Annotated in this window: 97 protein-coding genes and 1 pseudogene (2 of these 98 running past the window's edge); 44 read left to right on the top strand and 54 right to left on the bottom strand. The window is 67.4% G+C overall.

All coding sequences use genetic code 11. The features are described from left to right. Positions 1–508 carry the 5' portion of a LysR family transcriptional regulator gene (locus AC07PR_RS28700; RefSeq protein ID WP_495137288.1) on the bottom strand. The gene continues 407 nt to the left of window position 1, outside the view, so 508 of the gene's 915 nt are visible here — the first part of the coding sequence; it begins with the start codon at positions 506–508; the stop codon falls past the left edge of the window. Between the two features lie 132 nt (positions 509–640). Here AC07PR_RS28700 and AC07PR_RS28695 point away from each other — a divergent pair, with 132 nt between their 5' ends. Both AC07PR_RS28695 and AC07PR_RS28690 read left to right on the top strand, forming a co-directional pair. After that, positions 641–1,366 (top strand): SDR family NAD(P)-dependent oxidoreductase, encoded by a 726-nt coding sequence (locus AC07PR_RS28695; protein ID WP_377157762.1) that lies wholly within the window; start codon positions 641–643, stop codon positions 1,364–1,366. Positions 1,367–1,429: 63 nt separating this feature from the next. Further along, complete coding sequence (locus AC07PR_RS28690; protein WP_377157763.1) at positions 1,430–1,666, top strand: tautomerase family protein; 237 nt, start codon at positions 1,430–1,432, stop codon at positions 1,664–1,666. Positions 1,667–1,712: 46 nt separating this feature from the next. On the opposite strand, the gene AC07PR_RS28685 is transcribed toward AC07PR_RS28690, so the two are convergent. From AC07PR_RS28685 to AC07PR_RS28670, 4 genes are all read right to left on the bottom strand, one after another. After that, positions 1,713–2,252, bottom strand: coding sequence for a hypothetical protein (locus tag AC07PR_RS28685; protein ID WP_377157765.1), 540 nt, complete (start codon positions 2,250–2,252; stop codon positions 1,713–1,715). 214 nt (positions 2,253–2,466) lie between these two features. Then, the gene (locus AC07PR_RS28680; RefSeq protein ID WP_495137287.1) at positions 2,467–3,132 is read right to left on the bottom strand and encodes a YitT family protein; all 666 of its coding nucleotides are present in this window, start codon (positions 3,130–3,132) and stop codon (positions 2,467–2,469) included. Positions 3,133–3,233: 101 nt separating this feature from the next. Beyond that, positions 3,234–4,262 (bottom strand): amidohydrolase family protein, encoded by a 1,029-nt coding sequence (locus AC07PR_RS28675; RefSeq protein WP_495137286.1) that lies wholly within the window; start codon positions 4,260–4,262, stop codon positions 3,234–3,236. Positions 4,263–4,554: 292 nt separating this feature from the next. Beyond that, the gene (locus AC07PR_RS28670) at positions 4,555–5,460 is read right to left on the bottom strand and encodes a LysR family transcriptional regulator (protein ID WP_431101604.1); all 906 of its coding nucleotides are present in this window, start codon (positions 5,458–5,460) and stop codon (positions 4,555–4,557) included. Between the two features lie 246 nt (positions 5,461–5,706). Between AC07PR_RS28670 and AC07PR_RS28665 the strand changes: the two genes are divergently transcribed. Genes AC07PR_RS28665 through AC07PR_RS28650 form a run of 4 tightly spaced genes read left to right on the top strand, consistent with a single transcriptional unit; the run spans position 5,707 to position 11,177 of the window. Continuing rightward, positions 5,707–7,368, top strand: a complete 1,662-nt coding sequence (locus AC07PR_RS28665) for a tannase/feruloyl esterase family alpha/beta hydrolase (RefSeq protein WP_495137285.1) — start codon at positions 5,707–5,709, stop codon at positions 7,366–7,368. A gap of 38 nt (positions 7,369–7,406) precedes the next feature. Continuing rightward, positions 7,407–8,699 (top strand): gallate dioxygenase, encoded by a 1,293-nt coding sequence (locus tag AC07PR_RS28660; protein ID WP_495137284.1) that lies wholly within the window; start codon positions 7,407–7,409, stop codon positions 8,697–8,699. A 32-nt stretch (positions 8,700–8,731) separates the two neighbouring features. Next, positions 8,732–9,838 carry a porin gene (locus AC07PR_RS28655; protein ID WP_495137339.1) on the top strand — a complete coding sequence of 369 codons (1,107 nt, stop codon included), beginning with the start codon at positions 8,732–8,734 and terminating at the stop codon, positions 9,836–9,838. A 19-nt stretch (positions 9,839–9,857) separates the two neighbouring features. Continuing rightward, positions 9,858–11,177, top strand: coding sequence for an MFS transporter (locus AC07PR_RS28650; protein ID WP_495137283.1), 1,320 nt, complete (start codon positions 9,858–9,860; stop codon positions 11,175–11,177). An 80-nt stretch (positions 11,178–11,257) separates the two neighbouring features. Here AC07PR_RS28650 and AC07PR_RS28645 read toward each other — a convergent pair whose 3' ends face one another. Continuing rightward, positions 11,258–12,652: an RtcB family protein gene (locus AC07PR_RS28645; protein ID WP_495137282.1), complete on the bottom strand. Its 1,395-nt coding sequence runs from the start codon at positions 12,650–12,652 to the stop codon at positions 11,258–11,260. 267 nt (positions 12,653–12,919) lie between these two features. On the opposite strand from AC07PR_RS28645, the gene AC07PR_RS28640 reads away from it, so the two are divergent. After that, positions 12,920–14,098 carry a BaiN/RdsA family NAD(P)/FAD-dependent oxidoreductase gene (locus tag AC07PR_RS28640; RefSeq protein ID WP_495137281.1) on the top strand — a complete coding sequence of 393 codons (1,179 nt, stop codon included), beginning with the start codon at positions 12,920–12,922 and terminating at the stop codon, positions 14,096–14,098. A gap of 1,068 nt (positions 14,099–15,166) precedes the next feature. Here the strand turns inward: AC07PR_RS28640 and AC07PR_RS28635 are convergent. Then, positions 15,167–15,751 (bottom strand): RloB family protein, encoded by a 585-nt coding sequence (locus tag AC07PR_RS28635; RefSeq protein ID WP_495137280.1) that lies wholly within the window; start codon positions 15,749–15,751, stop codon positions 15,167–15,169. After that, positions 15,748–17,127, bottom strand: a complete 1,380-nt coding sequence (locus AC07PR_RS28630; protein ID WP_495137279.1) for an AAA family ATPase — start codon at positions 17,125–17,127, stop codon at positions 15,748–15,750. Before AC07PR_RS28630 ends, AC07PR_RS28635 begins: the two co-directional genes overlap by 4 nt. A 194-nt stretch (positions 17,128–17,321) precedes the next feature. Between AC07PR_RS28630 and AC07PR_RS28625 the strand changes: the two genes are divergently transcribed. Next, positions 17,322–17,741, top strand: a complete 420-nt coding sequence (locus AC07PR_RS28625) for a hypothetical protein (protein WP_495137278.1) — start codon at positions 17,322–17,324, stop codon at positions 17,739–17,741. A gap of 85 nt (positions 17,742–17,826) precedes the next feature. Further along, positions 17,827–19,689, top strand: a complete 1,863-nt coding sequence (locus tag AC07PR_RS28620; RefSeq protein WP_495137277.1) for a DUF885 domain-containing protein — start codon at positions 17,827–17,829, stop codon at positions 19,687–19,689. Positions 19,690–19,693: 4 nt separating this feature from the next. On the opposite strand, the gene AC07PR_RS28615 is transcribed toward AC07PR_RS28620, so the two are convergent. Next, the gene (locus tag AC07PR_RS28615; RefSeq protein ID WP_377157786.1) at positions 19,694–20,617 is read right to left on the bottom strand and encodes a LysR family transcriptional regulator; all 924 of its coding nucleotides are present in this window, start codon (positions 20,615–20,617) and stop codon (positions 19,694–19,696) included. Here AC07PR_RS28615 and AC07PR_RS28610 point away from each other — a divergent pair. From AC07PR_RS28610 to AC07PR_RS28580, 7 genes are all read left to right on the top strand, one after another. Further along, complete coding sequence (locus AC07PR_RS28610; RefSeq protein WP_495137276.1) at positions 20,616–20,900, top strand: hypothetical protein; 285 nt, start codon at positions 20,616–20,618, stop codon at positions 20,898–20,900. The genes AC07PR_RS28615 and AC07PR_RS28610 overlap by 2 nt on opposite strands. 81 nt (positions 20,901–20,981) lie before the next feature. Beyond that, positions 20,982–21,488, top strand: coding sequence for a DUF6265 family protein (locus AC07PR_RS28605; protein ID WP_495137275.1), 507 nt, complete (start codon positions 20,982–20,984; stop codon positions 21,486–21,488). A 30-nt stretch (positions 21,489–21,518) separates the two neighbouring features. After that, positions 21,519–21,914 carry a GFA family protein gene (locus AC07PR_RS28600; RefSeq protein ID WP_495137274.1) on the top strand — a complete coding sequence of 132 codons (396 nt, stop codon included), beginning with the start codon at positions 21,519–21,521 and terminating at the stop codon, positions 21,912–21,914. Positions 21,915–22,072: 158 nt separating this feature from the next. Beyond that, complete coding sequence (locus AC07PR_RS28595) at positions 22,073–22,285, top strand: peptidoglycan-binding domain-containing protein (RefSeq protein WP_495137273.1); 213 nt, start codon at positions 22,073–22,075, stop codon at positions 22,283–22,285. A 192-nt stretch (positions 22,286–22,477) separates the two neighbouring features. Beyond that, positions 22,478–23,395, top strand: coding sequence for an extracellular catalytic domain type 1 short-chain-length polyhydroxyalkanoate depolymerase (locus tag AC07PR_RS28590; protein WP_431101587.1), 918 nt, complete (start codon positions 22,478–22,480; stop codon positions 23,393–23,395). Positions 23,396–23,499: 104 nt separating this feature from the next. Continuing rightward, complete coding sequence (dbpA, locus tag AC07PR_RS28585) at positions 23,500–24,840, top strand: ATP-dependent RNA helicase DbpA (RefSeq protein WP_377161588.1); 1,341 nt, start codon at positions 23,500–23,502, stop codon at positions 24,838–24,840. Next, positions 24,837–26,084, top strand: a complete 1,248-nt coding sequence (locus AC07PR_RS28580) for a DEAD/DEAH box helicase (RefSeq protein WP_495137272.1) — start codon at positions 24,837–24,839, stop codon at positions 26,082–26,084. The genes dbpA and AC07PR_RS28580 overlap by 4 nt, the downstream gene beginning before the upstream one ends. Positions 26,085–26,112: 28 nt before the next feature. Here the strand turns inward: AC07PR_RS28580 and AC07PR_RS28575 are convergent, their stop codons facing one another. Continuing rightward, the gene (locus AC07PR_RS28575; protein ID WP_483108789.1) at positions 26,113–26,466 is read right to left on the bottom strand and encodes a DUF1428 domain-containing protein; all 354 of its coding nucleotides are present in this window, start codon (positions 26,464–26,466) and stop codon (positions 26,113–26,115) included. 306 nt (positions 26,467–26,772) lie between these two features. Here AC07PR_RS28575 and AC07PR_RS28570 point away from each other — a divergent pair, with 306 nt between their 5' ends. Further along, on the top strand, positions 26,773–28,368 hold the full coding sequence (locus tag AC07PR_RS28570) for a chitinase (RefSeq protein ID WP_495137271.1): 1,596 nt from the start codon (positions 26,773–26,775) through the stop codon (positions 28,366–28,368). A gap of 54 nt (positions 28,369–28,422) precedes the next feature. On the opposite strand, the gene AC07PR_RS28565 is transcribed toward AC07PR_RS28570, so the two are convergent. Beyond that, complete coding sequence (locus tag AC07PR_RS28565) at positions 28,423–29,022, bottom strand: flavin reductase family protein (protein ID WP_495137270.1); 600 nt, start codon at positions 29,020–29,022, stop codon at positions 28,423–28,425. Positions 29,023–29,175: 153 nt separating this feature from the next. Then, positions 29,176–29,460, bottom strand: a complete 285-nt coding sequence (locus AC07PR_RS28560) for a hypothetical protein (protein WP_495137269.1) — start codon at positions 29,458–29,460, stop codon at positions 29,176–29,178. 257 nt (positions 29,461–29,717) lie between these two features. Here AC07PR_RS28560 and AC07PR_RS28555 point away from each other — a divergent pair, with 257 nt between their 5' ends. Beyond that, positions 29,718–30,158 (top strand): hypothetical protein, encoded by a 441-nt coding sequence (locus AC07PR_RS28555; protein ID WP_431101581.1) that lies wholly within the window; start codon positions 29,718–29,720, stop codon positions 30,156–30,158. 227 nt (positions 30,159–30,385) lie between these two features. Here the strand turns inward: AC07PR_RS28555 and AC07PR_RS28550 are convergent, their stop codons facing one another. The 8 genes from AC07PR_RS28550 to AC07PR_RS28515 form a co-directional block, all read right to left on the bottom strand. After that, complete coding sequence (locus AC07PR_RS28550; protein WP_495137268.1) at positions 30,386–32,119, bottom strand: RNA-directed DNA polymerase; 1,734 nt, start codon at positions 32,117–32,119, stop codon at positions 30,386–30,388. Between the two features lie 176 nt (positions 32,120–32,295). Continuing rightward, the gene (locus tag AC07PR_RS28545) at positions 32,296–33,420 is read right to left on the bottom strand and encodes a hypothetical protein (RefSeq protein ID WP_495137267.1); all 1,125 of its coding nucleotides are present in this window, start codon (positions 33,418–33,420) and stop codon (positions 32,296–32,298) included. 62 nt (positions 33,421–33,482) lie between these two features. Further along, positions 33,483–33,725 carry a hypothetical protein gene (locus tag AC07PR_RS28540; protein ID WP_495137266.1) on the bottom strand — a complete coding sequence of 81 codons (243 nt, stop codon included), beginning with the start codon at positions 33,723–33,725 and terminating at the stop codon, positions 33,483–33,485. Positions 33,726–34,225: 500 nt separating this feature from the next. After that, positions 34,226–34,837, bottom strand: a complete 612-nt coding sequence (locus AC07PR_RS28535; RefSeq protein ID WP_377157822.1) for a DUF2939 domain-containing protein — start codon at positions 34,835–34,837, stop codon at positions 34,226–34,228. 131 nt (positions 34,838–34,968) lie between these two features. Next, positions 34,969–37,710, bottom strand: a complete 2,742-nt coding sequence (locus tag AC07PR_RS28530; protein ID WP_495137265.1) for a TonB-dependent receptor — start codon at positions 37,708–37,710, stop codon at positions 34,969–34,971. A gap of 98 nt (positions 37,711–37,808) precedes the next feature. Beyond that, positions 37,809–39,038, bottom strand: a complete 1,230-nt coding sequence (locus tag AC07PR_RS28525; RefSeq protein WP_495137264.1) for an MFS transporter — start codon at positions 39,036–39,038, stop codon at positions 37,809–37,811. A gap of 9 nt (positions 39,039–39,047) precedes the next feature. Further along, positions 39,048–40,013 carry a carbohydrate kinase family protein gene (locus AC07PR_RS28520; protein WP_495137263.1) on the bottom strand — a complete coding sequence of 322 codons (966 nt, stop codon included), beginning with the start codon at positions 40,011–40,013 and terminating at the stop codon, positions 39,048–39,050. A 97-nt stretch (positions 40,014–40,110) separates the two neighbouring features. Continuing rightward, positions 40,111–41,361 (bottom strand): ROK family transcriptional regulator, encoded by a 1,251-nt coding sequence (locus tag AC07PR_RS28515; protein WP_377157826.1) that lies wholly within the window; start codon positions 41,359–41,361, stop codon positions 40,111–40,113. A 271-nt stretch (positions 41,362–41,632) separates the two neighbouring features. Between AC07PR_RS28515 and AC07PR_RS28510 the strand changes: the two genes are divergently transcribed. The 3 genes from AC07PR_RS28510 (at position 41,633) to AC07PR_RS28500 (ending at position 47,117) form a co-directional block, all read left to right on the top strand. After that, a complete protein-coding gene (locus tag AC07PR_RS28510; RefSeq protein WP_483108778.1) occupies positions 41,633–42,784 on the top strand; it encodes a hypothetical protein in 1,152 nt (383 codons plus the stop codon). A gap of 4 nt (positions 42,785–42,788) precedes the next feature. Then, entirely contained in the window at positions 42,789–44,666 is a 1,878-nt protein-coding gene (locus AC07PR_RS28505; protein WP_495137262.1) for a glycoside hydrolase family 9 protein, read from the top strand. A gap of 162 nt (positions 44,667–44,828) precedes the next feature. Next, entirely contained in the window at positions 44,829–47,117 is a 2,289-nt protein-coding gene (locus AC07PR_RS28500; RefSeq protein ID WP_495137261.1) for a hybrid sensor histidine kinase/response regulator, read from the top strand. On the opposite strand, the gene AC07PR_RS28495 is transcribed toward AC07PR_RS28500, so the two are convergent. Next, entirely contained in the window at positions 47,104–48,027 is a 924-nt protein-coding gene (locus AC07PR_RS28495; protein ID WP_377157831.1) for a LysR family transcriptional regulator, read from the bottom strand. The two genes, AC07PR_RS28500 and AC07PR_RS28495, sit on opposite strands and share 14 nt — an antisense overlap. 115 nt (positions 48,028–48,142) lie before the next feature. Here AC07PR_RS28495 and AC07PR_RS28490 point away from each other — a divergent pair, with 115 nt between their 5' ends. Then, on the top strand, positions 48,143–49,144 hold the full coding sequence (locus tag AC07PR_RS28490; RefSeq protein ID WP_495137260.1) for a hypothetical protein: 1,002 nt from the start codon (positions 48,143–48,145) through the stop codon (positions 49,142–49,144). Here the strand turns inward: AC07PR_RS28490 and mmsB are convergent. From mmsB to AC07PR_RS28465, 5 genes are all read right to left on the bottom strand, one after another. Further along, complete coding sequence (gene mmsB / locus AC07PR_RS28485; protein WP_495137259.1) at positions 49,077–49,982, bottom strand: 3-hydroxyisobutyrate dehydrogenase; 906 nt, start codon at positions 49,980–49,982, stop codon at positions 49,077–49,079. The genes AC07PR_RS28490 and mmsB overlap by 68 nt on opposite strands. 36 nt (positions 49,983–50,018) lie before the next feature. Continuing rightward, positions 50,019–51,152, bottom strand: coding sequence for an enoyl-CoA hydratase/isomerase family protein (locus AC07PR_RS28480; RefSeq protein WP_495137258.1), 1,134 nt, complete (start codon positions 51,150–51,152; stop codon positions 50,019–50,021). A gap of 8 nt (positions 51,153–51,160) precedes the next feature. After that, a complete protein-coding gene (locus tag AC07PR_RS28475) occupies positions 51,161–51,964 on the bottom strand; it encodes an enoyl-CoA hydratase (protein WP_495137257.1) in 804 nt (267 codons plus the stop codon). A gap of 184 nt (positions 51,965–52,148) precedes the next feature. Beyond that, positions 52,149–53,309: an acyl-CoA dehydrogenase family protein gene (locus AC07PR_RS28470; RefSeq protein WP_377157840.1), complete on the bottom strand. Its 1,161-nt coding sequence runs from the start codon at positions 53,307–53,309 to the stop codon at positions 52,149–52,151. Between the two features lie 15 nt (positions 53,310–53,324). Beyond that, positions 53,325–54,833, bottom strand: a complete 1,509-nt coding sequence (locus AC07PR_RS28465) for a CoA-acylating methylmalonate-semialdehyde dehydrogenase (protein WP_495137256.1) — start codon at positions 54,831–54,833, stop codon at positions 53,325–53,327. A 185-nt stretch (positions 54,834–55,018) separates the two neighbouring features. Here AC07PR_RS28465 and AC07PR_RS28460 point away from each other — a divergent pair, with 185 nt between their 5' ends. From AC07PR_RS28460 to AC07PR_RS28435, 6 genes are all read left to right on the top strand, one after another. Beyond that, positions 55,019–56,524 carry a helix-turn-helix domain-containing protein gene (locus tag AC07PR_RS28460; RefSeq protein WP_495137255.1) on the top strand — a complete coding sequence of 502 codons (1,506 nt, stop codon included), beginning with the start codon at positions 55,019–55,021 and terminating at the stop codon, positions 56,522–56,524. 39 nt (positions 56,525–56,563) lie between these two features. Further along, complete coding sequence (locus AC07PR_RS28455) at positions 56,564–57,133, top strand: DUF8617 domain-containing protein (RefSeq protein ID WP_377157845.1); 570 nt, start codon at positions 56,564–56,566, stop codon at positions 57,131–57,133. A gap of 433 nt (positions 57,134–57,566) precedes the next feature. Further along, positions 57,567–57,869: a CrpP-related protein gene (locus AC07PR_RS28450; RefSeq protein ID WP_495137254.1), complete on the top strand. Its 303-nt coding sequence runs from the start codon at positions 57,567–57,569 to the stop codon at positions 57,867–57,869. Between the two features lie 173 nt (positions 57,870–58,042). Further along, positions 58,043–58,465, top strand: coding sequence for a hypothetical protein (locus AC07PR_RS28445; protein ID WP_495137253.1), 423 nt, complete (start codon positions 58,043–58,045; stop codon positions 58,463–58,465). 153 nt (positions 58,466–58,618) lie between these two features. Then, positions 58,619–60,982: a mechanosensitive ion channel family protein gene (locus AC07PR_RS28440; RefSeq protein WP_495137252.1), complete on the top strand. Its 2,364-nt coding sequence runs from the start codon at positions 58,619–58,621 to the stop codon at positions 60,980–60,982. Between the two features lie 111 nt (positions 60,983–61,093). Next, positions 61,094–64,435, top strand: a complete 3,342-nt coding sequence (locus AC07PR_RS28435) for a sensor histidine kinase (protein WP_495137251.1) — start codon at positions 61,094–61,096, stop codon at positions 64,433–64,435. A gap of 85 nt (positions 64,436–64,520) precedes the next feature. Here the strand turns inward: AC07PR_RS28435 and AC07PR_RS28430 are convergent, their stop codons facing one another. Next, positions 64,521–65,513, bottom strand: coding sequence for an alpha/beta fold hydrolase (locus AC07PR_RS28430; RefSeq protein ID WP_483108766.1), 993 nt, complete (start codon positions 65,511–65,513; stop codon positions 64,521–64,523). A 265-nt stretch (positions 65,514–65,778) separates the two neighbouring features. Here AC07PR_RS28430 and AC07PR_RS28425 point away from each other — a divergent pair, with 265 nt between their 5' ends. Both AC07PR_RS28425 and AC07PR_RS28420 read left to right on the top strand, forming a co-directional pair. After that, positions 65,779–66,423 (top strand): response regulator, encoded by a 645-nt coding sequence (locus AC07PR_RS28425; RefSeq protein WP_495137250.1) that lies wholly within the window; start codon positions 65,779–65,781, stop codon positions 66,421–66,423. Positions 66,424–66,573: 150 nt separating this feature from the next. Next, positions 66,574–67,251 (top strand): GNAT family N-acetyltransferase, encoded by a 678-nt coding sequence (locus tag AC07PR_RS28420; protein ID WP_495137249.1) that lies wholly within the window; start codon positions 66,574–66,576, stop codon positions 67,249–67,251. Here the strand turns inward: AC07PR_RS28420 and AC07PR_RS28415 are convergent. Then, positions 67,211–67,474 (bottom strand): VF530 family protein, encoded by a 264-nt coding sequence (locus AC07PR_RS28415; RefSeq protein WP_377157863.1) that lies wholly within the window; start codon positions 67,472–67,474, stop codon positions 67,211–67,213. The genes AC07PR_RS28420 and AC07PR_RS28415 overlap by 41 nt on opposite strands. A 108-nt stretch (positions 67,475–67,582) precedes the next feature. Between AC07PR_RS28415 and AC07PR_RS28410 the strand changes: the two genes are divergently transcribed. Next, positions 67,583–68,068 carry a hypothetical protein gene (locus tag AC07PR_RS28410; RefSeq protein WP_495137248.1) on the top strand — a complete coding sequence of 162 codons (486 nt, stop codon included), beginning with the start codon at positions 67,583–67,585 and terminating at the stop codon, positions 68,066–68,068. Positions 68,069–68,196: 128 nt separating this feature from the next. On the opposite strand, the gene metE is transcribed toward AC07PR_RS28410, so the two are convergent. The 6 genes from metE to AC07PR_RS28380 all read right to left on the bottom strand — a co-directional run bounded on the left by metE (position 68,197) and on the right by AC07PR_RS28380 (position 77,225). Further along, complete coding sequence (gene metE / locus AC07PR_RS28405) at positions 68,197–70,488, bottom strand: 5-methyltetrahydropteroyltriglutamate--homocysteine S-methyltransferase (RefSeq protein ID WP_495137247.1); 2,292 nt, start codon at positions 70,486–70,488, stop codon at positions 68,197–68,199. A 199-nt stretch (positions 70,489–70,687) separates the two neighbouring features. Then, positions 70,688–71,551: an isocitrate lyase/PEP mutase family protein gene (locus tag AC07PR_RS28400; protein WP_495137246.1), complete on the bottom strand. Its 864-nt coding sequence runs from the start codon at positions 71,549–71,551 to the stop codon at positions 70,688–70,690. 60 nt (positions 71,552–71,611) lie between these two features. Continuing rightward, on the bottom strand, positions 71,612–72,832 hold the full coding sequence (gene prpF / locus AC07PR_RS28395) for a 2-methylaconitate cis-trans isomerase PrpF (RefSeq protein ID WP_483108762.1): 1,221 nt from the start codon (positions 72,830–72,832) through the stop codon (positions 71,612–71,614). Positions 72,833–72,868: 36 nt separating this feature from the next. Beyond that, positions 72,869–75,517, bottom strand: coding sequence for a Fe/S-dependent 2-methylisocitrate dehydratase AcnD (gene acnD, locus AC07PR_RS28390; protein WP_377157873.1), 2,649 nt, complete (start codon positions 75,515–75,517; stop codon positions 72,869–72,871). Between the two features lie 51 nt (positions 75,518–75,568). Beyond that, a complete protein-coding gene (gene prpC / locus AC07PR_RS28385) occupies positions 75,569–76,741 on the bottom strand; it encodes a bifunctional 2-methylcitrate synthase/citrate synthase (RefSeq protein WP_483108760.1) in 1,173 nt (390 codons plus the stop codon). A 49-nt stretch (positions 76,742–76,790) separates the two neighbouring features. Then, complete coding sequence (locus tag AC07PR_RS28380) at positions 76,791–77,225, bottom strand: acyl-CoA thioesterase (RefSeq protein WP_431101556.1); 435 nt, start codon at positions 77,223–77,225, stop codon at positions 76,791–76,793. Between the two features lie 366 nt (positions 77,226–77,591). Here AC07PR_RS28380 and AC07PR_RS28375 point away from each other — a divergent pair, with 366 nt between their 5' ends. The 6 genes and pseudogenes from AC07PR_RS28375 to AC07PR_RS28350 all read left to right on the top strand — a co-directional run bounded on the left by AC07PR_RS28375 (position 77,592) and on the right by AC07PR_RS28350 (position 84,032). After that, positions 77,592–78,959, top strand: coding sequence for a metallophosphoesterase (locus AC07PR_RS28375; RefSeq protein ID WP_495137245.1), 1,368 nt, complete (start codon positions 77,592–77,594; stop codon positions 78,957–78,959). Between the two features lie 16 nt (positions 78,960–78,975). Next, on the top strand, positions 78,976–80,055 hold the full coding sequence (locus tag AC07PR_RS28370; protein WP_495137244.1) for a GTPase-associated system all-helical protein GASH: 1,080 nt from the start codon (positions 78,976–78,978) through the stop codon (positions 80,053–80,055). A 2-nt stretch (positions 80,056–80,057) separates the two neighbouring features. Then, on the top strand, positions 80,058–81,098 hold the full coding sequence (locus AC07PR_RS28365; protein ID WP_495137243.1) for a TRAFAC clade GTPase domain-containing protein: 1,041 nt from the start codon (positions 80,058–80,060) through the stop codon (positions 81,096–81,098). Next, entirely contained in the window at positions 81,091–81,948 is an 858-nt protein-coding gene (locus tag AC07PR_RS28360) for a TRAFAC clade GTPase domain-containing protein (RefSeq protein ID WP_495137242.1), read from the top strand. The genes AC07PR_RS28365 and AC07PR_RS28360 overlap by 8 nt, the downstream gene beginning before the upstream one ends. 8 nt (positions 81,949–81,956) lie before the next feature. After that, positions 81,957–82,250: pseudogene (locus tag AC07PR_RS28355) on the top strand (GAP1-N1 domain-containing protein); the annotation flags it as partial. 348 nt (positions 82,251–82,598) lie between these two features. Continuing rightward, positions 82,599–84,032 carry a hypothetical protein gene (locus AC07PR_RS28350; RefSeq protein WP_495137345.1) on the top strand — a complete coding sequence of 478 codons (1,434 nt, stop codon included), beginning with the start codon at positions 82,599–82,601 and terminating at the stop codon, positions 84,030–84,032. Positions 84,033–84,440: 408 nt separating this feature from the next. Here the strand turns inward: AC07PR_RS28350 and AC07PR_RS28345 are convergent, their stop codons facing one another. Genes AC07PR_RS28345 through dctP form a run of 3 tightly spaced genes read right to left on the bottom strand, consistent with a single transcriptional unit; the run spans position 84,441 to position 87,413 of the window. Beyond that, entirely contained in the window at positions 84,441–85,802 is a 1,362-nt protein-coding gene (locus tag AC07PR_RS28345) for a TRAP transporter large permease (protein ID WP_495137241.1), read from the bottom strand. Then, a complete protein-coding gene (locus AC07PR_RS28340) occupies positions 85,799–86,386 on the bottom strand; it encodes a TRAP transporter small permease (RefSeq protein ID WP_495137240.1) in 588 nt (195 codons plus the stop codon). Before AC07PR_RS28340 ends, AC07PR_RS28345 begins: the two co-directional genes overlap by 4 nt. Before the next feature lie 7 nt (positions 86,387–86,393). Continuing rightward, positions 86,394–87,413: a TRAP transporter substrate-binding protein DctP gene (gene dctP / locus AC07PR_RS28335; RefSeq protein WP_495137239.1), complete on the bottom strand. Its 1,020-nt coding sequence runs from the start codon at positions 87,411–87,413 to the stop codon at positions 86,394–86,396. A 299-nt stretch (positions 87,414–87,712) separates the two neighbouring features. On the opposite strand from dctP, the gene AC07PR_RS28330 reads away from it, so the two are divergent. Continuing rightward, a complete protein-coding gene (locus AC07PR_RS28330) occupies positions 87,713–88,204 on the top strand; it encodes a cupredoxin domain-containing protein (protein ID WP_483108754.1) in 492 nt (163 codons plus the stop codon). 11 nt (positions 88,205–88,215) lie between these two features. Here the strand turns inward: AC07PR_RS28330 and AC07PR_RS28325 are convergent, their stop codons facing one another. From AC07PR_RS28325 to AC07PR_RS28290, 8 genes are all read right to left on the bottom strand, one after another. Then, a complete protein-coding gene (locus AC07PR_RS28325; RefSeq protein WP_495137238.1) occupies positions 88,216–89,016 on the bottom strand; it encodes an HvfC/BufC N-terminal domain-containing protein in 801 nt (266 codons plus the stop codon). After that, positions 89,013–89,882: an MNIO family bufferin maturase gene (bufB, locus tag AC07PR_RS28320; RefSeq protein ID WP_377157888.1), complete on the bottom strand. Its 870-nt coding sequence runs from the start codon at positions 89,880–89,882 to the stop codon at positions 89,013–89,015. The genes AC07PR_RS28325 and bufB overlap by 4 nt, the downstream gene beginning before the upstream one ends. Positions 89,883–89,886: 4 nt before the next feature. Continuing rightward, positions 89,887–90,171 (bottom strand): BufA2 family periplasmic bufferin-type metallophore, encoded by a 285-nt coding sequence (gene bufA2, locus AC07PR_RS28315; protein WP_377157890.1) that lies wholly within the window; start codon positions 90,169–90,171, stop codon positions 89,887–89,889. A 278-nt stretch (positions 90,172–90,449) separates the two neighbouring features. Further along, a complete protein-coding gene (locus AC07PR_RS28310; protein ID WP_495137237.1) occupies positions 90,450–92,222 on the bottom strand; it encodes a glycoside hydrolase family 16 protein in 1,773 nt (590 codons plus the stop codon). A gap of 290 nt (positions 92,223–92,512) precedes the next feature. Continuing rightward, positions 92,513–94,144, bottom strand: coding sequence for a GMC family oxidoreductase (locus AC07PR_RS28305; protein ID WP_377157893.1), 1,632 nt, complete (start codon positions 94,142–94,144; stop codon positions 92,513–92,515). Next, positions 94,141–94,731, bottom strand: coding sequence for a sugar dehydrogenase complex small subunit (locus AC07PR_RS28300; protein WP_495137236.1), 591 nt, complete (start codon positions 94,729–94,731; stop codon positions 94,141–94,143). The genes AC07PR_RS28305 and AC07PR_RS28300 overlap by 4 nt, the downstream gene beginning before the upstream one ends. Positions 94,732–94,743: 12 nt before the next feature. Further along, positions 94,744–96,195, bottom strand: coding sequence for a c-type cytochrome (locus AC07PR_RS28295; protein ID WP_495137235.1), 1,452 nt, complete (start codon positions 96,193–96,195; stop codon positions 94,744–94,746). A 366-nt stretch (positions 96,196–96,561) separates the two neighbouring features. Beyond that, positions 96,562–97,446: a LysR family transcriptional regulator gene (locus tag AC07PR_RS28290; protein WP_495137234.1), complete on the bottom strand. Its 885-nt coding sequence runs from the start codon at positions 97,444–97,446 to the stop codon at positions 96,562–96,564. A gap of 141 nt (positions 97,447–97,587) precedes the next feature. On the opposite strand from AC07PR_RS28290, the gene AC07PR_RS28285 reads away from it, so the two are divergent. Both AC07PR_RS28285 and AC07PR_RS28280 read left to right on the top strand, forming a co-directional pair. After that, positions 97,588–98,031, top strand: a complete 444-nt coding sequence (locus tag AC07PR_RS28285) for a VOC family protein (RefSeq protein WP_495137233.1) — start codon at positions 97,588–97,590, stop codon at positions 98,029–98,031. 28 nt (positions 98,032–98,059) lie between these two features. Next, positions 98,060–98,212, top strand: coding sequence for a hypothetical protein (locus tag AC07PR_RS28280; RefSeq protein ID WP_495137232.1), 153 nt, complete (start codon positions 98,060–98,062; stop codon positions 98,210–98,212). A gap of 11 nt (positions 98,213–98,223) precedes the next feature. On the opposite strand, the gene AC07PR_RS28275 is transcribed toward AC07PR_RS28280, so the two are convergent. The 6 genes from AC07PR_RS28275 to AC07PR_RS28250 all read right to left on the bottom strand — a co-directional run bounded on the left by AC07PR_RS28275 (position 98,224) and on the right by AC07PR_RS28250 (position 105,341). After that, on the bottom strand, positions 98,224–99,060 hold the full coding sequence (locus AC07PR_RS28275) for a (R)-mandelonitrile lyase (protein WP_495137231.1): 837 nt from the start codon (positions 99,058–99,060) through the stop codon (positions 98,224–98,226). Then, on the bottom strand, positions 99,057–100,496 hold the full coding sequence (locus AC07PR_RS28270; RefSeq protein ID WP_495137230.1) for an MFS transporter: 1,440 nt from the start codon (positions 100,494–100,496) through the stop codon (positions 99,057–99,059). The genes AC07PR_RS28275 and AC07PR_RS28270 overlap by 4 nt, the downstream gene beginning before the upstream one ends. Positions 100,497–100,585: 89 nt before the next feature. Continuing rightward, on the bottom strand, positions 100,586–102,820 hold the full coding sequence (gene paoC / locus AC07PR_RS28265; protein WP_495137229.1) for an aldehyde oxidoreductase molybdenum-binding subunit PaoC: 2,235 nt from the start codon (positions 102,818–102,820) through the stop codon (positions 100,586–100,588). Positions 102,821–102,823: 3 nt separating this feature from the next. Further along, positions 102,824–103,774 carry an FAD binding domain-containing protein gene (locus tag AC07PR_RS28260; RefSeq protein ID WP_495137228.1) on the bottom strand — a complete coding sequence of 317 codons (951 nt, stop codon included), beginning with the start codon at positions 103,772–103,774 and terminating at the stop codon, positions 102,824–102,826. After that, positions 103,771–104,415, bottom strand: coding sequence for an aldehyde dehydrogenase iron-sulfur subunit PaoA (paoA, locus tag AC07PR_RS28255; RefSeq protein ID WP_495137227.1), 645 nt, complete (start codon positions 104,413–104,415; stop codon positions 103,771–103,773). Before paoA ends, AC07PR_RS28260 begins: the two co-directional genes overlap by 4 nt. A gap of 74 nt (positions 104,416–104,489) precedes the next feature. Continuing rightward, positions 104,490–105,341 carry an aldo/keto reductase gene (locus AC07PR_RS28250; protein ID WP_495137226.1) on the bottom strand — a complete coding sequence of 284 codons (852 nt, stop codon included), beginning with the start codon at positions 105,339–105,341 and terminating at the stop codon, positions 104,490–104,492. Between the two features lie 126 nt (positions 105,342–105,467). Between AC07PR_RS28250 and AC07PR_RS28245 the strand changes: the two genes are divergently transcribed. From AC07PR_RS28245 to AC07PR_RS28235, 3 genes are all read left to right on the top strand, one after another. After that, positions 105,468–106,448, top strand: coding sequence for a LysR family transcriptional regulator (locus tag AC07PR_RS28245; protein ID WP_495137225.1), 981 nt, complete (start codon positions 105,468–105,470; stop codon positions 106,446–106,448). Positions 106,449–106,790: 342 nt separating this feature from the next. Beyond that, complete coding sequence (locus tag AC07PR_RS28240; RefSeq protein WP_495137224.1) at positions 106,791–107,723, top strand: NAD(P)-dependent alcohol dehydrogenase; 933 nt, start codon at positions 106,791–106,793, stop codon at positions 107,721–107,723. A 2-nt stretch (positions 107,724–107,725) separates the two neighbouring features. Next, positions 107,726–108,427 (top strand): helix-turn-helix transcriptional regulator, encoded by a 702-nt coding sequence (locus AC07PR_RS28235; RefSeq protein ID WP_495137223.1) that lies wholly within the window; start codon positions 107,726–107,728, stop codon positions 108,425–108,427. 97 nt (positions 108,428–108,524) lie between these two features. Here the strand turns inward: AC07PR_RS28235 and glmS are convergent, their stop codons facing one another. Beyond that, complete coding sequence (glmS, locus tag AC07PR_RS28230; RefSeq protein ID WP_495137222.1) at positions 108,525–110,399, bottom strand: glutamine--fructose-6-phosphate transaminase (isomerizing); 1,875 nt, start codon at positions 110,397–110,399, stop codon at positions 108,525–108,527. A gap of 149 nt (positions 110,400–110,548) precedes the next feature. Between glmS and AC07PR_RS28225 the strand changes: the two genes are divergently transcribed. Continuing rightward, positions 110,549–111,034, top strand: coding sequence for an Lrp/AsnC family transcriptional regulator (locus tag AC07PR_RS28225; RefSeq protein WP_495137221.1), 486 nt, complete (start codon positions 110,549–110,551; stop codon positions 111,032–111,034). On the opposite strand, the gene AC07PR_RS28220 is transcribed toward AC07PR_RS28225, so the two are convergent. Beyond that, complete coding sequence (locus AC07PR_RS28220; RefSeq protein ID WP_377157940.1) at positions 111,035–112,216, bottom strand: class I SAM-dependent rRNA methyltransferase; 1,182 nt, start codon at positions 112,214–112,216, stop codon at positions 111,035–111,037. It abuts the gene before it with no gap. Between the two features lie 135 nt (positions 112,217–112,351). Then, positions 112,352–113,859, bottom strand: the 3' portion of a protein-coding gene (locus AC07PR_RS28215; protein WP_495137220.1) for a hypothetical protein. It continues 100 nt past the right edge of the window; the window shows 1,508 of its 1,608 coding nt (coding positions 101–1,608); its start codon lies off the right edge, out of view; it ends in the stop codon at positions 112,352–112,354.

Below are 113,859 nucleotides of genomic sequence, written 5' to 3'. Positions count from 1 at the left end.
TCGCGATGAAGTCGCCGTCGCGCGGCCGCGTGAGGCGCACCGCGATGTCCGCCTGGTGCCGGTCGAGGCTCACCGCCCGCAGGTCCGTCGCGAGATCGACATCCAGCCCTGGATGCAGCACCGCGAGCCGCGCCAGCCGGTCGATCAGGAAACCCTGCGACAGCGCCGGCGGCGCGTTCACCCGCACCAGTCCGCGCACCGCGCCGTCGCCTCCGTTTCCGCCACCGCCTTCGCGCGCGAGCGACTGGGCCGCGGACTCCATGTCGCTCGCCGCCGCCAACGCGCGCCGTCCCGCCGCCGTCAGCACGTAGCCGTCGGGCCGGCGATCGACGAGCTTCTCGCCGAGGCTGTCCTCCAGCGCCTGGATGCGCCGCGAGATCGTCGCGTGATTGACCGTCAGCGCCCGCGCCGCCGCCGACAGGCTGCCGTGGCGGCCCAGCGCGAGGAACACCCGCAGGTCCTCCCAATCGACGCCCCCACGGATCCCTGTGCGTTTTTGATCAGCCATTGAGACAGGATAGCGGCTACCGCGCGGAAGGCCCGGCTCCTAACCTTCTGTCCAACGCCGAACGATCTCCGACCGCCACGGCGTCCCGACCCACCCGGATCCTCCGGATCCCGCATGAACAGGAGCCTTTCCATGTCCACCGTTTCCAGCACCACCGCACAGAAGGTCGCCATCGTCACCGGCGCCTCGCAAGGCATCGGCGCCGCGCTCGTCGCCGCCTATCGCGCACAGGGCTACGCCGTCGTCGCCAACTCGCGCCACATCCAGCAGGGCGACGACGCCGGCGTGGTCGCCGTGCCCGGCCACATCGGCGACCGCCTCGTCGCGCAACGCGTCGTGCAGACCGCGCTCGACCGCTTCGGCCGCATCGACACGCTGATCAACAACGCCGGCGTCTTCATCGCCAAGCCGTTCGTCGAGTACACGCCGCAGGACTTCCAGGACGCGATCGCCGTCAACGTCGCGGGCTTCTTCCACGTCACGCAGCTGGCGCTGCCGCAGATGCTGCAGCAGAAGAGCGGCCACGTCGTGACGATCACGACCACGCTGGTCGACCAGCCGATCGCCGCGGTGCCTACCGGCCTGGCCGGCCTGACCAAGGGCGGGCTGGATGCGGTGACGCGTTCGCTGGCGATCGAATACGCCAAGACCGGCGTCCGCGTGAACGCGGTCCGTCCCGGCGTGATCAAGACGCCGATGCACGCGCCGGAGACGCACGACTTCCTGGCCGCGCTGCACCCGATGGGCCGCATGGGCGAGATCAGCGACATCGTCGACGCGGTGCTGTATCTGGAGCGCGCCGGCTTCGTCACCGGCGAGCTGCTCAACGTCGACGGCGGCCAGCACGCCGGCCGCTGAGCCTCTCCCGTCCCCGACCGATCCCCACGAGCCGAACCCGCTTCGGCAGACCAAGGAGCCACCATGCCCTACGTCAACATCAAGGTGACCCGCGAGGGCACCGCCCCCGGCGCCAGCGCCACCACGCCCGAGCAGAAGGCGGCCCTGATCCAGGGTGTCAGCGATCTGCTGTTCGAGGTGATGGGCAAGCCCCATCACATGACCTTCGTCGTCATCGACGAGGTCGAGCTCGACAACTGGGGCGTCGGCGGCCTGCCGACCGCGGAGTTCCGCCGCCGGCAGGCCGGGACGCCGGGCTAGGGAGGCCCAGGAGACCGGTTCCCTTCACGGTGCGTGTCGAGCGGCGTCATCCGCCCTTGATCCTCACCGTGAACGTGAGCTTGTAGGTGCCGCCGTCGCCGCTGAAGTTCAGCGGCGTGAGCGGCGTTTCCGTCGTCACCGTCGGCACGACGAAGCTGTGCCAGCCGAGGTACTCGTCGTTGGACAAGGAACTGGACACGATGCTCGACAGCTTGGGACCGACGACCGACCGCAATTGGGCCGGCGTCAGATTGCTCCAGCCGCTCTGGCCGAAGTTGTTCCAGATGGTCTGCATCATCAACTGCAGCACCCCGCCGCCGCCCAGGTCCGCATCCCAGTCCTCCTCGAGCATGAACACGAAGACGAAGGCGCCGCCGGCTTCCGATTCGTCGATGATGCGCCGCGTGTTGTCGACCGAGCCGACATTGAAGTCGTCGTCCCAATCGGAATCGCGCACGCGGTGCAGCTTGCCGCCAGGCACGTTGCGGTGCGCCATGAAGACCAGCACATAGGGCGAGTCGTCGCCGCCCTCGCTGGTGTCGTCGACGCACTTGAGCTGGGTGAGCATCAGCTGACGTGTGGGCATGGGCACCTCCTGCGAATCTCGCATTGCGGCCACCGCCCGGAATCGAGCCGTGAAGAAGCCGTGAGCCAGACTAGGCAGACCCTCGCCGGCGGCCCATCCCTAGGACCTCCCGGAACCCCTAGGTTGGCACCCCTAGGTTGATACCCCTGGCTGGGCACCGCCGCGCGCGGCCCGGCGCCTCACGCGCCGGACCTGCCGCGGTCGCGGCGCGCGGTCACAGCACCGCGTAGCGTCCCGGCTTGTGGTTGACGGCGATGAAGAGATTCATCACCACCGCGGCGAGCACCGAGTACGCGACCCGCGCCGGATCCACGACGGTGAGCGCGAGCAGCACGATCGCGCAGTCCATCGCCATCTGCACCTTGCCGGCGCGCCAGCCCTTGGCCTTCTGCAGGTAGAGCGACACGATGGTGGCGCCGCCGAGGCTGGCGCGATGCCGCGCCAGGAACAGGCAGCCCGAGCCCAGCAGCGCCCCGCCGAGGATCGCGGCGTAGGCCGGATGGATGCGGTCGATGGCGAAGAGCTTGGGCGAGAACTCGGTCAGCACCGACAGCAAGGCGATCGAGATGAAGGTCTTCACCGTGAATTCGCGTCCCATGCGCGTCCACGCGAACCAGTAGAACGGCAGGTTGATCAGGAAGAACAGCTTGCCCAGGCTGACGCCGGTCGCGTAGTGCAGCACGAAGGCCGCGCCCGCGGTGCCGCCGGTCAGCAGCCCGACCTGCGCGAACAGGATCAGCGCCAGCGACACGAACAGCGTCCCGGTGAAGATCGCCTGCGCGTCCTCGAAGGCCGTGTGGGAGCGGATCGCCAGGTCGGCGAGCGGCTCGGCGATCGCGGGGGAAGGCGGCGGTGTGGTGTCGTCAGGTGTGGCGCTCATCCCGGGCACGAAGCAGAAAGCGTGCCCAGGAGTGTCGCAGCACCGGCGTGCGGCGTCAGCGCGAATCCTTGTGCGCTTCGCGCCGCCGCATGCCTCGACGCTCAGCGGCCCTGCGCCTTCAACCTCGCGTCCAGCCGCGAGAACACGCGCCGCGCGTTGCCCTCGTAGACGAGGTGGCGCTCCTCGTCGTTGAGGTGGGGCGTGGCGGCGATGTAGCGCTTGGTGTCGTCGAAGTAGTGCCCGGTCTCCGGATCGATGCCGCGCACCGCGCCGATCATCTCGGACGCGAACAGCACGTTCTTCACCGGGATCACGGTCGTCAGCAGGTCGATGCCCGGCTGGTGATAGACGCAGGTGTCGAAGAAGATGTTGTTCAGCAGATGCTCGTCGAGCAAAGGCTTCTTGAGCTCCTGCGCCAGCCCGCGGAAGCGGCCCCAGTGGTACGGCACCGCGCCGCCGCCATGCGGGATCAGGAACTTCAGCGTCGGGAAGTCCTTGAACAGGTCGCCGGTCAGGCACTGCATGAAGGCCGTCGTGTCCGCGTTCAGGTAATGCGCGCCGGTGGTGTGGAAACACGCGTTGCAGCTGGTGCTGACGTGGACCATCGCGGGGATGTCCAGCTCGACCATCTTCTCGTAGAGCGGGTACCAGTGGCGGTCGGTCAGCGGCGGGCTCGTCCAATGGCCGCCGGACGGATCGGGGTTCAGGTTGATGCCGACGAAGCCGTAGTCCTTGACGCACTTCTCGAGTTCCGGGATGCAGCTCGCCGGATCGACGCCGGGGCTCTGCGGCAGCATCGCCGCGCCGACGAAGTGCTCAGGGAAGAGCTCGGCGACGCGCGCGCAGAGCTCGTTGCAGATCGCCGCCCAGGTGGCGGAGGTCTGGAAGTCGCCGATGTGATGCGCCATGAAGCTGGCGCGCGGGCTGAAGATCGTCAGGTCGGAGCCGCGCTCCTTCATCTTCTTGAGCTGGTTGGTCTCGATGGACTCGCGCAGCTCGTCGTCGGAGATCTTCAGGTCGCTGGCCTTCGGCGCCCGCGACGGGTCCTTCAGGCCGGCGATCTGCAGGTCGCGCCAGGCGCCGAGCGCGGCGGGAGCGGTGGTGTAGTGACCGTGGACGTCGATGATCATGGGGCTCTCTGGTTCGCTGGGAACGACCGCGGCATGGCGTTGCCCTGCCGGGCCGACTGCGGTGCATTGTGGAGAGCCGCGCCACGTCGTCCAAGTTATGGCCTGGACTAGCTGCTATTCAGTTCCGGCATGGCGGTAGTACCTCACTGCCACGACCGCAACCCTCACCCCTGCCCTCTCCCGCAAGCGGGAGAGGGGGAAAGAGGAGCCGTCGCTGCGAGTGGCGCCGGTCGGACTCCCTCTCCCGCTTGCGGGAGAGGGTGGGGGTGAGGGCCAGCGGCGGTGGAAGTACTCAAGCGCGACCGTGCGTGATGACGTAGGCCGCGCGGTGCAGGTGCGCCATGAAGTGCCGCACCGCCGGCTTCACCGCCGCATCGTTGCGCGCCATCGCGCCGAGCGTCAGGCGCAGCGGCGCTTCCTTCACGGGCACCACCTGCAGGAACTGCGCGGCGAACGGATGCGCCGCGATCTGCCGCGGCAGCAGGCCGACGCAGTTGCCGCTCGCGATCACGGACAGCAGCCCCAGCGTCGAATTGACCACCGCCCCGGCGGGCGGCGGCGGCAGGCCGTGGGTCTCGAAGAGCGTGCGCGCCAGCCCTGTCGCTTCGGTCGCACCGGTGTAGACCCAGCGCGCTTCGGCCAGGTCGGCGAGCTGCTTCGATCGCGCCAGCGCATTGCCCTTGCGCACCACGACCACCATGTCGATCGGCATCAGCGATTCGACCGTGCATTCGCCGCGCGGCAGCTGATCGGGCAAGGGGCCGAGCGCGATGTCCACCTCGCCCTTGCGCACGCGCGTGAGCTGCGCGATGTAGAGCTCCTCCACGATGCGCAGCTGGATGTCGGGGAACTCGGCGCCGAAGGTGCGCAGCGCCTCCGGCACCAGCAGCATCACCGCCAGCGGCACCGCGCCGATGGTCAGCGAACCCGTCATGCGGCCGCTCAGCTGCTGGATCTGATCGCGGGCATGGGAGAGCTCGCGGTCCGCGGCCAGCGCGCGCTCGTACAGGACCATGCCCTGCGCCGTCGCCAGCACGCCAGTCGTCGAGCGCAGCAGCAGCGTCGTCTCCAGCTCGCGTTCGAGCTCCCGGACCATCTTCGTCAGCGCCGGCTGCGACACCCCGACGCGACGCGCCGCCGATCGCAGGCTGCCTTCCTCCACCGCGGCGACGAGCGCCCGCAAGTTCGTGAGCTTCATGCGCCGGGATGATAACGGTGGGTTATCGCGCCGCGCTTCGCGGCATCTGCCAGATGTCGGCAGCGATTCCTAGACTCCGCCCCGCATCGACTTGATCCGGATCAAGACCGATGGCCGAGAACACCGATGAAGCCGCAACAAAGCGGCGATGCGCGCGCTGAGACAGGGAACCCATCCCCTTCCCCACAGCAACGACAGGAGACAAGCGTGACACAACCTAGGGTTATCACCAGGGCGCTCGGGCTGATGCTCGCCGCGACCCTTGGCGGGCTAGGCGGCTGCAACGGCAGCGAGGCCTCGCCCGCGGACACGACCACGCCGCCGGCGTCGGTCGAGCTGGCCGTCGTCAAGCCGACCGCCACCTGCGCCAGCCTGAGTTCGACCAACCTCGTCGACATCGGCGGCGTCGGCAGCACCATCACCTCCGCGACGGAAGGCAGCATCGCGATCAACGGCAAGGACACGAAGTTCTGTACCGTCGAGGGCACGCTCGCGCCGGCCGTCGGCTTCCGCGTGCGGCTGCCGTTGGAGACCTGGACGCAGCGCACGCTGGACATCGGCTGCGGCGGCCTCTGCGGCTCGATCAGCGCGGCGGTCGATCCCGGCCAGGCCTACGGCTGCCCGCTGGTGCAGTCGGGCGGCTTCGTGCTCGCCTCGACCAACATGGGCCATACGAACGCCGAAGCCACCTGGTCGCTGGATGCGCAGCGCCGCGTGGACTTCGCCTACCGCGCCGTCCACATCACCAATCTCGCCGCGAAGAAGCTGACCCTGGCCTTCTACGGCCAGGCGCAGAAGTACGCCTACTTCGTGGGCTGCTCCGACGGCGGGCGCGAAGGGCTGATGGCCGCGCAGCGTTATCCGACGGACTACAACGGCATCGTCGTCGGCGCGCCGGCCTTCCTGTTCCAGACGCAGAACTCGCTGCTGCACGGCTGGGGATCTCGGGCCAACCGCGACAACGGCCTGACCACCGGCAACATCGTGATGTACCCGGCCAAGGCGGCGGTGCTGCACAAGGCGGTCGTCGCCGCCTGCGACGCACAGGACGGGCAGACCGACGGCCTGCTGAGCGATCCGCGCCTGTGCAGCTATGACCCGGCGGCCCTCCAGTGCGCGGACGGCGCGACCGACACCAGCGCCTGCCTGACCGCGACCGAAGTGGCGTCGGCCCGCAAGTTCTACGCCGGACCGCGCGACGCCTCGACCAACCGGCGCGTGCTGGTGGGAACCTCGCAATACGGTTCGGAGCTGAACTGGTCCGGCGTCTTCGTGCCGGCCAACGACACGCCGACGACGCGCCTCGGGAGCGACAACTTCGTCAACGGCGCCCGTTCCGTGATCTTCACCGACGCGACGCCGCCGACGATCGACGAGCTCGACTTCAGCGAGGCCTTCTACGCCAAGCTGCGGCCCCGCCATCCGCTCAACGACGCGACCAACCCGGACCTCACCGCGTTCAAGGCCGCCGGCGGCAAGCTGATCCTGTGGCACGGCTGGGCGGATCAGCACATCTCGCCCCTCGGCACGATCGCGTACTACGAGGCGATGCAGAAAGTGCTCGGCCAGTCGACGATGGACGCGTTCATGCGCATGTACCTGGTGCCAGGTGTTGCGCACTGCGGCAACGGCGAAGGCCACGACAAGATGGACCTGGTCACCGCCGCGGTGAACTGGGTCGAGAAGGGCACCGCCCCCGACGGCATCACGACGAACCGCACCGACGCCGCCGGCGCCGTGACCGCGTCGCGCCCCGTGTACCCGTACCCCGCGCTGGCCAAGCTCAACAGCGGCGCCGACGCGACGCAGGCCGGGAACTACACCAAGGGTCCGGCGCTCTACACCTCGCAGGTCCCCGACTGGGCCGGCAGCGAGTTCTTCAATCCCTACGCGGCTGCGCCCCTCTGACCGTCCGGTCGCGCGCCACGTCCCCGCTCGGAAGTTCCATGGCCCGGATCATCGGCGGCGTCGCCGCCTCCCACACCCCGACGATCGGTTTCGCGTTCGACCGCGACAAGCGCTCCGACCCGGCCTGGGCGCCGATCTTCGACGCCTTCGCGCCGGTCCAGGACTGGCTCGCGGCGCGCAAACCCGACGTGCTGCTGATGGTCTACAACGACCATGTCACCTCGTTCTTCTTCGACCATTACTCGGCGTTCTCGCTGGGGGTCGGAGAGCGCTGGGCCGTGGCCGACGAGGGCGGCGGCGCGCGGGACCTGCCGCCGGTGGACGGGCATCCCGGACTGGCGGCGCACATCGGCCAGTCGCTGATGGCGGATGAGTTCGACATGTCCTTCTTCCAGGACAAGGCGCTCGACCACGGTTGCTTCTCTCCGCTGTCGGTGATGTGCCCGCACGAGCCGGCGTGGCCGGTGAAGCTGGTGCCGCTGCAGATGGGCGTGCTGCAGTTTCCGATTCCGAGCGCGCGACGCTGCTACCGGCTCGGCCAGGCGTTGCGCCGCGCGATCGAGAGCTACCCCGAGGACTTGCGCGTCGCGATCGTCGCGACCGGCGGCCTGTCGCACCAGGTGCACGGCGAGCGCGCGGGCTTCAACAACCCCGCGTGGGACGCCCGGTTCCTGGACCTGCTCGAACAGGACCCCGAGGCGCTCGACGACATGACCCACGCCGAGTACGCAACGCTGGGCGGCTTCGAGGGCTCGGAAGTGATCATGTGGCTGGTGATGCGCGGCGCGCTCGCCGCGCAGGTGACCTGCCTGCATCGCGCATACACGCTGCCGTCGATGACCGGCATCGCGACGGCGATCTTCGAGCCGGCGCAACAGGCCCGGCAGGCGCTGCCCGAGGCGACGCTCGATCGGCATCGCGCGCACATGGCGCGTCAGCTCGACGGCGTCGGCGCCCTGCCCGGCACCTATCCGTTCACGCTCGAACGCAGCGTCAAGGCCTACCGCCTCAACCGCTTCCTGCATGCGCTGGTCGACCCCGCCGTGCGCCGCGACTTCCTCGCCGACGAGGAGGCGGCGTTCGAGCGCGCCGCGCTCAGCAACGAGGAACGCGACCTCGTGCGCCGCCGTGACTGGATCGGGCTGATCCGGCACGGCGTCATCTTCTTCCTGCTCGAAAAGCTGGGCGCCGTGATCGGCGTCTCCAACCTGCACATCTACGCCGCGATGCGCGGCGAGACGCTCGACGCGTTCCAGGCGACCCGCAACGCACGGGTCCTCTATTCGGTCGCATCCACTTCCCCCAACCAAAGAGACGAGGAGACATCGTGAAGACAACAAGAACACTTTCCGCGGCGACCCTGATGACCGCGGGCGCGCTGTGCGGCCTGGCGCACGCGCCGGTCCAGGCGCAGTCGCAGAGCTCGACCAACGTGCAGATCTACGGACTGCTCGACGTGCCGGTCGAGTACCTGAACAAGGTCGGCGCCAGTGGCGCCAGCCTCACGCGCATGCCGGGCCTGAGCGGCGGCTATGCACCGTCCCGACTGGGATTCCGCGGCACCGAGGATCTTGGCGACGGGCTCAAGGCCGTGTTCACGCTGGAGATGGGCATCGGCGCCGACAGCGGCACGCTCAACCAGGGCGGGCGCGCATGGGGCCGTCAGGCCTACGTCGGCTTGCAAGGCGGCTGGGGAACGATCAGCCTCGGGCGCCAGTACTCGATGCTGTTCTGGTCGCAGACCGATGCGGACATCCTCGGCCCGGCGATGTTCGGCTCCGGCTCGCTGGACAGCTACCTGCCGAATGCGCGCGTGGACAACGCGATCGCCTATCGCGGCCAGTTCAGCGGCTTCACCGTCGGCGCGACCTGGAGCCCCGGCCGCGACGCGGTCAACGCAGGTCCGAGCCCGTCGGGCACCAACTGCGCCGGCGAGAACGCCGCCGACAAGAACGCCTGCCGGCAGTGGTCGGCCATGGTCAAGTACGACACGACGGTGTGGGGCGCCTCAGCCGCGATCGACGAGATCCGCGGCGGCGCCGGCGCCTTCGCGGGTCTGACGAGCAGCGCGATGAAGGACCGCCGCAGCACGGTGGCGGGCTGGTTCAAGACCGGCGACTGGAGGCTCGCGGCGGGGCTGATCGCCCGCCGCAACGACGCCAGCGCCACGACGCCGAAGAGCAACCTCTGGTACGCCGGCGCGACCTGGTCACTGACCCCGAGCTGGGGACTCGACGCGCAGGTGTTCAAGCTGGACTACAAGAACAGCGCCAACGAGGCGACCTTGTGGGCCGTGCGCGGCACCTACTTCCTGTCCAAGCGCACGTCGGTCTACGCGACGGCGGGCCGCATCGACAACGACGGCACGCTCGCGCTGGGCGTCAGCAACGCGGCCGCGGCGGCGGGCAGCACGCCGGCGGCGGGCGGCTCGCAGACGGGGCTGGGCATGGGCATCCGCCACGCCTTCTGAGGTCGATGGGAGACACGTGGTGAATACGACTTCGACAGTGGACGTTCGCGCGTTCATCGATGGACGCGGGATGTCCTCGCGCCAGTGGCTGACGCTGGCCCTGTGCTTCCTGGTGGTGGCGGCGGACGGCATGGACGTGGCGATCATGGGCTTCCTGGCGCCCTCGATCCTGCAGGAGTGGGGCATCTCGAAAGCCGCCTTCGGCATGGTGATGAGCGCCGCGCCGATCGGTCTGGTGTTCGGCGCGCTCTTCGCCGGGCCGACCTCCGATCGGATCGGCCGCAAGAAGGTGCTGGTGATCTCGGTGCTGGTCTTCGCGATCTTCACGCTGCTGGCCTCCCGCGCGCAGGGGTTGACGGAGCTGGTCGTGCTGCGCTTCCTCACCGGCATCGGCCTGGGCGCGGCGATGCCCAACACGACGACGCTGCTGTCGGAGTACGTGCCGGAGCGTTCCCGCTCGCTGATGGTGACGCTGATGTTCACCGGCTTCAACCTGGGCTCGGCGCTGGTCGGCTTCGTGGCGGCCGGGATGATCCCGCACTGGGGATGGCGCTCGGTGCTGGCCGTCGGCGGCGCGCTGCCGCTCGTGCTGGTGCCGCTGCTGATGGCCTGGCTGCCGGAGTCGTGCCGATTCATGGCGGTGCGCGGCGTCGCGGGCGCGCGCATCGCGGCGACGCTCGGCCGCGTCTGCGGCGAGCGCTTCGCGGCGCACACGCAATTCGTCTCCAAGGAGCCCGAGGTGGCGGCCCGCACGCCGGTGCGGCTGCTCTTCTCCGCGGGCTACGGACGTCAGACGTTGGCGCTGTGGACCACCTACTTCATGGGCCTGCTCGTGATCTACCTGCTGACCGGCTGGCTGCCGACGCTGTTCAAGGAACAGGGGTTGAGCATCTCGCAGGCGGCGATGGTGACGGCGATGTTCCAGATCGGTGGCACGGCGGGCGGCGTCGTGGTCGGCTGGCTGATGGACCGGGTGGGACCGACGCGGGTGATCAGCGTCGCCTACGCCGGCGGCGCGCTGAGCGTGCTGCTGCTGGCGGCGATGGGCGCCGGCGTGAACGGCCTGGGGCTGCTGTCCGCGCTGGTGGGCTTCTGCATGAGCGGCGCGCAGACGGGGCTCAACGCCTACGCGCCGTCGTGCTATCCGACGATGGCGCGCGCGACCGGCGTGAGCTGGATGCTCGGCGTGGGTCGCTTCGGCAGCATCCTGGGATCGATGGTCGGCGGCGTGCTGCTGGGACTGGGGTGGAGCTTCGCGGGGATCCTCGCGCTGCTGGCGGTACCGGCGGTGCTGGCCGCGATCGCGGTGCGGGGCAGCGTGCGGCGCCAAGCGGCTTGATTCAACGCAGTGCTTCGCGATGCGGCGGAATGCGGCGCCGGCGCGAGGCCATCCAGGCCCCACGCCTGCTTAATCGTCCGTCACGCCTTGAACGTCACCCACGGCCTGAGCTTCGCGACGCCTTCGATGAGCCCCGCGCTCGTCTGCGCATCGATGACGGGCCCGATCGGCTTGTAGGCCTCGGGCGCTTCTTCGATGCGGCGCTCCTCGCGCAGCGTCACGCATTGCCAGTCCGCGTCGCCGCGGTCGACGGTCTGCAGACGCCGCGTCTCCTGACGGCGCATGCGTCGGCCTGCACCGTGGCTGCACGACCAGAGCCAGTCCGGGTGACCGAGCCCACGAGCGACATACGAGCCGTCGCCCATCGAGCCCGGGATCAGTGCGAGCTGCCCCTCGTGCGCCGGCGTCGATCCCTTGCGATGGATGTTCAGGCCGTGCTCGGCGAGCACGACGTTGTGGGGCACGTCCACGACCAGCCGCGAGCTGTCCGCACCGAACAGATCGGCCAGTTCCCGCCGCACCATCTCCGCCAGCACGACCCGGTTGGCCCACGCGTATCGGGCCGCGACGCCCATGGCTTCGAGGTACTCGCCGGCCAGCGGGCCCTCGAGGGCATAGAGCTTGCTCTCCGGATGACGCACGCCGACGTGCCACGCGTCGCGAGCGCGATCCATCCAACGGGCGCCGACGTGGAAGCCCATGTCGCGCGAGCCGCTGTGGATCATGACGACGACGTCGCCCGCGCGCAGACCGTGCTCATACGCCGCGTGCCGATCGAGGATGCGCTCGACGACCTGGAGCTCGACGAAGTGGTTGCCGCCGCCTGGCGTGCCGAGACAAGGATCCCGGAAGCGATCGCGCCCATCGACGAACGCATGGGGCGCGTGGCGCGAGTGCCCGCCGAGCCGGTCAAGTCCGACGCAACGGTCGACCTCCGCGGCGAGCCGGTCGCGGTCGACACCGGCCCACAGGCCCTCGGGAGCGAGGCGGTCGAGGAAGGCCAACGGCCCGTCGTCGAACAGCGCCTTGAAGGCCTGCGTCGGCGTCGGGACGTTGCGGGCGTTCTGAAGCAGCACCGCCTTCAACCGCGCGATCAGCGCGGACTGCTGCGGCGCCGCCTGCGCGAGCGAGAGTCCGGTCGTCACCAGCCGCATGCCGCAGTTGATGTCGGTGCCGATGGCGGCGGGGATGACGACGTCTTCCGGCGTCGCGACCACGGCGCCGACCGGCGCGATCGACCCGGGGTGGAAGTCGGGCGTCGCGCACGCGGCGCAGACGGCGGCATCGCCGCCGGGCGTCTTCACCGAGGCGAAGGCGAGCAGTTGCTTGACGGCCTTCTCCTCGAGCGGCAACGCGGCCGGCAGCAGGATGGTGGCTTGTGCGCTGTCGTTGCGGACGGTGTAGATGCCGTCCTCGAAGCGCAGGTCGATGTGCGAGCGCGCGAAGGCTCGCTGGAGTCGAAGGGAGTGAGACATGGTGCTGTGCTCTCCGGGGGCCGGAAGGCGCCCGAGGCCTGGAAGCCCAGGCGAAAAGGGACAGCCGCCGGCGAGAAGCCGCGGCTGAGGACCTTTTCTGCAGCAGCAGTCAGAAAGGAGGGCGCGAGTCTAGCCGTCGACCGCGAGGCCCGCAAGGCCCGCGCGAGCGTTTGCGTTAAAGTCCCGCGCCCATCGCCCGCAGCGTTCCGCTCGGCGCGAAGCGGGTTCAAGCAGGTTGTTCAGGGTCGAAGGGAAGCAGTTGTGGACGTGCAGGACACCGATGTCGTGATCATTGGCGCGGGCGCCGCGGGGCTGATGTGCGCCGCGCTGGCGGGCCAGCGTGGCCGCCGCGTGCTGCTGGTGGATCACGCCAACAAGGCCGGCAAGAAGATCCTCATGTCGGGCGGCGGCAACTGCAACTTCACCAACCTGTACACCGAGCCGGCCAACTTCCTCTCGGAGAACAAGCACTTCTGCAAGTCGGCGCTGGCGCGCTACACGCAGTGGGACTTCATCGCGCTGGTCAACAAGCATCAGATCCCGCACCACGAGAAGAAGCTCGGCCAGCTGTTCTGCGACAACAAGTCCATCGACATCCTGCGCATGCTGCTCGCCGAATGCGCCGAGGTCGGCGTGACGCCGATGCTGGATACCACCGTCGAGACCATCGAGAAGACCGAAGGCGGCTACGCGCTCGGGACCACCGCGGGACCGATGCGCTGCCAGTCGCTGGTGATCGCCACCGGCGGGCTGTCGATCCCCACGATGGGCGCGACCGGCTTCGGCTACCAGGTCGCGAAGCAGTTCGGCCACACGCTGCTGCCGACGCGCGCCGGACTGGTGCCGTTCACGATCACGGACCAGCTCAAGGACCTGTGCAACGAGCTCAGCGGCACCTCGGTCGATTGCCTGGTCAGCTGCAACGGCAAGAGCTTCCGCGAGAACATCCTGTTCACGCACCGCGGCCTCAGCGGGCCGGCGATCCTGCAGATCTCGTCGTACTGGCTGCCGGGTCAGGCGGTGGAGATCAACCTGCTGCCCGACCTCGACGTGCCCGGCTGGCTCGCGCAGCAGCGCAACGATCGGCCCAATGCGGAGCTCAAGACGCTGCTGGCGGAGCTGTTCACGAAGAAGATGGCCACGCTGATCGGCGAGCAGTGGTTCGTGTCCAAGCCGATCAAGCAGTACACGCACGCGGAGCTGGAGCAGATCGCCCAGCGCCTGTCCGCGTGGCAGGTCGTGCCCGCGGGCACCGAGGGCTACCGCACGGCGGAGGTCACGCTGGGCGGCGTCGACACCAAGGAGGTGTCCTCCAAGACGATGGAATCGCTGAAGTCGCCGGGGCTGTACTTCATCGGCGAGGTGCTCGACGTCACCGGTCACCTGGGAGGCTTCAACTTCCAGTGGGCGTGGGCGTCGGCGAATGCGGCGGCGCAGTTCGTGTGAGGCTTGTGCGATCCATCGCAATGACCTCTTGAGGTATTGCTTCGATCTGGTCGGTTCCCAAGATCGTCCCCTTCTCCCATGAACCTATGGCGACTTGGTCGCCGTCGGAAGAGAACTCAACTGAGCAGGGGTATGGGTCAACGTATCGGCCCACCAGCCTCAGGGACGAGCTATCAAAGACGGACAGCTGGCCTCGTTCGACACAGCAGAGGCGAGTGCCGTCGGGCGACCACCCGAGCGACCATGCGGTTCCGCCGAACATGATCGATCGCCGGCCGCAGCACCTGCCAGTGGATAGATCGACGACCTGAAGCGACATCTCCGATGCGGTGTTCATCTGAATGACCGCCAAGCGACCTCCGTCGGGACTTGGCGTCGCCGCATTCACGTAGCCTGCCTCAACAGGCAGTTCAACCTCCGAGTGGTCTTCGAACGGCCATCTCCGCAACATGATCTGGCTGAAGGGCAACGCGCTGGCGCGGTCCTTGCATCTGGGCTGCTTGATGTAGGAATACAAGTTGCGCCGCGCATCACAAGCAAGAGCGTTGATCATCACACCGGCGGACAGCTCCTGATGGACGACTTCACCCGTCTCACCGTCAAGAACTCGAAGAGCGCCTCCCCACGAACCGTCGACGATGCGAGATCCGCAAGGGGAGTACAAGGGCTGACAGCCTTCGCCCGCCTGGTCTGCTGGAAAGAGCGCGATGAGCTCGAGGTGAGGAGCGGACAGAACGGCTAGCCGACCGGCCGTGTTCTTGACAACAACCCGGTCACCACTCGGTGATATGTCCAAGTGTGCCGGGCGCGCGAACGGATGTATCGACCCTACGCGCTTCCGCTCCCGAAGGCTCCACACGACAACGTCGCGGCCCACCGCAATGACGTGATCCCCGTCTGCCGTGAAGCGGAGCTGAAAGCTTTTGCCGACGCGCAGGGGGCTCGTTAGCATCGTTGAGTCAGACATGGCGGCAAGCATATCCGTCCGCATGACGACGACTGAGGGGCCTGGCCCTTGGGGGCACAGTGGCGGCGTAGTCCGCTAAAGCGCGGCCTCTACCCACGCGTTCAGCGAGCCACCATCGCCAGCTTGTTGAGGCGCTCCACCAAGTCATGCACCGTCGTGTAGGGCACACGCTGGGCTGGGCTCAGGTCGGCGCCATGTGACTTCGCCAAAGCCTTGGCGTGTTTGATGGCCTGGCCCTGATTCGCCAGCAGCCTGTCATACACGCCGGCCGAGTTCTTCTCGTAGCCATCGAGCAACTGCTTGAGCCTTTTCACGTAGACATCGCGATGGACCGCAGCATCGAGGTAGTCGAAGTGCAGGACGTACCAGAGCTCGAAACACTCGTTCGAGTAGGCCACCTTGAATCCGTGCTCCGCCGCGAGCTTGAACGCTGCAGCGACGGACGAGTCCTGGAATGAGTCCTTGTCGAAGACACACCACACTTCGCGATAGTCGGCTCGGTCGTTCAGCTTGACCGCTTCCTTGACGAGAGAGATCGTGTTGCGGCCCAACCCGCGAACTTCACACACCTGGCTCGACACGCGAAAGCTGCGGAAGTAGTTCGGCTCGGTCTGCTCCCCTTCACAGACGATCAGGATCTTCTTGACGACCGCACGGGTCGCCTCGCGCCGCGGCTTCAGATTCATGACGGGCGACGCTTGGCGACCTTGGCCTTCGCAGGCACCGGCGGCGCCTCACGCGTCGCATCCCGCGCAAGTTCAGGCCGCAGGAACGGCGTCCCTCCGTAGTCACCACCCAGGTAGCTCTTCTCGTAGCTCGCGTCGTTGCGCACCTTGTACTCGACGAGCGACGTCAGCGACGAACCTCCCAGTCCGTCGCGGCCGGTGAACCATATCTGATCGCGCCGGAGAAGGTCCGCGCTGAGCAGGTTGGTATCGTGCGTGGCGGCCACCAGTTGCGCGCCGCGCGGGTTCCCTTCCTGCGAGTTGAAGATCCCGATGATCACCTTGCTCAGATTCGTATGCAGGCTGGACTCGAACTCATCGATCACCAGCACGCTCGACTTGGTCAACGTGTCGATGATCGGTCCCGCCATGGCGACAAGCTTCTTGGTCCCTTCAGACTCGTTGCCGGCCAGATCGAAGATCACCTCCTTCACGAACTCGCCCTCGCTCGTGAACATCTTGTGGACCGTGGCCACCCTGTGCCGGGGTCGGTTGATCATGTCGAGCAGCGAGGCGAATGCATTCTTCTCCGGGGACTCGGCGATCACAGCCCCCGTCTCGTCGGTGAGTTCGATCTCACTCACGCGAATGCCGGGAATCTCAGCCCCTCGTTCGAACCGCTCCACGCCAAGATCGAAGGCGCGCAGCAGCGCGGGGATCCGGGTGCTGTAGTCAGGATGGTCCAGGTGCTCAGCCGTCCACGCCAGCGCCGCGGCGTCCAGCAGGCCGGACACGATACCCAGGCTGGAGAACCATGCCTGGACCTCGCGCGCCACCTCTCCATCGAAGTTCGCGCACACGGACAGGAACAACGCGTTCTGCCTCGTGCGCGCCTCCAGCCCCTTGCCTTCCTTGAAGGTCCGGTTCACCTTGATGCCGCCGAGATCGCGCATGAACAGCTCGATCTCGCCCGCATGCTTCTTCAACGCCCTGCGGCTCAGTCGCTCCCGCTCCACACGTTCACGAGTGACTGACATCTCGTATTGGTAGACGAAGCCGTTGCGCGCAAAGGTGATCTCGAAATCCGAAGCAGCGTGTTCCGTCTCCGGATTCAGGAGGAACGGTGTCACGCGGATGGGATCGCTGGATGTGGATTCGCGCGAGGAATCCAGGATGAAGCGCCTGCAGAACCGCAGCGCCTTGATCAGATTGCTCTTGCCGCTGTTGTTGGCGCCATAGATCACCGCGGCCTTCAGAACGCCCAGATCGTCGCCGAGCGCATGGACCGCGCCGAGGTCCAGCGCCTTGTCCTTCGACTTCCGTTTCGACGCCACCATCGACAGCGTCGCTTCATCCTTGAAGGACAAGAAATTCCGGACCGAAAACTGGATGAGCATGAGCTGTGCTGCGAAAGGCGCAGGTCCAATCGAGAGACGTAAATTCTACATAATGAAATCGAATTTGTGGAATTTTCTCGTTTTTGTCATCAATAATGGCACCGCAGGTTTCTCGCCTCACATCGGCACCCGCTGGATCGCTTGTCATGAAGTCGAGCGAGGATGGATCCGACCCTGGATGTGCAAGGCCTGCCATGAAACCCATCGCCCTGATGTTGTTCGTCTGCGCCGCGAGCGCCCACGCGGACACGACCGCACCCTCAACACCCGGCCCCTCGCTTAAGGCCTCCGCCTGCGTCGAAACCGACCGCATGATGGACTGGCGCGAGATCACCTGCACCCTCCCCGCCGGCGCGGCGCACAAGCGCTTCAGCTTCCGCGCGATGTTCACCGGCGGGCATGACGACACCTCGGCCAGCATCGCGCCGGAGCTCGACGGCCAGCCGTTCGCGTGCGGCGCTGGCAGCAAGCTCAGCCTGTTCGGCGAGGACGGCGACGTCAGCGTGTTCTGCCAGTTCGACCGATCGGCCCTCCCCGCCGCCGCCGCGCGGCTCAAGGTGCTCATCAAGTGGAGCCACGCCGAGTTCGCCGACTACGAGTTCAACGGCGAGTGACCCCGTCCCGCTCGCCGGGGAGTGACGAATAGCCGGTTACCCTGCCTCCCGTTCCAATCGACGCATCGTCGACCAGGGAGAGCACATGACGAAGACGACCCGATTTACCGGCGCGCTGCCCCTCCGGCGCCGGACCTTGATCGCTGCCGGCGTGGCCGGCTGGATGACCGGCGCGCCGGTCCTCAATGTCGCCGTTGCGGCGACCGCGACCGCCTCTTTCGGCGCCGCCGATTTCGACGCCTGGGCCGAGCGCATCGCCGCCGCCCGCATGAAGCGCCTGCCCGAACATGCCACCCGCATGCAGTACTTCGAGGGCCCGACGCAGGACCGGCTCGACGGCCAGTGGAACGACCTCTCGCGCGCCTCCGAGTTGGCCGACATCGCCCGCGACCGGCAGGCGCTGGCGGAGCTCGCCCGCTTCCCGCGCGAGGCGCTGACGCCGACGCAGCGCACCTCCGCCGCGCTCATGGCGTGGACGATGCAGCAGGACGTGGCCGGCGCGGCGTTCCTCGATCATCACTACGTCTTCGAGCACATGGACGGCGTGCACGTCGGCCCGATCACCTTCCTCGTGCAGGAACACCCGATGCGCCACGCGCGCGACGTGCGCAGCTACCTGACGCGGATGGCGGGCCTGGCCGCGCTGATGGACCAGGGCATCGTCCGCGCCCGCGCGTCGCAGGCCAAGGGCGTGCTGATGCCGCGCTTCATCACGGCGACGACGATCGGCCAGATCGAGCAGTTCGTGGCCGCGCCCCCCGCGGCCAATCCGCTGGTGATCTCGCTGACCGAGCGCATGGCCGGCCTGGCCGACATGAGCGACGACGCCCGCAAGCGCGCTCGCGCGCAGGCCGAGGCCATCATCGCGAAGTCGGTCGTCCCGGCGTGGAAGCGCGGCCTGGCGCTGATGCGCGCGCAACTGCCGCTGACCACCGACGATGCCGGCGTCTGGCGCCTGCCCGACGGCGACAAGTTCTATGCCGCCCGCCTGCGCGAGAACACGACGACCGCACTCACGCCGGCCGAGATCCACGCGATCGGCCTGAAGCAGGTCGCCCGCATCGAGGGCGAGATGGACGGCCTGCTGCGGCAGCTCGGTTACGCGGACGGCTCGATCGAGCAGCGCTATCGCAAGATGGACGCTGACCGCCAGCCCAAGGACGCCGCGCCGCAGGGCCAGCTGCTGGACCGCTACACCACCTACCTGCGCGACGCCGAGGCGCGCGCCCGCCTGATCTTCGACGTGATGCCGAAGGCGCCCGTCGAGGTCCGCCGCGAGCCCGCGCTGACCGAGCCCACCGCCGCCGCGCACTACACGACGCCGGCGCCGGACGGCTCGCAGCCGGGCGTGTTCTGGGCGCCGCTCGCAGGGCCGACCTACGAGATCGCCGACATGCGGACGCTGGTCCACCACGAAGCGATCCCGGGACACCACTTCCAGCTCGCGATCCAGATGGAGGCGAAGGACCTGCCCTACTTCCGTCGCCGCGCCGCATTCACGGCGGGCTCGGCCTACGTGGAGGGATGGGCGCTCTACTCGGAGCAGCTGGCCGTCGAGAACGGCTGGTACGAGGGCGACCCGGTCGGACACCTCGGCCAGCTCTACGGCGCGCTGTTCCGCGCGCGGCGCCTGGTCGTCGACACCGGCCTGCATGCGATGAAGTGGACCCGCCAGCAGGCGATCGACTACGGCATCACGCCGCAGGAGGTCGACCGCTACGTCACGTGGCCAGGGCAGGCCTGCGCGTACATGCTGGGCCGTCTGCGCATCGAGGCGCTGCGCGAGAAGGCCCGCCAACAGTTGGGCGACCGCTTCGAGATCAAGCAGTTCCACAACGTCGTGCTGCTGACCGGGGACGTGCCGTTGACGGTGCTGGAACAGGTGGTCGACGCATGGGTCGACAGCCGCCGCAGCGCGGGCTCGGGGTCGGCCAACGCGGCGCCCTGAGCGATCACGCCCGCCCCGTCGCCAGGGGTGCGTGGCGGGCCATCAAGGTCTCGATCCAGTCCATGAACACGCGCAGCTTCGCGCTGACGTGGCGGTTGGGGGGATAGGCAAGGTACATCGGCATCGGGTCCATCGCCCAGTCGGTGAGCAGCGGCACGAGCTCGCCGCGCGCCGCGTGCGGATCGGCCATGTAGCGCGGCAACCAGAGCACGCCCATGCCGGCGAGCCCCGCCGCCAGGTAGGCGTTGCCGTCGTCGGCGGCCACCACGTAGCGACCGCGCACCTCGACGACCTCGTCGCCGCGCCGCATCTCCATCGATCCCACCGTGCCCTTGCTGGCCCGCAGGAACCCGACGATGCGGTGGTGGGGTTCCTCGATCTCGCGCGGATGCGCGGGCGTCCCCGCGACCGACAGGTAGCCGGGCGATGCGAAGACGCCCAGCTGCAGATCGCCGACCCGTCGCGCGATCAGCGAGGGCACGGTGACCTCGCCGCCGCGCAGCACGGCATCGACGTTGTCGCCGATCACATCGACGATGCGGTCGCTGACGCCCATGTCGAGCTGGATCTCCGGATGGCGCGCGTGGAAGTCCGGCAGCGCCGGCATCAGCACCATGCGCGCGAACGGGGTCGGCACGTCGACGCGCAGCCGGCCGCGCGGCGAGCTGGTCGCGTCGGACAAGGCCGTGTCCGCGTCATCGAGCTCGGCCAGCACACGCACCACGCGCTCGTAATACGCGGCGCCGTCGGGCGTCACGCGGACCTGCCGCGTCGTGCGATGCAGCAGCTTCACGCGCAGCCGCGCTTCCAGCTGCTGCACCAGCTGCGTCACGGTGGTCTTGCTCATGTGCAGCGTCTGGGCTGCCTTGGTGAAGCTGCCCGCCTCCACCACGCGGGCGAAGGCCTGCAGCGCGTCGAATCGGTCCATGTCGCCGGATGGTCTGGTGTTGCCGAGCAGTCATTGTGCGGCTTGCCTGCCCGACGGCCAGCGCTTCCACAACGCGATGCGCGTCACGCCGTCGGACGACGGCTGCGCGGTCGCCTTCGTCCTGTTGCACATGCCGGGTGTGACCGACGAGGCCTTCGAGAACGACGCGGTGCATGTGGCGCGCGATCTGGGGACGCTCAAGGCGTTGGTGGAGAAGCGGAAGACTTGGTCGGCCCCGTGGTCGACTGTTCCTAGGTCGGGCCTCGCACCAGGCGTCGCGTGAGCCGCATCCGGCACCGGCCCGGATGGCGGCGACGGGCCGCCGGCGTTAGATTCATGCATCCAGTGCCCGGAGACCACCGCCATGCGTCCATCCCTCGCTGCCGCCATCGGCGCGCTGATCGTCGTCTCGCTGTCGCCGCTCGGATCCTTGCCGGCGCGCGCCGAGGACGCCCAGCTGGAACGTCTGAACTGGCTCGCCGGCTGCTGGGCCGCGGAGAAGGGCGAGCCCGGCTCCGTCGAGCACTGGCTGCCGCTGGCCGGCGGCACGATGCTGGGCATCGGCCGCACGGTGAAGAACGGCCGCACCGTCGAGCACGAGTTCCTGCAGATCCGGCTGAACGCCGAAGGCCGGGTCGTCTACGTCGCGCTGCCGTCGCGGCAGAAGGAAGCCACCTTCGTCGCGACGTCGATCGGCGATCGCGCGGTCACCTTCGAGAACCCCGAGCACGACTTCCCGCAGCGCATCCTCTACAAGGCCGTCGGCGAGACGGGCCTCGCCGCGCGCATCGAAGGGCAGCGCAACGGCGCCACGCGGGGCATCGACTTCCCGATGAAGCGCGTGGCCTGTGACGCGGCGAGGACGCCGTGATGACGCCGTGAGGCGGAAGGAGCCCCCGTCATGGACCGATTCACCGGCGGCTGTCTCTGCGGCGATGTCCGCCTCGTCGCGACCGGCCGTCCCTACCGGGTCGGCCTGTGCCACTGCCTCGACTGCCGCAAGCATCACGGCGCGCTCTTCGGCGCCTCCGCGATCTTTGCGCAGGACGCCGTCACGGTCACCGGCGAGACCCGCGATTTCCGTGGCCGGCACTTCTGCCCCCGCTGCGGATCGTCGGTGTACTCCCGGACCGGCGACGAGGTCGAAGTGCACCTCGGCGCGCTCGACGCGCCGAACCAGCTGACGCCGACCTACGAGCTCTGGACCGTCCGGCGCGAGGCCTGGCTGCCGCCCTTCCCGTTCATCCGTCACTACGAGCGCGACCGCGAATCGGAGAGCCGTTCCGAAGACCCGTGAACAGGCCTCACGCGCCCGGGGCATCCTCCCGCATGGAGGATTCAACCCACCATCGATCGCCCAAAACCCCATCCAGCAGGCGCCGCGCCCGCACCGGGGACGGAGGGCGTCGTGAACATCGAAACACAGCCGCGCCCACGGCTCGTGGGATCGTCTGCGTGGCGGCCACCTCGCCGCTGACGCGCGGGCTGGACGTGCGCCTGCTGCAGCTGGCGCCCTCCGACGCCGGCGAGCCGGTGAAGGCCGACGGCGTGTTCGGCGACCAGTCCGCGAAGTCGCTGGCACGGGTCCAGTCGGCCCGTGGGAAACCGGCCAGCGGTGCCGCCGATCCGGCGCTGGTCGTGGAACTGGTGCAGCCGGTCTTCGGCTGAAGGCACTGCAGGCGCCGCTGTCGCTGGAGGCAACGCCGAGGCCGGCGCTCGCGGCGATGGCGGCGGAACTCCCCGTTCCGGGCCTCCGGCCAGATGCCAGCCCGGGCGGACATCGCAAACACTCATGAAGCCGATCCGGGATCCGTGCTTCAATCGGGCACTGCCACACGCGCCCCCAGCCCTCGAATGCTCATGGACCTGCCGCTCGAATCGAAGAGCGGAACGCTCGCCGACCAGTTCCTCCGCAGCACTTTCGTGCAAGGCCGCGCTTCCATCGACTATCAGCTCTACGTCCCACCGGGTGACAGCGCCGAACCACGCCCGTTGCTGGTGATGCTGCACGGGTGCGGACAGGACCCGGACGACTTCGCCGTCGGCACGCGCATGAACGAGATGGCGCGTCGCAACGGCTGGCTGGTGCTGTACCCGGCGCAGTCGGCGCAGGCCAATCCGCAAGGCTGCTGGAACTGGTTCAAGTCCAATCACCAGGAGCGCGGACGCGGTGAGCCCGCCCTGATCGCCGCCCTGACGCAGGAGGTCATGGCCAGCCACAGCGTCGACGCGAAGCGCGTCTACATCGCGGGCCTCTCGGCCGGCGGCGCGATGGCCGTCATCCTCGGGCGCGCCTATCCCGAACTCTTCGCCGCCGTCGGCGTGCATTCCGGCCTGCCGCATGGCGCCGTCGACGACGCCAGCGGCGCGATGGCGATGATGCGCAGCGGACAGCCCACGCGCCTGCCCGCGGACGGCGTGACGGCCGAGGCGACGGGCAACGCCGATCGCCCCACGCCGACCATCGTCTTCCACGGCACGCGCGACATGACCGTCCACCCGCTCAACGGCGAGCAGGTCTACGCCGACGCCACGTCCGGCGTGGCCGGCGTCCAGCGCGTCGAGAACGGCCGTGAAGGCACGCGCGCCTACACCCGTCGCACGCATGTGACGCCACAGGGGCGCGTGCACGCCGAACTCTGGCTGATCGAGGGCGGCGGACACGGCTGGTCCGGCGGCGACCAGAGCGGCTCCTACACCGACTGGCTGGGTCCCGATGCGAGCGACCAGATGCTGTGTTTCTTCATGGCACACCCGCTGGGCGACAATCGTGCATGACCCGCACCGATCCCACCGGCGCCGCAGCCGCGGCACCTGCTGCCTCGCAGCCGCCGGCGGCGCCTAGCGCCACTTCCTTCGACAGCCTGCCCCTGCCGCCCGCGATGCGGGCGAATCTGCAGCAGCTCGGCTACCTCTCGATGACGCCCATCCAGGCCGCCAGCCTGCCGCTCGCGCTGGCCGGCAAGGACCTGATCGCGCAGGCGAAGACGGGCAGCGGCAAGACCGCCGCGTTCTCGCTGCCGCTGCTGACCAACCTGAATCCGCGCCGCTTCGCCGTGCAGGCGCTGGTGCTGTGCCCGACGCGCGAGCTCGCCGAACAGGTGACGCAGGAGATCCGCCGCCTGGCCCGCGCCGAGGACAACATCAAGATCCTGACGCTGTGCGGCGGCGCGCCGATCCGCAACCAGCTCGCGAGCCTGTCGCACGGCGCGCACATCGTCGTCGGCACGCCGGGCCGCATCCTGGACCACCTGCAGCGCGAGACGCTCACGCTGGAGGCGCTGAACACGCTGGTGCTCGACGAGGCCGATCGCATGCTCGACATGGGCTTCGCCGAGGACATCGCGCAGGTGATCGCGAACTGCCCGAAGACGCGCCAGACGCTGCTGTTCTCCGCCACCTACCCGGACGGCGTGAAGTCCATCGCGACGCGCTTCATGCGCGCGCCGCAGGAAGTGACGCTCACCGAGAAGCACGCCGCCGGCAAGATCCGCCAGCGCTTCTACGAGGTGAAGGAGAACGAGCGCCTGCATGCCGTCGGCCTGCTGCTCAACCACTTCCGCCCGGCCAGCACGCTGGCCTTCTGCAACACCAAGCAGCAGTGCCGCGACCTTGTCGCCGTGCTGCAGGCCGAGGGCATCGTCGCGCTGGAACTGCACGGCGACCTCGACCAGCGCGACCGCGATCAGGTGCTGGTGCAATTCGCCAACCGCAGCTGCAGCGTCCTCGTGGCGACGGACGTGGCGGCGCGCGGACTGGACATCGCGCAGCTGGAAGCGGTCATCAACGTCGACATCACACCTGACCCCGAAGTCCACGTGCATCGCGTCGGCCGCACCGGCCGCGCGGACGAGGCGGGCTGGGCGTTCAGCCTGGCCAGCCTCGACGAGATGGGTCGCGTCGGCCGCATCGACCAGATGCAGGGCAGCGTCACGCCGTGGCATCCGCTGACCGAGCTCACCACCGAGCCCGGCGCCGAGCCGCTGCATCCGCCGATGGTCACGCTGCAGATCCTGGGCGGCCGCAAGGAGAAGATCCGTCCGGGCGACGTGCTGGGCGCGCTGACCAAGGACCTCGGATTCGACGGCGCGCAGATCGGCAAGATCAACGTCAACGAGTTCTCGACCTACGTCGCCGTCGAGCGCGGCATCGCCGACCAGGCGCTGCGCAAGCTCAACGCCGGCAAGGTGAAGGGCAAGTCGGTGAAGGTGCGCCTGCTGTGAGCACGGCAAACACCTTCGCCGCGCTGGGCCTGTCGCCGCGCCTCGTGCGCGCGGCCGACGAGCTCGGCTTTGAAGTGCCCACACCGATCCAGGCGGCCGCGATGCCGCCGATCATCGAAGGCCGCGACCTGCTGGGCTCCGCGGCGACGGGCTCCGGCAAGACGGCGGCCTTCGTCTTCCCGATGCTGCATCGCATCGATGCCCGCGTCCGGCCCGCGCTGCGTCGCACGCAGGCGCTGGTGCTGGTGCCCACGCGCGAACTCGCCGCCCAGGTCGGCGAGACGGTGATCCAGGTCGGACGTTTCCTCGACGAGCCGCTGAAGGTCTCGGTGCTGTACGGCGGCGTGTCGATCAATCCGCAGATGATGGCGCTGCGTGGCGGCGCGGACATCGTCGTCGCGACGCCGGGCCGGCTGCTGGACATCGTCGAGAAGAATGCGCTCAAGCTCTCCGACGTGGAGTGCCTGGTGCTGGACGAGGCCGATCGCCTGCTCGACGCCGGCTTCGCCGACGAGCTGGCGCGGGTGCTGGCGCTGCTGCCGAAGCGTCGACAGAACCTGCTGTTCTCCGCCACCTTCCCGGCGGCGGTGCAGACGCTGGCGGACCAGCTGCTGCACGACCCGGTGCGCATCGAGGTCAGCGGCGAGCCGGCCACCGAAGGCCAGATCGAGGAACACGCGGTCGAGGTCGACGCCGCGAAGCGCACGCCGCTGCTGCGTCACATGATCGAGCAGGGCGAGTGGTCGCGCGTGCTCGTCTTCGTCGCGACGCGCTACGCCTGCGATCACGTGGCCGACAAGCTGCGCCGGAACGGCCTGGAGGCCGCGGCCTTCCACGGCGATGCCAGCCAAGGGGCGCGCACGCGCACGCTGGCGGACTTCAAGGCCGGTCGGATCCGGGTGCTCGTCGCCACCGACCTCGGCGCGCGCGGCATCGACATCGCGAGGCTGCCGGTGGTAGTGAACTACGACCTGCCGCGCGCCGCGGACGACTACACGCACCGCATCGGCCGCACCGCGCGCGCCGGCGCGAGCGGACTCGCGGTGAGCTTCATCAGCGCGGCCACGGAGGCGCACTTCCGCCTGATCGAGAAGCGCCAGGGCCGGCGCGTCGAGCGCGAGCGGATCGCCGGCTTCGAGCCGACCGAGATCGCCACGCCCGAGGCCGCCACCGGCGGCGTCAAGGGCAGGCGGCCGAGCAAGAAGGACAAGCTGCGCGCGGCGGCTGCGGCAGCGGGCAAGTGACGGTCGAGCCTCCTGGACGGAGGCTCGCTCAAGCGTCGACGATGACCTCGAAGCCCCCGAAGATCATGCGCTGGCCGTCGAAGGGCATGTCCTTCGGGTCATGGTTCATGCGCGGGTCTTCCATCGCCTTCTTCATCCCTTCATCGCGCACCTGGCGCGACGGCCAGACGATCCACGAGAACACCACCGTCTCGTCCGGCTTGCGCTGCACGGCCATCGGGAACGAGGTCACCTTGCCCTCGGGCACGTCGTCGCCCCAGCACTCGACGACCTTGAGCGCGCCGTGGTCCTTGAACACCGCCGAGGCGTCCTGCGCCAGTTGGCGATAGGCCTCGCGCTTGGCGGTCGGCACGGCGATCACGAATCCATCCACGTAGTCCATTGCGGTTCTCCGGTTGTTGGCGCGGCTCGATGCCGCTCCCTTGCACGACGAATGGCGACGAGCGGGATCGACAGGATAGGGGGAGCTGGCCACACGCCTTGTCACCATGATCCGGGTTTTCCCGCTGCGCCAGAGCGTCCAGATTTCGGAAAGTGGTATCCAAGCGGTGGCAATAAAACTGGAATCTTCCAATACCAGTGCAGGTCCACCGACGACGCAATCCGCCGACTGGCCTCAACATCGAGACCTCCGGCGGCTTTGGTGCGGGCTCGGGACCCGCTTCGGTCTTACCTTGGAACCACTGCCATGACCGTCTCCGTCCGACGCCCCTCCTCCGCCACGTCCGCCCCGCTGCGGCTGATCGTCGCCCTCGGCGCCGCCGCGCTCACCTTGCAGGCGGTCGCGCAGACCGCCGCGGCCTGGAAGCCCGATACCTACTACACCGCCGGCACCGTCGTCAGCTACAACGGCCAGCTCTACCGGGCCACGGTCAACCAGACCGACTACGCCAGCACCGGCTGGAACCCGACCAACGCGTCGCTGTGGACCTTGGTCGGCCCCGCGAGCGGCCCGGCACCTTCGCCCGCTCCGTCGCCGGCGCCCACGCCGAGCCCGGCGCCCAGTCCCGCGCCCGCTCCCGCTCCCACGCCGGCCCCGTCCCCCGCCCCTGCGCCGCAGGGTGCATGGAATGCGGCAACGGCCTATTCGGGCGGCGCGATCGTCAGCTACCAAGGCGTGATCTACCGCGCCAACTGGTGGACGCAGGGCGACAACCCCGCGACGCGCAACGGCCCGGTCGGCACCGGCCAACCGTGGACGATCTACAGCGGCACCACGCCGCCCGCCCCGTCACCGGCGCCGACGCCCGCGCCCTCTCCTGCACCGACGCCTGCACCCGGTCCCGCGCCCACGCCGGCCCCGTCGCCCGGCCCGGCGCCCGCGCCCGGCAAGCACCAGCTGATCGGCTACTGGCACAACTTCACCAACCCGGCCGGCCCGACCTTCCCGATCAGCGAGGTCTCCGCCGACTACGACGTGATCGTCGTCGCCTTCGCGGACGATGCCGGCAACGGGAGCATCGCCTTCAACCTCGACCCGAGCGCCGGCGGCGAGGCGCGCTTCATCGCGGACGTGGCGGCCGCACGGTCCAAGGGCAAGAAGGTCGTGCTGTCCTTCGGCGGCCAGAACGGCACGGTGACGCTCAACAACGCGGCGCAGGTGACCAACTTCGTCAACAGCGTCGAGGCCATCATGCGGCGCTACGGCTTCGACGGCATCGACATCGACCTGGAGAGCGGCGCCGGCGTCACCTCGGGCGCGCCGGTGCAGGCCAACCTGGTCAGCGCGGTCAAGCAATTGAAGGCGCGCATCGGCAGCGGCTTCTACCTGTCGATGGCGCCGGAGCATCCGTACGTCCAGGGCGGCTACGTCGCCTACAGCGGCATCTGGGGCGCCTACCTGCCGATCATCGACGGCCTGCGCGACGAGCTGAACGTGCTCCACGTCCAGTACTACAACAACGGCGCCGTCTACACGCCGTACGCGACCCAGGGCCTGGCCGAGGGCAGCGCCGACATGCTGGTGGCCACCAGCCGGATGCTGATCGAGGGATTCACGACCAACAATGGCACCGGGCCGTTCGTGTTCCGCGGGCTGCGGCCGGACCAGGTCGCGTTCGGGTTGCCGTCGGGTCCGTCGTCGGCCAACAGCGGCCAGGCGAGCGTCGCGACGATCACGGCGGCGCTCAACTGCCTGACGAAGCTGTCGCAATGCGGCGCGATCAAGCCGCCTCAGGCGTATCCGACGCTGCGCGGCGTGATGACGTGGTCGATCAACTGGGACCGGCACGACGGGCTGGGCTTCTCGCGCGGCGTGAGGTCGTCGCTCAACGCGCTGCCCTGAGCGCCGTCGACAGGAACGGGGCCGACCGGGAGGTCGGCCCTTCCGCCGCGTCGCTCAGTCCGGCCTTGCCATGACGAACTTGTCGCCGAGCTCGAAATAGTCGCCTGGTCCGCCGCCTCGCAGGATCAGCCCCGCGGCGCCGGTGTCGAACACCCCGTCCTTCAAGAGGGCCGGCGAGATGTGCATCAGCAAGACCTGACCCAGGATCATCCAGGTGTCCACGGGTTCAGCGTCCATGGAGTTCAGCTGGATGATCTGGGACACCTTGCATTCGAAGGCGACGGGGCTCTCTCCGACGCGTGGCGGCCCCACCTTGACGGAAGCGACCTCGGTCAGTTTCCCCAGCTCGAATTCATTGACGCCGCGAGGGACCCGCGCACACGTCGCGTTCATGGCCTCGGCCAACTCGCGCGTGGCGAGATTCCAGACGAACTCGCCGGTCTCCTCGATGTTGCGCAACGAGTCCTTTCGGCCAATGCTGGAGAAGCCAATGATCGGCGGCGTGTAGTTCAACGCCGTGAAGAAGCTGTAGGGCGCCAGATTCACGACGCCGGCCTTGCTCTTCGTGGACATCCACCCGATGGGTCGAGGTCCGACGATGGCGTTGAACGGGTTGTGGGGAAGGTTCGGCGCGGTGGGGTCGTAGGTGTGCATGCGGGGAGTGGACGGCGTTCGGACGGATGTCCATGCTCAATTCTGGCAAGGGCAATGTCGCGGGTCTGTGAAGACCGATGCGACGGGGGAGCGCAGCGAGGCAAGAGACGTTCGGCGGTCGGTTCAGGCTGGGCGCGGACGTTCAGGTAGCCGTCACGCTTGGGCGTCATGAACCTCGCGCCCTAGCGCCAGCGACAGGCGAGCGCACAACATAGTCAGCCACCCAACCCAGAGGTCCACATCAAGCTGCGCTTCCAGAAGAAGTCCGGACGGTTCGACTGACGCAACGATGTACTGCGCATCGTCTTCGCCGCCAAACCAAGAGGGAATGGCCTGACCTAGTTGCCATCCCGGCATCGTCTGATAGACGGCATACACCTTCTGCCAATCCGATTCGGGCCAGTCATAGCTGAGGTTGAGCGTGATGGTGTGAGGCATGGAACAGATGCTACTTCCGCTCCCGCTGCGATGCCGCCGCTGCTTCAGGCTGATATGGGCCGTGGGAATCCGAGAGGCCGGATGGCTGCAATCTCCAAGAATCGTCATTGCAGGGTGTCCGCGGTTCCTGTCGGCGACCACCGCGACGCAAGCCTTTCACGATGACGCACCGGACCCCAAGGCAGAATCCAGACGTACGGGGCGAGGCCGGCGTCAGGCCTGCCGGGAAGCCCATCTTGAGGAATGGAGCAGCATCAATGGCGCTGACGAAGAAGGGCGAGTTCTGGTACGGGACCACGTCCGGCGACACCCAAGCCGAACTGCGCAGCTACAGCGTTGCGAATCGCCATGAGGCCGTCAGGTTTGCCTCGTCCAAATGCGATTGCGGATGCCGGACCTTCGCGCTGCAGACTGATGAAGAGGCCGGTGTGGCAATCCGCACCTGCACCGACTGCGGACAGGAACACCTGATGGGCGACAGTGAGGACTACGTTGAAGAAGCCTCGCCTGAGGCGCACGAGTGCGTGTGCGAGAACGAGGTGTTCGAGCTGGTGTCCGGCGTCTCCGTGTACGAAGGCACGCATGACGTGCGCTGGTACTACATTGCTTGCCGCTGCGTGGAATGCAACTTGGTCGGGGTCTTCGCAGACTGGAAGTGCGAAGCAGGTGACGCAGCGGCATTCCTCGCCAAGGTCTGAGATGACGTCATCGATGGACTTGACTGCATCTATGCCCCCAGCGCTGCGATGCCGCGCGGCTTTAGGCTGATCTCGGTCGTTCATACCGTCGGCCTGAACAACTGCTCTGGCCGACACCGGTCATTCAATGCAGGAGTCATCGATCGGCAGCTCCGTGCTCGACACATGCCAGTCGGAGGGCACGCTTCTTGGTCCAGCAAACGGACGGCCTGCTATAGGCCGCCTGCTTAGAAATAGAACTCCTCGTCGTCGTCTCTGTCCTCGTCGTCAGAATCGTCCTCTTCATCCTCTTCATCGTCCTCTTCATCGTCCTCTTCATCGAAGATGACACCCTCATATCCACCATCCCCAGCTTCGTACTCAAGGTAATCGGCAGCATCTTCCCGCTCGAAGAAGTCATCCAAATCAGTGATACTGAACTTTTCGAGCGTGCCGGACTTGAGATTGAAAAGCGGCTTGGATTTGGCCTCAGGTTCGTAAAAATGGACCCCATTGGCGTGCAGAGCTGCGAAATGGGTATCCGCCAAGACGTGCGCGTCTGAGAACCCGCCCCATCCGCGAATGCCGGCCTCGTAGCACATTAGCCAAAGCTCTTCCCGCAGCGAACCTGGCCCGTCAACTGATCGCCAGAAGGACTCTTTGGGTGCCTTGTCCAACTTTCCGGAAACGGCCAAGTCCATCAGCAAGAGCGCGCACACCGAACTCTGCATCACCGCGACCAGCTCGGCGCCGGCCGACTCCAACTTCACATCAAGCTCCTTGCACATCCAAAGACACCAGGCCACTTCGCTGTGGTGCCCCAGTGCCGCATGCTCGACGATCAACGCATTCAAGGTGCGCTGAATTCGTCGTGCATTGAGCTTGTACTCATGAAGCTTGTATGTCGCGAAGATCTGCGAAATCGTCTGTAGCGTATTCGGATGGGACGAGGCAATGTGGCACACATGGGCCTCGAAGGCTTCCCAGTTTTCCGGCCTGATGAGGCCTGAGGACGCGCGCTTCAGCGCATATGCCATGACGTTCTCGTCGGCGTTCTTCGCTGCGAGATCCTTGGCAAGCTCGAAGAAGTGGTGAATGTCAGCCCTTTGTTTTCTGGCACCCTTGTCGATCTCGAAGCTTCGCAACTGATGCGTCCAGTAGTCGTCAACAATCTCCGAAACAGGGCCGATGTGCGTTTTCTCGAAATTGATCTGAAGCTCGAATTCCTTCAATGCTCGGGATAGCGCGGCGAGAGCCGACTCAGCTTCAGCCAAGGTTGGGAAGAACAAAAAGTAGTCATCTACGTAGCGGAACCCGGCAGGCCAAGACTTCAGCGCGTTTTTTAGCAATAGATCGACTGCCGTCGAGATGGCTTCTGCGATGACGTGGGACGTATCCGGGCCGATGGGCAACCCCATCGTCTGTTCGTCTTGGCCTTGCCGCAGCGCTTGGTCGATCAGATTTCCAAAGTACTTCGGCGTGATTTTCCGATTCCGCTTGGAAACAGACTTTGTGTGCAGTGCCCACGGAACGGAGTGGGTATACACGGTGGGGAAGAAGCGCGATACGTCCGTCCTGAGCATGTATCGAAACCCTGCTGACTCAAGAATTTTGCGTTCGTGTAGTCGCTGCATCGAAGGGATACAGGCCGCGCGGCCGCCCGCTCGGAGGAATCGTGGGTGGCTCGCACTGAGGCGGGACTTGCGGTAGTGCCGCAGAAAGTCAACCCAGTGTCTGGCGACAAAGGTTGCCAAGAACGTTTGCGGAACCGGGTTGGTAATGCTGGTCATGCGCCGCTGGTGGCCGGCACGAGCGACGCTGAAGAGCTCAGGCTTGCATGCCGGTGCCTTCGCACTTGATGCATTGACCGCCCAACACGCTTGAAGCGCGGGCACCTGTGCTGCAAGTTGATGAGTAATGAACGCGGGGGGCAACTGCGACGGAAAGTAGCCCCGGGACAAAAGTGCTTCGGTTCGATCCATTTTTCGACTCCCCCCTAGTCTCTACTTTTTGGGCACTGCCTCAGCCCCTACCGACGCAATTCCCATTTCTATGTCATGTCACCGCCGCTGCATTTGCGACCAGCACTGCTGCAATCCGACGACGAGCATCCGCATATTCAGCCAGGACCGGGCGCGGAGTTGCGACGGACCCGGAGCTACTTTTCTTCCAGCCCAAGAAAGCTCTGTACCGGCATCTGCGCGGGCGGCTCGATGGACTTCACCTGCAATGACTGTCGCTCATCTATCGCGAGCATTTCAACGGCCTGCCGTGATGCCAGCGGGGCGATGTTGCCCTTCCGGTTGAAGTACCGATGAACCTCTCGAACCACCCATTTGTATGGCTCGGGTGTGCCTGAAGCGCTTTCACGCACGTGGATTTCCAGGTCGCAGATCAAGGTGGTGCCGCTTTGGAACTTCACCTTCTTCGCGTTCACCTTGGCAAGGAAGTTTTCATCAATGACATCGAAGCTGATGCCTTGCTTCTCTAACATGCCCTTCCATTTGAACGTGTCGCGTTTCAAGACGGGCGAAACGATTTCGATCTCGGCGTTTTTGATGACGCTTGGCTCCAGTTCCTGCAGCGCCACCACATAGGTACTGAAGCCGGCTCGCGGAACAATTATTTCGTCCGGTGGTGACCGTTCGTGGCTAGGGCTGAATCCGACGGATGACACTTTTTCATAGGGCAGCAGATGCCCGTAGAACCGCGAGCGAAGTTTGATGATCTTGGGGTTTGAAAGCAACGCCGGCATCACGTCTTCCGCTGTCGGTGCAGGTTCGAGCGGCAAAGGTCTTGTCGCGTTGGTTGCCGGCATTTTTGGAGCCTCGCCAGATGCCTCTTGCTCCATCTTCTTGAGTTCGAGACGAGCCTTCTTGATTGCAAGATCGTTCAACTCAACCTGTTGATCAGCAAGCTTTCGGTCGCGATTGAGCGCGAAGTCATTCTGCAGGATCTGCTGTTTGAGGAGGGTTGGTTGGTACATCCCCCATTGAACGGCGGCGCATATGCCTCCAATCACCGTGACGACGAGCGTCAGAGCGGCGGCGTTCTTCCCAAGGACACTCAGATTGACCGAGAAGCCGCCCTCAGCGTACGCCGTCACGTCCACTTGGACATTTACGTCGAGCTGCTTCGCGATCTCCTTTAGGAGGCCGAGTATGTCGCCCTCGCATTCATGGAGCACGAGGGCGTCCATGTTGTGTGATTCATCTTTCAAGACGAAATGCACTTGGAAACGGCCGGCCGTCGGCGCGGCGATGCCTTCAACGTGATTGTTCACGATTCCTCCCGTTTTTCGCAGAGCATATTCGACGCAGCACGCTTCATGGCGCCGCATCGACTTCAGTACAGCGACGGTCTCCACCAGCCGCGCGTCACACCGACGGTCAAGGCATTTGCCGCTACACCAGAAGCGCGAATGATCAGTAGCTCGGCGAGCTTCACGCCCGGCTTGTCCCTGCTGAAGTGCTTTAGCGGGTCACCCCGCTCTATCACGATGGTCCGCGGCCTGCCGTCGCCCTGCTTGGGAATGCTGGCCTTCAAGGCAGCCCTCCCGATGAGGGTGACTTTGTTGACGCTGGCCACGGTAGAAAAACGTGTGAGTGCATGCGCCAATCGTACGACCATGAGCGCGATCTACCTGTGGATAAGGCAGTGGAGATTCGTTGGATAGCTGTGTATATGTCTTGCGCTTCAATCCTGTTTCTTAGATATCAATTGCTGTGGATAACTTGGCGTACGGGCGAGCATGGTGCCGTTGCCGGCTTAGTTTCCGATGTAGATCAGCCTTCGCCCAAGTCCATGCGCCACTGGCTGCTTTCCGGCCGCTCGATCGAACGCCCCGACGGCGGCACTCGACTTCCAGTTCAGGCGGAAAGGAAGCGGTCGCTGAACGCCGACCCGGAGCTGAGAGCGCTACGGCTGCAGCACCTCATTGAGCAGCCCTTCGAGTTGACGCTTGGCGTCCGGCCTCAATGGCTGCTTGACGGCGGACAGTGTGAGTACAGCGGGCGGAATCGATGGTCAGCAATCGCTGCAATGCCGCCGCAGCTTCAAACTGAAACGATGCCATCGCCGAACTCGCGCTAAGACAACGCCGGCAACCGGATTTCCGTCAGCACCCACGACGCGAATCCCCGTCGCTGGAAGACCAGCCCGGTCCGGCGATCCTCGGCCTGTCCCGCGCGACGGGCGTAGAGGATGAAGGTATCGACGCCGGGGCGTTCCGTCGTCCAGATGGGTTCGCGCTTCGAGGGCGCCTTGCTGCCGTCGGGCTCACCCTCCTCGTCGACGGGCGTGTCGCCAGGCGTCTTCGCGCGCGACTCGCGGCGGGGCATCAGCTTGCCTTCCTGCATGATCCGCATGACGGCTTCCGGGCGCACGAACGCTTCCACCATCCGATCGACCATCGCCGTCGCGAACAAGGAGCCCAGCGCCGCGCCGGCCTTGGCGATGTCGCTGCCAGATTCGGACCGCTCGGTCGCGCGGGCGCCGATGGCCGCCGACAACTGGCCCTTCAGGTTCTCACGCAGCAGCGGATAGTCGACGCGTTCGTTGAACGCCGTCGCATCGCCGGCCTTCGCCGCATTCCGCATCTGGTGGATCGCCAGCCACGGCGACCAGTACCAGTAGGCGGCGAGCGCCAGGACCGCCGCGATCAGCGCGGCCTTCGAAAACTTCCGAGCGGTGGGGGTCATCCCTTGCCTTGCGTTTGATGCACCGGAGCGGAGTGTAGAAAACTCGCGCCGGTGGCCGCGCTTCTCGCGGCCACCTCGGCATCACGGCGTGGCAATGCCATCGCAGCAAGAGCCCCGTCACGATCTCCCGATCAGTAATCGATCCCCACCCGGATCCCGAAGGTCCGCGGATCGTTCCAGTAGCCGCGCACGAAACCGCCGCCATCCTGCGCGGCGTTCTTCGTCATCTTGTTGGTCGCGTTCAGCACGTAGATCTCCGCATGCCAGTCCTTGGGCGCCTGCAGCCGCAGGCTCGCATCGACCTTGGCGAAGGCCTTCTGCCCGTCGGAGATGTGCGCGTTGTCCAGGTTGCGCAGCGTGAAGTACATCTTGTCCTGCCACTTCACGTTGACCCACGGCGTCAGCTCCCAACCCTCGCCGAAGCGGAAGCTCTGCGAGAAGTTGATGCCGAAGCTGTACTTCGGCGACAGCGGCAGGTGGTTGCCGGTGATGTCGTAGATCTGCCGGCCGGCGTTCTCGCGGATCGGACCGGTGTAGGGGTCAGGACATGCCGGCGCGCCCATCTCGGCGCGCGTGCCGCAGTTCCAGCTGTCGCTGAAGGACGGGTAGTCCTTCATCCTGCTGTTGATGTAGCTGAAGAAGGCGCCGAGCCGCGCACCCGCCCACGGCTTGTAGTCGACCTCCAGCTCCAGCCCGGGGATGTCGACGACACCGACGTTCACCGTCTGCCACTTGGTGACGATGTCGCAGGTCGGGTTCTCGTCGGGGCACGGCCCCACCTGCTTCACCCTCGAGGCGAAGAAGTCGCCCGTGACCTGCATGTCCTTGTAGCGGCTGTAGAAGAAGGTCGCCGACAGGCTCAGCCGCTTGTCCAGCATCAGGCCTTTGTAGCCGAGCTCGAAGTTGGTGACGGTCTCCGGCTTGTAGGGGAAGAAGGTGTACTGCGGGCCCGCCGGTCCGTCGACGCATTCCTTGCCGCCGCACCGGTCGTCCTTGTCGCCGAAGCCGCCGGCCTTGTAGCCCGACGACAGCGAGGTGTAGACCATGTCCAGCGGCGTCAGCTGCTTGCGCAGGCCGAGGCGGTAGGTGAACTTCTTCCAGCTCTCGCTGTGGTCGTTGCCCGCGGGCTCGCCCCACAGGCCGTACGCGCCGGGACCGGCGAAGGGTCCCATCTGCTCGGTCAGGTCGCGGCCGTTGTGCGGGCGGAAGCCCGGCGTGCCGGGCGTGCCCGGATCGAAGAGGCCGTTGTAGTACGCCGGCGTCGAGCCGTCCCAGCCGCCGTAGACGCGCCCGCCCTTGTCGGTCTTCTTGTCGAAGCTGATGCGGCCGCCCACCGTCGCCGTCCAGGTCGGCATGAAGGTCCAGTCGCCCTGCGCGAACAGCGCCTTCGCGTCGATCTGGCGATCGGGCTGCTGGTAGTACTGGCTGGTCGGGAAGCCGTAGGGCGCGGTGATCAGCTGCTCCTGCGCATAGTCGATCGCGTTCTTCTCGTGCATCCAGAACAGGCCGGTGACGAGCTGCACGTTGTCGGTGTGATGCTTGAACTGCAGCTCGTGCACCTGCGACTTGTACGTGGAGCCCAGCGTCAGCGAGGTCTCGTCACGGAGCGGCCAGGTGCCCCAGTCACCGTCCGGTCCGACCGGCCAGGTCGCCGTGACCTGGCGCGACAGCGGGTAGTAGCCGCCGTCGTCGTCCGACTGCTGCGAGCGCTTCTGCGTGGCGTAGGCGAAGCCGTACTCGATGCTCGACTGGTCGTTGAGCCGCCAGTTCAGGTTGGAGCGCACGGTGTCGATGGACATGTCCGTCTTGCCGGGCACGTTGACCTTCACGTCCCACTTGCCGCCCGGGCAGGCGAAGTCGGTGCCCGCGGCCATGTCGCAGTCCTTCATCGCGATCTCGCCGGCGCCCTTGTTCTGGAACTTCTCGTAGGCGACCAGCCATTCGAGGTCGCTGGAGAGCTTCACGCGGCCGGCGATGCGGGCCGCCCACTCGTCGCGGTTGTAGTAGTACTTGCTGCGCGGCACCTTGACGTTGCGGCGCTGGTCGACGTCGGGGATGCCGTCGGCGACGAAGCCGTGCTCGGGCATGTCGATGTCGGTGAAATCCTGCTGCTGGTTGATCCAGCCGTCGCGCTTGATCTTGCTGACCGTGGCGCGCAGCGCGATCGTGTCGTTGACGGCGATGTTCTGCACCAGGTTGAGCTGGCGCTTGCGGTAGTTGCCGAGGTCCAGCTCCGCCGTGCCGTAGGTCGCGCCGAACTCGGGCTTGGCCGGGATGATGTTGATGCTGCCGCCGGTGGAGTTGCGCCCGAACAGCGTGCCCTGCGGGCCGCGCAGCACTTCCACCTGTTCCAGGTCGAACATCAGCGCCAGCGCGCCCTGCGGCCGCGGCGAGTACAGGCCGCCCACGTGCAGGCCCACGGCCGGATCGCCGACCTCGGTGAAATTGGTCGAGCCCACGCCGCGGATGTTGATCTGCACGCCCGAATCGGCGCCCTGCGAGATCTGCAGGTTCGGTATCTTGCCGGAGAGGCCGCGCACGTCGTGGATGCCTTCGCGGGTCAGCGCGTCCTGGGAGAGCGCCGTCACCGCCACGGGCGTCTGCAGCAGGCTCGATTTCACGCGCGTGGCGTTGACGGTGATCACCGGCAGCTCGTTCTTCTCCTTGTCCTTGATCTCGCGGCTGTCCGCCTTGCTCTCGGCTTTGCTGTCAGCCGTCGACTCGGCGGACGGCGGCGTCTGCGCCTGCGCGAAGGCGGTGGCGGCCAGCAGGCTCACGGCGGCCGCCGTGGCGGTGGTGGGGAATGCCGCGCGGACTGCGGCTCGGAGTGCGGGGCGGAAGGCGGGGCGGAAGGCGGCTCGATCGGGTCTCATCACTGGGATCTCCATGGGTCTGGCAGGCAGCCGCCGCCCCGGCGACGGGGCCGTGACGCGGGCTGGAGGGGGGCAGAGGGAGGAAGCGGCAGTCGGCGTCAGCGTTCGGGGCTGGGCTTGAACCGGGACAGCAGGCGGGACAGCGGAACGACGTCGTTGGTCACGAGCGGCCGCGCCCAGGCGCTCACCCCCAGGATGTAGAGGAGCGTGAGGAAAACGGTGGACATCGCGGCGCGCAGGCCGATGGCGTCGCCGAGCCCGCCGACCAGCAGCGGCACGACCGCGCCGCCGAGGATGCCGGTGCAGAGCACGCCGGAGAACGCGCCATGGTGGTGGGGCACCGAGTTCAGGCCCAGCGAGAACACCACCGAGAACATCACGGACAGGAAGAAGCCCGAGACCGGGAAGGCGATCTGCGCGACGTGGGCGGAACCGAAGAGCGCAAGCGCGACGCTGCCGATGGCCAGCATCGTGAAGCCGGCCAGCACGACGCGTGAGTCGAGCACTTTCAACAGGCCCAGACCCAGCAGGCACCCCAGCGACATCAGCCCCCAGAAGCCCGCGACCGCGTCGGCGCCGTCAGTGGTGGCGGAGATGCCGTGATAGGTCGAGAGGAACTGCGACATCCAGTTGGCCAGCGTCTGCTCGGTGCCGACGTAGGCCATGATGCCGAGGAAGAAGAGGCGGACATCGCGCCGCGCGAGCAGCTCGCGGTAGGCGGCCCAGCCGCCGGCGCGTTCGTCGTCCTTGAGCTGGACCTCGGGCAGCGGCAGCGTCTGGTTCGCGACGATCAGCGCGATGAAGCCGACGACGAAGATCCAGTAGAACGGCACCCACGCGAGGCCCTTGGCGGCATCCGGACGCTCCATCAGCAGCTGGAAAGCCATCGGGCTCAGGAACGAGGCCAGGCCGAAGACGAGTTGCCCCATCACCGAGAAGAAGGCGAAGTGGGACTCGCCGCCGGCCGTGCGCATCAGCGGATTGATCACGACCTGCAGCAGCGCCATGCCCAGGCCGATCACGAAGAGCCCGCCGATCGCGGTCGCATAGCTCGGCCACAGCGCGATCGCCAGCGATCCGCCCGCGTTCAGCACGAAGGCCGCGAGGAGGGTGAAGCGCGAGCCGCGGCGCTCCACCAGCAGACCGCCCGGGATCGACACCAGCCCGTAGGCGAGGAAGAACGAGAACGGCAGGAAGCCCGCCAGGCCCAGGCTCAGGTGGAAGTCCTGGATGATGATCGGCATCAAGGGCCCGATCAGGTTGGTGACGAAGGAGATCACGAACCAGATGACCAGGATGTAGCCGACGATCAGCGCGCGGTGCTTCATGGCGGGTCCTCAGGCGGGAACTTGGGAGGGAACGCAGCCGGCGAACTCGCCGGCGCGGATGGTCGTGCGCGGGAAGCGCGACAGGATGGCCCCGGCGGTGCGGCAGCCCGCGGCCAGGCCCTCGGCGACGTCGCCGCCCCGCAGGCGCGCGGCGAGGTAGCCGGCGTTGAAGGCATCGCCGGCGCCGATGGTGTCGAAGATGTCGGCGGGCTCGGTGATGCGCTGCACGCGCTGGCCGCCCTCGACACCCAGCGCGCCGCGGGCGCCGACCTTGACGATCAGGCTCGCGCCGGGCTTCAGCGCGCGGCCGATCAAGGTCAGCGCTTCATCGAGGTCCCCGGTGCCGGCGATGCTTTGCGCCTCGAGCTCGTTGATGAGCAGGTGATCGCAGTGCGGCAGCCAGGTCATCACCTCGTCCCGGTCCCAGCCTTCGGGCGGCCAGCCGGTGTCCAGCGCGACGCGGTAGCCGCGGCGTGCGGCCTCGGCCATCAGGCCGGCGTAGCGGGGGCGCAGGCCGGTGAGGAGGAAGGGCGCGGTGAACAGCGCGATCGCCGGCGCCGTTTGCGGCGTCTCCGTCGGCTGCAGGTGCCCGAGCACATGCTCGGCCGACAGGCGCTGCAGGTGGCCGTGCGTGGTGAAGAAATTGCGCTCGCCGCAGGTGTGCATCAGACCGACCGAGACGGTGGTCCCGATGTCGCAGATCTCCAGGCTGGTCTCGATGCCGGCGAGCTGCTCCGCCAGCCAGTGACCGAAGTGGTCGTTGCCGACGGCGGAGATCAGGTGCGCGCGCTGTCCGATGTGCCGCGCGGCCAGCGCGGCATTGGCGCCGGAGCCGCCGGGGCGCAGCTCGCTGCGCGGCATCAGGAGTTCGGTCCCGACTTGCGGCCACCCGGTCAGGCTGCCCAGCACGAGGTCGACGCCGACGTCGCCGACGATGCTGAGCGGGGGATGCGAAAGAGGTCGTGCCGTGTCCATGGGCGCGACTGTAGGAGCACTCAGAACACAGCGTCAATAATTAAATCCATTGGATTTAAGTAATCAAGGGAATCCCCCAAGGGGCTTTACCCTGTCCCTACCCTCGCTTGGGCATCGGTGCCCGGTGCCCCAGCAGTTCGGCCACGTCAGCCTCGCCGCGGCGGTCCTGCTGCAAGGTCTCCAGCCGCGGCGACAGCATCTCGTAGATCGGCAGCACGGCGGCGCCGAGGATGGAGCTGTCGTCCTGGCGGTCCGACAGCAGCAGGCGGTTCTCCGGCGTCGCGACGCCGCCGCGCACCGAGCGGTGCCAGGGCTGCGCCAGGCCGACCAGATGCTCCACCAGCACCTTGGGCGCCGAGCCGCCGATGACGATCGAGTGCGGGTCCAGCATGTTCTCGATCATGCAGACCGCGTCGCGCAGCCGGTCCGCGGCCTGGCGGCACCACTGGTGCAGCGCCTTGTCCTTCGGATCCTTCAGCCGCTTGGCCAGATCGAGTGTCCAGACGTCGTGGTCGGAGACCTTCAGCGCCTCCGCCAGCGAGTGCATGGAGACGTAGCGCTCCAGGCAGCCGCGGTTGCCGCAATAGCACGGCGTGCCGCCCGGCACGATGGGCACGTGGCCGATCTCGGTGGCATTGCCGTTCGAACCGGGATACGCGGCGCGGCCGATCACCAGTGCGCCGCCCAGGCCCAAGCCCAGGTGCAGATAGAAGAAGTTGTCCAGGTTGCGGGCGACGCCGAAGAGCGTCTCGCCCAGCGCGCCGGCCACGCTGTCGATCCGGTAGAAGACGGAGAGGCCGGTGACCTCGCCGAGCTCGTCCAGCACGGACAGGTCGTTCCACCCCTCCAGCGCCGTCGGGCCGACGAAGCTGATGTCGGTGTGGCCCAGCGGCCCCGGCAGCGCGACGCCGATGCCCCAGAGCGGCTCGGTCGATTCGCGCCGCAGCTGCGCGACCAGCTGCAGCATCGCGGCCAGCATCTGGCGGCGATCACTGGTGTCCATGTCCACCTCGCAGCGGCTGCGGATGTCGCCGACCAGGTTCACCAGCGCGGCCGACGCGCGGCCCGGCTCCAGGCTGATCCCGATCGCGTTGCCCGCCTGCGGGTTGAGCTCGAAGGCGATCGGCGGCTGGCCGCGCGACTTGTCGACCTTCTGCCGCCTCGAGACGATCAGGCCGATGGCCTCCAGGTCGTTGGTGATGTTGGCCACCGTCTGGGGGCTCAGCGACACCATGTCGGCGATGTCCTTGCGCGACGCCGCGCCGTGCTGCCGGATGAAGTCCAGCACGACACGGCGGTTGTAGGGCGCGCTGGACTGTTGGGTGGCACCTCGACTGGTGGTTCTCATGCTGGCGGGTGGTCCTTCGGGTATCCCCCATTCTGACCCAGCTTCACGACGGCGGCTGGCGCCTGGTCGACAAATGAATTTACACATCCAGTGGTTTTATTTATTGCGCACAAGAAATGTTCCGCCTACATTCGCCGCCCATGGGCTGCAACGACCCACGCCCCCGAGCGCAGGACCGGCTTGGCGAGAGTGGTGGGCAGTGGCTCTCGGGAATCTCTCTCCCGTGGCGCAGGCCACGCCCCCTACCCCCGTGTTTTCGGAGGCAACCACCATGCAATCTCGTTCCCCCAGCGTCCGCCGCATCGGCGTGCAAGCGGCGCTCACCGTCCTGGCTCTCGTCTGCGGCGCGTCGGCGGCTGTCGCAGCCGGCAAGCCCAAGGCAGCGGCTCAGACGAACGGCCAACCCAGCGTCTACGTGCAGGACGGCTGGGTCTACACCAACACCTTCACGGCCACCGGCCAGCCGCTGGTGACGGCCACCCAGGCGGCCGCGGCGGCGGGCGTCATCCCCGTCGGCGATTCGCGCGTCTACGGCAAGGTCTTCGACAAGGGCCGCAAGCTGACGGTCAACCAGTGGCAGGCCGTGCTCAGCATGGACGCCTATCCGGAGAACGGCACCACCAACTATCAAGACCCGGAACCCTGGCGCTATTGCGAGGTCGATTACGAGGCCTCCGAAGGCATCTCCGACTACCGCGGCGACACGCTCGGCCCGGTGGGCGTGACGACGGTCGGCGACTTCCCGGACTACTTCAAGAACGCCTACGCGCCCTATGTGCTGGGCAAGACCGGCGCGACCAACACGGACATGAAGAACTGGGGCGTCCAGGTCACCGGCATCGCGGCCGCGGACATGAAGGCGGACGACTCGCGCCTGGATCCGTATCCGAACCTGGCCCGGTCCAACTCGAAGAAGCGGGCGGCGCTGACCAAGATCTGCCAGGCGCTGCAGTCGGACTTCGACAACCGCCAGGACAAGTACGTGATGAGCCATTACGCCCACATCGACAGCGACAAGCTGCTGCCGGTGCTGGACGCGCTGAAGAAGCTGGGCTTCACCAGCTTCGGCCAGTACAACCTGGTCGGCCTGGCCTTCCAGGTGCAGGTGAACACGGGATCCATCGGCAGCATCTCGGCGTTCTCCTCGGTGAAGTCGGCCGGCAACTGCGGCAGCATGTCCAACGAGACCTGCTTCGCCACCTACCTGACGGACCAGTACATCCGCTGGCTGAAGTCCTCGAGCCTGGGCGACGATGCGGGCAACTGCTGGCGCGCCAGCATGGCGCTGGACATCTACAAGCAGGATCCGACGATGGGCAACGTCAGCGTGGTGACCAGCATCATCAACAGCAAGTACCCGAACAACTCGGGCAAGTGCCCGACCTCGGGCGTGAAGTGGTCCAAGAACATGGCCTGGAACTGATCCGATGAAGACCGACGCCACCGCTCGCACGGTGTTCTTCCCCCGACGCTCCGCGCTCGCGGTGGCCGCGGTCTTCGCGGTCACCGCGGTCCTCGGGACCGCGGCCTCGGCCGTCCACGCGGCAACGGACGAACGCAAGACGACGGTCTCCGTCGCCTTGCCGACCGATCCGCTGCTGGTGCAGCTGAACCAGGTCGCGCTGGAGCGGACCGGCCCCAAGCGCGCGGTCGTCGAGTCGACCGGTGCGGCGCAGGCGGGCCGCTACCGCGTGCTCTCCGGCGGCAAGACCGTCGCCGAGGGCGAGCTCAAGCCGCTGCCGGATTTCTCCGCCTGGGGCGCGGGCAGGCGCTACTTCGAGGCGGACTTCTCCGCCGTGCAGACGCCAGGCGTCTACCGCATCGAGGCGACGCTCGACGGCAGGCGCGTGACGTCCGCGCCGGTGCGGGTGCGCGATCAGGCGCTGTTCTCGATCACCGCGGACAAGCTGCTCGACTACTTCCACCGCAGCCGACACACCGGCAAGGGCGACCGTCGCATCCGCATCTTCGAGACCGATCGCTTCGTCGACGTCCGCGGCGGATGGAAGGATGCCGGCGGCGATACCGGCAAGTACCTGTCGCACCTCGGCTACGCGAATTTCTTCAACCCGCAGCAGACGTCGATGGCGGCCTGGGCGCTGGCCTACACGGCGGATTCGTCGGCGGACCTGTACCGCCGCGCGGGGCTGCTCAAGCGCGCGCAGGACGAAGCCTTCTGGGGCGCGGACTATCTGCACCGCATCCTCGATGCCGAGGGCTATTTCTACACGACGGTCTTCGACAAGTGGGGCGCGGCAGGCGCCGAGCGCATGGTCGTCGGCTACGAAGGCGATGACGGGCGCTACACCAAGCTCTACCGCTCGGCCTACCGCGCCGGCGGCGGCATGGCGATCGCCGCGCTGGCGCGGGCCTCGCTGCTGGCGAAGCAGTCGGGCCGCCACGGCGACTTCGACGGGAAGACCTACCTCGCCGACGCGGTGAAGGCCTTCGACCACCTGCAGCAGTTCAACGCGCAGTACACCGCCAACGGCGTCGAGAACATCATCGACGACTACACCGCGCTGATGGCTGCGGTGGAGTTGTTCAACGCGACGAAGGAAGCGCGCTTCCTCGACGCGGCACGCGCGCGCGCCGACAGCCTGATGCGGCGCCAGGCGGCCGACGGCAGTTTCATCAGCGACGGCGGCACGCGGCCCTACTACCACGCGGTCGAAGCCGGCCTGCCGGCGCTGAGCCTCGGCCACTACCTCGACATCGAGACCGACGACGCCCGACGCAGCCGCGCCACCACGACGATCAAGTCAGCGCTGCAGCACGAGGTCGACATCACGCGGCGCGTGTCCAACCCCTTCGGCTACGCGCGGCAGTCGTTCCAGCTCGCCAAGGACGGCAAGGCGGAAGGCCCGGTGCTGGAAGGCTTCTTCATCCCGCACAGGAACGAGACCGGCTACTGGTGGCAAGGCGAGAGCGCGCGGCTGCTGTCGCTGAGCACCGCGATGGCGGTGGCCGGCCACAAGGTCTCACCCGCCCTGCCCGCCGACTGGGCCGCCTTCGCGCAGGACCAGGTCGACTGGACGCTGGGGCGGAACCCCTACGGCATCTCGATGCTCTACGGCTTCGGCAAGCGCAACCCGCCGACGGTAGCGTCGAGCGCGGGCGACATGTTCGCCGGCGGCATCTCCAACGGCATCACCGGCGCGGTCGGCAGCGATACCGGCGAAGGCATCGCCTTCGGCCCCGGTCCCGACGACGAGCAATGGCGCTGGGTGGAGCAGTGGCTTCCGCATACGACGTGGATGCTGCTGGCGGCGACATCGATGGCGCGTCCGCCGGGGTCGCCCTAGGTCTCCAGGTCCTTCCTGACCCTCCGCACTCCGCGCTCCTCAGCCCGCGGTCCTCAGCCCGCGATGGCCGACGCGCGACGAGCCGTCGCCATCGGCCTTCTCCGTGCTAACCCCAGCGGCCCTGCTCGCGAGCGAATCAGGCGACGGCGCTAACATCCGCCGATGGGCACGGAACAGCAGTACATCGACGCGATCGGCCGCATGGCCGTCGTGCCGACCATCCTCGACGCCATGGCGCGTCTCACCGGGATGCGTTTCACCGCCGTCGCCCGCGTGACCGACACCACCTGGACGGCGTGCGCCGTACGCGACGAGATCGCCTTCGGGCTCAAGCCCGGGGACGAACTCCAGCTCGTCACGACGATCTGCAACGAGATCCGGCAGCACGGACGCCCCGTCATCTTCGGCAGCGCCAGCACGGACGACCGCTTCCGCGAGCACCCGACGCCCCGGATGTACGGCTTCGAGAGCTACGTCTCAATCCCGATCTTCCGCGCCGACGATTCGTTCTTCGGCACGCTCTGCGCCATCGACCCGCGGCCGGCCAAGCTCGACGATCCCGTGCTGCATCAGACGCTGGAGCTGTTCGCCAAGCTCATCGGCACGCAGCTCGACGCGCAGGACCTGGACGAGCAGCGCCGGACGGCCCTCGCGGCCGCCGCCGATGCACGCGAACTGCTCGAATGGGAGAACCAGCGCATCACCGCGCTGTTGAGCGAACGCGACCAGGTGGAACGCGTCATCACGCGCGAGCTGAACGACACGCGGCGGCTCCGGGACGTCGCCGCGCGGCTGATCGGCACCGATGGCGGCTCGGCCCTGTATGGCGAGATCCTCGAAGCGGCCATCGAGATCCTCGACGGCGATGCCGGCACCATCCAGCTGCTGGACGAGCGCTCCCAGACCTTGAGCTTCCTGGCCACCCGCGGCTTTCCTCCGGCGATGGTGGCGCACTTCGCCGAGGTCGATGCGTCGTCGGGCTCGCCGTGCGGCATCGCGCTCGCGACCGGCGCGCGGTCCTTCGTGCGCTTCGACGATCCGACCTTGCCGGACCCGGATGGCTCCAACCGGCTGCATCTGTCGGCCGGCGTGCGAAGCGCCCAATCCACGCCCCTCGTCAGCCGGGCGGGTCGTCCGATCGGCATGTTCTCCACGCACTGGAGCGAGCCGCGCGAGCTCACCGAACGCGAGCTCCGTTTCCTCGACCTGCTGGGCCGTCAGGCCGCCGACCTCATCGAGCGCAACCAGGTGCAGGAAGCCCTGCTGGCGAGCGAGCGCGAGCTGCGCGAGGAAGCCCGCCGCAAGGACGAGTTCATCGCCGTGCTGGCGCACGAGCTGCGCAATCCGCTGGCGCCGATCCGCAGCGGCATCGAGGTGCTCAAGCGCGCCAACGGCGACGCCCGGCTGATCGATCGCGTCCGGCCGATGATGGAGCGGCAGATCGTCCAGGTGGTCCACCTCATCGACGACCTGCTGGACGTCTCGCGGATCCGGTCCGGCAAGGTGCAGCTCAAGCGCGAATGGGTGAGCCTGCGATCGCTGGTGGAGAGCGCGCTCGAGGCGCATCGCGGCCAGATCACTGCAGGCGGCATCGAGCTGCTGGTGGAGCTGGATGATCCGGAACGCCAGCTCGACGTCGATCCGACGCGGCTGTCGCAGGTCATCTCGAACGTGCTCCACAACGCGGTGAAGTTCACCGCCGCCGGCGGCCGGATCGCGATCCGTACCACCTTGCAGCCGGCCGCGTCCGGACCCGACATGGAGCAGGTGCTCCGCATCCAGGACTCCGGGGTCGGCATCGCCGCGGAGATGCTGCCCAACATCTTCGACCTGTTCACGCAGGCGCGTTCCGACAGTTCGCGCCACGGCGGGATGGGGATCGGGCTCGCGCTGTCGCGCAGCCTGATGGAACTGCACGGCGGTGCCATCGAGGCCAGCAGCTCGGGCGCCGGCCACGGCAGCGAATTCGTCATCCGCCTGCCCGTGAGTACGCCCGCCGCGCCGCCGCCCGCGCCTGGACGCGAGGACGACGACCTCGACCTGGCCGGCCTCCGCGTGCTGGTGGTCGACGACAACCAGGATGCCGCCGACGGCGTCGCGATGCTGCTGACGATGAGCGGCGGCGAGGTCCGCGTGGCCTACGACGCCACCCGCATCGTGGACGACGTGCGGGCGTTCGATCCGGGGCTGGTGCTGCTGGACATCGGCCTGCCGGGCGTCGACGGCTATCAGGCCTGCCGGCACGTCCGCGAGGAGATCGGCCCCGCCGTGCACATCGTGGCCCTGACCGGCTGGGGGCAGGAAGAGGATCAGCGCCGCGCGAAGGCCGCGGGCTTCGATGCGCACCTCACCAAACCCGTGGACCTGGCAAGCCTGGCGCTGATTGCCTCGAGGGCCTCGAAGGCGTCGAGCGCTTCGAGGGCCTCCAACACGGCGCTCAGAGCAGACTGACCGCCGGCAGCGTCAGCAGCGAGGTCTCGCGCATGATGCTCACGAAGTCGCCCAGGTAGGGCTTGCTGGCCAGCGAGGTGGTGCTCACCGCATAGAGCCGGCCGGTCAGGCCCGCCTCGCCGATGCGCTGCTGCGCGACGTAGCCGCGCGCGAGGTAGCTCTCGACGGCCCACAGCGGCAGCGCGGCCAGCCCGCGGCCGCTGGCCACCAGTTGCAGCATCGCGACCGTCAGCTCGCTGGTGCGACGCGGCGGCGTCACGCCGGCGGGCTTCAGCACGCGGCGCACGAGGTCCAGCATCTCGTCCGGCACCGGGTAGGTGATCAGCGTGTGGTCGGCGAAGTCCGCCGCCTCCAGCCACGGCTTGCCGAGCAAGACATGACCCTTGGGCAGCAGGGCGACGATCTCGAACTCGAAGAGCGGGTGCACGACCACCGCCGCCTCGTCCGCATCCACCTCCGACACGATGGCCACTTCCGCGCGGTCCTGATGCAGCAGCCCCACGGGGTCCGCGTGGAAGCCGGACACGATGTCCAGTTCCACCTCCGGCCAGCGGCTGCGGAAGGCGTCCATCGCCGGCATCAGCCAGTCGAAGCAGGTGTGGCACTCCACCGCGATCCGCAGCTGACCCGCGGCACCGGCGGCCAGGCGGCGCAGGTCCCGGTCGGCCTCCTCCACCTGCGGCAGCACCAGTTCGGCCAGACGCAGCAGGCGTTGGCCCGCCACGCTGAACTGCACGGGCTGGCTCTTGCGCTCGAACAGCACCGCCTCGTAGTGGTCCTCCAGCCCCTTGAGCTGGTGCGACAGCGCCGACTGCGTGAGGTTGAGCAACTGCGCGGCGCGCGACACGTTCCCGGCCTCCCGCACCGCCAGCAGCGTGCGGAGGTGTCTCAGTTCCAAGGGCAGGTTCATGAATGGAATTGTTGATCGACTGAAAAACGTTTCGTTTGAATCATAACGAGCGGGGCGGGATCATCCGCATCGAGATTCACCCCGGACGCTTCAGATGATCAGGATTCATGACCCCATGCGATGGCTCGGCCAGGCGCCGACGGCGCCTGCGTCTCGCGCGGCCGTGTGGCGGGCGCAGCAGGCCAAGGGCCGGGACTTCGTGACGGTGGGCGCGCGGCCTGGTGTCGATGCGGTGACGCAGATGCTGTCGCTGGTCGGCGCCCCCTCCGCGGAGTTCGACGGCGCCACGACCTTCCAACTGGACGCCAGCGCGCTGCTGACGGAGATCGATGAAGCCATCGCCCTCCCCGCCAGCCCCTGCGTGGCCCTGCTCGGGCCGGTGAGTCTGCTGTTCCTCGGGACGAACGGGGAAGACGCATTCGACCGCCTCGGCCTGCTGGACCGACTGCTCCCCGTCTATGAAGCGCTGCTGACGAAGCTCGCGGCGCGCGGCGTGACCTGGGTGCAGATCGACGAGCCGATGCTCGCTGAAGCGCTTCAACCGACGTGGCAGGACGCGCTGCGGCGCGCCTACGCGCGGCTGCTCGGCGTCGATCAGCATCTGATGCTCACGACGGGCGCCGCGCTGCTGCCGGGCAACCTGGCGCTCGCCTGCGAACTGCCGGTGGCCGGTTTGCACATCAACGCGCCGATCGATTCCGATGAGTTGAAGGAAGCAGCGCAGCGACTGCCGCGCGAGCGGGAGCTGTCCGTGAGCATCGCCCGCTCCGACCGGGCGAGCGTGGTCGCGAGCGCGGACAAGAACGCGACCGCTGGCAAGAGCGCGGACGCGCACGCCGGCAGAAGTGCCAGTGCCAACGCCAACGCCGACACCGATGCCGACGTCAGCGCGCGCACGCTCGCCTCATTGCGCGCCTTGCGTCAACTGCGCGGCGGCCGGGTCTGGCTGGCCGGTGAGCTGGAGTGGAACGCCCGCGAGGGCGCCGGTGCCCCCGATGAACTGGTCGCCCTGCAGCGCGCGCTGTGGCGCGACGATGCGGCGCTGGCGCTCACGGCGTCGTCAGCAGCTGCTGCACGCTCGAGAAGTCCAGGCCTCCCCGCCCAGCGCGGCTGTTGAGCGCATAGAGATTGCGCGCGAGCTCGCCGAGCGGCACGGCCGCGCCGACCTGCAGCGCGGCCTCGACCGCCAGGCCGAGGTCCTTGAGCATCAGGTCGCTGCCGAAGCCGCCGCTGTAGCCGCGCGACGCGGGCGCATCGGGCTTCACGCCGGGCCAGGGGTTGCAGACCTCGGTGGCCCAGCTGCGTCCGGTGCTGACGGCCATCATCGCGGACAGCGCCTGCGGATCCAGGCCGTGGGACACGCCGAGCGCCAGCGCCTCGCCGGTCACCGCCATGATCACGCCGAGCGCCATGTTGTTGCACAGCTTGGCCACCTGGCCGGCACCGGAGGCGCCCATGTGGAAGATGTTCCGCCCCAACGCGGCGAGCACCGGCCGGGCGCGCTCCAACGCGGCCGCCTCTCCGCCGACGATGAAGGTCAGCGTGCCCGCCGCCGCACCCGCGGTGCCGCCGGACACCGGCGCATCGATCATGGCCAGGCCACGCGCCCGCGCGGCTTCGGCGACGCGCTGCGCGCTCGCCGGCGCGATGGTGCTGCAGTCGATGACCAAGGCGCCGGTGGCGATGCGGGCGATCAGGCCGTCATCGCCGAGGAACAGCGACTCGACATGCTTGCTGGCCGGCAGCATCGAGATCACCACCGACGCGCCCTCCACGGCCGCGGCCGCCGAAGGGGCGACGGTGACACCCGCTGCGCGCGCGGCGGTCAGGGCGGCTTCGCTCAGATCGAAAGCCGCGACCGGGTAGCCGTTCTTCACGAGGTTCGCCGCCATCGGTCCGCCCATGTGGCCGAGGCCGATGAAGGCGATGCGTTCAGCAGTCGTCGCGTTGCTCATGGTCTTGTCTCCTTTGTCGTTGAATGACCGGATCGTTCAGCGCAGATCGGCGAGCGGGTGGGGGCCGGTGAAGCGCGGCGCGAGCAACGCGTCCAGATGCGCCTCGCCACCGTCGTCCTGCGAGCTACCTTGCCAACGCGGCGTCTTGTCCTTGTCGATCAGCAGCGCGCGCACGCCTTCGGCGAAGTCCGGGAACACGCAGCAACCAACCGAAGCCTGGTACTCCAGCCGGAACACTTCCGCCAACGACGCTTGCCGCAGGCGGCGCTGCAAGGCGATGGCCAGCGCGGCGGATGTCGGAGATCCTTTCTGGAACGTCGCCCCGGCGGTCGCCAGCCACGCGTCGCCATCACAGGCGAGCGAGCGCAGTCGCGGCGCGATCGTCGCCAGCGTGTCGTGCGGACCGATCAACGCATCGATGCGATCGCGATGCGGCGCCAGCTGGCTCGGCGCCAGCTCAGCGGCAGGCAGCGCGCGCAGCAGGTCGTCAAGCCGTTCGGCATCGGCTGCGCGTTCACCGTCCCAGCGCGCATGCGCGATGGATTCGAGCAAGGCGCCATGGTCCTCCGCACGCGCGGCGCGATCGGCCAGACCGGCCCACAACGCATCCGCCGCATTGAGCGGCGCCCCGGTGAGCGCAAGGAACAGGCCCGTGCGCCCCGGCAGCCGCGAGAGGAACCAACTTCCGCCCACATCCGGATAGAGGCCCAGCGTGATCTCCGGCATCGCCAACCTGCTGCGCGGCGTCACCACGCGATGCGACGCGCCCGCCATCAGGCCGATGCCGCCGCCCATGACGATGCCGTGTCCCCAGACCAGCAGCGGCTTCGGATAGCGATGGATCGTGTGGTCGAGGCGGTACTCGCGCTCGAAGAACTCGGCGGCGTCGCGCGGCACCTTGCCGGGTCCGGCCGCGCGCATCGCGCGGTAGAGGCTCACCACATCGCCGCCGGCGCAGAAGGCCTTCTCGCTGTTGCCGTCCAGGATCACGCCCGCCACCTGCGGGTCGTCGGCCCACGCGTTCAACTGCGCCTGGAGCTGGTCGACCATGGGCAAGGTCAGCGCGTTGAGGCTGGCCGGCGCGTTCAGCGTCGCGTGGCCGAAGCGATGGCCCGACGCGGTCACCACCGTGCGGAACAGCACCGGGGCTTCATTCTGAAAATCAGTCATCGGAGGCCTCACGCGTTTCGCCACTGCGGGCTGCGCTTGCCGAGAAAGGCCTGCACGCCTTCGCGCTGGTCGTCGGTTTCGAAGAGGCCGATGAAGGCCTCACGCTCGGCCGCGAGTTGCGATTGCGGGGGCGCCGTGCGCGCACCCTGGATCAGTCGCTTGCACGCGGTCACGCTGGTGGGGCTCTGCGCCTGCACGCGTTCGGCCCACTGGAGTGCCTTCGCGAGCGCGCCGCCTTTCGGCGCGAGCTCGTCCACCAGGCCGATGCGCAGCGCGGTCTCCGCGTCGACGCGCTCGCCCAGCAGCACCATGCGCTTCGCCCAGCTTTCGCCGATGGTCCAGCTCAGCCATTGGGTGCCGCCGGCGCAGGGCAGCAGACCGACGGTCGCCTCGGGCAGCGCCATCACCGCATGCGGTTCCGCGATCCGCAGATCGCAGGCCAACGCGCACTCCAGGCCGCCGCCCATCGCGTAGCCGTTGATCGCCGCGATGCTGACGCCGCGGAATCCGGACAACGCTTCAAAGGCTTCGCCGAAGCGGCGCGCCATCGTCGCGGCGACGGCTTTGTCGCCGTCGGCGAACAGCTTCAGGTCGGCGCCCGCGCTGAAGAACTTCTCGCCATCGCCGGTGATGACCAGCGCGTAGACCTCGCGGTCGCGGTTGAGCTCGCCGACCAGCCGCGTCAGCGCGGCGAGGCTGTCCGCCGTCCACGTATGAGCGGGAGGATTCGTCAGCGTGACGATGGCCGTGTGGCCGCGGCGCTCCAGGCGCAGGCCGGCGTAGCCGACCGTCGTATCGTGGTTGTCAGTCATGGGGTCACGGAAGTGAAGTTGTGGATGGGACGAGTTGCAGGTCATCTGACTTCGACAGGCAGCTGGCCCTCACCCCTGCCCTCTCCCGCAAGCGGGAGGGTGAAAGGGAGCGAGCCTGGCGGACTCCCTCTCCCGCTTGCGGGAGAGGGCGGGGGTGAGGGCCAGCGGCCGCACGAAGTCCTCATCACCGGATTGCTTCCGGCGCCTGGTCCTGCAACATCCGGCGTGCGACGATGACGCGCATGATTTCGTTGGTGCCTTCGAGGATCTGATGCACGCGCGCATCGCGCAGGTAGCGCTCCAGCGGGTACTCGCGGATGTAGCCGTAGCCGCCGTGGATCTGGAGCGCCTCGTTGCAGACGCTGAAGCCGATGTCGGTGGCCAGGCGCTTGGCCATCGCGCAGTACACCTGCGCATCGGGCGACTTCGCATCGAGCTTGGCAGCCGCGAGCCGCACCATCTGCCGCGCGGACACGAGTTCCGTCGCCATGTCGGCGAGCTTGAACTGCAGCACCTGCATGTCCGCCAGCGCGCGGCCGAACTGGTGGCGCTCGTGCATGTAGCGCTGCGCCGCGGCCAGCGCGCCCTGCGCCGCGCCGACCGAGCAGGTCGCGATGTTGATGCGCCCGCCGTCCAGCCCCTGCATCGCGATGCGGAAGCCCTGCCCTTCCTCACCCAGCAGATGCGCCGCCGGCACGCGCACGCCGTCGAACGCGATGGCGCGGGTGGGCTGGCTGTTCCAGCCCATCTTCTCTTCCTTGCGGCCGTACTGGATCCCGGGCGAATCGCCTTCCACGAGGAACGCGGAAATGCCATCCGCACCCGCACCACCGGTGCGCGCCATCACCACCAGCACGTCGGTCGCGCCGGCGCCGGAGATGAAGGCCTTGTTGCCGTCGATCACGTAGGCATCGCCATCGCGGCGCGCGGTCGTGCGCAGAGACGCCGCGTCGGAGCCCGATCCCGGTTCGGTCAGGCAGTACGACGCGAGCTTCACGCCGCTGCACAACGCGGGACCGAATCGACGCGCGATCGCTTCCGCCGCATAGGTGCTCACCATCCACGCCGCCATGTTGTGGATGCTGAGGAAGGCCGTCGTCGATGGGCAGGCGGCGGCCAGTTCCTCCAGCACGATCGTCGCGTCCAGCCGCGGCAGCCCAAGTCCGCCGCTGGCCACCGGCGCATACAACCCGCAGAAGCCGAGCTCACCCGCATGGCGCAGCGTGTCGCGCGGGAAGAACGACTGCGCGTCCCAGCCGGCCGCATGCGGTGCCATCTCGTCGCGGGCGAAGTCGCGCGCCGCCTGCTGGAAGGCGCGTTGCTGCTCGTCGAGCTCGAAGTCCATCAGGCGCTCACCGGCTCACTTGAGGCTGATCGTCGTGTTGACGCCGCCGGTGGAGGCGTCGTCGAACCAGCGCGCGGTGACGGTCTTCGTCTGCGTGTAGAAGAGGACGACCTGCTTGCCGTAAGGCCCGAGGTCGCCGAGCTTGGACGCGCGCGATCCGGTGAACGAGAACAGCGGCACCGGCACGGGGATGGGCACGTTGATGCCGACCTGGCCGATGTCGATCTCGTCCTCGAAGCGGCGCGCCGCCGCGCCCGACTGCGTGAACAGCGCGGTGCCGTTGCCGTTGGGATTCGCGTTGATCATCGCGATCGCGTCGTCGAGCGTCGCGGCTTCGGCGACGCAGAGCACCGGGCCGAAGACCTCCTGCTCGTAGATCGTCATGCCGGGCTTCACGCCGCTGAAGATCGTCGGGCCGACGAAGTTGCCCTCCTTCAACTGGCCGCTGAGCGGCGGCAGGCGGCCGTCGAGCGCCAGCGTCGCGCCGTCCTCGATGCCACGGGCAATGAGGCTTTCCACCCGATCACGCGCCGCGCAGGAGATCAGCGGCCCGACATCGGTCGTCGCCGAATCACCGGCGCCGACGCTCAGCCCCTGGGCCTTGGCGATCAGATCCGGCAGCCACTCGCGCGCGGCGCCGACCAGCACCGCGACCGACACCGCCATGCACCGCTGCCCCGCCGCGCCGAAGGCGGCGCCCACCAGCGCGTTGAGCGTCTGTTCCTTGTGCGCATCGGGCAGCACGACCGCGTGGTTCTTCGCGCCCATCATGCATTGCACGCGCTTGCCGGCCTTCGTCGCGCGGTCGTGGACCAGCGTGCCGACGCGCGTCGACCCGACGAAGGAGATGGCGCGGATGTCGGCGTGATCGCACAGCGCGTTGACGACGTCCTCGCCGCCATGCACGACGTTGAGCACGCCCTTGGGAATGCCGGCTTCGAGCGCCAGTTCCACGAGCCGCATCGTCACCATCGGGTCCTGCTCGGACGGCTTCAGCACGAAGGTGTTGCCGCAGGCGATCGCCATCGGGAACATCCACAGCGGGATCATCGCGGGGAAGTTGAACGGCGTGATGCCGGCGCACACGCCCAGCGGCTGCAGCAGGGTGTAGGTGTCGACACCGCCGGCGACGTTGTGGGCGCGCTCGCCCATCTGCAGCGAGCCGATGTTGGCCGCGTGCTCGACGACCTCCAGCCCGCGGAACACGTCGCCCTCGGCATCGGCGAGCGTCTTGCCCTGCTCGGCGGTCAGCGTCGCGGCCAGCGACTTGATGTTGTCGCGGATCAGCTGCTGGTACTTCAGGAAGATGCGCGCGCGCTGCCCGATGGGCACCTTGCGCCAGGTCTTGAACGCGTCCTGCGCGGCGGCGATGGCGGCCTCGACTTCATCGGGCGTGGCCATCGGCACGCGGGCCAGGCGTTGCTGCGTCGCGGGGTTGATCACGTCGCGCCACTCGGTGCTGCGCGACTGGACGAATTCGCCGTTGATCAACAACGGAATACGGGGCAAGTCTTCGCGGCTCATGCACGGTCTCCAAGCGTTCGATGCCATCGTGGCGACCGGTTCTGCGGCGCACTCGACGGTGGGTTGAATTTCACAGAGAATCTATCCACACACTTTGCAAGACGCCAGTTCTTCCTCTTGTGATGCGGTGACCAGGCAAAACACTCCACACGAATTCTGTGAAATCAGCGAATGCTGTGAAACGCATGGCCAGCCCCACCGGTACCCCGTCGAGTTCGTCCCGCAAGCTGTTCATCGGGCCGCGGATCCGCCGCCTGCGCGAGCAGCTGCAGTGGAATCAGGCCGAGCTGGCGAGCCGCCTGGCGCTGTCGCTCAGCTACGTGTCGCAGATCGAGACCAACCAGCGGCCGGTCACGGCGAGCGTGCTGATCAAGCTCGCGGAGGTCTTCGGCGGCGGCATCGGCCAGTTCTCGGAGGAGCAGGACCAGCAGCTGCTGGCGGACCTGGACGCGGCGCTGCGCGACCGCTCGTTGACCACGACGGCGATGGCGCCGGCACAGGTCGCGCGGCTGGTGGAACAGGCCCCGGAGCTGGCGGAGTCCTACGTCGCGCTGCATCAGCGCTACCTGCGACTGCAGGACGAGCACTCGCAGATGATCGATCGCTTCTACGGCGAGCAGGGTCGCGAGGCGGCGGGCGCGCCGCCCTCGTTCCGCGGCGAGCCGCTGCCGCACGAGGCCGTCCGCGATCACCTGAATCGCCGCAACAACCATCTCGACGACCTGGACCTGCGCGGCGAGCAGCTGGCGCAATCGCTCGGCCTGGTCCCTGGCCATCGCGCGCAGCCGCTGCGCGAGCTGCTGCTGCAACGCCACGGGATCAAGGCCGAAGTGGCCGACGACCCGCAGACGCGGGAAGAGATGTCCGACGCCTTCCTGCGTCACTACGACGCGCGTCGACGGCTGCTGCGCATGCCGCGTTTCCTCAGCGATGCGCAGCAGGCGTTCCAGCTCGCCACGCAGTACGCGTTGATCGCCGAGGCCGATGCCATCGAGGCGGAACTCGGCGCCGGCGCCTTCGTCGACGAAGCGACGCGCGCGCTGGCCCGGCAAGGGTTCGCCCACTACTTCGCCGGCGCGACGCTGCTGCCGTATGGCGAGTTCCTCACCGCGGCGCGCAACGCGCGCTACGACATCGAGCTGCTGCAACAGCGATTCCAGGTCAGCGTGGAGACGATCTGCCATCGCCTCTCGACGCTGCAGCGCAACGGCAACCGCGGCGTGCCGTTCTACTTCGTGCGTGTGGACCAGGCGGGCAACATCTCCAAGCGGCAGAGCGCGACGAGCTTCCACTTCGCGCGACACGGCGGCGCGTGCCCGCTGTGGCACGTGCACGAGGCCTTCGCGCAGCCGGGTCGCTTCCTCACGCAGATCGCGGAGATGCCGGACGGCAGCCGCTTCTTCGGCATCGCGCGGACCATCGAGCGACACGGCGGCGGCGGTTACCTGGCGCGGCGCAAGCTCTTCGCGATCGGGCTCGGCTGCGACATCTCGCATGCACGGGAGCTGGTCTACGCCGAGGGCTTGAACTTCGACGAGAGCACGGTGTCCAAGCAGGCCATCCCCATCGGCCCCGGCTGCCGCGTCTGCCCGCGCGAGCACTGCGTCCAGCGCGCATTCCCGCCCGCCGGCAAGGCACTGGTGGCGGACAGCGACAGCGAGTCGCTGGTGTCGTATCGCTTCACCGGCTGAGATCGATTCCATGAACCTCTAAGACACGATGCACCTCCCATGAAGTTCGCATGCTCCTGCGGTCACGTCATCGTCGACCAGACCGACTTCCTGCCCTACAAGGCCTACCTGATTGCCGACCAGGATTGGGAAGACCATTGCGACAGCTTCGAGGTAGCGTGGGAGTCCCGCCGAATGCTGGATCGCACGTGCTATCAATGCGAGCAGTGTGGCCGGCTATGGATAGATGACGCGGGCGGTCAACTGCAGAGCTTCATGCCGGAAAGTCCGGCAGGACATCGCATCCTGCGATCCTCGCTCGGCAAGGCCTGGCGTTCTCCGATGGCGGGGAGTTGGACGGACAGACCTTTTGGTGACGCTCCCAGGGGCACGCTGTGGTGCGATGCGGCTCCTGCATTCCACCAGGGCTTCGACGACTGGGGAGAACTCGAGCGCGCCTACCACGCGCTGCTGTCCCAGCTGATTCATCAGGATCTCGTGAGATCCGCGTTCCTGTCGAAGAACGGGGAGATGCTCCACCGGTGGTCGTTGGAGAAGACACCGACGTCGGCAGACGGTTCGGCTCCCGGGAGCTGGTGGCAACGTTGGTGGAAGTCCCGGCAGCGCTGATACTCCGCGCATGCCCTCCTACGCTTGGTCCTGCCTGTCCTGCGGCCGCTCGAACGCGCCCGCATGCGAGCGCTGCAGCGAATGCGCTTGCCCGGCAACGCCGCGGTCGAGCGAGATCGAAGAAGCTCGCCGCCATTACACGCAGCGCGGCGGCACGCTCGAGAACGACGCCAGAATGGCGGCGATGCGGGACCTTGACACCTTCGATGTGCTGATCAGACTGCCACTCCTGGTCTTGCTGGGTCATCGATCTCGGCGATGAGAACGCTCGTCGGCTGACGCCCGTCGCTGAGATGCGGACACGGCGCTGGTGGCGGCCGGCGACCACGCGTCGCTGGTGTCGTATCGCTTTACGGGTTGAAGAATTCCACATCGCCCCCTGCCCTTCGCGACAGGCGCCTAATGGGGCTCACGATCAAGGCTGGAGTGGACGATGAAGCGCAGTACCAAACCCCACCCGGACAAGCGACCACGACCCGGCGCCGAACGCGGTCTGCCCACCGCGGAGCGGGCGGAGCTGCAGCGGCAAGGCGCCAAGGCCGCGGCCCGCGGCGACGGGTCTTCCGGAAATCCGATGGACGAGACGTCCAACCTGCCCACCAGCACCGGGGAATGCTCCGACCTGTGGAAGGAACGCAAGGACGCGTGGCAGCGCGGCCACGAGGCCCAGTCGAGGACCGACGACAAGGCCGCCACCGAGCGCGGCGACACCTACCGCACGAAGGACGATCACTGAACGGCCCCGCACCACGCCCGGCGTCAGGGCGGGCATGTTCTCTCCGCGTTTCCTCGTTATCGGCCCGGATTACCGGGCGGCCTCGTCGCGCGAGTCCGAACTCATCGCCGCGGGACGACACCGCTGGCGCATGACGCCAAGCGACGCCGTCTTTACGTCGAGCGGAACACGTCATGGCCTCGAACTTGCCTCCAGTCGTTGAGCCGGTCTCTCGGCACAACGAAGGTCTCACCATGAACAGCAGTACCTCGCCTGGCGGCACGCAAGCCCCGAAAACGTCGCGTCCCGAGAACGAAGACGACGACCCGGTCGGAGACAACCGCCCCGTGGGGGAGTCGACCGGCGCCGACGTCCCTGACGACACGGAAGAGGACGCGTCGAACTCCGGTGCCGTTCGCACCGGCAACGACAAGGCGGAACCGACCCGGCAGTCGTCCGATGTTGAAGAGATCAAGCCCCCCGAAGAATTGCCCGAGGGCAGCGACGTGCCACCCAGCGATCGCCTCAACGACCATCACCCGGAGGAATTCCCGTCGCGCCGCTCCGGGCGCCAGCCCTCCCCCGACAGCAAGCTGCCGCAGTCCAGTCGCGGCTGAAGGCAGACCCGCTGCTCATGAACGGTGGCGCGCGGGCCGACGCGCCATGAGGACGTCGGCCGGGACACGGGGCGCGCATGCACAATCCGCTGCCAAATGCGCGGATTGCCCACCCCCTTCGTTCGACGCGTCCAACGGCTCCTGGTCGCAGGATTGCTGGTCCCACTGCTGACGCTCGCGGCGGCCAGTCCGGAGCCGCCTCCGCCCACAGCGTCGGGGACTGCCACGGTCAGCGCCGTCGCCGCGCCGGACATCCTGACGCGCGCCGACGAGGACCTGCAACGCGTCGATCGGGCCAAACGACTGCTCCAGGCGCCGGACCCGTCCGAACGGCTCGCCCGCGAGCTCGACGACATCGCGCGCCCGGTCAACGCCAAGCTCAACGCCGCCGCGGGCAGCGCCTTGCACACGCTGACGGTCATGCGCCTCGAGAGCCTGGCGCGACATTGGGACTTCGACGAACGCCGCTTCGCTCGATGGGAAGAGCGCTCCAACCGGGCGCTGGCACCGTACGCGGACACCGCGGTCCAGTTGGCCCAGCGTCGCGCCGCGTGGTCGGCCACGCGTGCGGCGGGCCTGCTGGACGGACTTCCCCCGGCGCTCTCGGCACGCGTGGACACGATGCTCGCGCAGTTCGATGCGTCCGAAGCGTCCTTGAGCATCGTGCTGGCGAAGCAGTTCGACCTGACGCAGCGCGCGAGCGAGTTGAAGGCCCGCATCAACGCCGGTCACGACGAGGTCGACGCGGCCATCGATGAGATCGACCGCCAGTTGTTGCGGACGGACGTGCCGCCGCTGTGGAGCGAGTTCTGGCCCGGCACCGGCACGGCGGGAGCGATCGCCGCGATGGAACGCGGCTTCGAGATCGAGCGCCAGTTCGCGGTGGACTATCACGCGGCGGACGGCGGGAACCAGCAGGCGCTGCGCATGATCCAGATCCTGCTGCTGCCGCTCATCCTGTGGCTGGCCGTGCGCAGCCGGCGCGCACCCGATGACAGCGAGCCGAGCCACGTGACGCGCGCCCTGCGTCGCCCCGTCTCGTCGTGGTTGCTGCTGGCGATGCTGGGCGTGCTGGTGCTGGAGCCCGACGCGCCCCTGCTCGTCCAGGAACTCGCCCTGGTGCTGGCGCTCATCCCCGTGTTGCGCCTGTTGCCGTCCGGCACGGTGCGCGCGCTGGGCGTCTGGCCCTACGTCGCGGTGGCGCTCTACATCGTCGACCGCCTGGGCGTGGCCGTGCCGGCCGACGTCGGCCTGTACCGGCTTTACACGCTGGGCGTGAGCGTCCTGGCCATGGGACTCACGGTGTGGCTGCTCCGCCGCGCGCCTGCCGACCGTGCCACCGACGAGAGCCGTCTCCGGACGGCGGTCCGCCGGATCAGCTGGGTCGTGCTGGCCGTGCTCACGGTCTCCGTCGCGTCCAACATCGGCGGAAACATCTCCCTCGCGGAGACCTTGACCAGCGGCGTGATCGACAGCGGCTACATGGCCCTGCTGCTCTATGCCGGCGTGGCGGCGGTGCGCGGCATCCTGCATGCGCTCGCGCTCCAGCCCGAGGTGGCGCAGCGCAAACTCGTCCGGCAGCATGGACCGACGCTGGAGGTGATGGCCACCCGGCTGCTGGTCCTCGCCGCGTGGCTGGGCTGGCTCGTCTACAGCATGGACCGGTTCCGCGTGCTCCGACCGCTGCGCGCCGTCGGCGCCGACGTGCTCGATCTGGGCGTCGACGTAGGCGAGGTCTCGATCCACCTGGGCGACGTCCTGGTGTTCTTCCTGTCGACCTGGCTGGCCCTGTGGGTGGCCCGCGCGGTCCGTCGGCTCCTGCGCGACGAGCTGCCCCACCATGCGGCCCTGCCGCGGGGTGTCGGCAACAGCATCGCCTCGTTGAGCTATTACGGCGTCCTGCTGCTCGGTCTGCTGGTGGCCTTGTCGGCCGCGGGCTTCAAGGTCAGCCAGCTCGCCCTGGTGTTCGGTGCGCTCGGCGTAGGCATCGGATTCGGACTGCAAGGCGTCGTCAACAACTTCGTCTCCGGCCTGGTGCTGATGTTCGAGCGTCCGATCCAGCCGGGGGACATGGTCGACGCCGCGGGCACCTCGGGCACCGTGCGCGAGATCGGTCTGCGCGCCACCATCCTGCGCACCTTCGACGGCGCCGACGTGGTGGTACCCAACGGCCTGCTGCTGAGCGGGAACCTGACGAACTGGACCATGTTCGACCGCAGCCGCCGCATCGAGATCGCGGTGAACGTCGCCTACGGCTCGGACCCGGCGCAGGTGCTGGCGGTGCTGGGCGCGGCGGCGCGCGAGACGCCTGGCGTGGCCGAGCAGCCACAACCCGTGGTGCTGATGACCAGCTACGCGGACAGTTCGCTCAACTTCGTGGTCCGCGTCTGGACGCAGGACATCGGCGGATGGATGGCGCTGCGCGGCGAACTGCTGGCGCGCGTGCTCGCGGCGCTCCAGCAGGCGGGCATCAGCATTCCGTATCCGCAGATGGATGTGCATCTGCGCAGACCCTGAGGCGAAGCGCCTTCCGGCGCCCCTGCGACCCCTCTGCATGTCTCCCATCCGGACGAGGCCGCCCCGCCCCGCCGGTGGTATGTTGCGCGCTCCGCACCACCGGCACCCGACATGCAAGCACCCGGCCTTCGTCTGCTTCGTTCCATCGCCCGTGCCGGTCTCGCGTTGCTGCTGCCGCTCCTCCTCCCGGCCGCCGCCGTGGCCGCGATGGCAGCCCAGGCGCCGACGCCGGAGCGCATACCCCTCGCCGAGCTGCTGAAGCATCCGCCGCTGGACCAGCTCCACCACACCTCGTGGGGTCCGCGGGAAGGACTGGTCGGGCCGGTCTACAGCCTGGCGCAGACCACCGACGGCTACCTGTGGCTGGGCACCGATCGCGGCCTGCTGCGCTTCGACGGCGTCCGCTTCGAGACCTTCGAGTCCCTCGCCGGCGAGAAGCTCCCCGAGCGGTCCGTGCTCTCGCTGCAGGCCACCCCGGACAACGGCCTGTGGATCGGCTTCATGCGCGGCGGCCTCGCCCACGTCCGCAACGGCCACGTCCTGCTGCAGGAGCCGATGCGCCCCGGCGGCTTCGAAGGCGCCACGCGCGGCTTCGCACAGGAGAAGGATGGCACCGTCTGGGTGGCCAGCACGCGCGGCCTGTTCAAGAGAACCGGCGACCGCTGGCAACGGATGGGGAAGGCAGAGGGCTATCCCGAGCCCTCCCCCGATCTCATCACCTGGAACGTGCATCTGGACGGCGACGGCAACCTGTGGGTGAACAACACCCGCGGCCTGCTGGTGAAAGCGGCGGGGCAGTCCCAGTTCTCCCGGGTCGAGACGCCGGGGGCCACCCCCAATTACCTGGCAGTGGATCCGACCGGACGGATCTGGGCGGTCATCAAGATGGAGCCGTTCCAGATGCGCTACTTCAGACTGCCGCGTCCCCAGGTGCCCGGCGACGTCTTCGGCACCGGCCACCCCGTCGCCGCGAGCACCTACATGCCCATGTTCGACCGGGACGGCTACTTCTGGTCCGGTGCACGCGACGGGGTGACACGCGAACGCTTCCCGGGCGAGGAGCCCGCCGTCGGCCGGGACCTCTCGCCCGAAGCCTTGGCCCCGCCGCCCACGCCTTTCCTCCCGCTGGTGCCCGCATCGGCCGCCCCGGCCACCACGGCCGCCTCGGCAGCCGTGGCAATCACCACCGCGACCGGCGGCATGCAGGCCTACACCTTCGGCCTCCCGGCCATCCAGCGACTGACGCCGAACCAGCGCCTGAGCGGCGAGCAGGTGATGCGGCTGCTGCAGGACCGGGAGGGTTCGATCTGGATCGCCACGAACGGCGGGCTCGACCGCCTGCGGCCAACGCGGGTCTCCCTGTTCCAGTTCCCGGTCCCCATGTCCACGCTGGCGATGGCCATGGGGCCGCGCGGGGACCTCTGGTTCACGTCACGCGCCGCCATCTTCCATCTGCCGCCGGCGGGCGGCGAGCAGGAGCTGCGGCAGTACGCCGTGCCCAATTCGACGATCACCCGGGTGTTCGTCGACCATGCCGACACCGTCTGGGTGGGCGAGATCAGAGGCCTCTCCCGTCTGGATCCCGGCGGGCCGTCCGCGGTCGTCCGCACCCCGGACGTTCCGAACTGGAAGGGCACGATCAAGGATCTGGCCGAAGACCGATCGGGCACGATCTGGGTCGCCTCCCAGTTCAGCGGGCTGCTGCGCCGCTTCAGCGATGGACGGTGGGAGTGGTTGTCCGGGAACAAGGGATTCCCGCCGGGCTCGCTGGCCTCCAGCATCACCGTGGATCTGCGGGGACGCGTCTGGATCGGCTACGTCGACGGTCAGGTCCTGCGCGTCGACGAAGGCGACCGGCTCACCCGCTTCGCCGACAAGGACGGGCTGCGCGTCGGCGGCGTGCTGGCGATCACCGCGGGCAAGGGACATGTCTGGATCGGCGGCGACCGCGGCGTGCAGCGTCTGGACGACGACGGTCGCTTCCACGACCTGCGCAGCGGCTCGGCGGACGCGCTCAACAGCGTGAGCGGCATCGTCGAGACCCCCGAGGGCGAGCTCTGGCTCAACGGCGCGGCCGGCATCACCCGCATCGCGGCGGCCGACCTGCGGCGGGCGATGGAGGCGCCGGGCTTCCAGGTGCCGTTGACGCAGTTGGACACGCAAGACGGGCTGACCGGCCGGGCGGAGACCAACTGGCCGCTGCGCACGGCGCTGCAGACGCCCGATGGCCGGCTATGGTTCGCCATGACCAACGGCGTGGTCACCGTGGATCCCGCCCGGCTCACCCGCAGCGCCGCCCCCGCGCCACTCGCCATCCAGCGCGTGCTGGTCAACGGCGCGCCGTTGCCACCGCAAGCGGGTGGCCGCGTGCAGGCCGTCGCGGGGACCAGGGACCTGCAGGTCGACTACACCTCGCTGTCGCTGGCGATGCCCGAGCGCGCGAACTTCAAGTATCGGCTGCGCGGCCTGGAAACGACCTGGCACGAGGCCGGCTCGCGCCGCCAGGCGTTCTATACGAACCTGGGCCCGGGCAGCTACACCTTCGAAGTCCAGGGCACCAACGAGGACGGCGTCTGGAGCACCGAGCCCGCGTCGCTGTCCATCGAGATCCCGCCCACGTTCCTGCAGTCCACGGGCTTCCGCGCCCTGTGCGCGCTGCTGGCCGTGGGTCTGGTCGCGCTCGTCGTGCGCATGCGCCTGCGCCAGATCGAAGCGCGGGCGCGTGAGCGCTACCGCGCCCGGCTCGACGAACGCACCCGCATCGCGCAGGACCTGCACGACACGCTGCTGCAGGGCTTCCAGGGGCTGCTGCTGCGCTTCCAGCGCGTGGCGTGGGGCATCCCCGACGATTCGCCGGCGCGTGCGGAGATGGAGCGCGTGCTGGACCAGGCCGATGCCGTCGTCATCGAAGGTCGCAACCGGGTCACCGACCTGCGCCTGCCGCCGCCCGACGTCGGCACGCTGGAGCAGACGCTGGAAGCGCTGGGCCGGGACCTCTCCGGTTTCCATGACGCGGCGTTCCGCTCCGACGTCGAGGGCACGCCGCGGCTGCTGGACGCGTGCGTGCACGCGGAGCTGGCGCTTGTGGGCCGGGAGGGGCTGTTCAACGCGTTCCAGCATGCGAAGGCGACGGGCATCACGCTCACCATCGCGTACACCGATGCTGCCTTCACGATCAGGATCGCCGACGACGGCGTCGGCGTGCCGACCGCGACGCAGGTCGACGGCCACAGGCCGGGTCACTGGGGACTGAGCGGCATGCGCGAGCGCGTGACCCGCATCGGCGGCAGTTTCGAGCTGCGCAGCGCGCCGGGCGCCGGGACCGAAGTGCTGCTGAGCATCCCTGCCGCACTGGCCTATCGCCAGCGCGACAAGCAGGCGCGCCTCCCGGCGCTTCAGCGGTGGCTGCGCGAGCTGCTGGGTCGCGCGCTGCCCACGCGTGCGCCGGGTTGAGGGCAGGTGGAGGGCAGGTTGAGGCCGGGTCACGCCCGGGTCACGCTCGGGTCACGCCCGAATCGGGATCACGCGGGGACCTGGCTCACTTCAGGAACTCGACGAGCGCACCCATCGTGTCGTCCGGGGACTCTTCCATGATCCAGTGGCCGGCCCCCTTCACGATGCGGCCGTCGACCGATTCCGCGACCAGACGTCCCTGCGCGATCAGGAATTCGCCCGAGGCCTTCTCGCCGGTGAGCACGAGCATCGGCATCTTCAGCTTCGTCTTCGACATCGCCTCGAAGTCCTTGGCGTCCTGCTCGAAGGCCTTGAAGTAGCCGAAGCCGGCGTGCATGCCGCCCGGCTGCCCATACGCCGCAGCGTAGAACTTGCGATCGGCTTCGGGGATGGACTTGGTCTTGTCCGCGGCGAAGTCGTTCCAGAAGTGCTCGAAGTAGATGCGCTCGCGGCCGGCGACCAGCTTCTCGGGGACCTCCCCGTAGAAGTGGAAGTGCCACAGGTCGCGCAGCAGCCAGACCTTGGTCCAGTCGCCGACGCCCGGCAGGAAGGCATCCAGCAGCGCGATCTTCTCGACCTCGTCCGGGTACTGCGCCGCATACGCGTAGGCGACCATCAGGCCGATGTCGTGGCCGACGATCTTCACCTTCCTGTAGCCCAGCTGTTGCGTCAGCGCGTGGATGTCCTGGGCCAGCAGCTTTTTCTCGCCGGGGCGGTCCGGCTTGCCGGAGCCGCCGGCACCGCGCAGGTCCACCGCGATCACCGGGCCGTCGGTCGCCAGGCGCGGCATCAGCGGGCGCCACATGCGGCTGGTCTGCGCGTAGCCGTGCAGCAGCACGATGGGCGTGGCGTCGCCGGAACCGGCCGTCAGGTAATGCAGCTTCACGCCGTTCACGGTGGCGTCGCGTTCGACGATGGTGCCGGGTCTTGCCGTCGCCGAGGGCGTCGAGGGCATCGAAGAGCCCTTCGACTGGGCCATCGCCGGGGAGGCGGGGATGAGGGCGCCGACGGCGCTGAGCGCCGCGCCCCCTGCCAGGATCAGGGCCGCGACGGCGCGGCGGGTGGTGCTCGATGTCATGAGGGATTCCTTCAGGCGGGGCAAGGGTTGCCGGGTTGGGAGTGGGTCACCTGCGCCGAAGCGGCGGAGGTGACGGCGATGTTCGCCAGGGTCCTCGCGCGCCGCCATGCCGCATAGGCTCCCGCTCGCCTCCCTCTTTCGTACAGGGTAGGCGGCCCGGGACCTGGCTTCCACACGCAGTCACCGACACCGGTCGGCCTCTCCCGGAGGAGAGATCCCCGTCCTCACGCGGACGGGCAGAGTGCCTGCGGAGAGGACACGCGCCATGACGACGACACCGCTGAAGAACGACCGGCCGATCCGCGTGATGACGGTCGACGACCACCCGATGCTGCGCGAGGGCCTGGCCGGGGCGATCGGGCTGCAGCCGGACATGCGCCTGGTGGCCGAGGCACAGGACGGCGCCGAAGCGTTGGAAGCCTTCCGCCGACACCTGCCGGACGTGACGCTGATGGACGTCCGGATGCGGACGATGGACGGCCTCGCCGCGCTGAAGGCGATCCGCGACGAGTTCCCCGCGGCGCGCGTCGTGATGCTCAGCAGCTTCGGTGCGCCCACGCAGCTGCTCGAGGCCGCGCAGGCCGGCGCGGCGGGGTATCTGCTGAAGGAGACGCTGCGCAAGGATCTGCTGGACACGATCCGCGCGGTGCATGCCGGCGGGAGACGCTTTCCGTCGGCGCTGGCCATTCAGCTCGCCGAGCATGTGGCCGATCAGCACCTGACCGGCCGCGAGACGACGGTGCTGAAGCTGGTGGCCGAAGGCCGCTCGAACAAGCGGATCGGCGGCCAGCTGGACATCGCCGAGGGCACGGTGAAGGCGCACATGAAGAGCATCCTCGGCAAGCTCGCCGCGAACGACCGCACGCATGCGGTCACGATCGCGGTGAGGCGCGGGATCATCGATCTCTGATCCCTCACGCGGCTCGGCCTCATGGATGGCCGTGGCGGGCCATGACCTTCTACGCGCCGGTCCGCGCAGAAGAAGATGTCCAGGATGAAACCCCTCACCTCGACATCGCCATCGACATCGACATCGACATCGACATCCACCTCGACGGGCGTGCCTGAGATCGGCGCGCTCGATCCCTCGGTCGCCGCCCGGGCATGGGCGCACGGCTGGTCGATTTCCCGCAGCACGCCAGCGCCGGTCGAACGCACCGGCTACTTCCAGATCCATGTCGGCAAGCCGGATCAGCTCACGCGCTACGTCTTTCCTCGCTTCGATCCCGACGTCCTTCGACAGCTCGTCGCCACCGAGGGAGGGCCCGGCATCTGGCTGAAGGTCTGCGCGCCGTCTCAGGACGTGTCGCCCCTGCTCTCCGACGACTGGACCGTTCACGCCCCTGAGTTCCTGATGAGCGTCCCCCTCGCGGCGGGCACGGCGCCGGTCATCGCGGGCTACCGCGTTCAGACCGACCGAGCGGGAGCCCTGGTGCTGACGAAGATCGTTGCCGATTCAGGAGAGCTGGCCGCGAGCGGCCAGGCGGCCATCGACGGCGGCTTCGCGACCTTCGATCAGATCGTCACGTCGGAGGCTCACCGAAGGAAGGGGCTGGGTCGGCTCGTCATGGCCGCGTTGTCCAACGCGGCGCTCGATCTCGGCGCCAGGCACGGCGTGCTCGTCGCCACCGAAGCAGGCGCCGCGCTCTACCAGGCGCTCGGCTGGGCCATGGTCTCGCCGGTCACGGCCGCGTCGATCACGGTCGCGTCGAGTTCCGCCGCCGCTCCCGCAGCATGAACAGGTAGAGCCCTTCGACCTTCTCGCGCGCCCACGGCGTCTTGCGCAGGAACTTCAGGCTGGATTTGACGCTCGGCTCGAAGGCGAAGCAGCGCAGCGGGATGCGCTCGTCGAGGCCATCCCAGCCGTACTCGGCGGCGAGCTCGGTCACGATGGTTTCCAGCGTCAGGCCGTGCAACGGGTTGCGCGGTTGCTCTTGCGGCGGCGGGGCGGACTCGGTCATGAATGGATTGTCGCCGGTCGCGCCGGGCCATGGCCGCGCCGCGGCGGTCGACGCGAAGCGCGCCCCGGCACGCTTCGGCGCTCCGGCCCGCGTGGTACCTTCATCGCCATGAGCACGAATTTTCCCGACGAAGAACGCCCCATCATTCAAGAGCCGCGCACGTGGCAGGACGAGCGCTGGACCGCGCAAGTGATCAAGAACGAGGACGACGAAGGCTGGGCTGTCGCCATGACCCTGATCGGCGAGTCCGAGCCTGCGCTGGTCGGCCCCTGGACCATGGGCCGCGACAAGAAGAACCCGAAGCCGCTCGATGCGGCCGCCTTCCACACGCTGGTGAAGACGGCGTCGGAGGTGCTGCGCCGTCACGAGCAGCAGCTGCACGCCCGGCTGCACAAGAGCGTCAAGCTGGACACGGACAACGGCCGCATCCAGGTGCTGCTCGACATCGTTCCCGACGAAGACAACCCGTACGCGACGCTGACCGCGCTGAACGACGACGGCGAGCAGCTCGCGCAGGTGCGCGTGGCCGCCGGTTTCAAGTTCACCGAGGCGACCGCCGCGGCCTGGGTGGAGAACGACTTTTTGAAGCCCTGAGGGCAAGACCCGGCCCCGAAGGCGGGCGTGAGGCTGCTGGCCCTCACCCCTGCCCTCTCCCGCAAGCGGGAGAGGGAGTGAGAAGGGCGCCGGCGTGGCTCGCTCTCCCGCTTGTGGAAGAGCGAAATTCAGACCGACAGCCGCAGGGTCCTCGCCGCCGCGACCATGTTGGTCAGCGCCGGGATCACCTCCGCCCACTGACGGGTCTTGAGCCCGCAGTCCGGATTCACCCAGAGGCGCTCGGCGGGGATGCGCTCCGCCGCCTTGCGCATCAGCTGCACGATGTGCTCCTGCGTCGGGATGTTGGGCGAGTGGATGTCGTAGACGCCCGGGCCGATCTCGTTCGGGTACTTGAAGTCGTCGAACGCATCGAGCAGCTCCATGTCCGAGCGCGAGGTCTCGATCGTGATCACGTCCGCGTCCATGTCGGCGATGGACGCGATGATGTCGTTGAACTCCGAGTAGCACATGTGCGTGTGGATCTGCGTCTCGTCCGCCACGCCGTTGGCGGTGATGCGGAAGGACTCGACGGCCCAGGCCAGGTATTCGTTCCACTGCGACTTGCGCAGCGGCAGGCCTTCGCGCAGCGCGGCCTCGTCGATCTGGATCACGCGCACGCCGGCGCGCTCCAGGTCCAGCACCTCCTGCCGGATCGCCAGCGCGAGCTGCTTGCACGACACCGAGCGCGGCTGGTCGTCTCGGACGAAGGACCAGTTCAGGATGGTCACCGGACCGGTCAGCATGCCCTTCATCGGCTTGTCGGTCAGCGATTGCGCGTAGCGGGTCCACTCGACCGTCATCGCCTTCGGCCGGCTGATGTCGCCGAACAGCACCGGCGGCTTCACGCAGCGCGAGCCGTAGCTCTGCACCCAGCCGAACTGCGTGAACACATAGCCCTCGAGCTGCTCGCCGAAGTACTCGACCATGTCGTTGCGCTCGGCCTCGCCGTGCACGAACACGTCCAGCCCCAACGCTTCCTGCTCGTTGACACTGCGCTCGATCTCGGCGCGCATCGCCGCCTGGTAGCCGGCCTCGTCGAGGCGGCCGGCCTTGTACTCGCTGCGCGCGTGGCGGATCTCGCCGGTCTGCGGGAACGAGCCGATGGTCGTCGTCGGGAAGGCCGGCAGCTTCAATAGCGCGGCCTGCTTCGCGGCACGTTGCGCGTAGGCGGTCTGGCGTTGACCGAGCCTGGCATCGATCGCGGCGACCGCGGCCTTCACGGCGGGGTTGTTGACGCGCGGCGAGCGGCGGCGCGCTTCGACGGCATTGCGGTTGGCGTCGAGCTCGGCATGCACCGAAGCGCGGCCGCCCTTGAGCGCGCGGCCGAGCAGGTCCAGCTCCGCCAGCTTCTGCAGCGCGAAGGCGAGCCAGGACTTCACTTCGGCATCGAGCTTCTGCTCGCTCGCGAGGTCCACCGGCACGTGCAACAGCGAGCACGACGGCGCGATCCACAGGCGCTCGCCGAGCGTCGCGGCGACCGGCTCCAGCCAGTCGAGCACGGCATGGAGATCGCTCTTCCAGATGTTGCGGCCGTTGATCACGCCCAGCGACACCACGCGATCCGCGGGCAGCGCCGCCGTCAGCGCGGAGACTTCGTCGCGCGCATTGATGGCGTCCAGGTGGACGCCCTGCACCGGCAGTCCGGCGGTCAGCGCCAGGTTGTCCTTGAGCTGGCCGAAGTAGGTGGCCAGCAGCAGCTTCACACCTGACCCCGCCAGCGCCGTGTAGGCCGTCTTGAACGCCTGCGCCCAACCGGCTTCGAGGTCGGTGGCGAGGATCGGCTCGTCGATCTGCACCCACGCCACGTCTTGCGCGGCGAGCGTCTTCAGCAGCTCCGCGTAGACCGGCAACAGCTTGGGCAGCAGCGCGAGGCGGTCGGAGTCGTCCTTCGCCTTGCCCAGCGCCAGGTAGGTCATCGGACCGACGATCACCGGCTTGGCCTTCACGCCTTTCACCCTCGCCTCGAACAGCTGCGCCAGCAGGCGCGAGGCGTCGAGCTTGAAGGTCGTGGACGCATCGAACTCCGGCACGATGAAGTGGTAGTTGGTGTCGAACCACTTGGTCATCTCGCCGGCGGCGACACCGCCGCAGCAGTGCGCGTGCGCCTCGGCGCTGTCGGCGGAGCGGCCGCGGGCGACGCGGAAGTAGTTGTCCAGCGTGTCGCCGTGGAAGTCGCGCACGCGCTGCGGCAGGTTGCCGAGCGTGAAGCTCATGTCCAGCACCTGGTCGTAGAACGAGAAGTCGCCGACAGGCACCAGGTCCAGCGCCTGCTGGTCGGCCCAGTGCTTCGCACGCAGCTGGGCACCCAGGGCGAGGAGTTCATCGCGCGTGGACTGGCCCTTCCAGTAGGCCTCCTGGCCGAACTTCAGTTCGCGCCTGGCGCCGATACGAGGAAAGCCGAGGTTGTGGATCGTGGTCATGGCGAGGCTCCCTCCCGGGAGAACAACTGCTGAAAGGTCCCGAAGCGTAGGGACCGTTCTCCATGACGTAAAACGATATTAATTCAAGAAGACGTGAATGGGATTCATTGGCCTGCGGAGCCCGCCAGGCTCGGTCCTCTTTCCCCCTCTCCCGCTTGCGGGAGAGGGTGGGGGTGAGGGCTGAGGGCCGTCGAAGTACTCAGGTGTACTTCTTCTCCAACGCATCCCACTCCGGCTTGCCCACCAGGCGCTGGCGCTCGGCGAAGGGCACGACCAGGTTGGGATCCTCATCGATGCGGCGCTGCGTCTTGAGCACGCCCAGCGCCTTCTGCATCCCGGCCACCGCGCCCTGCAGCGCGGCATTGGCGTACAGCACGACGCCGTAACCCATCTGCTGCAGCTCGCTCGCATCGGTGATCGGGGTCTTGCCGCCGATGACCATGTTCATCAGCTGCGGCGTCGACAGGCGCTGCGGCAGCGCGCGGATCTCCTCCGCCTTGGTGACCGCCTCGACGAAGAGGATGTCGGCGCCCGCCTCGGCGAAGCGCTGCGCGCGCTCGATCGCGGCCTCGAAGCCCTGCGTGGCGCAGGCGTCGGTGCGGGCCATGATCAGGAAGTTCGGGTCACGACGCGCATCCACCGCCGCCTTGATCTTGCTCACCGCTTCCTCGGTCGAGATGACCTCCTTGCCGGTGAAGTGGCCGCAGCGCTTGGGCGCCACCTGATCCTCGAGCTGGATGCAGTCCGCGCCGGCGCGTTCGAGCACGCGCACGGTGTGGCGCACGTTCAGCGCGTTGCCGAAGCCGGTGTCGGCGTCGACGATCAGCGGCAGGTTCACCGCGTCGCGGATGCGCGCGGTGTGGTCGGCGATCTCCGACAGGCCCATGAAGCCCTGGTCCGGCAGGCCGAACCACATGTTGGTCACGCCGGCGCCGGTCACGTAGATCGCCTCGAAGCCGAGGTCCTCGATCACCTTGGCCGACAGCGCGTTGAAGGCGCCCGGCACCAGCACGCCACGGCGTTCGTTCACCAGCGCGCGCAGCGTCTTGCGGGTCGATGTCATGTCAGTTCTCTTTGATTGTCTGGATTCGTTGAATGCCGATGGCGACGTCGATGCCGACGATTACAGCGCCTCGGCTGGCACGCGCACGGTGCCTTCCATCAGGATGCGGGCGCTGCGGCTCATCACCGCCTGCGTCACGCGCCATGGGCCGCCCGGGCCGCCTTCCTGGACCGCTTCCGCGCCGACGCGCAGCGTGCCCGACGGATGGCCGAAGCGCACCGCCGGCAGCGCCTTGCCGCCCGCGGCCTCGCACACCAGCGTGCCGGGGATCGCGGCCGCGGTGCCGATGGCCACCGCCGCCGTGCCCATCATCGCGTGGTGCAGCTTGCCCATGGACATCGCGCGCACCAGCACGTCGATGCTGCCGGCCTCGACAGTCTTGCCGCTCGACGAGCGGTAGGTCGACGGCGGCGCGACGAAGGCCAGCTTCGGCGTGTGCTGACGAGTCTTCGCCTCGTCCAGCGTCTTGATCAGGCCCATGTGCAGCGCGGCGTGCGCGCGGATCGCCTCCAGGCGCTTCAACGCCGCGGCGTCGCCGTTGATCGCGTCCTGCAGCTCGGTGCCCGAGTAGCCCAGATCCTTCGCATCGACGAAGACCGCCGGGATGCCCGCGTTGATCAGCGTCGCGCGCAGCTGGCCGCCGGGGACGAGGTCCTCGGGCATCGTCAGCACGTCGACGACGTTCCCGGTCGGGAACAACGCGCCGCCGGCATCGTCGCCATCGGCGTCGTCATTGCCCGGATCGAGGAAGGCCAGTTCGACCTCCGCGGCCGGGAAGGTCACGCCGTCGAGCTCGAAGTCGCCGCTCTCCTGCACCTGCCCGTCGCGCATCGGCACCTTGGCGATGATGGTCTTGCCGATGTTGGCCTGCCAGATGCGCACGGTGGCGATCCCGTCGCGCGGCAGCGTCGAGGCATCGATGAACCCCGCCTGGATCGCGAACGGACCGACCGCCGCGGACAGGTTGCCGCAGTTGCCGGACCAGTCGACCAGCGCGGTGTCGATCGCCACCTGGCCGAACAGGTAGTCGACATCGTGACCGGGCCGCGTGCTGCGCGAGATGATCACCGTCTTGCTGGTGCTCGACGTGGCGCCGCCCATGCCGTCGATCTGCTTGCCGTAGGGATCGGGGCTGCCGATGACGCGCATCAGCAGCCGGTCGCGCGCGGCGCCGGGCACGCGCGCGGCCTCGGGCAGGTCGTCGAGGCGGAAGAACACGCCCTTGCTGGTACCGCCCCGCAGGTAGGTCGCGGGGATCTTCACTTGAGGGAGAAAGCTCATTGCTGTGTCCGTCGTTGTTGCGGGCCTGAGCGGCGCTCAGGCCGCTTCGGCTGCCGCCAGGAAGTCCTGCGCGAAACGCTGGAGCACGCCGCCGGCCTGGTAGACCTCGACCTCCTCGGCGGTGTCGAGGCGGCAGCGCACCGGCACTTCGATGCGCTCGCCGTTGCGGCGATGGACGATGACCGTCAGCGTCGCGCGCGGCGAAAGCGCGCCCGACACGTCGTAGGTCTCCGAGCCGTCCAGGCCGAGCGTCAACCGCGTCGTTCCGGCGAGGAACTCCAGCGGCAGCACGCCCATGCCGATCAGGTTGGTGCGGTGGATGCGCTCGAAGCCCTCGGCCACGATCGCTTCCACACCGGCCAGGCGCACGCCCTTGGCCGCCCAGTCACGCGACGAGCCCTGCCCGTAGTCCGCGCCGGCGATGATGATCAGCGGCTGGCGGCGGTCCATGTAGGTCTCGATGGCTTCCCACATGCGCACGACCTGACCCTCCGGCTCGATCCGCGCGAGCGAGCCGGCGATCACGTTGCCATCGGCATCGCGGACCATCTCGTTCTTCAGCGTCGGATTGGCGAAGGTGGCGCGCTGCGCAGTCAGATGGTCGCCGCGGTGGGTGGCGTAGGAGTTGAAGTCCTCCTCCGGCAGGCCCATCTTGGCGAGGTACTCGCCGGCGGCCGAGTCCAGCATGATCGCGTTGGACGGCGACAGGTGGTCGGTGGTGATGTTGTCCGGCAGCACCGCCAGCGCGCGCATGCCGCGCAGCGTGCGTTCGCCGGCCAGCGCGCCTTCCCAGTAGGGCGGGCGGCGGATGTAGGTCGACTGCGCGCGCCAGTCATACAGCGGCTCGGTCTTGGTGGTCGACGCCGCGGTGATCGCGAACATCGGCTCGTAGACCTTGCGGAACTGCTCCGGCTTCACGCTGCTGCGGACCAGCGCGTCGATCTCGTCGTCCTCGGGCCAGAGGTCCTTCAGGCGGATCTCGCGGCCCTCGACGACGCCGAGCACGTCGCGTTCGATGTCGAAGCGGATCGTGCCCGCGATCGCGTAGGCGACCACCAGCGGCGGCGAGGCCAGGAAGGCCTGCTTGGCGCGCGGGTGGATGCGGCCGTCGAAGTTGCGGTTGCCCGAGAGCACGGCGGTGGCGTAGAGGTCGCGCTCGACGATCTCGCGATCGATGGCGGGATCCAGCGCGCCGGACATGCCGTTGCACGAGGTGCAGGCATAGGCGACGACGCCGAAGCCCAGCGCCTCCAGGTCGCCGAGCAGGCCGGCTTCCTCGAGGTACAGCGTGACCGCGCGCGAGCCGGGCGCGAGCGAGGTCTTCACCCACGGCTTGCGCGTCAGGCCCAGGCGACGCGCATTGCGCGCGAGCAGCGCCGCGGCGATGACGTTGCGCGGGTTGCTCGTGTTCGTGCAGCTGGTGATGGCCGCGATGATCACGGCGCCGTCGGGCATGCGGCCGGGTTCTTCCGTCCACGGGCCGGCGATGCCGCGCTCGGTCAGCGCGGAGGTCGGCAGACGGCGGTGCGGGTTCGATGGACCGGCCATGTTGCGCACGACGCTGGCCAGGTCGAACTTCAGCACCCGCGGGTAGACCACGCCGGACAGCGTGTTGCCCTCGCCCGACCACAGGCCGGCGGCCTTCGCGTAGGTCTCGACGAGCTGGACCTGCGACTCCTCACGCCCGGTCAGGCGCAGGTAGGTGAGCGTCTGCTCGTCGATCGCGAACAGCGCGGCGGTGGCGCCGTATTCGGGCGCCATGTTGGAGATCGTGGCGCGGTCGCCGAGCGTGAGGCTGGAGACGCCTTCGCCGTAGAACTCCAGGTAGGCGCCGACGACCTTCTCCTTGCGCAGGAACTCGGTCAGCGCGAGCACCAGGTCGGTCGCGGTGATGCCGGGCTGGCGATGGCCGCTGAGCTCGACGCCGACGATGTCAGGCAGCCGCATCCACGAGGCGCGGCCGAGCATCACGTTCTCCGCTTCCAGCCCGCCGACGCCGACGGCGATCACGCCGAGCGCGTCGACGTGGGGCGTGTGGCTGTCGGTGCCGACGCAGGTATCGGGATAGGCCACGCCGCGGTCGACGTGCACGACCGGCGACATCCGCTCCAGATTGATCTGATGCATGATCCCGTTCCCCGGCGGGATCACGTCGACGTTGCGGAACGCCGTGCGGCACCACTCGATGAAGTGGAAGCGATCCTCGTTGCGACGGTCCTCGATCGCGCGGTTCTTCTCGAACGCCTGCGGGTCATAGCCGCCGCACTCGACGGCCAGCGAGTGGTCGACGATCAGCTGCACCGGCACGACCGGGTTCACCTTGGCGGGATCGCCGCCCTGATCGGCGATCGCGTCGCGCAGGCCGGCCAGGTCCACGAGCGCGGTCTGGCCCAGGATGTCGTGGCAGACCACGCGCGCCGGGTACCAGGGGAAGTCGCGATCGGCCTTGCCGTCGGCGAGCTGCAGCAGGCTCTCGTCCAGCGTGGCGGGGTCGCAGCGGCGCACCAGGTTCTCGGCGTGGACGCGGGCGGTGTAGGACATGCGTTCCCACGCGCCGGGGCGCAGCGCCTCGACGGCGGCGCGCGCGTCGAACCAGTCGAGCGCGGTGCCGGCCAGCGGCTTGCGCCAGGTCTCGTTGAGCGGAATTGCGGAGGCGATGGTGGATGCGGGCGTCGTGGCTGGCATTTCTGAAACTTCTCTCATGCGGTCATCGCGGTCGACGGGGAGCTCCGGTCCTCAGGGGCGCTGGGCCAGCGGGACGAAGACCTGGTCTTCCGGGCCGGTGTAGACGGCGCTGGGGCGGATGATCTTGTTGTCCTGGCGTTGCTCGATCACGTGGGCGGACCAGCCGCTGGTGCGGGCGATGACGAACAGCGGGGTGAACATGGCGGTGGGCACGCCCATCATGTGATAGCTGACGGCGCTGAACCAGTCCAGGTTGGGGAACATCTTCTTGGCGTCCCACATGGTCTTCTCGAGGCGTTCGGCGATGTCGTACATCTTGGTCGAGCCGGCGTCCTTGGACAGCTGGTGGGCGACCTTCTTGATGACCTCGTTGCGGGGGTCGCTGACGGTGTAGACGGGGTGGCCGAAGCCGATGACGACTTCCTTGGCCTCGACGCGGCGGCGGATGTCGGCCTCGGCCTCGTCGGGGGTGTCGTAGCGCTTCTGGATCTCGAAGGCGACCTCGTTGGCGCCGCCGTGCTTCGGACCGCGCAGGGCGCCGATGGCGCCGGCGATGGCCGAGTGCATGTCGGAGCCGGTGCCCGCGATGACGCGGGCGGTGAAGGTGGAGGCGTTGAACTCGTGCTCCGCGTAGAGGATCAGCGAGGTGTGCATCGCGCGTTCCCAGCCCTTGGACGGCGGCATGCCGTGGAGCAGGTGCAGGAAGTGGGCGCCGATGGAGTCGTCGTCGGTTTCGACCTCGATGGAGCGGCCGTTGTGGCTGTAGTGGTACCAGTACAGCAGCATGGAGCCGAAGGAGGCCATCAGCTTGTCGGCGATGTCGCGGGCGCCGGGCAGGTTGTGGTCGTCCTTCTCGGGGAGCGAGCAGCCGAGGGCGGAGACGCCGGTGCGCATCACGTCCATCGGATGGGCGTTGGCCGGGAGGGTTTCGAGCGCGTCCATCACGGCGGCGGGCAGGCCGCGGAGCGACTTCAGCTTGGCCTTGTAGCCGCGCAGCTCGGCGGCATTGGGGAGCTTGCCGTGGACGAGCAGATGGGCGATCTCTTCGAACTCGCAGCGTTCGGCGAGTTCGAGGATGTCGTAGCCGCGGTAGTGCAGGTCGTTGCCGGTGCGGCCGACGGTGCACAGGGCGGTGGTGCCGGCGGCGACGCCGGACAGGGCGACGGACTTCTTGGGCTTGAAGGCGGGGGCGGCTGCCGCGTTCGCGGTCGTGGTGTCGCTCATGGGGATGTCTCCTGGAAGTGGAATCTGGGGGGAAGCTGGACGGGCAGGCTCAGGCCTGGCCCGATGGGATCGAGGGTAGCGGCTGCCCGGCGGGCGCGGTGCGAGGGGTGATTCGGCAGGGCTTGCCGCCGTCGACGGCGACCATCTCGAAGGTGGCGCGGAGGACGTCGGAAGGGGCCGCATTGTCGATGCGGGCGTGGACCTCGACGGTCATCGAGGTGCCGCCGACGCGGGAGACGCGGGAGTGGATGTGGAGGACCGAGCCTACCGGGACCGGGGCGAGGAACTGCACGTCCTTCACGGCCACCATGACGATGTCCTGGTGGCAGAAGCGCGCGGCGACCATGTGGGCGTTCTGGCCGAGCCAGGAGAGCGCCTCAGGACCGAAGAGGGTTCCGTAGTGGTTCGCGTGACGCGGCAGCACCAGCTCGCTGCGAAGCATCTCCGTCGAAGAAGCGCTCGACAGCGCAGTAGGCCAGTCCATTGCGGGTTGTGAAATTGGCAAGTTCACAATGTTCGCAGCGGATCGGCCAGGGGGCAACGATGAAGTTGCGATGGTTGCGAAGGGATGTGGGGCGGTTTGCGAAGGTTGTGAAGCCAATGTGTCATTTCGCGAAACTCGATCTCCAACGCGTCGCCACCAATGTTCGATTTCCTCAATGGTCCCACCCTCGCCATCCATACGTAGGGACAACCCGGTATAGAGGAGGCCGAAAGAGCCTCTCCTGTGACTTCTCCCGAAACCACAACTCGCTAATGCACCAACGAAGTGGCCATCGAAATCTTCTCTCCGGGCCGCGTAGCATAGGTCGCGCATTCGAGGGCCCTACGGGTCGTTAAGATTGTTCGAATGCGCATCCTGCACCTGTCCGATATCCACTTTCGCACCCCCGTCGCCGGCGTTCCCTTCATGGATCACCAGCGAACCTATCGGACCCTCCTGAAGGTGGATCTGGCGCATCTGCAATCAGCGGACAAGGTTCCCGTGGATGCGATCCTGGTGGGCGGCGACATCGCCTTTAAAGCTGATCCTGCCGAGTATGCGAAGGCTAAGGAGTGGTTAGAAGAAATCGCTGACGCCACAGGGTGTGAGCGCTCGAACATTCTCACCGTTCCCGGAAATCACGACGTGAATCGCGCCGTCTGCCGTGACGCGTTGGTTGCTGCCGCGCAGAACGCCATTGCCACAGCGCCCGACCGTCTCGCCAGAGATGAAGCGTTCTGGGCACAGATCAGCCACCCGATAACGTCTAAGGCGCTGTTCGAACCCCTTGATGCTTACAACGCCTTCGCTGCTCATTTCGGATGTGCCGTCTTCCAGGATGTCCCCTTCTGGGACCGCACCTTCTCCCTTGGCGGTGGTCTCTCGCTGAAGCTGTTCGGCTTGACCACAACGTACATCTCTGGCGGCGGCGGTCGGGACGACGCGCCTGGTCACCTGTACTTGGGGAGCCTGCAAACCGCGCTCGACTCCGCTCCGAATGTCATTAACGCCGTGATGGCCCATCACCCGCCCAAGTGGTGCATGGATGGGGAGTACTTCACCAAGCTCGTTGACACTCGGGCCAAGCTCTTGTTCTTCGGCCACGAGCACGACCAACGATGCCAGCGTCAGACAGAGGTTGTACGCTTCCTGGCCGGCGCGGTTAATCCCGATGAGCGCGAAGGCCCCTTCGATCCGGGCTACAACTTGGTCGACCTTGAAGTCATTGGCGAGGGAGTGAATCGGCAGTTGAAGATGAAGGCACAAATCCGGCATTACCAGAAGCCGCCCAGCGAGACTTTCGTGCCTATGTACACCCAGGACAAGGAGACCGTCTGGGACCACGCCTTCAAGTTGCCTGACGTCCCGCCGCCCCTGTTTGCATCGCGAAAGCCCCCGCATGCACCGCAGGCAGAAAACAAGGTGGCTGCAGCTGTCCACGAGGCACTCGAGCCCGCTGTGACGGCTCATGTGCCCGCGCTGGCTGTTGAGAATGCACCGGAGGTTGAAATGTCAGAGCCTTCGACCGCGAATTTGAATTACCGCTTCTGGGAACTTGGCGCAGATTCCATGCGCACGATTGCGCTAGACCTCGGGCTGATTTCGCAGGACGACCTGAAACTGTCGCCGCCCCGTCGCTACCACAAGGCAATGGTTGAGGCCGCCAAAATGGGCTTGGTCAAGGAGTTGGCCAGGCGGATCGAAGAGCAAGAGAAGCTCGACAAGAGCGTGTGACACGGAGGAGGAAAAAGTGCTGCAGGAAGAATTCGCCAAGTGGCTTTCCGACATGTCCTTTAATGGAGATCCGGCTTACATCACGACGCGTTGGGACGCGATTTCCGACCTCTTGAGCAATCCTCCGAAAAAGACGTATGAACTTCTTTGTCGCCTTGTCTTTGGCGTCAAGGTCGATCTCGCCTCGGCTGAGGTCGCGGAGTTGCGTTCGAGGTTGACAGGCAAGGGCGCACAACCCGCGGATTCCGAATTCATACGGCTCGCCGCCGCTGCCCTGGCTCTAGCGATGCACGAAGACGACAAAAACTCTTCTCTCGTAGCCACGATGGTCTCCACCACGTCGTGCGCAGGTCTGCGGCCAGTGGCTCAGACGATGGACATCATGGGCATCTGCGAGAACGTCACAAAGAAGAAGGCCGAGCTGCTTCGGCGGCGACCTTCCCTTGAAATCGCAAAGCTGCAGCCGAACGGGCTAGACAAGGATGAGGTATCTCAAGCTGCGGACCAAGCGGCGGAGAATGACTATCCCACAGCGTTCGCATCGCTCGCTACCGCAGCCAACAGGGTGATTGCTGCGCTCGGCCGCAGGCAGGTTGCCATGGAGACAGCATTCAGCCAGTACGTGCGAGCTCAGGACGAAGAACTGGACATCCTTTGGTGGCTGCAGGGAGGCTTCTGTGCGGATCTCGGCAAGGACTTCACGGCTATCGCAGCGGACGAACGACCGCTTGGAATCGCACGTGAATTGGCTCAGCTGACGACGGCTCTGCCCGGCCCGTCCGCTGTGCCTTCGTTGCTCGCGAGGACCGGGATCAAGAAGACGCCAAGACGTCCCCTGACAAGTTTCATTCAGGGCATGCCGCCAACATGGCGTAAGAGCGTGGTCGCCCAACTGAGTTCCAAGAACATCTCCTCGGTCACGACACCGATCCTCTTCGCCGTCCTCCGCTGCGATGAGGTCGATGGCGCCGAGAGCTGGACCGGCCCCTGGTCGACACTCACCTCCTTGGCCACGAGTGTTGAGCTCGATCCCTTGAACTTCGCAGAGGCCGCCTACCGAGAGTTCATCTTGGTCAAGCTCGGGCTCGGGCTGTGAACATGAGTGACGATGGCACCCCCGCAATCAGCTGCGGCAATCCGGACTGCAAGGTCGCCGGGGATGGGCGTTGCGTCGAAGGTTTTGAAGACCTCAGCACTTGTAGCCATTTCGGCAAGGTCGTCGTGCTGGTCGAACGTCCGACCACAGAGACCGCTTCAGCTCAAAGCAGTGGTGTTCAGCTGCCTAGCGCATTGGCGCTTTCCCCTGCAGAGGCACAGGTGCTCTCACGACGATTGCCGGCCCATGTGGTCGCCATCGTTGGAGCTAAAGACTCGGGAAAGACAAGTCTCATTGGCGGCGTCTACGAACTCCTGCAGACGGGACCCATTGGTCCGTTCAAGTTTGCCGGCTCAAAGACTCTTCATTCGTTTGAGCAGGCCTGCCATGACTCGCGCAGCGCATCCAATCGTCCGGACCCGCACATGGAGCGAACCAAACACGGCGAGGCCACGTATTTCCACTTGGACTTGGTAGGCGGCGATTGCGTTGGAAAGCGGGCGGCCATGTTTGCAGATCGAGCTGGCGAGGAGTACATGCTCACGCACGGCGACCCGGAGTCCGCGAGGAAGTTCTCCGAGTTGGGGCGTGCCGATACGCTGACTCTGCTTGCCGACGGTGCCAAGCTGTTGCTGGATGGCGCAAGCCATCTCGTCCGCGAGGACGTTTTCCAAAGCCTGCAGGTGTTCCGCCAAGAAGGTCAGACGCGACGATGGCAGCGTGTCGCAATCGTCCTGACCAAGCTAGACGCGATTACAAGCAACAAGCGTGACGGGGCTCGCGCGGTACGTGCCTTCGAACGAATCGTTAAAGATGTCCAGGACGAGTTCGGTCTTGACTTCCTCAACATCAAGAGCTTCCAGGTCGCAGCCTTTCCAAAGGATGAGACGACCGACTTCGGCGCGGGCATGATCGAACTCCTCACCTACTGGATGACCGAGCCAGGTCGAATGGGCTTCGTAAAAGTTGAGCCGGTCGACATCACGCAAATGCGGTCCTTCGGACGATTGCGCGGCAAGACGTCGGAGCGAAACCATGGCTGAGAAGGCTCTTGTAGTCCTGGGCTTGCCGGCATCCGGCAAGACGACCTATCTGGCGGCCCTTTGGCACATGCTCCGTGCGAAGCAGCTCAAGGGAAAGTTCTCCCAGTGGACTCTGAAGGCTGGGGATGGGCCGCACCTAGATGTCATCGCGCGCCGGTGGCTCGAAGGGAAAGAGCAAGAGCGCACCGCGGACGATAAGAACCGAACTCCGGTGATCGGGCTGAGAAGCGAGGCAGGGCAAGAATTTCATCTTGCGTTCCCTGACGTAATGGGTGAGGCGTTCTCGCGCATCTGGGAGTCGCGAGACTGCGATCCGAACTTGCTGGAGTCATTGAAGTCCAGCGGTGTGATGCTGTTCATCCACTCCAGCAAGATTGCCAGAGCAACGTCAATCATCGACAACAAGCGCATTGCCGCAATCCAAGGCGGCGAACACGTCGGTGGAGAGATCGTGCTTTGGAAGCCCGAGTTCGCCCCTACGCAGGTTCAGTTGGCGGATCTCGTACGTTGCCTCCAAGAGCAGCCACTGGACGTGGGCCCTCGCCGCCTCGCAGTCATTCTCTCGGCCTGGGACACTGCGGCGGCGGAAGGACAAACGCCGGACGGATATCTGGAGATGCACTTCCCCTTGCTGCATCAGTACCTGCAGCATGGGCTCGATGACGGATGGACAGTGAAAGTCTACGGAGTGAGCGCCCAGGGCGCGCAGTACAACAAGCCTGGACGCGAATCGGCGAAGGAGACCCGAAAAATTCTTCGGCTCCCGATAGCATCCGAGCGCGCGCGGGTTGTGACGGGACAGACTGCCTCTCACGACCTGACTGAGCCGCTGTTCTGGCTTCTGGATTGAGACTCTCCGTGATTTTTAGTGTTCATCAGGCGCTCCACGGTTACGCTGAAGGCCATCGACAGTTGGCCTGCTCAATAGCGCTGGCCACGTCGGACGCGCGTCGACTGCTCGTTATGAGCGACGTTTCGGGTCCAGGCGTTGCCGGTCTCGGGATTCCATACCTAACGGGCTACCCACTGCCTGATTCTGGCTATTACGCGTTGTCCAAAACTTGGCCCGCACCCGAAATGCCGCGGCCTGGTTGTGTTTGGACACATACGCTACTGATTAGCTTTGCTAACCTTGCCTCGCTTGAGCTTCCGTCGGTACTTGAGGGTCTATTCGTGCGACCTTCTGTGGGGAATGCAAGCCAGTACGGAGTCGAAGTCTCGGTAGACGTCACAGGCGACCAGCGGGAGCCCCCATCGCCGCAGGCATTGCGGCAGGCCAAGCTTCTTGCTAACGCGTTGTATGAGAGCCCCGCCGCTCAAGTTTGGTCAAGGCGCCCGCAAGACGTGGATGTCGACGACGCGGTTCTCCGAATTTGGGATCAGCAATGGCCACGCCTACGGCGCTCGTTCAGATTCTGCACACTGACGAACAGGGACCGTTCGCAAGACGGTGCCCTGTTCGACTTGCAGTTGGTTCCAGGTGGCGAATCAACTGCCCGCATGCGCTTCACCTCTTCAATCGAAGGCGTTGAAGCATCTCAGATCCGCGAATCACCAGCTTGGCTTAATGTCGTCGTAGAGGACATTGCCGAGTCTCGCCGTTCGCCGCTGAGGATCCGTTTACGGTGGCTCGGCGGCGAAGTTCTGGGGGGTCGTGAGGCGATGCTTCCGATCTGCCGTTTTCACAATGCGTTGGAGATGGAGGGAGAGCTAGGTCTTTCGACGGCCATTCTAATGACCGAGACTGTGGAACCCCTCTCATCATCGGAGCTTGCTAAGGTCACAGTAGTCAGAGCGATTCTTGACGAAACGAGGAAAAAGAGAGCCCTTGACGAGCGGGCCCTAGATTTCCTGGTCGCAAACTTTAAATACCTCACGATGCATGAGGTGCACGAAAAGTCGGCGCAATTGGCGCGCATTCTTTGGAACGATGACCCTCGTCGATTTGTGGCACTGACGCAGCAGGGCGACGAAGTCCTGAAGAGGGCTCTTGGAGAGGGCGCCGCTCAGATGAGCTTGGCGACGTTCCAGTCTCAGCTGCATCGTCTGGGTGATGTTGTCGAGCCGCTACTAGCGCTTGCTCCTCAGCTCGCAGAGGAACCGAAGTTCTGGGCAACAACTCAGTGCTGGCCTTCAACGCTTATCGCCACAAATGTCGACTTCTCCAGCGAGAGCGTGCAACACGCGATGATCGGAGGGTTGCGTGATGAGGGGGCCATCAACTCCGCACTGCATGTGTGTGGCGTCACAGCCGTCCTGATGCGCGCTCAGGAACTTTGCCGCGTCGAAAGTGCGAGCGAATCGTTGCGACGCTGGATCAAGCTTTGCTGCAATGACGTTGACGCGGTCGCGATGTATCTTGCACAGGCTGAGAGTCCTTCGGTCTCCTTAGTTTCCTGCCTAGCGGAGGTACTTCCTCCAGACGCAGTTCCCAATGACGTCGGTTCTGATCCTTGGATGCTCGCTCTTTACGCGTTAAAACGTAGCGGCGGGAAGTTGCCAATGCGGCTCTATGCCTATGGTTTCAGGCGAGCACTGGGTTGGCGCTCTCGAAGCGTCGAGCAGTTGCTTGTTCTGACCTTTGAGCCGCTTCACCGCGCTGCAGTGGTTCGAGACATTCCTGAGGACTCGTGGTCCCTCGTTGCGGGAGCACTCCCTTACGCACTGCCGTCGCGAGCGGGGGACTATGGAATGCGCCTGAGAGAGGCAGTCGCACAGAAGTGTGTGGAGCAACGTGCCTCGGCCGAGGGGTTCGTCCGCTTAGCTCAAGATGGCGACTTGATGCTCAAGGTGCTTGATTGCGTCTGGAGTATCTGGAATGGGCGGAGTTATCTACGACTAGTTTCCGACTCCCTCAAAAGCAATTCAAGCGAGTTGAGCGTAGCTCGTCAACGACTGATTGCTGACTACATCAAGGAGCACTCCTGGTGGTAAGTAACCCGTCTGGCGAAGGGTCTCTAACTCAATCTGCAACACACAACCATCGCGCGCTTGGCTACATAGAGTATGGCCGCCTCACGGCAGACCGATCTCAACATCGAACATGAATTGAGCGCCCCAAGCGATTCCTCGGAGCCCCTTCAAACCAGCCACAGCGCATGCGTCTTCGCGCCTCTCGTAGCATCCAACGTTCAACGGACCACCGCCGTTGGACGTGTCGCTCGTCGACCCAAGTGTCTGTCGCGTATGCGAGCTTCGCCTACGTGGCCGTCGGCTAACTGGTGCCATTTGGGTGACACAGGCGGCGGGGGGCAGGTCTTGCGGTTCCGTATTTGATTCCCACACCACGATATCGTTCGCGAACTGGAACGCCTTCACGCGCTCCCACGTCCCTGCCGCCGCTCAATGCCCCGCCACCACCTTCCCCATCACCAAATCCGGCAACCCCGTCGCGATGCTCGGGAAGATGCAGATCAACAGCACCGCCAGCAGCATCAGCACGACGAACGGCAGCACGCCCCAGATGATGTCCCGCAGGTCGATATCCGGCGCAATGTTCTTGATCACGAAGATGTTCAACCCCACCGGCGGGTGAATCAGCCCTGTCTCCATCACGATCGTCATCAGGATCCCGAACCAGATCAGATCGAACCCCGCTGCCTTCAGCGGCGGCAGGATGATGGGCGCCGTCATCAGGATGATGCTGACCGGCGGCAGGAAGAAGCCCAGCAGGATGACCATCAGCAGCACGGCCGCCAGCAGCACCCACTTGGACAGGTGCATGCCGACGATCCACTCCGCCACCGCCTGGCTGATGTGCAGGTAGCTCATCACGTAGGAGAACAGCAGCGACATGCCGATGATGAACATCAGCATGGTCGACTCCTTCAAGGTCGACGTGAGGATGGGCGCCACGTCCCGCGGCCGCCACACACCGTAGATCACCGCGATCAGACCCAGCGCCAGCAGCGCGCCCAGACCCGCCGTCTCCGACGGCGTCGCGAAGCCGCCGTACAGCGCCACCATCACGCCGATCAGCAGCAGCACGAAGGGCACCACCCGCGGCAGCATCTCGAACTTCTGACGCGTGGTGAAGGTCTCCTTCGACAGCAGCGCTGAGGCTGCGCCCGTGCGATTGAATTCGGCCTCGGCCAGCGCGTACTCCTTGCGGTAGCGCAGCGCCGCGTAGGCGGCGAAGAGGACCACCAGCAAGATCCCCGGCGCGATGCCGGCCAAGAACAGCCGGCCCAATGACTGCTCGGCGGCCACCGCGTACAGGATCATCGTGATCGACGGCGGCAGCAGGATGCCCAAGGTCCCGCCGGCCGCGATGATGCCGGCCGCGAAACCGGGCGAGTAGCCACGCTTGCGCATCTCCGGAATGCCGGCGCTGCCGATGGCCGAGCAGGTCGCCGGGCTGGAGCCAGCCATGGCCGCGAACAGCGCGCAGGCGAAGACGTTGGCGATGCCCAGCCCGCCGGGGATGCGCCCCATCCAGACGTGCATCGCCGCGTACAGGTCCTGCCCCGCCCGGGACTTGCCGATGGCCGCCCCCTTCAGGATGAAGAGCGGAATGGAGAGCAGCGTGATGCTGGCCATCTCCTCGTAGACGTTCTGCGTGACCGTGTCCAGCGCGGAGGCCGGCATGAAGAGGGCCATGAACAGCACCGCCACGCTGCCGAGCGCGAACGCGATCGGCGCGCCCGAGAACATGAACAGCAGCGTGACGATCCCGAACAGCGAGCCGAGGACGAGCATGCTCATGCGCCCACTCCCGAGTTGTTGGCCGAGTTGTTTTTCTTGAAGAGCGCGTTGACGCGTGCGGTCAGTTGAACGAGCAGTTGCAGGCTCAGCAGCGTCATGCCCAGGGCCATCAGGCCGTACGGGATCCACAGCGGCGGCGCCCATGACGACGACGTCGTCTGGCCCTCGACCCAGGCCTCGTGGAACAGCGTCCAGGACTTCCACGCAAAGAAGGCGCAGAAGGCCGTGCACATCAGGTCCACCAGCGCCAGGCGCAGGCGGTTGACCGACCGCGGCAGGAGGCCGGCCATCGCCTCGATGCCCACGTGCCCGCGCAAGGACTGGACGAAGGCACCGCAGAGGAAGGTCGCACCGACCAGGCAGAAGACCGCCGCCTCGTCCTGCCAGTCCGTGGACGCCTTCATCACGTAGCGCGAGACGACGCTGTAGGTCAGCACCAGCGAGGCCACCAGCAGCGCCAGCATGCCCAGCACGACCACGGCCTGGTTGATGACGTGCAGCAGCCGCGCGAGCGGCATCAGCACCGCCGGCGTGTCGGGATCGATGCCGGCCACCGCCGGCTTCAGTTCAAAGCCGTGGCTCATCGCGATCTCACAGCAGCTTCTGGGCGGCCTTGAGGATGCCGGCGCAGGACTCGTTCTTCTCGGCGAAGTCCTTCCACGCCGTATCGCGCGCGATGGCCTGCCACTTCTTCAGCGTCGCCTCGTCCATGTCGTAGACCTTGGCGCCGGCCTTCGCATAGATCGCGGCCGCGGCCTTGTCATCGGCCTTCGCGGCCTCGCGGGCGAAGACTTCCATCTCGGCGCCGACGCCCATGACGATGTCCTGCTGCGCCTTGGGCAGCTTGTTGAAGACCTCCTTGGAGATCATCAGCGGCTCCAGCATGAACCAGTAGGTGCGCTCCCGGCCCGAGGTCAGGTGCTTGGCGATCTCCTCCAGCTTGAAGGAGATGAAGCTGGTGGACGAGGTCATCGCCGCGTCCATCGCGCCGGTCTGCATGGCCGCGTAGATCTCGTTGGACGGCAGCGTGATGACCGACGCGCCGGCCTGCTTCAGCATCATGTCCATCTCGCGGCTGCCGCCGCGCACCTTCAGGCCCTTGGCATCGTCCGGCGTCACCAGCGGCCGTGCGCGGCTGGCCACGCCGCCCGCCTGCCAGACCCAGCTGACGATCATCACGCCCTTGTCGTCCAGCACCTTGGACAGCAGCTTGCCGACCTCCGCCGTCTTCCAGGCCGCGCCTTGCTCGTAGCTGGGCACCAGCGCAGGCATCAGACCGGCATTGGTCTCGGCGACCTCGCCGCCGGCATAGGACAGCGGCACCAGGCTCATGTCCAGCGCGCCCTTGCGCAGGGCCGAGAACTGGGCGTTGGTCTTCATCAGCGACGAGCCCGGATAGACCGCCGCCTTGAGCGCACCGCCCGAGCGTTTCTCCACCTCGGCGGCGAAACGACGGCACAGCCGGTCGCGGAAGTCGCCTTCGGTCAGCGTGCCGCTGGGGAACTGGTGGGAGATCTTCAGCGCGCTCGCTTGCGCGTGCGCGGTGGGCAGCCAGACGGCTGCGGCAGTGCCGGCGGCGGCACCCATCAACTGGCGTCGAGTCAGGGTCATGCTTGTCTCCAGGTCCGCCATGGGTGGCGGTATGCGGGCGGAGTGTCAAAGCCGCCCCCGACCCGATCAATCAACCTGGCGTTGCGACCTTTACCTCCGACGGAAGGATCGCGGGCTAACCCTGAGGCCCTGACGGCCCCCCACCCAGAGAGGAAGCTTCACCTGCCAACTGCCGACAAGGTCGAGCGCACGTCTCGCTTGACCTTGCCACAGTGGCAAGGTCCAGCATCCGCGCAAGCTCGTTCGCGGCCATCTCGGTGCCGGCGACGAGCTTCCTGCCCGATGAGAAGGAGAGCCCCTTGAAGACATCACCTCTGTTGACGCTGGCCGCGTTGATCGCCGCCACCTCTGTCGCTGTCGCCCACGGCAACGAAGACCACGCCACGCCGCGCAAGTTCGATCCCGCCCAGGTGGAGGTCACCGACTTCGGCCAGGAGGGCAATCCGAAGCGGGTCACGCGCACCATCCAGGTCGACATGGCCGACACCATGCGCTTCACGCCGGCGAGTCTCACCGTCAAGCGCGGCGAAACCGTCCGGTTCGTGGTCCGCAACGGGGGTCAGGTGTTGCACGAGATGGTCCTCGGCACCCGCCAGGCCCTGGCCGAGCACGCTGCGCTGATGCGCAGGTTCCCGGGCATGGAGCACGCCGACGCCAACATGGCTCACGTCAAACCCGGCACGGCCGGCGAGATCGTCTGGCAGTTCACCCAGGCCGGCGAGTTCCAGTTCGCGTGCCTCCTGCCGGGTCACTTCGAAGCGGGCATGGTCGGCCAGTTGGTCGTGAAATGAGCCGACACGGCTCAGCGGACGAGGAACTCCTCGTCCACCCAGCGACGGAGCAGCGTGCCCAGCTCGGCCACGACGTTCAGTTCCGGTTGGGCCTCGGCCAGGTCCGCACACGTTTCGGCGAAGGTGCGACCCGAGGCCAGCGCATCCAGCGCCTGAGCCTCGAGCGGCCCCAGGCTTCTGAAGTGCGGTGAATGGCCGCGCCGCCAGATCAGCAGGTCCAGCGGCGCCGTCAGCGGCTGCGCGGCCGGCGGCGTCTCGTCGCCGTCGAGCGCCTGCCACAGCGCCAGCGTGTTGAAGGATTGCTTCAGGCGCGCGTAGCTGGGCGGCAGCTGGAGTCGCAGGCCCGCCCAGTCCTCGGGCGCCAGCGACGCCAAGTCGGCCATCGTGAGCGTCGGCGCATCGGCGGCATCGAAGGCGCTGCGCAGCGACCAGTCCAACGCGGCCAGTTCGGCGATCTCTCCGTCATCCGGCCATCGTTGCCGGAGCCAGTCGGCGAAGTCCGCGCCATACCAGCGCAGACTGAAGTGCTGCGAGCCGTGGACCTCGACGAAGGCCAGCGCCTCGCGCTCGAACCAGTCGTCGCCGAGGTAGCGCAGCGTATGCCCGTGGCTGTCCGCCAGCGTGTCATGCAGCCGCGCGCGATAGGCATGGTGGTAGATGGACAGGCGTCGCTCCGCGGCGATGCCGGGACCCCGACGCAGTTTCGTTTCGATCTGACTGGGTTGCCCGATCAGGTAGGCCTGCAGCGACTGCTGCAGGTCCAGGAGCTGAAGGGGCCGATGGGGGCGAAGGGGCTGCCCGACGGTGTTCATGCGGCCTTCCTTCCGGCGTCGCCGGGCCAGGTGGTCGCGGTGATCACGCGGGCCTGATCGAGTTCCTCCAGCAGCTCCGACAGCGGCGGAATGTGGTCGTCCCGTTCGATCATCGTCGCCACCGGGCCGAATCTTCGGAGCGCCTCGGCGTACAGCTGCCAGACCGGCTCGGCGACCGGCTGGTCATGCGTGTCGATCAGATGATCGCCGTGGTCGCTGTGGCCGGCGACGTGGATCTGCTGCACGCGATCGGCGGGCAACGCATCGAGGTAGGCGAGCGCATCGAATCCGTGGTTCACGGCGCTCACATGGATGTTGTTCACATCGACCAGCAGCAGGCAGTCGGCCCGTCGCGCGACCTCGGCCACGAACTGCGCCTCGGTCAGGCTGGAGTCCGCGTAGTCGAGATAACTGGAGACGTTCTCGACCACCAGCCGGCGGCCCAGCGCTTCCTGCGCCTGACCGATGTTGCGCACCACCACCCGCAGCGCCTCGTCCGTGTAGGGCAAGGGGAGGAGGTCGTGCAGATGGCGACCGTGAACGCCGGTCCAGCACAGGTGATCGGAGACCCAGAGCGGCTCGACGCGACGGGCCAGCGACGCCAGCTGCCGCAAGTAGTCCGCATCCAGACCCGCCACGGCGCCCAGGTTCATCGAGACCCCATGCATCACCATCGGAACCTTCGCGCGGATGCCGTCCAGCATGGCCAGGGGCTTGCCGCCGGGCACGAGGTAGTTCTCCGAGATCACCTCCAGCCAGTCGACCGGCTGGGGCCGCTCGAGGAACTCTCGATAGTGCGTGCTGCGCAGCCCCAGGCCGAAGCCCGGGCTCGGCTGCGCGACGCGCGATGCGGGGCCGGGCCTCATGGGCTTACTTCGCGGCCAGATCGCCGATCGTGCCGCCTGCGCTCAGGCACGACGCCGCGCTCATGCCCTTGAAGCTGTGCCCCTTGCAGGCGTTCTGGCCCTTGCAGGCGTTCTCCGTGGTCTTGCAGTCCGCGTTGCCCTTGCACTCGTGCACGCCGTAGCAATGCACCTTGTCGCTGGCGGCCACGGCCAGGCCGCTGCTGCCCTGCGGAGCAGGGGCCGCCTGGACGGACAGGGCGAACAGGGCGGCGGCGGCGGCCAGGGCGGCGGATTGGGTCTTGCTGATCATGGGGTGCACTCCGTAAGAAGGTTCAGGTGGATGAAGCGGAGCGCTCCTGCGCGTTCCGTACCCTTCTATTCGGAGTAGCCGCCGCTGAGGTTACAGCGCCCGGGAAATTTTCTTCGCCGCGCCGTCCCCACGACCGATCGCCGTCGACCGTGGCCGCTGAAGCAGGTCGACATCCAGGCGTCGCAGGCCCAATGACAAAGCCGCCCGAAGGCGGCTTTGCGACAGACCTCTGTCGAAGGGAACGCCTCGGAGAGTTCCGAAGCGCCCCGTTCCAACGTTCACTTCAACGTATAGCTCTGCTGCGCCGTGTCATACGCGCCATTGCGCGCCGGGTCCCAGTACGTGAAGTTGAAGCGCACGATGTCGCCCTTCTTCAGACCGGACACCGTGTACGCATTCCCGCTGCCTTCCTTGAGCATGCGCACGTTCAACTGGCCACCGCCGTTGACCGTGTAATGCACGTCGGCCCAGGTGCCCGTCGCCTGCGAGAACTTCACCGTGGTCGCCGTCGGCTGCGTGATGCCGTCGGGCGTGGTCGGCGTCGTCGGGTCTGTCGGCGTCGTCGTTCCCGTATCCCAGTACACGTCGTCGATCGCGAACTGGAACGCCTGCGTCGGCAGCTTGGTGTTGTCGCCCGAGAACATGAAGATGTCCGCGATCGACTGCAGCGCGACCTTCGGTCCGATCAGCGTCGAGATCGGCACCGTCGCCGTCGCCCATTCCCCATTGCGCACCAGGCCGAAGGCCGTCGTGTTCGCCGGGAAGTTCACCCAGTTCTGGTTGGTGTAGGTATCGCCGATGCCGATGTTGAACGACACGTTCGCCGGGATCTTGATGCGGAACTTCAGGTTCCCGTTGCGGTAGTTCGTCAGGTCACGCAACTGACGTGCCTGGATGCCGCCGCCGAACCACTGCCCCGGCGTGTTGTAGCTCCACGCGATGACGTTGATGCCCTCGGCCGGCTGGATGTTGCCCGCGCCGGTCGACGCGCCGTTCCACAGGAAGATGTCGGACGTGGTGCCCGCCACCAGCTTGTTGCTGATCGTCGTGTTGTCGGTGAACACGCCGAACTTGCCCGCCGCCTCCGGCACGGTCTGGTTGCCCAGCTTCACCTCGCCCTTGCCGTCGAGCTCGTACACGCGGACGTAGTCCACGTACATCGTGCCCGGCAGCGGCGCCGTCACCTGCGAGGGATTCGCCGCGTCGGTGAAGTTGCCGCCCACCGCCAGGTTCAGCAGGAAGTAGAACGGCGCGCGCAAGGCCTCCGTGTTCACCGGCAGCGGCTGGTCGTACATGTCGTGCTCGCCGTCGTTGTCGACGACGGTGAACCGCATCTGGCTTTCCGTCCAATAGAAGCGGTACTTGACGAAGCGGTTCGCGAACGAGGTCGTCGGCTTGTACCAATTCTTCGTCTGCCACGCCGTCGACGCCGCGCACGATTCATTGCCCGGCACACACGCGGCTTCCGCGAAGGTGATCACGTTGGCGCCGACGAAGTAGTCCGGCCCCGGCGCGCCCGCGGCGGCCCAGGCCGAGGACTTGTGGCCGAGCTCGGCGATGTCGATCTCGCCCTTGCGCGGCCATGCCTGCGGGCTGGTGCCCAGCAGCCACGCCGCCGGCCACAGACCCGTCTGCAGCTGCGGCGTCGCCATGCGGATCTCGATCATTCCGTACTTGACCTGCACCTTGTTGAAGGAATCGATCTTCCCCGAGGTGAACTCATTGCTGCCGACGGTCTGCCTCAGCGCCCGGATCGCCAGCGCCCGCGTGCCGGCTTCAAACGGCACGTCGGCGATGGAGAGGTTGTTCGGGCTGTAGTACTCGAGCTCCGCATTGCCGTAGCCGCAGAGATTGATCTGGCAGCCGTTGCCGTCGTACGCCGTCCAGAGCCCGGTGTTCAACGAGGCGCCGTTGAATTCCTCGGACCACAACAGGCGACCGATGGTCGGGTTGGTCACGCTGGCGTCGGCCTGCGCGGCGGCAGTGACCAACAAGCCCAAGGCGGTAGCGCGCAGGATCCCCTGCGCGTCGAAGCGGTTCTGCAATCCCATTCATGTCTCCAAGAGGTGTCGATGGTGTGCGGGAGGGCACCGATCGGCACGGTCCGGCCAGCGCTCTGCGACGCTGGTCCAGGTCCGCGACTTTTCTCCTGCGCCAACCATCCTAGGCAAGAAACGCGGATTCTGAAAGCGCTTTCATAATTTTGGGGTTTTGGATTGCAACGGCTTGAAAGTGCCCGTCGAGCGCAGCGCCCCGCATCCAGCCTCTGCCAGAGGTCCGAAATGATCAGGGGCGCACGCTCACCGGCCGCCTCGGTCGTCGACGGACGTCACGCCGCCGATCAGATCTCCTTCAGCAGCGTGTCCGCGATGCGCAGGCTCAAGGCCGCACCGGTCAGCGTCGGGTTCATGCACGAGGCCGACGGCATCACGCCCGTCCCCGCGATGAAGAAGTTGGGATGGTCATGCGTGCGGCAGTCGCGATCCACCACCGAATCCTTCGGATCGTCGCCCATCAGCGTCGTGCCCATGATGTGCTGGCGGTCCTGATGCTTGGTGTCCACCTTCAGGACGTCCGCTTCCATCAGCTTGGCCATGCGCTCCAGGTCCTTGACCGCGAAGTCGCGGCCCGCGTTCCAGTAGTCGTTGACGCTGTAGTAGATCTCCGGCACCGGGATGCCGATGGCGTCCTTGTGCGTCTTGCTCGGGACGATGCGGTTCTGCGGCTGCGCCTCGGTCTCGAAGTCCACCGCCACGTTCAGCGAGCGCGCCGAGCGCTTGCGGATCTCCTCGTCCAGCTTGGCGCCCATCACGCCCTTGGCCAGCAGCTCCGACGCGATCTGCTGCGTCGTCACCGTGTTGCGGAACTTGGTCTTGTAGCTGGGGATGTCCTTGCGGAACGGTCCGTCACGGTAGTTCAGATAGACCAGCAACTCCGTCGGGCCCTGCCCCGGCCACACGTCCTCGTTCATCATGATGTTCATGCTGATGCCGGTGTGGCCCATCAGGTTGCGGCCCACCTGGTCGGAGGAATTGGCGATGCCGTTCGGGTACTTCTCCGAGGTCGACATCAGCAGCAGCTTCGGCCCTTCGATCGCGTAGGCGGCCAGCACGAAGTGACGCGCCGTCAGTGCGTGCGAGCTGCCGTCCGGCTTCTTGTAGTGGACGCGCGTGATCTTGCCGTCGGGGCCTGCCTCGATGCGATAGGCCACCGCGTTGTCGAGCAGCTTCGCGCCCGCGCGTTCCGCGACGTCGATGTGCATCGAGCCGTCGTACTTCGCGCCGATCGGGCAGACCGGATTGCAGTTGTTGTTGCCGGCGCAGACCGGCCGGTTGCCGTAGGGACGCGACGCGCGGCCGTGCGGCTCGATCACCGGGTGGTAGCCGCCGGGCTTGAGCATCTCCGCCACCCGCTTCATGAAGTAGGGCTCGTTGAGCGGCTTCATCGGGAAGGGCTGCGAGCGCGGCGGACTGGCCTCGCCGCCGTGGCCGCTCTCGTCCTGGCCGTCGACGCCGGACACGCCCAGCTCCGCTTCCGCCTGGCAGTAGTAGGGCTCGAGCTCGTCGTAGCCGATGGGCCAGTCGCGGCCGCGGCCGTAGAGCGTCTTGAGCTTGAAGTCGTTCGGGATCATCCGCCACAGCGCGGAGCCGAAGTGCCAGGTCGTGCCCCCGACCACGCGCAGGTACTTGGTCGGATAGGAGACCGGCCCGGTCTGGCGCAGGTAGTCGCCATAGGTCGACGGGATGTGCGGCGGATTCGGGAACGGGGACCCCGCGCCCTGCAGCTTCATGTTGGCCAGCGAGAGCTTCACCGGCGAGTTGCGGAAGGTCTCCACGATGTCGGCGCGGCGCACGCGCGGACCGGCTTCGAGAATGATGACGGACTTGCCCGCCTTGGCGACGCGGCTGGCGATCAGCCCGCCCATCACTCCGGACCCGATGACGATCAGGTCGGCGTCGTACTGTGTGCTCATGCGGTCTTGCGTTCGTTGGTGGCGGCCGGGGTCACAGGCGGGGTCACGCCCGGCTTGTCGCCCCAGGAGTCGGGGCCGGCGCCGTAGGTCGGCACCACGAGGACGTCCTGGGTCGGGCGGTACATCAGCGCCTCGGCGTAGCTGATCAGCTCGGCGTCGGCGTCCTGGCCGACGATGCCCAGGTACCAGGCGGAGACGATGCGCGTGGTCAGCGCGCGCAGCGTGTCCTGGAGCTCCGGCGCGTCGAGCAGTTGCTCGACGCTCGCGGCCTGGCTCGTCGACATCACCGCGAGGAGCGCCCGGGCGCTGTCGTCGAACTGCGGATCGCGCCTGGCCAGCGCCGCCTGGTAGCGGCCGGCCAGCGTCGCGTCGAGCGGCTTGCCGCCGGTCAGGAAGACGGAGAGCCGCAGGAAGTCGGGGGCCGGCAGCGCGGCGGGCGCCGCGCCGGCGGCGAGGCCTTCGCGCGCGGCCAGCAGGCCCGCGCCGCCCAGGGCCAGCGCGGTGCCGGCCAGCGAGGCCATTTCCAGCAGGCTGCGCCGCGAGAGTGACGGGTTCAGCGCCGGCGAGGGATCGTGTTCATGGGTCATGGAGGACTCCGTTCAAAAGGCGCCGCGCAGTCGCCGGGCGCGTTGCACACGGCGTCGGCGACGCAGCACGAGGACGATCAGCACCAGCAGCACCAGCACGCCGCCCGGCACCATGAAGGGCTGCGCCTTCGCGAGGAAAGGCTTGGGGCCGCCGGCGCGGGCGACACGGACGTCCTCGACGCCGACCTTCACTGCGGCATTGCCGTAGCGGCTCAGCACGTAGTTGGCGAGGTCGGCGATCTCCTGATCGCCGAGGCGATCGGTGAAGGACGCGGCATCGCCGAAGGCCGGCATGAAATGCGGCTTGCCGGCGACGGTGCGGTCCACGCCGTGCAGGATGGTGGCGATGAGGTTGTCGGCGCGATCGCCGCCCGTGGCGCTGTTGTGGAACAGCGAGGGGTACTCGCCGTTCGAGGTCCCGGTTCCGTTCTCCTGATGACAGTGCGCGCAGCTGGCGCTGAAGACCCGCCAGCCGGGATCGACCTGCTGGAGACCGCGCAGCGCGACTTCATCGCGGGACGCCTCGCCGAACGCGTGGCGCGCCTTCCCGCCCGCCTGCGCGGCGGCGCCGGCCACTGCCGGCGTCTGCTTCAGATAGGCCACGATGGCGCGCAGGTCCGATTCGGGCAGGTGCTGCAGGCTGTGCTCGATCGCCTCGGCCATCGGGCCGGCCGCTTGCGCCTTGCCGTGGACCTGACCGGTCCGCAGGTACTGCACCAGCTCGTCCTCGCTCCATCCGCCGATGCCGTGCACCGGGTCCGAGGTGATGTTCGGCGCGAACCAGGGGCCGACGTTGGCGCCGGACAGGAAGGGCTTGCCCAGTTCCTCGGCCATCAGCGTGTTGCGCGGCGTGTGACAGGTGCTGCAGTGCGCGAGCGCGTTGGCCAGATAGGCGCCGCGATTCACCGGCTCCGACTTCGCGGGGTCAGGCGTGAAGCGCTCGTCCTTCAGGAACAGCGCGTTCCACACCGCCATCGAGGCCCGCACGCTGAACGGGAACGGCAGCTCTGTCTCGGCCACCGGCTGGTCCACCGGCTTCACCTCGTGCATGAAGTACGCGTAGAGCGCGGCGGTGTCGGCATCGGACAGCTGCGTGTACGCGGTGTAGGGCATCGCCGGGTAGAGACGGCCGCCGTCGCGACGCACGCCCTGACGCAGCGCGCGCTGGAACTCGAGCAGCGTGTACCCGCCGATGCCGTGCGTCGTCGACGGCGTGATGTTGGTCGCGACGATGGCGCCCATCGGCGACTCGATCCGATAGCCGCCGGCGAAGGGCGCGCCACCCTTGGGCGTGGTGTGGCAGGCCGCGCAGTCGGCCGCGATGGCCAGCTGCCTGCCGCGCGCAATGAGCGCCGCGTCGACCGCCGGCTGCTCCGCCAGCGCCAACCCCGGGCAGGCGCACAAGGCCAGCATCGAGAGCGAGAGCGCCGCTGCGCCACGCGGTATCCACCTCGTGAAATTCATCCGTTCGACCCCTGTCCGTTGTTCGTGCGGGGGCGAGCGATGCCTCATCGATGCCCCATGTCTACAGGATTGGTACCGGTACCAATTCAGATCGACGGATTTTGCATACGAATGAGTTCACCAAAGCGAAGAGGACGAGCGGCAGTCGCACCGGCGCGTCGGCACGAGCCTCTGCTCGCACGGATTTTCCATTTCGGGGCGTGGTGCGCCGGGAGGGTGCCAGGTCGTGCCAGGTCGTGCCAGGTCGTGCCAGGTGGTGCCAGGTGGTGCCAGGTCGTGTCTCAAGGAGGCATGCCCACAGGCGACGAGCGCCTGGCTTGCGGCCCCTGTCCGCGTTGCCCCCTTTCGCGAAGCCCGTCGGACGCGTCAGGCGCCCGAGGCCGCCGTCACGTATCGTTCCGCGACGAGTTCGATGAGGCGCTGCACGGCGGGCGACAGGCTGTGCCGGGCCCTGTGTGCCATGCCGATGTCTCGATGGAAGGTGTGGCCCTCGAGGTCGATCGCACGCACTGACGCTGGCCAGCGTCGATGGACTGCAGTTTGCGGCACCAGCGCCACCCCAAGACCGCGCCCGACCAGTCGAACAAGCGCCTCCAGTTCATCAAGTTCGCAGAGATCCTTGACGGCGATATGCGTCGAGCGCAGGAATCGGTCGACCTGCCGGCCGCCATAGGAAGTGCGGTCATACCGGATGAAGGGTTGGGTGGACAGGACCTCGACCCAGTCGTTGCCCTCGACATGCCGCGGAACAAGGAGCCGATAGGGCTCGCTCGCCAACGGTGTCCATCGCAAGTCGCTGGGCAGCGAGTGGGGAGGACGAATGGTGATCCCAAGCTCGATGTCACCCGCGTCGACGGCGTTGAGCAGATCCATGGAGAGCCCAGGCAGTACGCGAGTCCGGCAACCGGCGTGCTCCCGATGGAAGCTCACCAGTGCATCAGGCAGGAGCAGGCGCTGTGCGGAGGCGATGGCGCCGAGGGTGATCAGCAAGGTCTCGCCGGGCGCCGGCTCCTCGCTTCCGAGCGAGGCATAGAGCTTGAGGATCTCGTGTGCCTGTTGGAGCGTGCGCAGGCCGCGGGCGTTCAGTCGGGCGGACCGCCCCGTCCGATCGAACAGCGGCCCTCCGATTTCATCCTCCAGGCGCTGCATCTGCGAACTCACGGCAGCCTGTGTCAAGCCGATGCGGTCCCCCGCTGCGGCAAACGTGCCTTCCTGGGCCACCGCGATCAACGTCTTCAGCTCTCTGATCATGATCAGTTCCCCGGTTCATGTGTCGACGTCCCGGCGGCGAATAGATCAATTTCCTTTATGCCAAGACCTCATATTCATTGATTGTCTTTTCTTTTGCCCTGCCTAGCATTGGCATTGTCATCACCGCCAACGAGCAAGCCCATGCAAGCCGTCACCACGAATCCCGGTCCGCTGTCCCCCTTCCACGTCGCCTTCCCGGTGAACGACATCGCGGCCGCCCGCGCCTTCTACGGCGAGGTGCTGGGTTGCCCGGAAGGCCGCAGCGCATCGGACTGGGTGGACTTCAACTTCTACGGCCATCAGATCGTGGCCCACCTGGCCCCGGAAGAAGCCGGCATGGCCCAGCGCAATGCAGTGGACGGTCACGGTGTCCCGGTGCGCCACTTCGGCATCGTGCTGCCCATGGCGCAATGGGAGCTCGCGGCGCAGCGCCTGACCGGCAAGGGCGTCGACTTCCTCATCGAGCCCTACATCCGCTTCAAGGGTGAGCCCGGCGAGCAGGCCACGATGTTCTTCCTGGATCCGTCTGGCAATGCGCTGGAGATCAAGGCGTTCAGCGACATCCATCGTCTGTTCGCGAAGTGACTGACGCATGCAACGAACGGAGCGACCCATGAACAAGCCGACCTACGTCCAGGACTATCAAGCCATCGTCGATGTGCTGAACCACTACAACGAAGGTGGCAAGCAAGCCGATGGCCATCTGATGAGACCCGCCTTCAATGAACAGGCGACGATCTTCGCTCGAGGAACATCGAAGACGTGATCCGTCCCGGTTCAGCGGCTCTCTTCGAAAACAGAGCGGGCCACCCCGACAGCGTTGATGGCGTTGGGCCAGCCGGCGTAGAACGCCATCTGCGTCATGACCTCCACCAGTTCCTCGCGTGTCAACCCGTTCTGCAGACCCAGCGCCAGGTGAGACTTCAACTGGTCGGGCCGGTTCAGCGCGATCAATGCGCTGATCGTGGCGAGGCTCCGGTCGCGCCGGGACAGGCCGGGCCGCGCCCACACGTCGCCGAACAGCACCTGGTCCGTCAGCTCGGCGAGCTTCGGGGCGACGTCCCCCATCAGCTGCTGCGCGCGACTCGGCCCCGAAGGTGCAACCGATGCGCGCAGCCCGGCCTGTGCCGCCGCCGCGGCGTACGCGTTGTCGTCCAGCTTGTCCTGCCAGGTGACGACGCTGCCCGCCTCCTTCTCCGCCATCGCGATGTGGGTCATCGCCGCGTCGGGACTGGCGCCGTGCCAATGGCGGGCACCCGGAGGAATGTTCACCACGTCCCCCTGACGGATCGCCAGGGCGGGCTGCCCTTCCTGCTGCACCAGTCCGACGCCGGCGGTCACCACCAGCACCTGACCGTGAGGATGCGTATGCCAGGCCGTCCGGGCGCCTGCGTCGAAGGTCACCGTGGCGCCGCTGGCGGCGCCGGGGCCCTCCGACTGGAACGGTGTGCTCACGCGCACCTTGCCGCTGAAGTACGCCTCCGGTCCGGGGACCGCCGGGGCGCTGTTGGCGCTCTTGACCGTCACCGTCGCAACGGTCGCGTCGCCGCCGGTCGCGGCGCCGGCCATCGCGGCGGCGCAGCTCAGGCTGAGTGAAGCCAGGGTGTTTTTCATGAACGGTCCTTCTGAGGTGTTGCGGTCTGCGGCGCCACGCGCGCGAGGCGTTGCGGCCTGGCGATGCAGAACCAGGAAACGGCCAGGGCCAGGAGCATCAGCAGCGCGCCCACGTCCAGCACCGCGGAGATGCGCCTGGCAAGAATGATTTCGGACAGGCTCGGATCGCTGGACGTCGCAGTGAAGACGACGACCAGGAGCCCCAGCCCCAGCGAGCCGCCCAGTTGGTGGGCGACATTGACCAGTCCGGACGCGGCCCCCGCGTCATGCGGCGCGACGCCCGCCACGCCCGCCGACGTCAGCGGCGCGAGGAGCAGCCCCTGTCCCAGGCCGATGAGCACCATCGGCGGCGCGACGTCGATCCAGTAGGCCGCGGAGGCCCCGGCGCGACCCAGCCACCCCATGCCCACCACGCCCAGCGACAAGCCGATCAACAGCAGGGTTCCGGCGCCGTATCGCCGGGTCAGGCGCGGGATGGCCATCGCCGAGGCCAGGTTGGGCAGCGTGACCGGGAGGAAGGCCAGGCCCGCCTCCAGTGGACGCAGATGCAGCACCTGCTGCAGGAACTGCGTCGTGAAGAACCAGAATCCGACCGCGCCACCGAGGAACAGCATGCGCGCCAGGTAGGCCCCGCTGCGCTGGCGGCTCGCCAGGAGGCGCATGGGCAGGATGGGCTGCTTCGCGTGGCGCTCGATCGCAATGAAGGCCGCCACCATCGCGACACCCAGCACCAGGCTGACGATGGTCTGGACATCGGTCCATCCCGACTCCGCCGCGTGGACCAGCCCGTAGACCAGCGAGGCCATGCCGACCGTGGAGACCACGGCGCCCGCCACATCGAGCTGGCCGGTGTGACGCGGGGTCTCCGCGATGGACCGCCGCGCCGCCACGATCAGCACCAGGCCGATGGGCAGGTTGATGAAGAAGCCGGCTCGCCAGGACACCAGGTCGGCGAACAGGCCGCCCAGCACCAGGCCCAGCGTCGCTCCCGCACCGGCCGCCGCGGCGTAGAGCGCCAGCGCGCGCGTGCGCGCCGGGCCTTCGGCGAAATGGGTGGACAACAGCGCGAGCGTCGACGGCGCCAGCACCGCGGCACCGAAACCTTGCACCGCTCGCGCCGCGAGCAGGATGCCGGCGCTCGGTGCCAGGCCGATCACCACCGAGGCCGCGGTGAACACGCCCAGCCCGACGATGAACATGCGGCGGCGCCCCAGCAGGTCGCCCGCGCGGGCACCGAGCAGCAGCCAGCCACCGAAGGACAGCGTGTAGGCGTTCTGGACCCACGACAGCTGTGCGGCCGTGAAGCCCAGCGAGGACTGGATCTTCGGCAGCCCCGTGATGACGATGGAGATGTCCACCACGATCATCAGGTAGCTGGCGACGATGATGGCGAGCACCGCGTTGGGATGCGCCGAAGACGGAGGTTGTTCGGTCATGAGGATCGTTCGCGGGCAGGCGGGCCTCATGCCGAGGCCGGTCCCGCCCATGGAGGAGCGCCCGGCGACGACGCGCCGGGCGGCTCCGTTCAGGTCACGGCGGGGAGCGCCGCCAGCAGCTTGTCGACGGTGATGGGGTAGTCCCGCACGCGCACGCCCGTGGCGTGATGGATCGCGTTGGCGACGGCGGCGCTGACGCCGCACAGGCCCAGCTCGCCCACCCCTTTCGCCTTCATCGGCGAGGACAGCGGATCCACCTCGTCGAGGAACACCACGTCCTGGTGCGGGATGTCGGCATGCACCGGCACTTCGTAGCCGGCCAGGTCGTGGTTCACGAAGAGGCCGTGATGCGCATCGACCGCGAGGTCCTCCATCAGCGCCGCCCCGACGCCCATGGTCATCGCGCCGATGACCTGGTTCCGTGCCGACTTCGGATTGAGGATCCGACCCGCGGCGCAGACCGCCAGCATGCGACGGACACGCACCTCGCCGGTGAAGGCATCGACGGCGACTTCCACGAAGTGGGCGCCGAAGGTGCCCTGCTGCGTCTTGCGCGACAGCTCGCCGAACTCGATCAGATCCTCGGCGACCAGCCCCTGCGTGCCTGCGATCTCGCCCAGGGCGACGCTGCGGCCCGCCGCCGAGACCTTGCCGTCCGAGAACGTCGCCGTGGCCGGATCCATGCCCGCCTTGGCGGCCACCGACTCCCGCAGCTTCACGCACGCGGCGTAGACGCCGGCCGTCGAGCTGGTGGCGCCCCACTGACCGCCCGAACCCGCGGAGACGGGAAACCGGGAGTCGCCCAGCCTCACCGTGACCTGGGCCAGCGAGACGCCCATCATCTCCGCGGCGGTCTGCGCAATGATGGTGTAGCTGCCGGTGCCGATGTCGGTCATGTCGGTCTCGACCGTCACCCGGCCTCGCGCATCGAGGAGCACGCGCGCCGCCGACTTGGCGACCGGCGCACCCCGATAGGCGGCGGCGACGCCGAGGCCGATCAGCCAACGCCCCTCTCGCGTCATCCCCGGCTTCGGCGCGCGGCGCTCCCAGCCGAAACGCGTGGCCCCCAGGCGGAAGCATTCGACCAGCTGTCGCTGCGAGAACGCCCTGGACGCCTGCGCGTCCTCCTTGGGCCGGGTGAAGTCGGGCACCACCTGCGTGTCGTTGAGGATGCGCAGGGTCACGGGGTCCATGCCCAGCTTCTCGGCCAGCTCGTCCATCGCGATCTCGAGCGCCATGTGCCCGGTCGCCTCGCCGGGCGCGCGCATGGCGTTGCCTTCCGGAAGATCCAGCGTGGCCAGGCGCGTGGTCGTCATGCGGTGGGGCGCCGCATAAAGCACCCGCGTCTGCTGGACCGCGCCGTCGGCCTTGCCGCCGGGCAGGTCGCCCGACCAGCTCTCATGGCCGATGGCGACCAGCTTGCCGTCCCGGTTCGCGCCGAGCCGGATGCGCTGCAGGGTGGCCGGGCGGTGCGTCGTGTTGTTGATGATGAGCGCGCGCTGCAGCGCCACCTTCACCGGCCGCTTCGCCGCGCGGGCCCCGAGCGCGGCCAGCAACGCGTCGGACCGGACGAAGAGCTTGCCTCCGAAACCGCCGCCGACGAACGGCGACAGCAGGCGCACCTTCTCCTTCGGAATCCCCAGCGTCTTCGCGAGATCCCCCCGGCTCCAGTCGACCATCTGATTGGAGGTCCAGACGGTGAGTTCGTCCCCGTGCCACTCGGCCGTGGTCGCATGCGGTTCCATCATCGCGTGCGACAGATCGGGCGTGGCGTAGCTGGCGTCCAGCTGCACCGGCGCGGCGGCGAACGCTTCCGGGAAATTGCCGACCGCCGAATCCGCGGCACCGCCGGTGATGCCCTTGGGCGGCGGCGTGGCCGAGGCCTTCGCCTTGGCGAGCTCGAAGCTGCCCTCGGCCCGTTCGTACTCGATGCGCAGGAGCGCCGCGCCGGCCCGCGCCTGCTCGAAGGTCTCCGCCACCACCAGCGCGACGGCCTGGTGGTAGTGGTCGATCTCCGGCCCGCCCAGGAGCTTGGCGGTGTTGTAGGTCCCCTTGCCGAGCTGGCCCGCCGAGCGCGCGGTGACGATGGCGATGACGCCGGGCGCGCGACGCGCGGCGTCCATGTCCAGGGACTTGATCCGACCCTTGGCGATCGCCGCGCCGACGACCCAGCCGTAAGCGGGCCGGCCGCCATCCATGGCGCGCTCGCCCGCGTACGGCGCGGTGCCCGTGGTCTTTCGCGTGCCGTCGATCCGGTCGATGGGTTTTCCGACGACCTTGAGCTGGTCGATGGGATTGCTGGTGGCGGGAGTGTCGAACTTCATGGCTCAGCTCCTGGCTGGATTCAACAGGGAGGCGAGCGTCCGCTCGACCAGGGTGACCTTGAACGCGTTGTCGTGCGTCGTCGAGGCTCCGGCCAGGAGCTTCGCGGTCACGGCCTTCGCGCCTTCGGGCAAGGACGACTCGACGCCTTCGATCCGCCATGGCTTGTGCGCCACGCCACCCACGGCCACGCGCCCTCGCCCGTCGGCCTGCTGCACGAGCGCGACGGAGACCAGCGCGAAGGCGTAGGACGCCCGGTCACGGACCTTGTGATATCGATGCACGCCCCCCAACGGCGGCGGCAGCGTCACGGCGGTGATCAGTTCTCCCGCGTCCAGCGTGTTCTCGATGTGCGGGGTGTTGCCAGGCAGCTTGTGGAAGTCGGCAATCGGGATCACGCGGGTGGCCCCGTCGGGGCGCACCGTCTGCACCGTCGCGTCGAGCAGGCGCATCGCGATGGCCATGTCGCTGGGGTGGGTGGCGATGCAGTGCTCGCTGACGCCGACGATGGCGTGCTGCCGGCTGAAGCCCGGGATGGCGGAGCAGCCGGTCCCCGGCGCGCGCTTGTTGCACGGCAGGTTGGTGTCGTAGAAGTACGGGCACCGGGTGCGCTGCAGGAGGTTGCCGGCGGTCGTCGCCATGTTGCGCAACTGGCCCGACGCGCCGGCAACGATGGCACGCGCAAGCACGCCATAGTTCCGACGCACGCGCAGGTCCGTCGCCAGATCGGCGTTGCGCACGAGCGCGCCGATGCGCAGTCCTCCGTCGGCGGTCGGCTCGATCTTGTCCATCGCCAGCGCGTTGACGTCGACCAGGTGCTGCGGTGCCTCGATCTGCAGCTTCATGAGGTCCAGCAGGTTCGTGCCGCCCGCGATGAACTTGCTGCCTGGCCGGCTGGCCGCCGCCGCCGCGGCTTGCGCCGGGGACGTGGCGATCTCGTAGGTGAACGGCTTCATGCCTGGCCTCCCGCGACTTCTGTGATGGCCTCGACGATGTTCGAGTAGGCCCCGCATCGACAGATGTTGCCGCTCATTCGCTCACGCATCTCCGCCGGCGAGAGCAGCGGCTGGACGGTGATGTCCTCCGTGACGTGGCTCGGCACGCCGCGCTTGACCTCGTCCAGCATCGCGACGGCCGCGCAGATCTGCCCCGGCGTGCAGTACCCGCACTGGAAGCCGTCATGCCGGATGAAGGCCGCCTGCATCGGATGGAGCTTCTCGGGCGTGCCCAGTCCCTCGATGGTGGTGATGCTGTCGCGCTGATGCATGACCGCCAAGGTGAGACACGAGGCGATGCGACGCCCGTTGACGTGCACCGTGCAGGCGCCGCACTGGCCCTGGTCGCAGCCCTTCTTCGTGCCCGGCAGGTCCAGGTGCTCGCGCAGCGCGTCCAGCAGCGTGGTCCGGTTGTCGATCCGCAGCGTCTGCCGCCTGCCGTTGACCTCCAGCGAGATCGTGGAGGTGGGCAGCGAGCCCGGCGCCGGCTGCGGCGTGGTCTGCGCGCTCGCTTCAGCCGGGGCCGCGCCCGCGGCGGCGCTGGCCGCGCCGGCGATCAGCAATTCACGACGCGACATCGGCAAGAAGTCGGGGTTGTCCATGTCATGCTTCCTTTCAGGCTTCGGAGGGGGCGGGGCGGTGGCGGCATCCGATGGTCGGGCCGCGCCGCGGGGGATCACACGTCCAGGCGACGCTCGCTCATCCACTTCACGATGGCGGGATCGCGATGGGAGAAGAAGCTGCTCGTGTTCGTGTCGAGCGCGGCGATCCGGGCCATGTCGCTGTCCTCGAGCGTGAAGTCGAGCGACGCGAGGTTCTCCGCCATGCGCTCCTTGCGCACCGACTTCGCCAGCGCCGCGATGCCGCGCTGGGTCAACCAGCGCAGCACCACCTGGCCCACCGACCGGCCGTGCTTGCGGCCGATGGCGGTCAAGATCTCGTTCTGGAACAGGTGGTTCCGTCCCTCGGCGAAGGGCGCCCAGGCTTGCGCCTGCACGCCGAGTTCCTTCATGAACGGCGCCGCCTCCACCTGCTGCTGGAACGGGTTGACTTCGACCTGATTCACGGCCGGCGTCACCTCATTGAACGCAGCGATGTCCATCAACCGGTCCGGATGGAAGTTGCTCAAGCCGATCGCCCGGAGCTTCCCCTCGCGGTGCGCGTCCTGCATCGCTCGCCAGGAGCCGTGCACGTCGCCGAACGGTTGGTGGATGAGGTAGAGGTCCAGGTAGTCCAGCTGCAGGCGCTGCAGCGACTTGTCGATGGCGGCCCGGGTCTTCTCGTAGCCGGTGTCCTGGACCCACAGCTTGGAGGTGACGAAGAGCGAGGCGCGCGCCACGCCGCTCGCCTTGAGACCGCGGCCGACCGCAGCCTCGTTCATGTAGGAGGCGGCCGTGTCGATCAACCGGTAGCCGACGTCGATCGCGTCGACCACTGCGCGCTCGCACGCCTGCGGGTCCGCGATCTGGAAGACGCCGAAGCCCAGCAACGGCATCGACAGGCCGTTGTTCAGGGTCACTTGTTCCATGGGAGAAGCCTTCACAAACTGGATGGATGGACTCTAGGTCGCCCACCGGCATGCGAATAGCCCCAGATCCGTTGATGAATCGGCATGGATTTGATGACAATCGAAGCAACTTGAAAGGAGGTGCCCATGGCGTTCAACGAGCTGCGTTCAATCTCCACCTTCGCGAAGGCCGCGGAGCTCGGCAGCCTGCGGCGGGCCGCCGCGGCCCTGGGGATCAGCCCGCAGGCCGCCAGCCTGGCGTTGAGTCAGCTGGAAGGATTGCTGGGCGTCCGGCTCTTTCATCGCACGACGCGTGTGTTGTCGCTGACGGATGCCGGACAGCGGTTCCTGGAAGAGGCGCAGCCCGCCTTGCTGGGGCTGCAGCGTGCATTCCAGAGCGCCAAATCGTCCAAGGAGGAGATTGCCGGTCCGCTGCGCATCGTCGGCCCGAGGACCACCTTCCAGGGGATCCTGTGGGGGCTGTTGGACGAGTTCTGCGGGAAGTATCCGGACGTCCAGCCGGACGTGGTCCTGGAAGACCGGGTGGGCAACTGGGTGGAGGACCGGGTGGATGTCGGGTTCCGGCTGGGGCCGTCACCGCAGGAAGGGGTGATCGCACGGCGCCTGTTCCCCTTGCAGCTGATCGTCTGCGGCACGCGCGAGTATTTCGCCCGCCATGGCGTGCCCCGGACCATCGCGGACATCGGCGCGCACCGCTGCATCGCCTTCAGGAGTCCGGGCACGGGCAAGGTGGTCCCCTGGCGCCTGCGCGTCGGGGACCAACCGGTGGACCAGCCGGTGGTGCCGGCGATCTACAGCAACGACGAGGTCGTGGAGCTTCATGCCGTGCTGTCCGGCAAGGTGCTCGGTCAGCTCGCGGGAGTGACGGCGGCGCCGTACATCCGCTCCGGCCAGTTGGTGCCGGTGCTCCTGGACCACCTGCCCGATTTCGGCGGCTACTTCGTCTACTTCGGAAGCAGGACGTCCCAACCGGCACGGGCCCGAGCGTTCATCGAACTGGCCGTCGAGCGGCTGAGCCACAACGACGCCTACGTGCTGAGCGAGAAGGAGCTGGCGACGGCCAACAGGTCGCTGCGGCAGGCGTTGAAGTCCGTCCCGGCTCGATGAAGCGCGCTCGTCTTAGCCCGTCGCGCGCCCATGACTCCAACAAATCCCCAGCGGCATGGGCGAACCCGGCGCGCCACCGGTGGTGCCTGCGGTTGCCACCGCGCCTGCCGCGGCTACGGGGACACGCTTTCGGAGCCTGCCGTTCGCTACTGAACTGCTGAAGGCCTGACCACGCGCTCAATGGTGTCGGAAATTGGCACCATGGACTCCTACATTGAACTTCCCAGTTCAACAACGGATTCCTGATGCCCAGCAACACGCCTGCCGCGCTCAAGTGCACCCATGCTGAAGCCGCCGACCCAAACGCCATGTCGACCGCCATTTCGCGCTGAGCAGCATCACATGAAACGCATTCAGTATCACCAGTACGGCGGACCGGAGACCATGCAGCTTGAGGAGTTCAAGCTGGAAGAGCCCGGCAACGGGCAGGTCGCGGTCCAAGTGAAATTCGCCGCCATCAATCCCATCGACTGGAAGTTGCGCAATGGCCTGATGAAGATCGTCACAGGGCGAAGATTCCCGCGCGCGATGGGCATGGACTTTTCGGGGACGGTCATCTCCGTGGGCCGTGGCGTGACGCGCTTCAAGCCTGGCGACCCCGTCTTCGGCATGGCCCGGCTGAAGCAATGTGGCGCGTTCGGCAATGCCGTGATCACCAACGAGTCGTTCCTGGTCAGAAAGCCTGACAACGTCTCGTTCGAGGATGCGGCCTGCCTGGCGACTCCGGGCGTCATGGCCTGGATCGGACTCGTCGACCAGGCGGGGCTGCAACCTGGCCAACGCGTGTTCGTCAGTGGATGCGCGGGCGCCGTGGGCGAGGCGACCGTTCAAGTAGCCAGGATGCTGGGCGCCTCCGTGTCAGGCAGTTGCAGCGCCGGGGACATCGAACGCGTCCGCGCACTGGGTGTAGAGCACGTCTACGACTACCGAGAAACCGACTTCGCCAAGCTCGGCGAACGCTTCCATGTCGTCTACGACGCCGCCGCGACGCTGCCCACGGCGGTAGGCATGTCGCTCCTGCGGGAAGGTGGCATGCTCCTCGACCTCAACCCCATGCCCACGAAGTTCATCCGCGCCCTCCTGTCCCGCCGCTTCAAGGTCCTCCTCTGCAGCGCGAATGCCGACAACCTCGAACAAGTGGCCCATGCCGCCAGTGAAGGCCGATTGCGGCTGCCCATCGGCAAGAGGGTTCACTTGAACGACGCCATCCGACTCATCGGCGACGTCGAGGCAGGCAAGAAGATCGGCGGAAAAGGACTCATCGCCATGGAGTGATCATGTCACGCAGCTATCGACTCAACGAACTCCTGCAGGTGATGCGCCGGCGCCGTGGCACGGTATCCGGCGAGATGCTGGCGCGCGAGACCAATGTTTCATTGCGGACGATCCGCCGCGACATTGCCACCCTGCAAGGCATGGGCGCGCACATTGAAGGCGAGGCGGGCGTCGGCTACATCTTGCGACCGGACTCCTCGCTTCCCCCGATGTCCTTCACGGAGGAGGAGATCCAGGCCCTCGTAGCCGGTGCGCAATGGGTGAGTCGTCAGCCGGATGAAGCACTCGCACTCGCGGCTCAGAACGCCCTTGCCAAGATCAGCGGAGTGATCCCGGCCGAGATGAGGCGCGTCCTTGACGACGACTCGATCTATGTCGGCGGTCAAGACGCGCCGCACAGCCTTGACTTGGGGGAGGTTCGCCGCGCCCTGCGTGAGCAGCGCAAGATGCGCATCGTGTACACCGACCGGAACGGATCGACGGGCCAGCGGATCATCTGGCCCATCATGATTGGATATGTCGAGTCTCGCCGGTTGATTGCGGCTTGGTGTGAACTGCGGCAGGACTTCCGACGTTTTCGTGTCGATCAAATTCACGAGGCGGCTTTTCTTGCGGACCGCTATCCCGGGGAAAGGCGCCGCCTCGCCAAGGAGTGGCGGACCCGATACTGCCTCAACAAGTGTCTCGACCGGGTCACTGAATGAGGTCTGCCCGCTGGAGGATGAGGCAGACGTCCAACTTTCATCGGGTGGAGAACGTCCGACGAACCGTGTTCGTTGGAGTCACTCACCCATCGCCGCCTCACTCCACCGTCACGCTCTTCGCCAGATTCCGCGGCTTGTCGACGTCCGTGCCGCGTGCGCAGGCCGTGTGATATGCGAGGAGTTGCAGCGGCACCGTATGCAGGATCGGGCTGAGCGCACCGTAGTGCTCCGGCATGCGGATGACGTGGAGCCCCGGCTCGCTGTCGATCTTCGTATCGCCGTCGGCGAACACGAACAGCTCGCCGCCGCGCGCCCGCACTTCCTGCATGTTGCTCTTGAGCTTCTCCAGCAGCGTGTCGTTCGGCGCCACGGTCACGACGGGCATCTGCGCCGTCACCAGCGCGAGCGGACCATGCTTCAGCTCACCCGCCGGATACGCCTCCGCGTGGATGTAGCTGATCTCCTTCAGCTTCAACGCGCCTTCTAGGGCGATCGGATAGTGCAGCCCGCGGCCGAGGAACAGTGCGTTCTCCTTGCGCGCGAACTCCTCGCTCCATGCGATGACCTGCGGCTCCAGCGCCAGCACCGCCTGCACCGCCACCGGCAGGTGGCGCAGCGCCTTCAGGTGCTCCTGTTCCTGCTCTTCCGTCAGGTGCCCGCGCGTCTGCGCCAGCGCCAGCGTCAGCAGGAACAAGCCCACCAGCTGCGTCGTGAACGCCTTCGTCGACGCCACGCCGATCTCCGCGCCCGCGCGCGTGATGTAGGCCAGCGAGCACTCCCGCACCATCGCGCTTGTCGACACGTTGCACACCGTCAGCGTGTGCACCATCCCCAGCGAGCGCGCATGCTTCAGCGCCGCCAGCGTGTCCGCCGTCTCGCCGCTCTGGCTGATCGTCACCACCAGGGTCCGCGGGTTCGGCACGCTGTCGCGATACCGGTACTCGCTCGCGATCTCCACGCTGGTCGGGATCTTCGCGATGCTCTCCAGCCAGTACTTCGCCGTCGAGCCCGCGTAGAAACTGGTCCCGCACGCCAGGATCAGCACCGAGTCGATCTCCTTGAACACCCGGAACGCGCCGTCGCCGAACAGCTCCGGACTGATGCCCGACACTGCGTCCAGCGTGTTGGCGATCGCCACCGGCTGCTCGAAGATCTCCTTCTGCATGTAGTGCCGGTACGGGCCCAGCTCCGCCGCGCCGCTGTGCGCCTGCACGGTCTTCACCTCGCGCTCGACGTTGACGAAGCGCCCCGTCGTCGCGTCCTTGTTGCTGATCCAGTAGCGGCCCAGCTGCAGGTCGACCACGTCGCCCTCTTCCAGGTAGACGATCTGGTCCGTCACGCCCGCCAGCGCCATCGCGTCCGAGGCCAGGAAGTTCGCCCCCGCGTATTCGTCCTTGCCCACGCCCAGCACCAGCGGCGAGCCCTCGCGCGCACCGATCACGCGGTGCGGCTCGTCCTTGTGGAACACCGCGATCGCGAACGCGCCGCGCAGCTGCGCCACCGCCGTCTGCACCGCTTCCAGCAGGTCGCCGTGGTAATGGAAATCGACCAGGTGCGCGATGACCTCGGTGTCGGTCTGGCTGTGGAAGACGTAGCCGCGCGACTTCAGCTCGGCGCGCAGTTCATCGTGGTTCTCGATGATGCCGTTGTGCACCAGCGCCACGCGGCCCGGCTGCAGGTGCGCCTCGGCGCCCGGGCCGTGCGAGAAGTGCGGATGCGCGTTGTGCATCGCCGGCGCGCCGTGCGTCGCCCAGCGCGTGTGCGCAATGCCGGTGCCGGCCGCGACGCCGTCGTGCGCCGCCACCTCCTGCAGCTCCGCCACCCGCGAGGTGCTGCGCGCCCGGCGCAGTTGACCGTCCTGGTGGACCGCCACCCCGCACGAGTCGTACCCGCGGTACTCGAGCCGCTTCAGGCCCTCGATCAGGATGGGAACGATGTCCTTCTGGCTAACCGCGCCGACGATGCCGCACATGATGTGTCTCCCCGGATGTCCGGATGAATTTGCGAATGGCGGAATGCTAGGCATCACGGCGAGGTGGATGCTTTCAACATTCAACGATTGATGAAAGAATCCATCGCCTCGCTCCCTGTTTGGCGAATTATTTCATTCGCAAACCAATGATGGAATCTTCCCTCACACTCGACGCCATCGACTTGCGGGTGTTGGACCTGCTCCAGCAGGACGCCTCGCTGTCCAACCAGGCGTTGGCCGAGCGCGCCCATGTGTCGCCCGCGACCTGCCTGCGCCGCGTGCGGCGGCTGGTCGAGTCCGGCGTCATCGAGAAGCAGGTGGCCATCCTGTCGCCGGACAAGCTCGGCGCAGGCCTGTCGGCGCTGGTCGAGATCACGCTCGACCGGCAGGGCGCCGAGCACCTCGACGCCTTCGAGGCCATCACCGTCGCGGCGCCCGAGGTCCAGCAATGCTGGCGCGTGGCGCCGGGGCCGGACTTCGTGCTGGTGCTGCAGGTGCCGGACATGCCGGCGTATCACGCGCTGGTGCAGCGGCTGTTCACGCAGCAGGCCAACGTCCGCAACGTGAAGGCCTTCTTCAGCGTCAAGCGCGCGAAGTTCGAGCCGCGCCTGGCCCTCCCGGCGGCGCGGCCCTGATCAGCGCTTGAGGATCAGCAGGCCCTTGAGGTATTCGCCTTCGGGGAAGTAGATCGTCTGCGGATGGTCCGGCGTCGCGCCGACGCGATCAAGGATCAGGCCGTCCGCGCCCGCATCGATGCCGGCGCCGGCGACGATCTTGTGGAACAGCTCCGGCCCCACGCCGCCCGAGCACGAGAACGTGAACAGCAGGCCGCCCGGCTTCAGCAGCATCAGGCCGAGGCGGTTGATGTCCTTGTACGCCCGCGCGGCGCGCTCCGCATGCGCGGCGGTCGGCGCGAACTTCGGCGGGTCCAGCACGATCGCGTCGAAGCTGCGGCCCTGCTTGAGCATGTCGCGCAGCGTGTGGTTGACATCGGCATCCAGCGCCGTGTGATGCGCCGGGTCGAAGCCGTTGAGCGCGACGTGCGCCGTGGCGCGCGCCAGCGCCGGGCCGGACGAGTCGACGCTGATGACGTCCGTCGCGCCGCCTGCAAGCGCGGCGACCGAGAAGCCGCCGGTGTAGCTGAAGCAGTTCAGCACCGACCGGCAGCCGTAGTGCTTCACGGCCTCGCCGAACTTCCGGCGGTTGTCGCGCTGGTCGAGGTAGTAGCCGGTCTTGTGGCCCTCGGCCACGTCGAGGCTCAGCTTCCAGCGGTTCTCCGAGATGACGAGCTCGGTCGCGCCTTCGCCGCGCAGCCAGCCGGTGACGGGTTCCATGCCTTCGAGCGTGCGCACGTTCGCGTCGGAGCGTTCGTACAAGCGCGTGAGGCCCGTCTGCGCGAGCAGCAGGTCGGCGATGGTCTGCTTCCAGCGCTCGGTGCCGGCGGAGAGGAACTGCGCGCTGAGCGTGTCGCCGTAGCGATCGACGATCAGGCCGGGCAGGCCGTCGGCCTCGCCATGGATGAGGCGCACCGCATCCGAGTCGATCGGCATGCGCGCCCGCAGCGCGAGCGCCGCGGCGATCCGCCGCTCGAAGAAAGCTGCGTCGATGCGCTCCTTCTCATCGAAGCTCCAGGCGCGCACGCGGATCAGCGACTCCGGGCTGAACGAGGCCCAGCAGAGGAAGCTGCCGTCGGCGGCTTCCACGCGCACGGTCTCGCCGGCGTCGGCCTTGCCCCTCGCGATCGAGCCCTCGAAGACCCAGGGATGGCGGCGAAGGAGCGAGCGGTCCTTGCCCTCGCGGAGACGGATGGATTTCATGAGACGACTCTCTTCGATCGCGTACAGCCCCGATGAACACGGGGCAAACCCCGTTTTATCGGGTCTTTATCGCGAAGGCGATAATTTATCGGTCTGGCCGATAAAACTTGATAATTCGATTGCGCCCGACAACGATCAGCGCTGTGCCGCAGGCCCCAGCGTCCCGAACGCCCAGCCGACGTTCAGGCTGACCATCGGGGTGCTCTGCTTCTCGCCGCCGAGCGCCTTCCACTGGCCCACGCCGACCTTCACGCGCAGGCGGTCGCGCCCGGCGCCTTCCCACTGCGCCCACATCTCGCCTTGCGACACCGCGCCGCCGCCGACCGCCACGCCGCCGCCACCGGCCGCGCCGACCAGCGCCTCCGCGCCGACGCGCACGCCGTTCCACTTGGGCGACTGCGCGCCCAGACCGAACATGCCGTACGAGAACGCGCCCGCCTTGCCCAGCGCCGCGCTGCCCGCGTGCGCCACGCCGTACCACGGCCCGCCGAAGTCGCGCGTCATGCCGATGCCCAGGCCGGTCACGTTGTCCTTCGAGCCGTCCTTGAACTTGAACTCCTTGAAGTACGGCATGCTCAGGTACAGCGCCTGCGCGCGCACCGTGCCCGACTCCAGCGGCGGCGAGTTCAGGATGCGCGAGACCTTCTCCAGCGGCAGCGCCAGCGAACCGCGCACCTGGAGGGACTCATAGTTCCCCCACGGCGCCTTCATGTACCCCGCATCGAGCCGCAGCGTCGGACCCCACGGCGTGATCCAGCGCAGCGTCGGACCGACGCGCACCAGCCAGCCGTTGCCCGTGTCCATGTCGCCGCCGCCGCCCAGGCCGAACGAGAACTGGCCGCCGATGCGCAGCCGCTCGCTGCCGATGCCCCAGTCCTGGCCGGCGTTCGCGAGGATCTCCATGTAGCCGTCGTGTCCGCCGGACGCGGCGCCCGAGGCCTCCAGGCCCCACCACGACGAGCCGTCGCCGAAGTACTGCCGCAGGTCGCCGCCGGCCTTGCCCTTGCGGCCCGTCAGCGGCACGCCGCCGCGCGTGCGGCTGCCGGTGCGCGGCTTCTCGACGCCGGCGCTCAGCGCGATCTCGTCGAAGCCCATGCCCGTGCGATCGCCCGCGCGTCCCGGCGATCCCGAGTCGCTCGGATTGAAACTCAGGAACCGATCCATCCGCCCGATGGTGAACGCGACGCCGGTGTCCTTGATGTTGCCGTTGCCGTTCGGGAAAGTGATGTGCGACACGCCCACGCCGGCATACCAGTTGCCGAACTCGCCGCGCAGCGACAGCTCCGGCCGCAGCATCAGCCCGCCGCCGGCACGCACCTTGTCCGAGCTCACGCCGCCGCCCGCGCCCGCGTACAGGCTCGCCGCGAGGTGCACCTCCGGCGTGATGCGGAAGCGCCGCTGCACGTTGAAGCCGACCGTGAACAGGCCGCCGAATTCGCCCTTCGCCGCACCGTACGCGGCCGGGCCGAGGCCCCAGTCCTCGTTGACCGCCACCATGTAATGCGCGCCCAGGAAGGCCGTCTTCTGCCCCGTGGGCATCTTGACCGGCGACCAGTTCAGCTCGAAGGCGGCGGGTCGGCTGTCGGTGGCCGTGATGACCGGCGATGGCGCCGGACCCTGTGCTTGTGCTTGTGCCTGCGCCT

Source organism: Roseateles sp. GW821-FHT09H11 (assembly GCF_059415845.1).
Note: the sequence above shows the minus strand (reverse complement) of the source record. Positions and strands in the feature narration are given on the sequence as shown.

What these genes read in the sequence shown, in the direction of transcription:
- AC07PR_RS28290 (WP_495137234.1), bottom strand. Translation starts at nt 97,446, where the DNA reads ATGATCAGAGAGCTGAAGACGTTGATCGCGGTGGCCCAGGAAGGCACG.
- AC07PR_RS28590 (WP_431101587.1), top strand. Translation starts at nt 22,478, where the DNA reads ATGGACCTGCCGCTCGAATCGAAGAGCGGAACGCTCGCCGACCAGTTC.
- AC07PR_RS28305 (WP_377157893.1), bottom strand. Translation starts at nt 94,144, where the DNA reads ATGAGCACACAGTACGACGCCGACCTGATCGTCATCGGGTCCGGAGTG.
- AC07PR_RS28625 (WP_495137278.1), top strand. Translation starts at nt 17,322, where the DNA reads ATGAAACCCATCGCCCTGATGTTGTTCGTCTGCGCCGCGAGCGCCCAC.
- AC07PR_RS28660 (WP_495137284.1), top strand. Translation starts at nt 7,407, where the DNA reads ATGGCCCGGATCATCGGCGGCGTCGCCGCCTCCCACACCCCGACGATC.
- AC07PR_RS28250 (WP_495137226.1), bottom strand. Translation starts at nt 105,341, where the DNA reads ATGGAACAAGTGACCCTGAACAACGGCCTGTCGATGCCGTTGCTGGGC.
- AC07PR_RS28665 (WP_495137285.1), top strand. Translation starts at nt 5,707, where the DNA reads ATGCTCGCCGCGACCCTTGGCGGGCTAGGCGGCTGCAACGGCAGCGAG.
- AC07PR_RS28610 (WP_495137276.1), top strand. Translation starts at nt 20,616, where the DNA reads ATGTCGCCGGATGGTCTGGTGTTGCCGAGCAGTCATTGTGCGGCTTGC.
- AC07PR_RS28220 (WP_377157940.1), bottom strand. Translation starts at nt 112,216, where the DNA reads ATGAAATCCATCCGTCTCCGCGAGGGCAAGGACCGCTCGCTCCTTCGC.
- AC07PR_RS28360 (WP_495137242.1), top strand. Translation starts at nt 81,091, where the DNA reads ATGGCTGAGAAGGCTCTTGTAGTCCTGGGCTTGCCGGCATCCGGCAAG.
- AC07PR_RS28670 (WP_431101604.1), bottom strand. Translation starts at nt 5,460, where the DNA reads ATGAAGCTCACGAACTTGCGGGCGCTCGTCGCCGCGGTGGAGGAAGGC.
- AC07PR_RS28225 (WP_495137221.1), top strand. Translation starts at nt 110,549, where the DNA reads ATGGAATCTTCCCTCACACTCGACGCCATCGACTTGCGGGTGTTGGAC.
- AC07PR_RS28645 (WP_495137282.1), bottom strand. Translation starts at nt 12,652, where the DNA reads ATGTCTCACTCCCTTCGACTCCAGCGAGCCTTCGCGCGCTCGCACATC.
- AC07PR_RS28465 (WP_495137256.1), bottom strand. Translation starts at nt 54,833, where the DNA reads ATGAGCCGCGAAGACTTGCCCCGTATTCCGTTGTTGATCAACGGCGAA.
- metE (WP_495137247.1), bottom strand. Translation starts at nt 70,488, where the DNA reads ATGACCACGATCCACAACCTCGGCTTTCCTCGTATCGGCGCCAGGCGC.
- AC07PR_RS28410 (WP_495137248.1), top strand. Translation starts at nt 67,583, where the DNA reads ATGAGCACGAATTTTCCCGACGAAGAACGCCCCATCATTCAAGAGCCG.
- prpC (WP_483108760.1), bottom strand. Translation starts at nt 76,741, where the DNA reads ATGAGCGACACCACGACCGCGAACGCGGCAGCCGCCCCCGCCTTCAAG.
- AC07PR_RS28415 (WP_377157863.1), bottom strand. Translation starts at nt 67,474, where the DNA reads ATGACCGAGTCCGCCCCGCCGCCGCAAGAGCAACCGCGCAACCCGTTG.
- AC07PR_RS28310 (WP_495137237.1), bottom strand. Translation starts at nt 92,222, where the DNA reads ATGGGATTGCAGAACCGCTTCGACGCGCAGGGGATCCTGCGCGCTACC.
- AC07PR_RS28270 (WP_495137230.1), bottom strand. Translation starts at nt 100,496, where the DNA reads ATGACCGAACAACCTCCGTCTTCGGCGCATCCCAACGCGGTGCTCGCC.
- AC07PR_RS28350 (WP_495137345.1), top strand. Translation starts at nt 82,599, where the DNA reads ATGCGCTTCACCTCTTCAATCGAAGGCGTTGAAGCATCTCAGATCCGC.
- AC07PR_RS28445 (WP_495137253.1), top strand. Translation starts at nt 58,043, where the DNA reads ATGGCCTCGAACTTGCCTCCAGTCGTTGAGCCGGTCTCTCGGCACAAC.
- AC07PR_RS28600 (WP_495137274.1), top strand. Translation starts at nt 21,519, where the DNA reads ATGGACCGATTCACCGGCGGCTGTCTCTGCGGCGATGTCCGCCTCGTC.
- AC07PR_RS28280 (WP_495137232.1), top strand. Translation starts at nt 98,060, where the DNA reads ATGAACAAGCCGACCTACGTCCAGGACTATCAAGCCATCGTCGATGTG.
- AC07PR_RS28475 (WP_495137257.1), bottom strand. Translation starts at nt 51,964, where the DNA reads ATGACTGACAACCACGATACGACGGTCGGCTACGCCGGCCTGCGCCTG.
- prpF (WP_483108762.1), bottom strand. Translation starts at nt 72,832, where the DNA reads ATGAGCTTTCTCCCTCAAGTGAAGATCCCCGCGACCTACCTGCGGGGC.
- bufB (WP_377157888.1), bottom strand. Translation starts at nt 89,882, where the DNA reads ATGAGGCCCGGCCCCGCATCGCGCGTCGCGCAGCCGAGCCCGGGCTTC.
- AC07PR_RS28285 (WP_495137233.1), top strand. Translation starts at nt 97,588, where the DNA reads ATGCAAGCCGTCACCACGAATCCCGGTCCGCTGTCCCCCTTCCACGTC.
- AC07PR_RS28340 (WP_495137240.1), bottom strand. Translation starts at nt 86,386, where the DNA reads ATGAGCCACGGCTTTGAACTGAAGCCGGCGGTGGCCGGCATCGATCCC.
- AC07PR_RS28615 (WP_377157786.1), bottom strand. Translation starts at nt 20,617, where the DNA reads ATGGACCGATTCGACGCGCTGCAGGCCTTCGCCCGCGTGGTGGAGGCG.
- AC07PR_RS28300 (WP_495137236.1), bottom strand. Translation starts at nt 94,731, where the DNA reads ATGACCCATGAACACGATCCCTCGCCGGCGCTGAACCCGTCACTCTCG.
- AC07PR_RS28380 (WP_431101556.1), bottom strand. Translation starts at nt 77,225, where the DNA reads ATGGACTGGCCTACTGCGCTGTCGAGCGCTTCTTCGACGGAGATGCTT.
- AC07PR_RS28685 (WP_377157765.1), bottom strand. Translation starts at nt 2,252, where the DNA reads ATGCCCACACGTCAGCTGATGCTCACCCAGCTCAAGTGCGTCGACGAC.
- AC07PR_RS28470 (WP_377157840.1), bottom strand. Translation starts at nt 53,309, where the DNA reads ATGGACTTCGAGCTCGACGAGCAGCAACGCGCCTTCCAGCAGGCGGCG.
- AC07PR_RS28695 (WP_377157762.1), top strand. Translation starts at nt 641, where the DNA reads ATGTCCACCGTTTCCAGCACCACCGCACAGAAGGTCGCCATCGTCACC.
- AC07PR_RS28505 (WP_495137262.1), top strand. Translation starts at nt 42,789, where the DNA reads ATGAAGACCGACGCCACCGCTCGCACGGTGTTCTTCCCCCGACGCTCC.
- AC07PR_RS28245 (WP_495137225.1), top strand. Translation starts at nt 105,468, where the DNA reads ATGGCGTTCAACGAGCTGCGTTCAATCTCCACCTTCGCGAAGGCCGCG.
- bufA2 (WP_377157890.1), bottom strand. Translation starts at nt 90,171, where the DNA reads ATGATCAGCAAGACCCAATCCGCCGCCCTGGCCGCCGCCGCCGCCCTG.
- AC07PR_RS28515 (WP_377157826.1), bottom strand. Translation starts at nt 41,361, where the DNA reads ATGAGAACCACCAGTCGAGGTGCCACCCAACAGTCCAGCGCGCCCTAC.
- AC07PR_RS28675 (WP_495137286.1), bottom strand. Translation starts at nt 4,262, where the DNA reads ATGATCATCGACGTCCACGGTCACTACACCACCGCTCCCGCCGCGCTC.
- AC07PR_RS28560 (WP_495137269.1), bottom strand. Translation starts at nt 29,460, where the DNA reads ATGCCTCACACCATCACGCTCAACCTCAGCTATGACTGGCCCGAATCG.
- AC07PR_RS28260 (WP_495137228.1), bottom strand. Translation starts at nt 103,774, where the DNA reads ATGAAGCCGTTCACCTACGAGATCGCCACGTCCCCGGCGCAAGCCGCG.
- AC07PR_RS28510 (WP_483108778.1), top strand. Translation starts at nt 41,633, where the DNA reads ATGCAATCTCGTTCCCCCAGCGTCCGCCGCATCGGCGTGCAAGCGGCG.
- AC07PR_RS28680 (WP_495137287.1), bottom strand. Translation starts at nt 3,132, where the DNA reads ATGAGCGCCACACCTGACGACACCACACCGCCGCCTTCCCCCGCGATC.
- AC07PR_RS28490 (WP_495137260.1), top strand. Translation starts at nt 48,143, where the DNA reads ATGCGATGGCTCGGCCAGGCGCCGACGGCGCCTGCGTCTCGCGCGGCC.
- AC07PR_RS28525 (WP_495137264.1), bottom strand. Translation starts at nt 39,038, where the DNA reads ATGAAGCACCGCGCGCTGATCGTCGGCTACATCCTGGTCATCTGGTTC.
- AC07PR_RS28620 (WP_495137277.1), top strand. Translation starts at nt 17,827, where the DNA reads ATGACGAAGACGACCCGATTTACCGGCGCGCTGCCCCTCCGGCGCCGG.
- AC07PR_RS28460 (WP_495137255.1), top strand. Translation starts at nt 55,019, where the DNA reads ATGGCCAGCCCCACCGGTACCCCGTCGAGTTCGTCCCGCAAGCTGTTC.
- AC07PR_RS28450 (WP_495137254.1), top strand. Translation starts at nt 57,567, where the DNA reads ATGAAGCGCAGTACCAAACCCCACCCGGACAAGCGACCACGACCCGGC.
- AC07PR_RS28495 (WP_377157831.1), bottom strand. Translation starts at nt 48,027, where the DNA reads ATGAACCTGCCCTTGGAACTGAGACACCTCCGCACGCTGCTGGCGGTG.
- AC07PR_RS28435 (WP_495137251.1), top strand. Translation starts at nt 61,094, where the DNA reads ATGCAAGCACCCGGCCTTCGTCTGCTTCGTTCCATCGCCCGTGCCGGT.
- AC07PR_RS28240 (WP_495137224.1), top strand. Translation starts at nt 106,791, where the DNA reads ATGAAACGCATTCAGTATCACCAGTACGGCGGACCGGAGACCATGCAG.
- AC07PR_RS28550 (WP_495137268.1), bottom strand. Translation starts at nt 32,119, where the DNA reads ATGGATCGAACCGAAGCACTTTTGTCCCGGGGCTACTTTCCGTCGCAG.
- AC07PR_RS28295 (WP_495137235.1), bottom strand. Translation starts at nt 96,195, where the DNA reads ATGAATTTCACGAGGTGGATACCGCGTGGCGCAGCGGCGCTCTCGCTC.
- AC07PR_RS28570 (WP_495137271.1), top strand. Translation starts at nt 26,773, where the DNA reads ATGACCGTCTCCGTCCGACGCCCCTCCTCCGCCACGTCCGCCCCGCTG.
- AC07PR_RS28565 (WP_495137270.1), bottom strand. Translation starts at nt 29,022, where the DNA reads ATGCACACCTACGACCCCACCGCGCCGAACCTTCCCCACAACCCGTTC.
- AC07PR_RS28375 (WP_495137245.1), top strand. Translation starts at nt 77,592, where the DNA reads ATGCGCATCCTGCACCTGTCCGATATCCACTTTCGCACCCCCGTCGCC.
- AC07PR_RS28655 (WP_495137339.1), top strand. Translation starts at nt 8,732, where the DNA reads ATGACCGCGGGCGCGCTGTGCGGCCTGGCGCACGCGCCGGTCCAGGCG.
- AC07PR_RS28345 (WP_495137241.1), bottom strand. Translation starts at nt 85,802, where the DNA reads ATGAGCATGCTCGTCCTCGGCTCGCTGTTCGGGATCGTCACGCTGCTG.
- AC07PR_RS28275 (WP_495137231.1), bottom strand. Translation starts at nt 99,060, where the DNA reads ATGAAAAACACCCTGGCTTCACTCAGCCTGAGCTGCGCCGCCGCGATG.
- AC07PR_RS28535 (WP_377157822.1), bottom strand. Translation starts at nt 34,837, where the DNA reads ATGACCCCCACCGCTCGGAAGTTTTCGAAGGCCGCGCTGATCGCGGCG.
- AC07PR_RS28575 (WP_483108789.1), bottom strand. Translation starts at nt 26,466, where the DNA reads ATGGACTACGTGGATGGATTCGTGATCGCCGTGCCGACCGCCAAGCGC.
- AC07PR_RS28530 (WP_495137265.1), bottom strand. Translation starts at nt 37,710, where the DNA reads ATGAGACCCGATCGAGCCGCCTTCCGCCCCGCCTTCCGCCCCGCACTC.
- AC07PR_RS28630 (WP_495137279.1), bottom strand. Translation starts at nt 17,127, where the DNA reads ATGCTCATCCAGTTTTCGGTCCGGAATTTCTTGTCCTTCAAGGATGAA.
- AC07PR_RS28520 (WP_495137263.1), bottom strand. Translation starts at nt 40,013, where the DNA reads ATGGACACGGCACGACCTCTTTCGCATCCCCCGCTCAGCATCGTCGGC.
- acnD (WP_377157873.1), bottom strand. Translation starts at nt 75,517, where the DNA reads ATGCCAGCCACGACGCCCGCATCCACCATCGCCTCCGCAATTCCGCTC.
- AC07PR_RS28605 (WP_495137275.1), top strand. Translation starts at nt 20,982, where the DNA reads ATGCGTCCATCCCTCGCTGCCGCCATCGGCGCGCTGATCGTCGTCTCG.
- paoA (WP_495137227.1), bottom strand. Translation starts at nt 104,415, where the DNA reads ATGGACAACCCCGACTTCTTGCCGATGTCGCGTCGTGAATTGCTGATC.
- AC07PR_RS28500 (WP_495137261.1), top strand. Translation starts at nt 44,829, where the DNA reads ATGGGCACGGAACAGCAGTACATCGACGCGATCGGCCGCATGGCCGTC.
- AC07PR_RS28635 (WP_495137280.1), bottom strand. Translation starts at nt 15,751, where the DNA reads ATGAATCTGAAGCCGCGGCGCGAGGCGACCCGTGCGGTCGTCAAGAAG.
- AC07PR_RS28365 (WP_495137243.1), top strand. Translation starts at nt 80,058, where the DNA reads ATGAGTGACGATGGCACCCCCGCAATCAGCTGCGGCAATCCGGACTGC.
- glmS (WP_495137222.1), bottom strand. Translation starts at nt 110,399, where the DNA reads ATGTGCGGCATCGTCGGCGCGGTTAGCCAGAAGGACATCGTTCCCATC.
- AC07PR_RS28430 (WP_483108766.1), bottom strand. Translation starts at nt 65,513, where the DNA reads ATGACATCGAGCACCACCCGCCGCGCCGTCGCGGCCCTGATCCTGGCA.
- AC07PR_RS28455 (WP_377157845.1), top strand. Translation starts at nt 56,564, where the DNA reads ATGAAGTTCGCATGCTCCTGCGGTCACGTCATCGTCGACCAGACCGAC.
- AC07PR_RS28425 (WP_495137250.1), top strand. Translation starts at nt 65,779, where the DNA reads ATGACGACGACACCGCTGAAGAACGACCGGCCGATCCGCGTGATGACG.
- AC07PR_RS28690 (WP_377157763.1), top strand. Translation starts at nt 1,430, where the DNA reads ATGCCCTACGTCAACATCAAGGTGACCCGCGAGGGCACCGCCCCCGGC.
- AC07PR_RS28480 (WP_495137258.1), bottom strand. Translation starts at nt 51,152, where the DNA reads ATGACTGATTTTCAGAATGAAGCCCCGGTGCTGTTCCGCACGGTGGTG.
- dctP (WP_495137239.1), bottom strand. Translation starts at nt 87,413, where the DNA reads ATGACCCTGACTCGACGCCAGTTGATGGGTGCCGCCGCCGGCACTGCC.
- AC07PR_RS28235 (WP_495137223.1), top strand. Translation starts at nt 107,726, where the DNA reads ATGTCACGCAGCTATCGACTCAACGAACTCCTGCAGGTGATGCGCCGG.
- AC07PR_RS28400 (WP_495137246.1), bottom strand. Translation starts at nt 71,551, where the DNA reads ATGACATCGACCCGCAAGACGCTGCGCGCGCTGGTGAACGAACGCCGT.
- dbpA (WP_377161588.1), top strand. Translation starts at nt 23,500, where the DNA reads ATGCGGGCGAATCTGCAGCAGCTCGGCTACCTCTCGATGACGCCCATC.
- mmsB (WP_495137259.1), bottom strand. Translation starts at nt 49,982, where the DNA reads ATGAGCAACGCGACGACTGCTGAACGCATCGCCTTCATCGGCCTCGGC.
- AC07PR_RS28325 (WP_495137238.1), bottom strand. Translation starts at nt 89,016, where the DNA reads ATGAACACCGTCGGGCAGCCCCTTCGCCCCCATCGGCCCCTTCAGCTC.
- paoC (WP_495137229.1), bottom strand. Translation starts at nt 102,820, where the DNA reads ATGAAGTTCGACACTCCCGCCACCAGCAATCCCATCGACCAGCTCAAG.
- AC07PR_RS28555 (WP_431101581.1), top strand. Translation starts at nt 29,718, where the DNA reads ATGGCGCTGACGAAGAAGGGCGAGTTCTGGTACGGGACCACGTCCGGC.